The organism is Rodentibacter sp. JRC1 (assembly GCF_020521555.1).
Taxonomy (GTDB): Bacteria; Pseudomonadota; Gammaproteobacteria; order Enterobacterales; family Pasteurellaceae; genus Rodentibacter; species Rodentibacter abscessus.
Map to the genome: position 1 here is coordinate 1 of NZ_BPWA01000001.1, position 115,343 is coordinate 115,343.

Here is a 115,343-nt window from a genome sequence, read left to right on the forward strand (position 1 = left end):
TTCAACGTAGTGAATTCCTCTTGGAAAAAGGTGCAATTGATATGATTGTGAAACGTGGAGATATGCGCCACACCTTAGCAAGTGTGCTAAGCAAATTAACCAATCAACCTTCACCTTTTGCAGAAGCTGAATTAATTGAGAATGAAACATAATATGAATTTAAAAGCCACTTCGCCGCTCGCCGAGTGGCTTTCTTATTTAGAAAACAGCCATTTTAAAGCCATTGATCTTGGTTTGGAACGTATCCGAGCCGTTGCGGAAAAGCTCGATCTTTTACATCCCGCGCCATATGTGATAACCGTGGGCGGAACAAATGGAAAAGGGACGACTTGCCGATTATTGGAAACTATTTTATTGAATCACGGCCTACGTGTAGGTGTGTATTCTTCGCCACATTTATTACGTTATAACGAACGTGTACGCATTCAAGATAAAGATTTACCGGATGAAGCGCACACCGCTTCTTTTGCCTTTATTGAAGAAAATAAAACGGTATCTTTAACTTATTTTGAATTTAGCACGCTTTCTGCCTTGTATTTATTCAAGCAATCAAATCTTGATGTCGTGATTTTAGAAGTAGGGCTAGGCGGACGTTTGGATGCAACTAATATTGTCGATAGTAATCTTGCAGTGATTACCGGCATTGATATTGATCATACTGATTTTCTTGGTGATACGCGTGAAGCCATCGCCTTTGAAAAAGCCGGGATTTTCCGCCCAAATTGCCCTGTTGTGATTGGTGAACCCAATGTGCCTCATACGATGTTGGAGTTTGCAAAAAATTTAGGTTGTAACGTATCACGTCGTGATGTTGATTGGACATTTCAACAAAACTCTGAAAATTGGCAATGGAAGAGTACCAAAGTGCGGTTAGAAAATCTGCCGTTTTGTCAGATTCCACTTATGAATGCGGCAACAGCGTTGGCTGCTATTGAGCAACTGCCTTTTAACATTACTGAAGAAACTATTCACCATTCTTTACAAAATGTTTCATTAGTAGGGCGTTTTCAATCCATTGAAGGTGATAAATACCAAAAATTGGCAAGCTTATTAGGAAAAGAAACAGATAATCTACCAACCATGATTATTGATGTCGGGCATAACCCTCAAGCCGCTGCATATTTGGCTGAAAAATTGACCGCACTTAAAGCACAAAATAAAGGCAATCTTATCGCCGTATGCGGTATGTTAAAAGACAAAGACGCTCAAGGAGTATTTGCCCGCCTTGTTCCGCTTGTTGATAAATGGCATTGTGCGACACTTAGTGGTTATCGTGGTCAAACCGGTAAAGAATTACAAGCGAAACTCATCGAACTTTCTCCGAATACTAATGTGACATCGGAAGATTCTGTTAGGTCGGGGGTAAAAAATGCCTTAAAAAGTGCGGTCAAAAATGACATAGTTTTAATATTCGGTTCATTTCATACCGTGGCAGAGTTTTGGCAAATGTTGGAATAAGCTAGCGAATATCAAAATGATGGAAAATTTAAAGACATCATTATGACTAAAAAGCCTTGAAGGCTTATCCTACAAGGCTTTGTAACTCATTATGATTTAAATTGATTTATCGATTTGGTGGAGCTGGCGGGAGTTGAACCCGCGTCCGAAATTACTCTACCTTCAGCACTACACGTTTAGTCGGTCTTTAATTTCACTCAAGCATGCGGACAGACACGCTAAACCTGAGCCAGTTTGATTTTGTTTAATGCTTCGATCCTCAAACGGCGGCTTCCACACGATCTCGTTTTGGGTTGACTCCGCGAACTCCCCGTCTTACGAGCGGAAGCTGGGGCGCGAAGGCTAAATGCAGGTTATTAAGCTGCTAAAGCGTATTGTTCGTCGTTTGCGACTATTTTTTTGCGGTTTATTTACGAGGCCTACCGCACCTCGACGTGCACCTTGGGCTTCGCTAATTCCGTCGAATCCAGAATCAGCCCCAAAATTGGCGGTCAGTTTAGCAAAAAAAAAACGCAAATAAAAGCTCCTATTTATTAAACTGCAGCGTTAGGGTAGAATTTCGCCCGGTTTTATTAAAGGAAAAATAGAATGAAAAATCTCAAATATCTCATTACTCTTTCAATGGCTTCACTATTTTTTGCAATAAATGTATCGGTAGCACAAAGCAAAGGAGCCGTGAAATCAGAAAAAAAAGAACGCATTTCAAAAATTACTTCGGTTACCCAGGCTATTTCCATTAATGTTGAAAATCACCATTTAAGTGTTGATAACAACGGGCAAGCACTTGCCGTTTTCAAATATACGGTATCCAATATTAGCAATAAACCGATTTCTGCACTTCAATGGCTGGGTGTGTATGTGAATAATCGAGAAGTTGTACATAGCCAAGATATGAAAATCGAGCTTGAGTCGCCATTAATGCCGGGTAAATCATTCACGATTAATTTACAAGTGCCTTTTGTACAAATTCAAGAAAAATTCAGACCTATTTTTATGGATTTACAATCCAACATTGAGGTTTATCCGATTGATCGTGTCATTCGTTTTACTGATCAAAAAGAATTCCGTGAACGTAAGTAACCGATTTTCTGATAATAAACCTGCCGATAAGCATGTTTTTATATGTATACTTGAACAGTGTTTTCGTTCCGGTTATACTAAACACTTTCATTTTTAACCGCACTTTTCCGTTATGTCTTTTGCCCGCAAAATCATTCATATCGATATGGATTGTTTCTATGCTTCGGTGGAAATTCGTGAGAATCCTTCCTTGCAAGGCAAACCCGTTGCGGTGGGGGGAAGTTCGACCCAACGTGGCGTGTTGACAACCTGTAATTATGAGGCGAGAAAATTTGGTTTACATAGTGCAATGCCTACGGCTCAAGCTATCAAAAAATGTCCGAATTTAGTGCTTATTCCGGTAAATATGGCGTTATATAAACAGGTTTCGGCACAGATTCATCAGATTTTTCGCCGTTATACGGATATCATCGAACCTCTTTCTTTAGATGAAGCCTATTTAGATGTAACGAATTGTCAAAAATGTTCGGGTTCAGCCACTTGGATTGCACAAGAAATTCGCCAAGCGATTTTTGATGAACTAAAACTTACTTCCTCTGCAGGGATTGCACCGCTTAAATTTCTTGCCAAAATTGCCTCTGATATGAATAAACCTAACGGACAGTTTGTAATCAAACCGAATGAAGTGGAGACATTCGTTAAAACTCTCAATTTAAAGAAAATTCCGGGAGTGGGGAAAGTAACTTCGCAGCGTTTATCGGATATGGGATTATCAACTTGTGCCGATGTGCAAAATTTTGATCAAGCCATTTTATTGAACCGGTTTGGCAAAATAGGTAAACGAATTTGGGATTTTAGTCATGGTATTGACGAACGCGAGGTTCAGGCTCATCGTGAACGAAAATCCGTGGGGGTTGAACGTACTCTTGTTAAAAATATTCATCAGGCTGAGGAAGCCGTTGTATTGTTAGATGATTTGTATATAGAGTTACAGCATCGCATTGAACGGGCCGCGCCTCATATCCCTTTATCCGGCTTCCGTAAAATAGGAGTAAAACTTAAATTTGAGGATTTTCAAGTCACGACTTTAGAAAAAACGGGGTTGCCTTTTTCTTTAGCAGGTTTCCAACAATTGCTTCTGCAAATTTGGCAGCGCAGACAGGGAAAATCCGTTCGTTTAATTGGTTTACATGTCAATTTGCCGGAAGAAAATAAACAAGAACAAATGAGCCTTTGGTAATATAATTTATCCCTTATAAGATCAGTATTTGGAGAAATTGTGGAACACAAATTAGAAGATATTATTGCAATCTTTAATCAATGCTTTGAACAAGAATATAACACCCGCCTTGTGAAAGGGGGAGATGAGCCGATTTATATTCCGGCAAATGATGATATACCTTATCACGCGATTTATTTTGCCCGTGGTTTTTATAGCAGCGCCTTGCACGAAATTGCACATTGGTTAGTGGCAGGTAAGGCTCGCCGTGAATTGGAAGATTTCGGCTATTGGTATGAACCGGACGGACGTTCCGAAGAACGTCAGCGCGATTTTGAAAAAGTAGAAGTTAAACCGCAAGCTTTAGAATGGATTCTTGCCACTGCCGCCGGATTTCGTTATTTTGCGAGTAGCGATAATTTGAATGGCAATCCGGGCGATACGCAACCTTTCAAACAAGCCGTGTATGAACAAGTGAAAATTTATGCGGAAAAAGGTTTACCAAAACGAGCCGAAACCTTACGTAAAGCGTTAGCAAAATTTTATGGAACGGAAGATCGTATTGATTTGAATAAATTTGATGTCAGTCGTATTTAAAGTGCGGTTACAAAATCTTTGGATTTTGAACGTTGGCTTGCCAACGGTGCCATAGGCATAACAATCGCTTTAAGCGATTGTGTATAATTTTAACCGCACTTTGTGTGCTGTAATTTTTCGTAAAATCGGCTAGAATACGCCGATTTTAGTTTGATTTAAGATATAGAAAACCTATGAAAGATTCCATTATTGCAAAACTTGAAAGTTTAAAAGAACGTTATGAAGAATTAGAGGCATTGCTCGGCGATGCTTCCGTGATTAGTGATCAAGATAAATTCCGAGCCTATTCCAAAGAATATGCGCAACTTGAAGATGTGGTTAAATGTTTTAATCGTTGGACGCAACTTAATAGCAATATCGAAGAAGCGGAAATGTTGCTGGATGATCCTGAAATGAAAGAAATGGCACAAATGGAAATTGACGAATCCAAAACAGAAATTGAAGAAATAGAACAACAACTTCAAATTCTCTTGCTGCCGAAAGATCCGAATGATGAATATAACTGTTATTTAGAAATTCGTGCGGGAACCGGCGGTGATGAAGCGGGAATTTTTGCCGGCGATTTATTCCGTATGTACAGCCGTTATGCGGAAAGCAAACGATGGCGGGTGGAAATGCTCAGTGCAAATGAAAGCGAGCAGGGTGGTTATAAAGAAGTGATTGTGAAAGTCAGCGGTGAAGGGGTGTACGGCCAGTTAAAATTTGAATCCGGCGGTCATCGTGTGCAACGTGTTCCAAAAACCGAATCACAGGGGCGTATTCATACTTCTGCCTGCACTGTTGCCGTAATGCCGGAATTACCGGAATCCGAAATGCCGGAAATCAATCCTGCCGATTTACGTATTGATACTTACCGCTCATCGGGAGCAGGGGGGCAGCACGTTAATACGACTGATTCCGCCGTGCGTATTACCCATATTCCGACGGGTATCGTGGTTGAATGTCAAGATGAGCGTTCACAGCACAAAAATAAAGCCAAAGCGATGTCTGTTTTGGCTTCACGCATTGTTCAAGCCGAACAAGAACGCCAAGCGGCAGAACAAACGGATATGCGCCGTAATTTATTGGGGTCGGGAGACCGTTCCGACAAAATTCGTACTTATAATTATCCGCAAGGTCGGGTAACTGATCACCGTATCAACTTAACGGTTTATCGCTTAGATGAGGTGATGAACGGGAAAATAGATGAACTGATTCAACCGATTATTACCGAATATCAAGCAGATCAGTTAGCAGCGTTATCAGAACAGAATTAATCATTGGAGCATCTGGGGTTCAGATGCTCTTTTTATGGAGAAATAAAATGTTAGTTGAAGATCCAAAAAATAATGAATTTTCATCTTCCTTTCAATCTTTATACCTAGTCCCGGCTAGCCGATTTAAACGTTGGCTTGCAAGTATCATTAATGGCATTGTATTGTGGGTGATGGTTGCTATCGGTTTATTATTTGGTGACTTTACCGGTGTATTCTTTACTATCTTGTATGTAGGTTTACAGCTTTATTTTATGAAAACTTATGGGCAGACTATGGCTAAACGTTGGTTGAGTTTGCGTGTGCTTGATAATAATACACAACGCCCGATTGAATTCGGGAAATATATTGGTCGTGAGATGATCGATCTTTTGCTTGCTTGGACAAGCTTTTTACTTATCATAAGCGGTATTGTGGCACTGATACGTGATGATCGCCGCTCTTTAACAGATTTAATTATTGGCTCTCAGGTCATTCAAGAACAAAAACAATGAATTATCAAGAATGGTTGTCGCAAGCCATCACGGCATTAAATCACGCCAATCCTAAAGAAAATGGCAAAATTGATGCGATGGTTTTGTTGCAATCTGCGACAGGTAAATCCCGCACTCAGATTTTAGCCTTTGAAGAAACTGAAATCGATGGAAAAGTGCGGTCAAATTTAACCGCACTTTTAAATCGCAGATTAAAAGGCGAACCTATCGCTTATATTCTCGGAGAAAAAGAATTTTGGTCGTTATCGCTAAATGTATCGGAAAGTACCTTAATTCCACGTCCTGACACGGAAGTATTAGTCGAAAAAGCTTTGGCAATTGCGATGGAAAAACTTCAAAAAAATCCACCGCACTTTAAGATTTTGGATCTTGGCACCGGTACCGGCGCTATCGCATTGGCGTTAGCTTCCGAGCTTATTTCTGTCTGTAAAAAACGACAAATTCAATTAGAAATTATCGGTGTGGATCGGATGTCGGATATTGTGGCATTGGCAAAATCGAATGCAGAAAAAAATCAACTCAATGTAACCTTTTTTCAAAGTAGGTGGTTTGAAAATGTGGAAGGACAATTTGATTTAATTGTAAGTAATCCGCCTTACATTGATGAAGAAGATGAACATTTAAGCCAAGGTGATGTGCGGTTTGAACCCTTATCCGCACTGGTTGCTGCGAATAGCGGCTATGCCGATTTACGGCATATTATCGAACAGTCGCCTCGGTATTTAACGCATTGCGGTTGTTTATTACTTGAACACGGTTGGCAACAAGGGGCAAAAGTGCGGTCAATTTTTCAAACAAACCATTGGGAAAACATTGCAACCTTACGCGATTATGGCGACAATGAGCGCGTTACATTTGGTTTTTGGAAAGAATAATGAAATATTACAAACGCGGGTTATATGATCATTTTGTAAATTTTTATAATGTGATTTCTGATGATTATGGGGAATCAGAGGCACAGTTTCGTGCCAAAATGGGGCATTTAGTACGCAAAGCACGCCGAGAAGTTTCACCCGATTGGACGTTAAAGGAGCGTATTCATCATTTATTGAAACTGTTTTACGGCGATTGGGGCTTTCATTGCAACCCGAATAATTATTTTTATGCACGTAATCTTTATTTACCCTATGTGCTGGAATATAAAGAAGGAATGCCGGTAACGCTCGGTGCAATCCTGTTGTATCTTGCGGAAGCCTTGGATTTACCGGTTTATCCGGTGAATTTCCCCACTCAACTTATTTTACGGGCTGAGATTGAAGATGATGTGATATTTATCGATCCTTGGAACGGTAGTTATATTTCTCAAGAAAAGTTACAACAGCTTTACGAAGGTGCATTTGGTTTCGGGGCGCAAATTCAGCCGGAAGAATTGGAGAGGGCAGATCTCAACTTACTGTATTCACGTTTTGAACAACTTGCTAAAAATGCACTGATTCGTGAAGAACATAACGATATGGCATTTCGTTACATTGAACATTTGCTCATTTTCAACAAGGATGATCCCTATCATATTCGTGATCGCGGATTAGTGCTGGCACAAATGGGGGCTTATCCCGCAGCATTGAAAGATTTAGAATATTTCGTGGACAAGTGTCCGCAAGATCCCACTGCGATGTTTATTCGCACACAACTTTTGGAACTCAAAGGTGAAATTGAAGAAGATCGTCATTCTATTCATTGAATTAAGGAAAATTTATGCAAAACAAAGTCGTAAAAATTGACAATATTGATGTTGCTAACAATAAGCCTTTTGTGCTTTTTGGTGGAATGAACGTGTTAGAAAGCCGTGATATGGCAATGCAAGTCTGTGAAGCTTATGTGAAAGTGACGGAAAAACTTGGTGTGCCCTATGTGTTTAAAGCCTCTTTTGACAAGGCGAATCGTTCATCAATTCATTCATACCGAGGGCCGGGAATGGAAGAGGGTTTAAAAATCTTCCAAGAATTAAAAGCGACCTTTGGCGTAAAAGTGATTACGGATGTACATGAAATTTATCAATGTAAACCGGTAGCGGAAGTGGTTGATGTGATCCAATTACCGGCTTTCCTTGCCCGTCAAACGGATCTTGTAGAAGCGATGGCACGCACCAGCGCGGTGATCAATGTGAAAAAACCGCAATTTTTAAGTCCCGGACAAATGGGAAATATCGTGGAGAAAATCGAAGAATGCGGAAACGATAAAGTGATTCTTTGTGATCGCGGCACTAATTTCGGTTATGACAATTTGGTTGTGGATATGCTTGGTTTCAGCGTAATGAAGAAAGCGTCTAAAGGTAGCCCGGTTATTTTTGATGTAACACATTCATTACAATGTCGTGATCCTTTTGGTGCGGCTTCAGGCGGTCGTCGTGAACAAGTAACGGAACTTGCCCGTTCAGGATTAGCGGTTGGGATTGCCGGTTTATTCTTAGAAGCGCATCCGAATCCAAATCAAGCAAAATGTGATGGTCCGTCAGCGTTACCGCTTTCAGTATTGGAAGGTTTCGTTTCACAAATGAAAGCCATAGATGACTTAGTGAAATCTTTCCCCGAATTGGATACGTCAATTTAACGGAAAAGTGCGGTTGAAAATTTCGGTATTGTGTAACGGTTCACAAAGAGAATGTTATCTATGATATTTCTTAGAGTAGGCTTCGCCTAACGCTCCCTATGATGTTTTTTGTAAGTGTTACATAATACTGAAATTTTGACCGCACTTCTTTTTAAAATCAAAGGAGAATATTATGCAAATCGTATTTTTAGATAGTACCGCTATTCCAAAACACATTCCGATTCCTCGTCCGAATTTCGCCCATGAGTGGATCGAATATGAACATACTTCCGCACAACAAACGATTGAACGTGCAAAAAATGCCGATATTGTGATTACAAGTAAAGTTATTTTCGATCGCAAAACTTTAGAACAATTACCAAAACTCAAATTGATTGCGATTACCGCAACGGGAACAAATAATGTTGATCTTGTTGCCGCTCAAGAGTTGGGGATTGTCGTGAAAAATGTGACAGGGTATTCCAGCGTTACGGTGCCGGAGCACGTATTAGGTTTGATTTTCTCTTTAAAACATAGTTTGGCGGGTTGGTTGCGTGATCAAATCGATGCAAAATGGGCGGATTGCAAACAATTCTGTTACTTTGATTATCCGATTACCGATGTGCGAGGTTCTACTTTAGGAGTATTTGGTAAAGGTTGCTTAGGGACAGAAGTTGGAAGATTGGCACAAGCAATTGGAATGAATGTACTTTATGCGGAACGTAAAGATGCTGAAACCTGCCGTGTCGGTTATACGCCTTTTGATGATGTGCTTAAACAAGCGGATATTATCACTTTGCATTGTCCATTGACGGAAAGCACGAAAAATCTAATTAATTCGGAAACCCTGTCACAAATGAAAAAAGGGGCATTTTTAATTAATACGGGACGTGGTCCTTTAGTAGATGAAAATGCTTTACTTGATGCGTTAAGAAGCGGTCATTTGGGCGGAGCCGCATTAGATGTGATGATTAAAGAGCCGCCGGAAAAAGACAATGCGCTGATTGTTGCGGCAAAAACAATGCCGAATTTAATTATTACACCGCATATCGCATGGGCGAGTGATAGCGCAGTCACCACTTTGGTAAAAAAAGTAACGCAAAATATGGAAGATTTTGTAGCTCAATTAAAATAATATGAATTTACCGATTTCCCTTTATATCGCCCTGCGTTATTGGCGCGCCAAAAGTGCCGATCGCTTTGGGCGATTAGTCACTAATCTTGCCGGTTTCGGTATTGTTTTAGGTGTAATGGCGTTGATTATCGTACTTTCGGTGATGAACGGATTGGAAGCTTACCAGAAACAGCAAGTACTGGATTCTATTCCTCATGCTATTGTGAGCCAAAAACAACCTATTTCCACTAAAAAAAACTTGGAAAATTTACCGCACTTTGTGCAAAAGGCCGTACCAATTAATATCACGAATGTGATTTATCAAACCACAAAGGGGGTGAGTGCGGGGCAAGTGATCGGCGTGCAATCATTTGCGGATGATCCTTTATTGGAATCCTTGGATAACACCCGATTTAATACCTTGTTACCGGTAGGTGAATTTAAGTTAATTGTGGGTTATCAGCTTGCACAGAAGCTGGGAGTGAATATTGGCGATAAAGTACGATTAATGATTACGGAAAACAGCCAATATACACCGTTCGGGCGTGTACCAATGCAACGTTTGTTTACCGTGAGCGAAATTTACTTTGATTATAGTGAAGCCTCAGGGTATGAAGCCTTTGCGAATTTATCGGATATTGGCCGCCTAATGCGTATTCAACCGGGGCAGGCACAGGGATATCGTCTATTCTTAACCGATCCTTTCTTAATTACCGAATTGCCAATTGCCTTTCCTGAGCAACGAATTACGGATTGGCGCGTACAAAAAGGTGAGTTTTTCCAAGCGGTACGTATGGAAAAAAATATGATGGGATTGTTGATTAGTTTGATTATTGTGGTGGCAATTTCCAACATTGTTACTTCGCTTAGCCTTATGGTCGTGGATAAACGGGGTGAAATCGCCATTTTACAAACCCAAGGTTTAAGGAAATCTCAAGTGCGTTCCGTCTTTATTTATCAGGGATTGTTAGTGGGATTAGTAGGTACGCTGATTGGTGCGATATTAGGCATATTGGTTACTTTAAATCTGACTGCGATTATAAGTGCGGTCAATCCGAACGGTGTTTTTTTACCGACTGAATTAGAGCCTATTCAAATTCTTATTGTGATAGCATTTTCTTTATTATTATCTTTATTATCAACTATTTACCCTGCTTATCGTGCGGCCAAAACAGCACCTGCGGAAGCATTACGCTATGAATAAAATAACGATAAAGGATTTTTAATATTATTGAGATAATATGGAAGAACAAAAACTCTTAGCGTTTGATCATCAACATATTTGGCATCCCTATTCTTCAATTCATTCTGATATGCCTCTTTATGCGGTAGAGGACGCGGCAGGCGTGTACATCAAATTAAAGAATGGTAGTTCATTAATTGATGGTATGTCGTCTTGGTGGGCGGCATTGCATGGTTATAATCACCCTCGTTTAAATGAAGCTGTACAAAATCAGTTGGCGAAGATGAGTCATATTATGTTTGGAGGCTTCACGCATGAACCGGCGGTACAATTAGCGCAGTTGTTGGTTCAAATTTTACCCGATGGGTTAGATAAAATTTTTTTTGCCGACAGTGGTTCCGTTGCCGTTGAAGTTGCGATGAAAATGGCGCTTCAGTATCAATATGCCAAAGGAGATAAACAACGACAAAAATTTGCCACAATTCGTTCCGGTTATCACGGAGACACCTGGAATGCGATGTCCGTTTGTGATCCGACTACCGGTATGCACCACCTATTTTGTGGCAGCTTGCCGGTACAATATTTTTTGCCGCAACCTTGTATAAGGTTTAATGAGCCTTGGGATGACAAAGCCATTGCGCCTCTTGCCGATTTACTGAAAAAACACGGACAAGAAATTGCCGCATTAATTTTAGAACCTGTTGTGCAAGGTGCAGGAGGAATGTATTTTTATTCACCGACTTATCTTGTTAAAGCTCAAGAATTATGCCGAATGTACGGCGTGTTATTGATTTTTGATGAGATCGCCACCGGTTTTGGGCGAACCGGAAAATTATTTGCCGCAGAGCATGCCGGTGTTTCGCCGGATATTATGTGTATCGGTAAAGGCTTAACCGGCGGATATTTAACGTTATCCGCAACCATTACAACGGAAAGGGTTGCCGAGGTCATTTGCAGTAGTGAAGCAAATTGTTTTATGCACGGCCCTACCTTTATGGCAAACCCTTTGGCTTGCGCCGTGGCGGCAGAATCGATTCGATTATTATTAGAAAGCCCGTGGCAGACACGTATTCAACGTATTGAAAAAATATTGCATCGACAACTTTCGCCGCTTCAACAAAAAGATTATGTGAAAGAGGTTAGAGTATTAGGCGCGATAGGCGTAGTTGAAATGCAAAATCCGGTGAATATGAAAAGCTTAGTACCACGTTTTGTTGAAAACGGCGTTTGGATTCGCCCCTTTGGAAGGCTGGTTTACGTGATGCCGCCTTTTATTATTCAAGAGAATGAATTAATTCGATTACTTCAGGGAATGGAAAAAGCATTAGCACAAGAATATGAAAAATAAGGCAGTAATAAAATGGTGCATTTTGAACAAGAATTACTACAACTAAAAAATATTAATCAATATCGCTCTATTCCTAATTTAACCCATCACGGACGCTATATTGCCCGTGATAATCGCTTAATGCTGAATATGTCTTCCAATGATTATTTGGGGTTGGCATCAAACGAAATATTACGCCAAACCTTTCTTGAACAATATGGAAAAGAGTTACCTGTATTTACCACTTCATCTTCCCGTTTATTAACCGGCAATTTCCCTATTTATAATACATTGGAACAGTTGGTTTCTCAGCGATTTCAGCGCGAAAGTTGTTTGTTATTTAATAGCGGCTACCATGCGAACCTCGGTATTTTGCCGACATTAACAACCTCAAAAAGTTTGATTTTGGCGGATAAATTGGTACATGCCAGCCTGATTGATGGAATTAAATTAAGTCAATGCCGATTTTTTCGCTATCGTCATAATGATATCGAACATTTACAACAACTTTTAGAAAAAAACGCCGACAAATTTGACCGCACTTTTATTGTAACCGAATCGGTTTTTAGTATGGACGGTGATGTGGCGGATCTCGCCAAGTTGGTTCAACTGAAAAAACAATTTCCAAATACGTATCTTTATGTAGATGAAGCGCATGCCATAGGTGTTTATGGTGAAACCGGGCTTGGTATGGCAGAACAATTCGGCGTGTTGCAAGAGATTGATTTATTGGTCGGCACTTTTGGTAAGGCTTTGGCATCGATAGGCGCTTATGTCGTGTGTGATGAAGTCGTGAAAGCCTATTTGATTAACCATATGCGCCCGTTAATTTTCTCTACCGCATTGCCACCGATTAATGTCGCTTGGACTTATTTCTTATTTGAACGCTTGCCGTTTTTCTCTGATGAAAGAAAACATCTTGTGGAATTAAGTGCATTTTTGCGTGATGAAGTGGCAAAACGTTCGGAGAAAATGCCGAGTTCGACTTGTATTGTGCCTTATATTTTAGGCGATAATGAATCCGTGCTTATGAAAGCGCAACAATTGCAACAGCAAGGCTATTATTGTTTACCTATTCGTCCGCCGACAGTGCCGATAGGGACTTCAAGAATCCGACTATCGCTTACGGCAGATATGACAAAAGAAGAAATCATTCGACTTGTCGATCATTTATAGGTAATAAAATGAAAATAAAATTTGAAAATCACCAATCGGAAAACCTGCTTGTTTATTTTGCAGGCTGGGGAACACCGATCTCTGCGGTATCTCACCTTATATTGCCGGAAAATTATGATTTGCTAATTTGTTATGATTATCAAGATCTCTCATTATCCTTTGATTTTACCCGTTATCAACAAATTCGAGTGGTCGCTTGGTCTATGGGAGTGTGGGTGGCGGAGCGTGTGTTGCAAAATATTCGAGTTAAATCTGCAATTGCAATCAATGGAACAGGGCGACCTTGTGATGACAACCTTGGCATTCCTTATGCTATTTTTAAAGGCACACTCGAAAATCTCAATGAAATCACTCGAGCAAAATTTGATCGCCGAATTTGTGGTGATAAAGCGAATTTGGCTTTTTATTCTTCGGCATCCCGCCGAGAATTTGAAGAAATTCGCCAAGAATTGACCGCACTTTTTGCTGCCGTTTTGCAAGATCAGCGTACTGATTTAATCTCTTGGAGCAAAGCGATAATAGGCTCTCGAGATAAAATTTTCTCACCGATAAATCAACGTCAATACTGGCACGAAAGATGTCCGATAAAAGAAATTGAGGGCGATCACTATTTGTTTTCCATGTTTACGCATTGGGAGCAGTTGTGGGACTAATTGAGAAACCTCGTATTCGACAAAGTTTCTATAAAGCACTTGGCAATTATGATGAAAATGCTTGGGTGCAGAAAAAGATTAACGGACAGCTTCTTACTCTATTAATGGCGAATTTATCGGGTACATCGCTTAAGAGTGTTTTAGAATTAGGTTGTGGAACAGGACAGTTGACCGAGCAATTACAACAACGGATTCAAGCCAAACATTGGATGTTGAATGATTTGTGTGATGTGAAAGCTCAACTTTACAAAAGATTATCCCAACCTTTTGAATTTTATTGTGGAGATGCGGAGCAATTCCCTTTTGACAGAAAGTATGATCTTATTATTACTGCTTCCGTGGTGCAGTGGTTTCATCATAAAGCAGAATTTATTCGGCATTGCAAAACCGGATTAAATCCTAACGGATTGTTGGCAATTTCTACTTTCGGACAAGAAAATTTAAGGGAAATCCGTCAACTCACTCAAATCGGCTTGGATTATCCTGATTTATCCGATTGGAAGCGGTGGTTAGAAGCCGATTTTGATTTGCTTTATAGTGATATCACAACGGAAGAACTGGTTTTCTCCACGCCGATTAGTGTATTGAAACACCTTAAAAATACCGGTGTAACGGCGATTGGGAAAGGACACTGGACAAAGGGGCAACTCAATGAATTTATCAATCAATATCAACAACATTTTTCTTTGTCGGGGGAAAAAGTGCGGTTGACTTATCAACCGTTGTGGTTGATTGCGCGATATAAACAATAGGAGGCATTGTGGGAAAAGTCATCTTTGTTTCAGGGATTGATACGGATATAGGAAAAACGATTGCCACAGGTATTTTGGCAAAGCAATTAATGGCTCAAGGTTTTTCCGTTATCACACAAAAAATGATTCAAACAGGTTGTAAGAATATTGCAGAGGATCTATTGATTCATCGGAAAATTCAAGGCATTGCATTAACAGAAGATGATTTTAACGGCATTACTTGCCCTTACCTTTTTGAATATCCCTGCTCCCCTCATTTGGCAGCCAAAAGAGAAAAATGCGTGATTGATTCAAAAAAGATTGAAAAATCGACCGCACTTTTGGCAGAAAAATATGATTATATATTGCTTGAGGGCGCAGGTGGATTAATGGTTCCTTATAATGAGGATGAGACAATATTAGATTACATTCAGGCGCAAGGTTATCCGTTAGTATTGGTTACTTCAGGAAAATTGGGCAGCATAAATCATACGTTGTTGAGTTTAGAGGCTTGCAGAATACGAAATATTCAGGTGTTACGTGTGCTATACAACCGTTATCCCGAATATGATCCGATCATTTCTGAAGAAACTCAGTTTTATTTAAAAAATTATCTTGCTCGATACTTTTCTCAAACAGCATTTGACGTTTTTGGGAAAGTTGAGATTTAATCAAGAATTGGGACGAAATATGATAAACTCGCCTGCATTTCTTGTTCTTTACATCAACGAATTGATACGTAAGTGCGGTCAAAATTAGAGTAAAAAATGAATAACTATCTACTACAATGTGAAAATATCAGTAAATTCTATCAAGAAGGGGATAACCGAACTCAAGTGTTGAAAGGGGTTTCCTTTGTAATGCAGCCGAAAGAATTGGTGGCGATTGTCGGCAGTTCCGGTTCGGGGAAGAGCACGCTACTACATACTTTAGGCGGTTTAGATCAGCCCAGCAGCGGTGAGGTGTTTATTAAAGGGCGATCCTTGCAAAAAGCGTCCGAATCGGAATTGGCAAAATTACGTAATCAAAATTTGGGTTTCGTGTATCAATTTCATCATTTAATGGCGGATTTTACAGCACTTGAAAATGTGATGATGCCGATGTTAATTGGAAATCTGAATAAAACGGAAGCAAAAGATCGTGCGGAAGAAATGTTAAGTGCGGTCGGTTTAAACCATCGAATTTCTCATCGCCCTTCGGCACTTTCAGGGGGAGAACGTCAACGTGTAGCGATTGCTCGGGCATTAGTAAATAATCCCTCCTTAGTGCTTGCCGATGAACCGACGGGAAATTTAGATCATAAAACCACAGAAAGCATTTTTGAGTTAATTCAAGCCTTAAACCAAGAACAAAATATCGCTTTTTTATTAGTCACCCATGATATGGGTTTGGCGGCTAAATTATCCCGCCGTTTAATGATGCAAGATGGCGTATTAAAGGAAAACGCATAATGGATACCCCTTTTTTTATTAGCTGGCGTTATCAACGTGGTAAGCAGAAAAATCCGTTAGTTACGTTGATTTCAAAATTTTCAACTATCGGTATTGCCCTTGGTGTGGCGGTGTTAATTGTAGGTTTGAGTGCGATGAATGGATTTGAGCGTGAGTTGAATCAACGTATTCTTGCAGTAGTGCCTCATGCGGAAATTCTGGTCAATCCCAATGGTGGTGAGCAAACGATTAATCAATGGCAAAATCTTGCCGGGCGTTTAAAAACGAATGAAAAAATCACCGCACTTTCACCTTTTGTGAGCTTTACGGGATTGATTGAAAACGGCAGTAAATTAAAAGTGGTACAGGTAAAAGGTGTGGACAAGACGGCGGAAGATCAGGTTAGTTCTCTTGGTAAATTCGTAGAAGGCGAGGGGTGGCAAAAATTTGGTAAAGAGGGCGGTTTAGTGCTCGGTTCCGGTATTGCAAGAGAGTTGGACGTTAAGGTAGGGGATTGGGTTTCTTTACTTATTTCCCAACAAAATAGTGATGAAGGGCTATCTCAACCGAGCCGTGAACGCGTTCAAGTTACAGGCATATTGCGTTTAGATGGTCAGCTTGATCATAGCTATGCCTTACTTTCTTTATCACAAGCACAAACATTACTTGGCTATCAAAATGATCAAATCACCGGTATAGCGTTGAAAGTCAGCGATCCGTTTAAGGTGCAAGAAATGGATTATTCGGCATTAAATGATTATCCGCAGCTTCTTTATGTGCAAAATTGGATTGCTAAGTTCGGTTATATGTATCGGGATATTCAGCTTATCCGTACAGTGATGTATATTGCAATGGTACTTGTTATCGGTGTCGCTTGCTTTAATATTGTTTCCACTTTAATTATGGCGGTAAAAGATAAGCAGGGTGATATCGCGATTATGCGTACACTTGGTGCAAATAATGGCTTTATTAAGCGAATTTTCATTTGGTACGGCTTGCAAGCGGGAATGAAAGGTTGTTTAATAGGGATAGTTCTCGGCACAATATTGGCGTTAAATTTAACCACGTTGATTCAGGGCTTAGAACATTTACTCGGAAAGAAATTGTTATCGGACGGCATCTATTTTGTCGATTTTCTTCCTAGCGAACTTCATTGGCAAGATGTGTTATTGGTTTTGGCTGCGGCGTTAGCCTTAAGTCTCTTAGCAAGTCTTTATCCCGCAAGTCGGGCGGCAAAACTCCAACCGGCTCAGGTATTGAGTAATCATTAGCTAAAATTTTAAATATTCACCATTGAACTAGTTTACTAGTGCGTTAAATAGGTGTAGAGTAACTGTAATTTTTAAACACAACATTTTTTATAATTATAAGAGAGTGATGTATGACTAAAGAAAAAATTGAAATCGTCGTTGCAAATGATGACACACGTATTGAAAAAGTAGATCAGGTTTTACCACCAATCGCTTTACTCGAAAAATTTCCGGCAAGTAAAGAAGCTGCTGAATTAGTTAAACAAACCCGCCTTGATACTCACAACATTATTCATGGAAAAGATGATCGTTTATTGGTGATCATAGGTCCTTGCTCCATCCACGATCCAAAAGCCGCATTAGAATATGCTGCCCGCTTAAAACCGCTACGTGAAAAATATAAAGACAGCCTTGAAATCATTATGCGTGTTTACTTTGAAAAACCTCGTACGACAGTGGGCTGGAAAGGGTTGATTAATGACCCGTTTTTAAATGATAGTTATCGCCTAAATGATGGTTTACGTATTGCACGTAAACTGTTATCCGACATTAATAACCTTGGTGTGCCGTCAGCCGGTGAGTTTTTAGATATGATTACGCCTCAATACGTGGCGGATTTTATGAGCTGGGGCGCAATTGGGGCACGTACCACGGAATCTCAAGTTCACCGTGAGTTGGCATCGGGTTTATCTTGTGCCGTCGGTTTTAAAAATGCAACCAATGGCGGCGTGAAAGTCGCACTGGATGCGATTGGTGCAGCTGAAGCTCCACACTATTTTTTATCCGTCACCAAGTTCGGTCATTCTGCGATTGTTTCTACTAAGGGCAATGAAGACTGCCATATTATCTTACGTGGCGGTGATAAAGGCCCTAACTACAGCGCTGAAGATGTAGCGAGAGTCTGTGCCGACATTGAGAAATCAGGACGTGTTCCACACGTTATGGTGGATTTCAGCCATGCAAATAGCAGCAAACAATTCAAAAAGCAAATGGAAGTTTGCGAAGACGTAAGTAAACAAATTGCCAACGGCTCTACACAGATTTTCGGTGTGATGGTGGAAAGCCATCTTGTTGAAGGCCGTCAAGATTTGGTTGATGGTAAAGCGGCGACTTACGGACAAAGTATTACGGATGCTTGTATCGGTTGGGAAGATACGGAAGTCTTATTAAAACAGTTATCGGATGCAGTTATCGCAAGACGTAAAGTAAACGCTTAATTTTTTAATATTGAAAAGTGCGGTCAAAAATAATCATATTTATGTATTACCGGCACAAAGTGTTTAAATCTACTTTATTTGGGAGAGGCAATAAGCCGCTCCTTTCTTTTATTGTGTGCTAACCACGATGGAAAATTGAACATGAAAGAGTTAGAAAGCAAAAGTTGATATACCGACTAAAAAAGGATAGATGGGGGGCTGGTAACGGTACAATCCATATTTACGTTCATGCAAATGGTCAGATCTATACGGGTAGTGCTAGTGATAGAGCGGAAGCTGATGGTATTTTTAACAGTATTATTGATTTAGGTAGTAATCGTCCGGTACCAAAAACATACTTGTTAACTTATCAAGATGGTTCAGGGTATAGTCTAGGTAATGATAACAATGTTGGTTTATCCGCAGATGTTAATAGCTATGATGCTTGGAGTAATGTCGGTTCTGTTATCTACATCCAACAAGATATTCAGGTGATTTAATTTACTTAATGTGAGAAGTGGAGAAGGGGACGAAAGTCCCCTTTTACTATAGAAACAGTCGATAGTTAAAAGGGGAGGCAAATTAAATACTAAATCTAAAACACTTCCCAATGTTAATTTTAAATTTGGTTTGCCATAAAAACCTAAATCAAGCAAAATAAGTTTTAGTTTCTTCAATATTTATTAAACGATGCTTAGAGTTTTTGAAACATAAAACGTTTTTTGACAATATTTTATTTTAATTATATGGGAGAGGTAGGTGTATAATACACTTCCGTTTTTTCGGAAATTGTTTTCGTAAAACTATTTTTGCTTCCTTTTATGAGTAGTTTTATGAGAATTAAATTTAAATACTAAATTTATCTCTTTTTTCAAGAGAGGAACTTAGAGAAAAGAGCGGTTAGTTTTGAGGAAATTTTGATGTTATAGAGGAAGCTATAGCATATTGAAATTGATTTGAGAATTTAAAATCTCCATTTGGGATTACGAATTTTATAACAAAATGACAACAAAGGAAAACCAATGAGGACACATTTTTCTAAAACATTATTAGCTACATTGCTATGTGGGCTATGTTTTTCTCCTTTAGTTCAAGCTAAAGTTGAGTTGAGAAGTATTATTAAAAATGCGATGGATAACGATCCGACACTGGATGAGGCAAGAGCGAATATTGCGATGGCGGAGAGTCAAACCAAAATTTCTGAGGCAGGGCATTTGCCGGTTGTTTCGCTAACAGGGACTTCGGTGGTAAATCAATATCATCGTGATACCAGTAATCGCCGTTCAGGACCGGGTATTAATGCTAAGGTAAACTTATATGCTTGGGGCGGGATTGAAGCGGAAATCGAGCGGGATCGTCATAAAGAAGGTTATTATCAGCATAAGTTATCCGAAACTCGTGAAGTGATGGGACAAAAAATCGGGCAGTTGTATTTAACTGCACTACGGGCTAAAGAAAGTGTAGCGGTTTATAAAGAAAGCTTAGCACGGCACGAGAAAATTTTGCATGATTTGAATGTGATCGTGAAATATGACTCGGGTCGTTTATCGGATGTAAATGAAGCTCTCTCTCGTCGCAATCAAGTAGAAAGTGCATTACTGACACAACAACGTATTATGCACTCATCATTGAATCAATTGACTCGCTATACAAGAAAAGCGATAACAGAAGCGGATCTTGTTGATCCTTTTAGTAAGATAAATGTCAATGCCTTTATTAAAAAATATCATAGTGAGGATGTGAGTTCTAATCCGAGTTATCGTGCTCAACAAAAAGAGTTTGATAGTGCGGAGGCCGGTGTGAGAGCTGCTAAAGCACGCCGTTTACCTGCAATTAATTTGGAAGGAAATGCAAGTCGTCATAATCACGAGATTTATGTGAATATGTCTTGGGATATCTATAATCCGGCAACAAAATATGCTCAGGAGCAAAGTTATTATTCGCAACGTGCCGCTGAAGCAAAACTACGTGAAATTGAACTGGATATTCAGGAAAAAGCACTTACTTCCGAAGTAGATATGGTGAGAAATCAGCAATTAATGAATGTTGCAAGTAAGCAAATAAAATTACAACGTAATGTGGTGGCAGATACGGAATTACAATTTGATATCGCGGCGAAAACACTTTTAAATGTGCTTGATTCTTATCAAGAATTAAGCAGTGTGCAAATGGCGGAAGTAACCGCTCGTAATGATTTGCGAGATGCTGCATTACTTTATCTTGTTTCTCAAGCACAAATTACAAATTGGGTAAGTAAATAAATTATGAAATCTATCATTGAACATTTAGCTTTAGTGACTCAGTTACACGGTAACCCTGTTTCACATGAAGCACTGACCGCACAAGTTGAAAGAGATAATCACCTAAATGTGAATTTAGCTTCTCTTGGTGAGATATTACGGACTTATGGTTTTGAAAATACGATCTCAAAACGTAAATTGGTGGATATCCCAAGTCTTGCAACCCCTGTTATGGTAATGCTGACAGATAATGAAGCAGCAGTTATTACAAAAATTGAAGGGCTTGGAAATGAGCGAAAATTTACAGTTCGTCAAATTGATAATGCAGAAAAAGTATTAACTTTTAAAGAACTTAATGCACGTTATTTAGGTTATTGTTGGTTTGTGAAGCCTAAAATGACGGCGGATGTCCGTTCTGAATTACCTGAATATGACTTACCAAAAGCGTGGTTTTGGAAGGTGATTTGGCGTTTTAAGTCTTATTATGGTCAAGTTGTGCTTGCAACCTTTATTATTAATTTTCTCGCATTGGTGAGCTCACTGTATGTGATGAATGTGTATGACCGAGTGATCCCAAATAAAACCTATGAAACCCTGTGGGCGTTAAGTATAGGGGTAATTTTAGCGATTAGTTTTGAGTTTGCTGCTAAAATGATTCGGGGACATTTAACGGATATTGCAGGGAAAAAAGCGGATTTGATTATTAGCTCCGCCTTATTTAGACGGGTAATGGCACTTCGCCTAATTGATAAACCCGCATCATCAGGTTCCTATGCGAATAACTTGCGCGATTTTGAATCGGTACGAGAATTTATGACTTCTGCTAGTTTGTTAGTGCTGGTGGACTTACCATTCTTACTTCTATTCGTTTTTGTGATTTTCTTGATTGGTGGAATGTTAGCGGTTGTGCCTTTAATTATTATTCCAACAGTGATCATTGTTGGGGTTTTAGTTCAACCGAAATTAGCCGCACGCATCAATGAATCAATGCGGGAATCCTCTCAACGTCAAGGATTGGTGGTTGAAGCTTTAGATGGTATTGAAACCCTCAAAGCAAACAATGCCACCTCTTGGGCACAACACCGTTGGGATGCCTACACGGCGAAAACCTCCGCTTCACAGATTAAAGTGAAAGATTTGAGCAACTTTATCGTGAATTTCTCAACAGGGTTACAACAACTGAATACGGTTTTTTTGGTGTTATTAGGCACTTATTTGATCCACAGTACAGATGAAGGAAGCCGCATTACGATGGGGGCGTTGATTGCCTCAGTTATTTTGTCCGGACGTGCTTTAGCACCATTAGGTCAAATTGCCGGGTTAGCTACCCGCTTCCAGCAAGCTCGCTTAGCCTTAAAAGGCGTGGATGATATTGTGAATCGCCCGATTGAGCGTGATATAAATCGTAAATATATTACCTTACAAAATACCCAAGGCAGTTTAAGTTTCAAGAATATTGCTTTCCAATATAACAAGGACTTAGCAAATGCACTCTCTAACGTGAATATTACGATTCGTCCGGGAGAAAAAGTGGCAATTCTTGGGCGTGTTGGAAGCGGAAAAAGTACATTGTTAAAATTGGCATCAGGTTTGTATGAGCCGTTAAGTGGAAATGTGAGCTTAGATGGCGTGGATATTCGCCAAATTGAGCCGACCTTTTTGCGTAACCAAATTGCACTTCTTGGTCAGCAACCAAGACTATTTTTGGGAACATTACGAGAAAATTTAGATATTGCTCGTGTAGATAATTTTTCTACGGACCAAGAATTGATCGATGCGCTTAACCGTTTCCAATTAGGCAGTATTGTGAATAATCATCCGCGTGGATTAGATATGCCATTGGGAGAAAATGGTCAAGGGTTATCCGGCGGTCAAAAACAGCTTGTGGCGTTGGCTCGTTTAACCATAAAAGATCCTCGCATTGTTTTACTCGATGAACCAACAAGTGATCTTGATCAAGGTTCGGAAGAAATGGTGTTACAAGCCTTACATCGTTGGATCGGCAATCGTACTATGGTAGTAGTAACACATCGTCCTCAAGTGCTGAAATTGGTGAATAGAATCATCGTAATGGATAATGGCCAAGTCGCGATTGATGGACCTCGTGATGCCGTATTAAAACATTTAAATGAAAATGAGAAAAGACAAGTCGAGGCTCAGCAAAAACAGCAGATTGCGCAGCAACAAGCTAATAAAAGCGCTGAGCAAGCAGCGGTGAATGGAGCAGCTGAAAATGAAGAAGGGAAGAACAATGGCTGAGCAAATTAAACAAGCAGACCTCGTGTTAATTAATGATCTTAATGCTGCGATGCAAACAGAAAAGCACCGTGGTATTTTCTCGGTCGTAATTTTATTTGCCGTATTTTTAGTTGTCTTTGTGATTTGGGCTTATTTTAGCCCTCTTGAGGAAGTCAGCCGTGGGCAGGGAAGTGTGATTCCAAGTAGCCGTGAGCAGATAGTACAAAGTCTTGATCCCGGCATTATTCAAGCTATGAAGGTGAAAGAAGGGGATTTAGTAGAAAAAGGGCAAGTTCTTCTTGTGCTGGATGATACTCGATCTTCTGCCGTATTGCGTGAAAGTGAAGCGAAAGTACAAAACTTGCGTGGTATGGTGGCAAGGTTACAAGCAGAATCTTCCGGTAAGGCATTGGAATTTCCTTCAGATATACCTGAAGAAGTTAAGCTACGCGAAACGGAGGCTTATAATGCACGCCATCGTTCAATGCTAGATGCAGTGAAAGGTTTATCACAGAGTAAAGCTTTGCTTGATCGTGAAATTAGTATTACTCAACCTATGGTGGCGAAAGGCGTAATGTCAGAAGTTGAATTATTGCGGATGAAACGCCAATCATCGGATCTTGCACAACAAATTTCAGAACGCCGCAATCAATATGTAACAGTGGCAAATAATGAATTGGTACAAGCAGAATCAGAATTAGCTCAAGCCCGTGAAAATATGGCAATGCGTGCTGACCCTGTAGAACGTTCGCAAATTAAGGCTCCGATGAAAGGGATTGTTAAAAATATTCGTATCAATACTGTGGGTGGGGTTGTGCAAGCAGGACAAGATATTTTAGAAATTGTCCCTGTTGATGACACACTTTTAGTTCAGGCTTATATTAGTCCGAAAGATGTGGCATTTATTCGTCCTGACCAAGATGCTTTAGTTAAAATCAGTGCTTATGATTATGCGATTTATGGGGGATTAGAGGGCAAGGTCGTACTAATCAGTCCTGACACTTTGCAAGATGAACGTCGTCGTAGCGAACTTAATCTTAACCCTGATCAGGCATATTATCGTATTTTAGTTAAAACCGATGGTAGCCATATTACAGATAGTCAAGGTAATGCAATGCCGATTACACCGGGTATGACTGCAATGGTTGATATTAAAACGGGTGAAAAAACCGTGTTTCAATATTTGATTAAACCGATTACACGTATGAAACAGGCATTGCAGGAACGATAAATCTCTTCGTAAAACTTGGAGAAAATCGACCGCACTTTAATCTGCACCTTAAAAGTCGTATAAATTAGCCGATTGATTAAGGTGCAGATTTTTATGGAAAAATATTTTTATTTAATTCACTATGGATTAATTCAATAAACAGAAAGCTATGCTTAGAAGAAATTTCGCAAAGAGAGGAAATCTGCTATGCAAGATATGATAAATGGCTTGTTAATTGTTTTGGTGCCGATGTTATTAGGTTATTTGCTCAAGATAGAGAATAAAGATTACATTGCAAAAATTAACCAAATGGTGATGTTTTTGCTTTATGTTATTTTATTTTTAATGGGCTATTTGCTTGGGCAGTTAGATGGTCTTGAGGCGATATTACCGATTATAGGCAAAACGGCTGTGATACTTTCGATTTCTATTTTAGCCCTCAATATTATCGGGCTTATGATGTATGATCATTTTAACCCTTCAGAGCCACTTGAATTCCAAAGTAAAATTCCTTCTCGTTGGCATTCTTTTGTAGATTCTTTCAAACTATCTTTTACTGTGGTTGTTGGTGTATTAGTCGGTTGGTTGTTTAAATCTTCTTTGATACTGCCGACAGGCGTTAATCTTTATGTATTGATTGCATTGATCTTTTTTGTAGGCATACAGTTACGCAATAATGGGATTTCTTTGAAAGAAGCGATTTTCAATAAACGTGGTTTTCAAACCGGTATTGTATTTACGATAACATCATTATTAGGAGGAATGATTGCCGCTTTTATTTTATCGATACCGATAACGCAAGGTTTGGCATTTGCTTCAGGTATGGGGTGGTATTCCTTATCGAGCGTCGTACTGACAAACGCTTGGGGACCGGTTCAAGGGAGCATTGCATTTTTTAACGATTTATTGCGTGAAATTGTGAGTTTATTTGTCGTACCGCTTTTTATGCCATATTTCCGCTCAACGGCGATTGGCATTACAGGTGCTACCGCACTGGATTGTACCTTGCCGATAATTCAGAAATCAGGCGGGATCGAAGTCGTACCTATTGCGATTTCTTTTGGGTTTGTAACGAATATTTTACCCCCGTTGCTATTGGTGTTTTTTTCGAGTATTCCGCTGTAAAAACGAAAGGGAAATCAATGAGTTCCCTTTTTTGTCTTTATTTTTATTCTTTCCAAACAACGTGAAATTCACGATCCTCTTCCCTGTGAGAGATTAAGAATTTTGCGAATATATCGTCCATCTCATCTTTGTCGTTAACTAAGCCAATCCAAACTTCGGCAAAGGCTTCCGGATCAATTAACACGCCGATTTCTTGCTCCCAATTGTCGGCGGTCTCCACAAATTCCACTGCTCCCCGCTCTTCAAATTGAAGATTGAATAGCATAATATCGGCAGGATCTAAATTTTCTCCTGCCATTTCTAAGAAAATATCGTAAGCAATATCAATTGCCGTATCCGGATCAAGTTTTTGAATTTCAGTTGTCATCAGTTTTTCTCATTTATCAACGATGGACCGTATGATATAGAAATAAAAAGTGCGGTCAAATTTCTTTGTGTTTTATTTGCTCTGTTAGGCTGAAATAATAAATATTTATCGATTATTCTAAATGCGAGGCGTCATTTATTCTCTCAACGAAAAATCCTTTTTCACTCTCATAATGTACGATACTGATTGATGTATTGAGTAAGGGAATGGATTGATTTTCATCGCGATGATTTTGCCAAGTTGCACCGTTTAGGAGGGCGATAAGTAGGCGCAATGTATGCCCGTGAGAAACCACGAGAATATTACCGGAATGATGAATTTCGATAATATCCTGTAATGCTTTCACTGCACGCTCAGCGAGCTGTTGGTAGGTTTCTCCTCCATTGGTTTCCGCTTTGTAATTTGCCGGGTCGCTGATCATTTGCTTAAATTCCGGATGTTCACGTAGGGGTTCAACCCATTGTCCTTCCCATTTTCCAAAAAATTGTTCGTTTAATCCTTTATGTTGAAATAATGGAATATTGCGTTTGCCGATAATCAATTCCGCCGTATCAATAGTACGTTTTAAACAGCTGGAATAAGCAGCGTTGAAATCAATATGTTGTAAGGCAAGACCTGCTTTTTGCGCACCTAAAATCCCTTGTTCCGTTAAAGGAGAATCGCCATGACCTTGCATTAAACCTTGTTCATTCCAAAAGGTTCTTCCATGACGGATAAAGTAAAAAGTTAATTGTTTTTTCATTTTTTAGAAATTCCGTGAAAAAAATAAGGAAGCCGAAACTTCCTTATGATATAGGTGATTAGCGGGAATAGTAACCTGCCATTGAGCTATATACCGCGTTTTCTGCCTGAATGAGGCTATATTTTGCTTGTAAAATAGCAAGTTGTGAGCTTTTCTCAGTATTTGCCGCATTTAACCATTCACGTAACTCTGATACGCCCGCATTATAACGGTTACGGTAATATTGTGTGATTCGTTTATTGTAATCAAAGGTTTTTTGCAGGTTGGCAAAGGCATTCTGTGCTTGGGTAAACGTAAAGTAGTTGGTATCAACGTCATTTAATGCAGTGGTAATACTTTTTTCGTAGTTTAAACGTGCGGTTTCATAGTCCGCTTCTGAAATTTTTACGTTCCATTTTACTGTGTTCCAATTTAAGAACGGTAAACTAATACCAATCGAGCCACCCGCAACAGGATTATGTAGCGCATTGCCAACTTTGGTTCCTGTTGAGCTTAAACTGCCGCCTAAAGTAATTTCCGGGAACCAACTTTTTTGTGTGGCTTTGGCATTTTTAAAGGCGCTGCTTAAGCGATATTGATAGCCTTTTACATCAGGACGATTCGCAATAACGGAAACCGGCACATTTAAATTTACACCCGCATTTTTTACGTTAAGAATATGAGGGAAAGTGATATTTAACGCTTCTTCCGGTTTTAAGTTAAGTAAATTACGTAAAGTTTGTTCGGCAGCTTTTCTTTGAGTTTGATAATTGATCAAATTATTACGAGCCGTTAACACCGATTGTTGTGCTTGATCCACCGCAGCAGAATCCGCTACGCCTTGATTTAAACGGCGTTGCATAATATTGCTGATGTCATTGTAATATTTAATGCTTTCTTCCGTAGTGCTGATGGCATCATTAAGATAAGCAATTTGGTAATAGGTGGTGACGACAGAATTGATTAAGGATAATTTGGTTGCTTCTAAATCTTCAGCCGTCGCTTTATGTGCCCATTCGGCGGCATCGGCGGAATCGGCTAAACGACGCCATAGATCAAGGGTATAGGATACATTCAGTGTGCCTGAGTGAGAAATTGTGGAATTTGCGCTTTTGTCAATACGGCGTTGTGCGCCGGACGTTGTTGAGCCGCTAAATATCGGCACTAAATTCGCCCCTAATAAATTCGCATTATAAAGCGCACGATTGACGGCAACGGCAGCTTTTGCCAAATCTTTATTGTTTAATAGGGCTTGTTCGACAACACGATTTAATTGTGCATCGTTATAGAGTGCCCACCAATTTTCTTTTATATTGAATTGTTTGGTGATTTCTTGGTATTTTTGATAATCCTCTTGGCTGGCTTTATAAGAATCACTGATATTGGCACAGCCTGCAAGGGTTGTAGCTATCACAATAGTAAGCGTTAATTTTTTCATTTTTAACATTGTTTTTTCCTTCATTATCATCGTTAAAAAGTGCGGTAGATTTTACCGCATTTTTAGGTTTTACAAAATCTATTCGCGAGCAAGAGCGGTAATCGGATTTAACTGTGCTGCACGTTTCGCCGGCATATAACCAAATACTACGCCGATAAGGGTAGAGAAAAGTACCGCCGTAATGATTGAGACGGCAGAGAATGTCATAGCGAAATCTCTCATAAAGAAATTAAATAGCAATCCGATTGTTCCTGAAAGTAAAATGCCGGTAATGCCGCCGATTAAACAAATGAGCACGGCTTCAATTAAAAACTGTTGCAAAATATTGGTTTGGCGTGCGCCAATTGCCATACGCACACCGATTTCTTTGGTTCGTTCCGTTACGGAAACCAGCATAATATTCATCACGCCAATGCCTCCTACGATCAGGGAAATAAAGGCGATAGAAGAAATCAGTAATTTCATCGTACCTGTCGTACTCTCAATGGTTTGCTTAATAGTATCGCTGTTCATAATGAAAAAGTCTTTCTTTCCGTGGCGCATAGTCAATAATTCCGTAATACTTTTTTCTGCCACTGTCGAATTGACATCATCGGCGATTTTTACTGTGATAGAACCAATCTTTTTGCTACCGGAAATTTTATTCATTACCGTGGTATAAGGTGCATAGATATTCAAAGAACTACTGGTTCCTCCCATTTTTTTATCGGACACTACACCTATAATACGTAAAGGGCGTTTGTTAAACATAACGCTTTTTCCAAGCGGCGATTCATTTGAAAAAATTGTTTTTTGGGCGTTTTCATCAATTAACGCTACTTGATTATTTTCTTGCACATCTTGAGCAGAGAAGAAATTTCCTTGTTTGAGTGTTAAACCCTCGACATCAAAATATTGTTCACCCACCCCTTTTAAATTACTGGAAGAGAAGGTTTGATTGCCATAAACCAGCGTACCGCTTGAACTGCTATTTGGTGTCACACTTTGTACATACCTTTGTTGGTTTAATGCATTGGCATCATTTATCGTGAGGTTTTGCATTTGCTCGGCTTTTCGATCGCCAAACCCCGTACCGTTAAAAATGGTCATTGTATTCGTGCCGATGCCCTTAATGTTTTCTAAAATTTTTTGTTGCGAACCATTACCTAATGCCACCACGGAAACCACCGAAGTGATCCCGATAATAATACCGAGCATAGTGAGTAGAGATCGCATTTTATGCGCAACAATCGCACTGATAGACATACGAAAAGCTTCAATAAGTTGATCTTTACTGAAACCAAAGTGCGGTTTAATTTTGAGTTGATTTTCGACCGCACTTTTTACGCTTTCTTTCTGATTATCGGCAATGATTTCACCGTCTCTAATTTCAATAACACGATTTGCGCCGGCGGCAATATCGCGATCGTGCGTAACCATAATGATGGTATGACCTTCGCGATGTAACTGACGCAAAATTTCCATCACATTTTGTCCGCTGTGGGAATCCAATGCGCCTGTCGGTTCATCGGCAAGAATAATTTCACCGCCGTTCATTAATGCGCGAGCGATACTTACTCGTTGTTGCTGACCGCCTGAAAGCTGGTTAGGTTTATTTTGCCATTTATCGGCTAATCCTAGTTTCTCCAATAATTGTTTGGCGCGATTTAAGCGTTGTATTTGAGGTACGCCCGCATAAATCGCAGGGAGTGCGACATTTTCCGCAGCCGTTAAACTTGAAAGTAGGTTATAACGTTGGAAAATAAAACCAAATTTTTGGCTACGTAAATCGGATAATTGATCGGCTGAAAGTCGATTAATTTCGTTGCCATCAATTTTATAAGAACCATCAGTTGCCGTATCCAAGCATCCGATAATATTCATTAACGTGGATTTGCCTGAGCCGGATTGTCCGATAATGGCAACAAAATCGCCTTTTTCAATATTTAAGGAAATATTCTTTAAAATGTGAACGCGATTTTCGCCTTCGCCGAAGTAGCGATTGAGCTTATTAATTTCAATAATATTCATAAAATTTCTACCGCACTTTAGAATATTCTCGGACCACGAACCGTACCGCCTACTTTTTCACCGGAAGTGATTTGTGAAACAATGACGTTGTCACTTTCGCTTAAGCCGGATTTTATTTCCGTTTGAAAATCATTTTGCACACCGATTTCCACTTCTCTCATTTCCGGTTGATTTTTTTCGTTCAAGATATTCACGAAGGTTTTCCCGTCTTTCTTTTGAATTGCCATATTGGAAATCAGTAACACATTTTGTGCATCGGCTATTTTAATGTTGTTTTCCGTTGTCATTCCGATACGCAAAGTGCGGTCGGGATTATCAACGATTAAATTGGCGTAATAATAGATTGCACTGGAACTGCCGGACGTGCTTGAAGTGCCGGATGAAGTAGAAGAGTTATCGCTTTTTGTTGTAGTTGCCGGATCGACAGAAGAAATTACACCTTCATACCGAGTATTCGGCTCGGACAAAATCGTAAAAATCACTTTTTGACCGGCTTTTACTTTTGTGATATCGCCTTCCGAAATTTCCGGTTTTACGCGCATTTGGGTCAAATCCGCCACTTTTACAATGGTTGGTGTTGTTTGTGCCGAGTTGACGGTTTGTCCCTCAGAAATTGGAGTAGAAATAATCGTTCCGTCAATCGGTGAAGTGATTTTGGTATAGCCGACATTGGTTTCTGCCGTATTGACTTCAATTTCCGCTTGTTTTATGGATTCTTTCAAAGCATCGACTTCTGATTTTGCCGCATCAAAGGTGTTTTTTGCATTGTTTAAATCATCAAGAGAGGCGGCTTTTTGAGCATAAAGTTTAGCATAACGGGAGTAAGCGGATTGCGCCACATTAAGTGCGGTTTCTTTTGCTTTTAATTGTGCTTGAAAGCTTGCCAATGCGGCTTTTTTCGTATTGAGCTCATTAATTTGAGTAGTAGAATCAATATCGGCAATCAAATCACCTTTTTTTACTTCTTGTCCTAGTGTAACGTAAAGTTTTGTGATTTTACCCGAAACCTGTGCGCCGACATCAACTTCGTTAATGCTGCTGATAGAACCGGAGGCAACGACGGTTTTTTCAACATTACCGCGAGTTACTTTTTCAGTGAGATAGGTGGATTGCTGATTGTTGTTTGCGATAAAAAAATAAAAGGCGAAACCGCCTAAAATGAAAAAACCGAGTATAAATAAAATTTTCTTCATTGATGATAAATTCCAAATAATGAACGATTGTTCAGTTTGCGTATTTTAATGATAACTTTCTCGTTTTGCACGAAAAATCTTGGTGTGAGACAAAATATTTCTCAATATATTGCCTTGTCGTTTATTTTACATTTTAGAATTAGCTGAAAATTAGAAGAGGGGATGTCTAATTTTTCGCACATCTCGCTTTTCTCTTATAAAACAGATAGAATAGCGGGATTATTTTTTTATTTATGAGAAAGTTATGAGCAATACAGAACATAATCTAGATCTAGAAAAAACGGAAAGCATACGTCCGCATAATTTTATTACACAAATTATTGATGAAGACTTGGCAAATGGTAAACATAATAATGTTTATACCCGTTTCCCACCTGAACCAAACGGCTATTTACACATCGGTCACGCAAAATCCATTTGTTTGAATTTCGGCATAGCAAAAGATTACAACGGATTATGTAATTTGCGCTTTGATGACACCAATCCTGTCAAAGAAGACGTGGAATATGTAGATTCTATTAAACAAGATGTGGAATGGCTAGGTTTTCACTGGGCGGGAGAGGTTCATTATGCTTCCGATTATTTTGATGCGCTTTATGGCTATGCGATTGAGTTAATCAAAAAAGGTTTGGCGTATGTGGATGAACTTTCAGCGGAAGAAATGCGAGAATATCGTGGTACATTGACGGAACCGGGTAAAAACAGCCCGTATCGTGATCGCACTGTAGAAGAAAACTTAGCTTTATTTGAGAAAATGAAAAACGGCGAATTTGCCGAGGGGAAAGCAAGTTTACGTGCCAAAATTGATATGGCTTCACCATTTATGGTAATGCGAGATCCGGTACTTTATCGCATTAAATTTGCAAACCATCACCAAACAGGCGATAAATGGTGTATTTATCCGATGTATGATTTTACCCATTGTATTTCCGATGCAATTGAGCGCATTACGCATTCATTGTGTACACTTGAATTTCAAGATAACCGCCGCTTGTATGATTGGGTACTAGATAATATTTCAATTGAACGTCCATTACCTCACCAATATGAATTTTCACGTTTGAATTTAGAATATACACTGACCTCCAAACGTAAATTATTAAAATTAGTCACAGACGGTATTGTTGACGGCTGGAATGATCCGCGTATGCCAACGATTTCGGGCTTACGCCGCCGTGGTTATACTCCTGCTTCCATTCGTGAGTTTTGTCGCCGCATAGGGGTAACGAAACAAGATAATGTGGTGGAATACAGTGCATTAGAATCTTGCATTCGTGATGATTTAAATGAAAACGCACCACGTGCGATGGCAGTGTTAAATCCGTTAAAAGTAGTGATTGAGAACTTCGGTGAAAAAGAAATCTTAAATGCCCCAAATCACCCGAATCGTCCGGAACTTGGTACCCGTGAATTGCCTTTCACTCGTGAAATTTATATCGATCAAGCGGATTTCCGTGAAGAAGCGAATAAACAATATAAACGTTTAGTGCTTGGCAAAGAAGTGCGTTTACGTAATGCTTATGTAATCAAAGCAGAACGGGTGGAAAAGGATGAGAACGGCAATATCACAACCCTATATTGTACTTACGATCCTGAAACTTTAGGTAAAAATCCGGCAGATGGTCGCAAAGTGAAAGGGGTGATTCAATGGGTTTCTGCAGAAGATAATTTATCGGCGGAATTCCGTTTATACGATCGCTTATTTACCGTAGCAAACCCGGGGGCGGCAGAGGAACTTTCTGACGTGTTAAATCCAAATTCATTAATTATTAAGCAGGGGGTTGTGGAAAAAAGTCTGCATAATGCAAAACCTGAAAAAGCTTACCAGTTTGAACGTGAAGGTTACTATTGTGCAGACAGCAAAGACAGCCGCACCGACCACTTAGTGTTTAACTTAACAGTGAGTTTGAAAGAAGGTTTTTAAGTTTAATAGAATGTTAAAAGTGCGGTTAAAATGACCTGTATTATGTTGTAGTTGCACAAAATTTTTTAATTTGGGTAGGGTGCGTTGAGCTTTGCGTAACGCACCGTTTTACCATCAAACCTTGTTAATTGGTGCGTTACGGCTTTGCCTAACGCACCCTACAAAGTCGTTATTTAATAATATTTGTGCAACTACTACATAGTAACTGAAAATGACCGCACTTTAGTTCTATATATTAATAAAGAGGGTAACATCATGCACAGCACAGCACAGCACAGCACAGCACAGCACAGCACAGCACAGCACAGCACAGCACAGCACAGCACAGCACAGCACAGCACAGCACAGCACAGCACAGCACAGCACAGCACAGCACAATTGTACAATTTAAAATGGGGATTGTTCAAATTAATTGAGGGTGATTTTATTAGTCAATATGCTCAATGTTATGGCGAATGGTCGGAAGTTGAAGTAGCCGTTTTTCATCATATTCTTGCAGCAAGCGATAACGTCATTGAAGTCGGTGCAAATATTGGTATGCATGCAGTTCCTTTAGCTAAAGCTATCCCACAAGGAAAATTATTCTGTTTTGAACCTCAACGTATTCTTTTTCAACATCTCAGTTGTAATTTAACCTTAAATCACCTTACTAATGTTTATGCTTATCAACAAGGTGTTGGTGAGCAACATCAACGTCTTGATATTCAATCTTCCGATTACAAAGCCCCTTGGAATTATGGTAGCTTTTCTCTGGATAAAGGATTTAGCACGGAAGGAAATTTTAAGGGCAAGGTCCATTTAGAGAATATTGAAGTAATTCGTTTGGATGATCATATCGAAATTAATAAATTGACGAGTCTAAAATTATTGAAAGTTGATGCGGAGGGCTTTGATTTACAGGTCTTGAATGGGGCAAAACAATTAATTGAAAAATATCAGCCTATCATTTTCATTGAAGTGCATTCAAATACAATTCAGGAAACTTTGAATTATATGCAAAGTATAGGTTATCAATGCTATTGGTTGGCAAGTAATAGGTATCAAAAAAATAACTATTTCCGTCAACCCAAAACACTAGAAGGCGTAGATATTAATTTTCTTTGTTATCCAAAATCAGCAGAAAATATCCCTTCGTTTTTAACTCAAGTATCTGAATTTTCAGAGAATAGTTCTATCCCTTTATTAGAAATAAATTAATTTAAAGTAGAGAAATTCTAAAAGTGCGGTTAAAATGACCGTACTTTCTTTTTTATCTGATTTTTATGGAAAATTTAACTCCCGATTTTTGGCAAACTAAATCTCTCCTTGAAATGACAGAACCCGAATGGGAAGCGTTGTGTGACGGTTGTGGTAAATGTTGTTATCGTAAATATATTCAAGGGCGAGGAAAGCAACAAAAACTTTATTACACCCGTATTGCCTGTAATTTACTGGATGTGAAGACGGGAAAGTGCGGTAATTATTCGGCGCGTTTTAAAATCGAAAAGGATTGCACAAAACTCACTAAAAACAACCTTCCGGATTTTCATTGGTTACCTTATACCTGTGCTTATCGTTTACTTTATGAAGGCAAACCTTTGCCGGACTGGCATCCGTTAGTATCCGGTAGTACACAATCTGTGAAAAATGCCGGTATTTTGATTGAAAACGGTATTCATGAAAGAGATGTGATTGATTGGTTTGAATTTGTGATTGACGAAGTCTAAAGGTTTTTCATTATTATTAGAAAGAGATAAATGCTGATAGGCGGTGATTTTTGTGCTAGAATTCGCCACCGTTTTAATCATAATGAATCAAATAGGGAAAAGTATGAAAGTTTTAGAAGGTGCAGTAGCGGCATCGAATGCTAAAGTTGCGGTAGCCATTGCCCGTTTCAACAGTTTTATTAATGAAAGTTTATTGGAAGGCGCGATTGACGCATTAAAACGTATCGGTCAAGTAAAAGATGAAAATATTACTATCGTACGTGCACCGGGGGCATATGAATTGCCATTAGTCGCACGCCGTTTAGCAGAAAGTAAAAAATTTGATGCGATTGTGGCGTTGGGGACGGTAATTCGTGGTGGCACAGCACATTTTGAATATGTTGCCGGAGAAGCAAGCACAGGTTTAGGAAAAGTTGCGATGGATGCAGAAATTCCGGTCGCATTTGGCGTATTAACCACTGAGAATATTGAGCAAGCCATCGAACGTGCCGGTACAAAAGCAGGGAATAAAGGCGCTGAAGCGGCATTAACGGCGCTTGAAATGGTGAATCTTCTTCAACAAATTGATGCGGCATAATCATTATGGCAGAACAAAAACAAGTCAAGAAGCCTTCAGCCCGTCGTCGTGCACGTGAATGTGCGGTTCAAGCCTTATATTCTTGGGCAATTTCCGGTAACAACGTTGAACAAGTAGAACTGGCATTTTTACTTGATCAAGATATGACTGGGGTCGATAAACCTTACTTCCGTAAGGTATTTCGTCAAGCGGTGGAAAATATCGAAGACGTTGACTTTATTATTGGGCCTTATATTGACCGCACTTTTGATGAGCTTGATCCTATTGAAAAAGCCATTTTACGTTTGGCGGTGTATGAATTACGCTTTGAACTAGACGTACCTTATAAAGTAGTGATTAACGAAGCCATAGAAGTGGCAAAAGTATTTGGTGCGGATGAAAGTCATAAATACATAAATGGTGTATTGGATAAAATTGCACCGGCGTTAGGGCGTAAATAATCACTTTATATAAAAAACAGCGCGCGTTTGTAACGCGTGCTTTTTTGTTTTGAACAGGTTGTAAATATGGCAATGGGCGAATTTGATCTGATTAAGCGATATTTTTCGCAATCGCAATTCCAAACCGATGATTCGGTACAATTATCCATTGGTGATGATTGTGCGTTGGTGTCTGTACCGGAAGGTTATCAGCTTGCCATTACAACGGATACTATGGTGGAAAACACGCATTTTCTCCCAACGATTTCAGCTGCTGATTTAGCCTATAAAGCCGTAGCGACCAATTTAAGCGATCTTGCTGCCATGGGCGCAGTGCCTAAATGGATTTCTCTTGCCTTAACCTTACCAAAAATTGATAAATACTGGATTGCCGACTTTAGTCGAAGCTTGTTGCAAATATTAAAAAATTACAACGTCACATTAATTGGTGGAGATACCACGAAAGGTGCGCTCTCTATTACGATTACGGCACAAGGTTTGATTGAAAAAGGACGAGCACTTTGCCGTCATCAAGCGAAAGTTGGCGATTTAATTTATGTTTCCGGTACATTGGGAGACAGTTCTGCAGGCTTGCAAATGCTCTTATCAGGCAAAAGTGCGGTCAATTCTGATGATGAATTTTTGCAACAACGCCATTTTCGTCCGATTCCAAGAATAACGCTTGGACGTGCTTTAATGGGGATTGCCAATGCTGCAATTGATATTTCTGACGGTTTGATTTCGGATCTCGGGCATATTTTAAACCGCAGCCAATGCAGTGCCGAAATCGAGCTTTCCGCTTTGCCGCTTTCCTCCGCCCTATTAAGTCATCATAATCGTACACAAGCAGAATTGTTGGCATTAAGCGGTGGAGAAGATTATGAATTGTGCTTTACCGTTTCGGCTGAAAACCAAGCGAAGTTTGAGGAACGTTTAAAATATCTTGATGTGCCTTGTACTTGTATTGGACGTACAGTAGCAGCAAAGTGCGGTCGGTTTTCATTGCATTTTTTACGTGAAGGCGAAGAGGTTGAACTTGCCCCGTTATCCGGTTTTGATCATTTTAGGGAAGAAAAATGACAGAAAATAATCCTTTAAAAAGAATTTCTTTAAGCAATCCTGTGCATTTGCTCGCACTGGGATTCGGTTCGGGTTTGCTCAATCCGGCTCCCGGTACTTGGGGGAGTGTTGTCGGTACGATTTTGGGTGCGATATTACTCGCCCTTTTCGGTACAAAAATCTTTCTGATTTTGACCGCACTTTGCTTTGTTCTAGGTTGCTATCTTTGTCAAAAAACTGCTGATGATATGGGGGTTCACGATCACGGTTCGATCGTGTGGGATGAATTTGTCGGCATATTTATTGTGCTGGTTGCTATTCCGACACTTTCTTGGCAATGGATATTAACGGCATTTGTACTATTTCGGATTTTCGATATTTTAAAACCTTTCCCGATTCGTTATTTTGATAAAAAATTGGAAAGTGGCTTTGGGATTATGGTGGATGATGTGCTTGCCGCCGTTTATGCAATAATTGTTATTTTCGTTGTACGAATTGGAGTTTGATAATGCTGAATTTAATTATTGTCCATTTGTTCGGTTTAATGACACCGGGACCGGATTTCTTTTATGTGAGCCGAATGGCAGCAAGCAATTCCCGCAGAAATACAATATGCGGTATTCTCGGCATCACGCTCGGCGTAGCATTTTGGGCGGCATTATCAATGCTTGGATTGGCAATGTTATTTGTTACTGTGCCGGCGCTTCATGGTGTTATTATGCTACTGGGCGGTAGCTATTTAGGGTATCTTGGCTTTTTAATGGCCCGAAGTAAAAAACACGCGCAATTTGAACCGATTTCAACCGCAGAACTCAATCAACAAACCACTATTAAGAAAGAAATTACGAAAGGGCTTTTAGTGAATTTATCCAATGCAAAAGTTGTCGTGTATTTCAGTAGTGTAATGGCTCTTGTGTTGGTCAATATCACCGAAACTTGGCAAATCGTATTGGCTTTTGCCATTATTGTGGTGGAAACATTCTTCTATTTTTATGCCGTTTCATTGATCTTTTCACGTAGTATTGCGAAGCGATTATATAGCCAATACAGCCGCTATATTGATAATGCTGCAGGTGTGGTGTTTTTGTTTTTCGGCTTATTGCTGATTTACAACGGACTTAACGAAATCATTCATTCATAAGAGGAAATAAAAATGACATTAAAGATTGCGATTGTCGGTGCAGGCGGAAGAATGGGACGTCAATTAATTCAGGCCGTTCAAAATGCGGAAAATGTAAAATTGGGCGCAGCTTTTGAACGTAAGGGGTCGTCTTTAGTCGGGGCGGATGTCGGTGAATTAGCCGGTATTGGTTGTTTAGGCATAACGGTATCGGATGATTTAACCTCGCAAAAAGATAACTTTGATGTGTTGATCGATTTCACCCGTCCGGAAGGCACGCTTGAGCATTTGGCATTTTGTGTGGCGAATAATAAGCCTATGGTGATTGGCACTACCGGTTTTGATGATGCGGGCAAATCGGCAATTCAAACCGCTTCGGAAAAAATCGCGATTGTCTTTGCGTCAAATTATAGTGTGGGCGTGAATTTGGTGTTCAAATTACTTGAAAAAGCCGCCAAAGTAATGGGGGATTATTGTGACATTGAAATTATCGAAGCTCATCATCGCCACAAAGTGGACGCACCGTCAGGCACCGCTCTTTCAATGGGAGAACATATCGCAAAAACCTTGGGGCGTGATTTAAAAACACAAGGCGTATTCTGCCGCGAGGGCATTACCGGAGAACGTACAAGGGATGAAATCGGTTTCTCGACCATTCGTGCTGCGGATGTTGTGGGAGAACACACCGTATGGTTTGCCGATATTGGCGAACGTGTCGAAATTTCCCATAAAGCCTCCAGCCGTATGACCTTTGCAAACGGTGCCGTGCGGGCAGGAAAATGGCTGGAAAATAAATCAAAAGGATTGTTTGATATGACGGATGTGTTAGATTTGAATAACCTATAAATCCAGTTCAATATCGCTTTCCACACGACAACAACATAATAAAACCTCATCAGGTTGAATAAAGGCAAGGGGCGTTTCTGTATAAGATACCTTGCCTTTTTTGATTTTCACACGGCACGATCCGCAGTAACCGCTACGGCATTGATATTCGTGATGAATATGGTTACGTTCTAAGTGATCCAGTAAGCTGGTTTCGTTATTGAAATCGAGCGTGGTTTGACTGCGAATTAAGTGAATTTTCATGATAGAATCGAAAAAATAACTATCGCACCATTATATAAGGAAAAAATGAAATTATTGATAAAAACTTCGGTGATTTTGACCGCACTTTGTTTAGCTGCTTGCAGCTCAATCAGTAAAGCGCCGATAAAGTCCGTTGATATTTATGTAAAACCTTATTATTCCGCCCAAAATGGCAGAGTAGATAATGTGTTTATACACAATAAGATTGATCCGATGCTGCGTGAAAATACATTGAAGGGCTACCAAAGTGCGGTCAAATTTGCGGAAGAAAATCCCACTCGGATTTCACCGATGACAATGTTCACGCTCGCAGCCCGTGCTTATGATTTTGGGCGGCGTGATGAAGCGGTGAATTGGTATTATCGAGGACAAAATCGTTTGATTACGGCGGTTTATGTACTGGATTTACCTAAACGGACGGTGGAAGATAACACCGGATTTAGCCAAGTGGTAGGACAGTTTGTCAACCCCTATGCTTTTTGCGATTTACAAAAACAGCGCAAAGATGCTGAAGCTGCCGTGAATTGGACGATTTCACATCCTTATGAAATTCTGTTTATAGCAACATTTCCGTCAAAATATCAAGATCGTAAAGCCGCACTAAAAGAAGCGGAAGAAAAATTAAAGGCACGTTTGAAAGAACAGGACGAATTTTTTGCAAATCCCCAAAATAAGGAAAAATGGCAAAAAGCACGCTTGGAAAATTTCGTTAATGAACGGTTTTGTTGGTAAATCGGTACAAAAATGACCGCCCGCTAAGCGATTTGCCACGCCCTTAAAAGGGTTTCAACCCCCGATTTTAGGTTTGTCTCGCTTAAATGCCCGAAACCAAGGGTAAATAATTTTCGCTGCTGATATTCAATCGGATAAAGTTTTATCTGATGTTGTCGAGCGATCTTGGTTAATACTGATAATGAGCGGGGGTCATTGATTAGCTCAATCAACAAATAAAAACCTGAATGTTCGCCATAGTAGCGAATTTTTTCAGCATAAGGAGAAAGTAATTCACATAATAATTCCATTTTTCTGCGATAGATTTTCCGCATTCGATTGATGTGTTTTTCAAATTCTCCTGATTGAATAAAAGTCGCCAGCCGTTGTTGCTCAAGACGGGAGACAGAGGCATTAAAAAAACTGCAGTGCTGTCGATAAGCGTTGAGCAAGGCTTTTGGTAACACCAAAAAGGTAATGCGTAGCGAAGGCATAATCAATTTGGAAAACGAGCCTAAATAAATCACCTTATGCTGGCGATCCAAACTTTGCAGTGAAGGAATCGGCTTGCCTTTGTAGCGAAACTCGCTGTCATAATCATCCTCAATAATGTAGCGATCCGGCTGTTGAGCCGCCCAATCAAGCAACTGCAGGCGTTGTCCAATAGGCAAAATATGCCCAAATGGATACAAATGAGAGGGGGTTAAATAGGCAATTTGGATATTTTTTTCGGTTAAAAAATTGCAGTCAAGTTGGTAATTCTCCGCCTGAAACGGCAATTTGACGATATTCTTTTGATATAAAGTTAATAATTTTTCAACATTGGCGTAGCCGTAAGGCTCCATCGCCCAGTTCATTGTCGGGTGGATTTGTTGGAACAGCAAAATCAACTGCTGCAGGCAACTTTCCACCCCTGATCCGATAATAATCTGTTCTTCCTCACAATTTACCCCTCGTGAAGCCCACAAATATTGGGCGATTTGTTGGCGTAAATTTAAATCGCCTTGATGATCGCCTAAATTAAGCCACTCTTTATCCGGACGACCTGCACATTTTCGCCAATGCTTAAGGGGAAAGTGATCGGTATCAATACGGTTAGGGTTGAAATCAAACAACGGGTGAGAAAGTGCTGTCGTTTTTTTCGTTGTTTTGGCAAAAGGCTCGGTCGGGTAATTCAGCTCCGATTGAAAACTGACAAAAAATCCGCTACGGGGTTTGGATTCGATATAACCTTCCGCTAATAGCTGGGTATAGGCATTTTCCACTGTATTTTGGCTGATTTGTAAATAGTCGCAAAGCCGTCGTTTGGAGGGCAATTTTTCACCCGGCTGCAAAGATTGAGTATAAATCGCCCTCTTGATCTGTCGGTAAAGCTGTAAATAAAGGGGGGTATTGCTGTTTTTTTGTAACATATAACTGAGTTTTTCCATTCTGACCTCATTAAAAAGATAAAAATTGATACTTTTAATCATATCTATTTGAGCTAAAAATAGCGATTAGTTTTTACACTTCAAAAGGAACAGACAATGACAACACAATTAGGTACAGACTTAGTCAAACGTGGTATGGCACAAATGCAAAAAGGCGGCGTGATTATGGATGTGGTGAATGCGGAGCAAGCCCGCATTGCTGAAGCCGCTGGTGCGGTAGCAGTGATGGCGTTGGAGCGTGTGCCGTCTGATATTCGTGCAGCGGGGGGAGTGGCTCGTATGGCAAACCCGAAAATCGTAAAAGAGGTGATGGAAGCGGTTTCCATTCCCGTGATGGCGAAGGCGCGTATCGGGCATATCATCGAAGCTCGTGTGCTTGAGGCGATGGGCGTGGATTATATTGATGAAAGTGAGGTGTTAACACCCGCCGATGAGGAATTTCACTTACTGAAAAGTGAATATACCGTGCCGTTTGTGTGTGGTTGCCGTGATTTAGGCGAAGCTTTACGCCGTATAGGCGAGGGGGCATCAATGTTGCGTACTAAGGGTGAACCCGGTACGGGAAATATTGTGGAAGCGGTACGCCATATCCGTAAAGTTAATGCTCAAGTGCGTAAAGTGGTTAATATGAGTGTTGACGAGTTAATGACGGAAGCGAAAAACTTAGGAGCTCCTTTTGAATTATTATTGCAAATCAAACAGTTAGGTAAATTGCCTGTGGTGAATTTTGCTGCAGGGGGCGTGGCAACACCTGCCGATGCCGCCTTAATGATGGAATTAGGTGCAGACGGTGTGTTTGTCGGCTCGGGTATTTTTAAATCTGAAAATCCGGAAAAATTCGCTCGAGCAATTGTGCAAGCCACAACCTACTATCAAGATTATGATTTAATCGCTCGTTTATCGGAAGATCTCGGTGAGCCAATGCGAGGCTTAGAAATCAGCAAACTCAACCTGCAAGACAGAATGCAAGAACGGGGGTGGTAATGGCGGATTATTCCCAATATACCGTTGGCGTGTTGGCACTGCAAGGGGCGGTAAGCGAGCATATTGCTCAAATTCAAGCCCTTGGAGCGAAGGCACAAGCGGTCAAAAAAGCAGAGGATTTTGCACATCTTGATGCCCTTGTGTTACCCGGTGGAGAAAGTACAGCGATTGGGCGATTACTCCATACCAGTGGTTTACTTGATGTGGTACAGAACTTTAATAAGCCCATTTTGGGCACTTGTGCGGGAATGATTTTACTTGCGAAAGAGATTGAAGGCGAACAGACGGCTCATCTTGGCTTAATGGATATTCAAGTACAACGCAATGCCTTTGGGCGGCAAGTAGATAGCTTTCAAACGGATCTTACCATTAAAGGTATTGATGGTACATTTCCTGCCGTGTTTATTCGAGCGCCGTTAATCAGCAAGGTATCTGATCAAGTTGAAGTATTGGCAGAATTTAACGGTGAAATCGTGCTGGCTCGGCAAGGAAATCGCTTTGCTTGTTCATTTCATCCGGAACTGACCGATGATCCTCGTGTAATGAAATTATTACTTGATGCTATTTAACGTATAAGCATAGGATATGCCTTTACCACGTCAATTTTACGTCAAACTCATTGTTAGGCACATCAAAATCGATGGCAAAAAATGAAATGACGGAGGGTGTTATAGAAAAGAAAAAAGCCGCAAGTTATTGATTTAAAGATCTCACTTACGGCTTCTGTATTTTTGTGGCGGAGGAAGTGAGATTCGAACTCACGGAGGGCGTAAACCCTCGCCGGTTTTCAAGACCGGTGCCTTCAACCACTCGACCATTCCTCCGCAGGAAACGGGGCGTAGTATAATCCAAAAATGTTTGATGTAAATAAAAAAGTGGATAAATTTATTTACTCGGTGTTTATTTATTCATTTTGATTTCTTTTTAAACGAAATTAGAAATAAATTTTGCCTTAAGCATTGACTTTTTATGTGCTCACCCTTACTTTACAAGTTGCATTTGTGCATTTAACCAACATTATTAAGGAGCTTTTATGCAATCACGCATTATTGTTGACTCAAGAAGTGAATCCTTATTAAGCACTCATAAAGTGCTTCGTAATACTTACTTCTTACTTGGGCTGACAATGGCATTTTCGGCGGTTGTCGCCTATATTTCTATGGCAATGAACCTGCCTTATCCGAATATTATTGTGTTGTTGGTAGGTTTTTACGGCTTACTTTTCATCACCCATCGTTTGGCTGATCGTCCTGCCGGTATTTTAGCGGCGTTTGCTTTCACCGGTTTTATGGGATACACCATCGGGCCGATTTTGAATGTGTACGTGGCAAACGGTATGGAAGATTTAATTATGTTGGCATTTGCCGGCACCGCAATCGTGTTTTTTGCGTGTTCCGCTTATGTATTGACAACGAAGAAAGATATGTCATTCCTTGCAACGGCAATGTTTGCACTCTTCATCGTACTTTTATTGGGAATGGTGGCGAGTTTCTTCTTCCAAATGTCGGCATTATCACTTGCGATTAGTGCGTTATTCGTTGTGTTTTCAACCATGACGATTTTGTATGAAACCAGTAATATCATTCACGGTGGTGAAACGAATTACATCCGCGCAACCGTAAGCATTTACGTTGCAATTTATAATTTGTTCTTGAGTTTATTGAGATTACTTTCGATTTTCTCAAATAGTAACGATTAAATTTAGATAAGACAAAACGCACCTCGGTAAATATCAAGGTGCGTTTTTTACGGTATTATGTAGCAGTTGCAAAAAGAGAATTTTATATCCGGAATTTATTTTGCAGCGTAGGGTGCGTTAGGCGAAGCCGTAATGCACCAACAACGAGATTTAATGATGAAGCGGTGCGTTACGGCTTCGCCTAACGTATCCTACGATGATTTGTGCAAGTGCTACATAATACTGTTTTTTATATTATTTTTTAACAAAAAGTGCGGTCAAATATTGGAATAGATTTTCATATTGGAAAGTAAACCCTGAACTAAGCAGTTTTTCAGGAAAAACCTTTTGGCTTTCCAATAACATTTTTGCTCGTTCACCGAGAATCAGCTTTAATATAAATGTCGGCACAGGAAAGACGGCATAACGATTTAATGCTTTGGCAAGTTGTTGGTTAAGGCTTTGATTTGTTACCGGATGCGGAGAGACAAGATTATAAACACCTTCGGATTCGAGATGTTCAATCAAAAATAATATTCCTTTTACTGCATCTTCTAGAGCAATCCACGCCCAGTATTGTTTCCCGCTCCCTAATCGTCCGGCCAAATTCCATTGATATAAAGGCAACATTTTCGCTAACGCCCCTCCTTTGGGTGAAAACACCATACCGGTACGAAGTAAACAAACTTTTGTTTTTGCTTGTAATGCGGCATTTTCCCAAGCTTGGCAAAGCTGTGCGGTGAATGTGTTATGAACGGTGGCGGTTTTTTCCGTAATTAATTGATCGGCTTTATCGCCATAAATACCGGTTGCGGAAGCTGAAATAAATCGAGGTGGATTATCCCCTGCATTTATTAATGTAACGAGTTGTTGAGTGAGAGTTATACGACTATTAAATAATTTTACTTTTTGTGAGTTGCTCCAACGTTTGGCAAAAATAGGCTCTCCGGCAAGATTAATCACCACATCAAATTCATCCAAATTGCTTAGGGAAGAAAGTGCGGTCAAAAATTTCACTGTTTTTTGAGGAAAGATTTGACGTGCTTTTTCTTTGGAACGTGTCAAAAGCGTGATTTGATGTTGCTTGTTTAAAAGAGCGGGGATTAATGCTTGTCCGATTAATCCCGTTCCACCGGTAATAAAAATATTCATTAGAGCGAGCTTTCAAAAAGAGATTGGATATGTTCAATGAGTGTTGAGATATCGGTATGCTGAGTGGGCGTTACAAAAATCGTATCATCACCGGCAATGGTGCCGAGAATGCCTTCCGTTTTACCGATAGAATCCAATAAACGGGCAATAAGCTGTGCGGCACCGGGTGTGGTTTTAATGACAATTAATACTTCATTATGATCAATATCCAAAACAAGATTTTTTAACGGACTGCTTGTGGCAGGTACACTAAGTTCATTGGGTAAGCAGTAAACCGTTTCCATCTTAGTATTGCGTGCACGTACTGCACCGAATTTACTTAGCATACGTGATACTTTAGACTGATTGATTCCACTAAATCCTTGATTTTTTAATGCTTCAACGATTTCACTTTGAGAGCTAAAACGTTCTTGGCTTAATAATTCTTTAAATACTTTGGTTAAATTATCCATTCTTGATTTTTGATTCGATTTAAGATTTGCATAAGCGTTGCATATAAATTCAAAATATGCAACTAAAATGGCATTTTATCGCTGAAAAGAAATAATTTTTTACCTGAAATTTGAGCAAGATCTCATAATTGAATTTCTGTATTTGTAATTTATTAAATTACCTTTTAGAATTTACCCGATTAATTAATCTACTTAATAAGGAGTACTCATGAAAGTTGCAGTATTAGGTGCTGCCGGCGGTATTGGTCAAGCATTAGCGTTATTATTGAAATTACAATTACCCGCAGAAACCGAATTATCTCTGTACGATATTGCGCCCGTTACCCCGGGTGTCGCAACCGATGTAAGCCATATTCCAACTGCGGTAAAAGTAAGCGGTTTTTCCGGTGAAGATCCGACCCCGGCACTTGAAGGGGCTGATGTGGTATTAATTTCTGCCGGTGTTGCCCGTAAACCGGGAATGGATCGTTCGGATTTATTTAATATCAATGCCGGTATTGTTCGTGGTTTAATTGAAAAAGTGGCGACAACTTGCCCGAAAGCTTGTATTGGTATTATTACCAACCCTGTAAACACCACCGTTGCGATTGCGGCAGAAGTATTGAAAAAAGCCGGTGTTTATGACAAACGTAAATTATTCGGTGTAACGACGTTAGATGTACTTCGTTCAGAAACTTTTGTTGCAGAATTGAAAAATTTAAATGTATCCCGTACGACCGTACCTGTTATCGGTGGTCACTCGGGCGTAACTATTCTCCCATTACTTTCCCAAGTGCCTTATGCGGAATTTAGTGCAGAAGAAATCGCACCATTAACAAAACGTATCCAAAATGCAGGTACGGAAGTGGTGGAAGCAAAAGCTGGCGGTGGTTCGGCGACCCTTTCAATGGCGCAAGCGGCGGCACGTTTCGCCCGTTCTTTAGTGAAAGGTTTAAGCGGTGAGACCGTAGTGGAATGTACTTATGTCGAAGGGGATGGCAAGTATGCCCGTTTCTTCGCTCAGCCGGTTCGTTTAGGTAAGGACGGGGTAGAAGAGATTCTTCCAATCGGTCCGTTAAGTGAATTTGAACAACAAGCATTGGAAACTATGTTACCGACATTGCGTGCAGATATTGAATTAGGCGAAAAGTTCATCAACGGCTAATTCAATTTGAATAGAAAAAAGGCACTTATTCGTGCCTTTTTTAATGAAAAAGAAAAATTTTAGGAAAAACCGTGATTTAGTTCACAAATTTGAAAATTGGTATTTGCATAAGTTTTTGGACAAGAGTATCTTAGCCACACTAAAAACAAGTGCTATTTTAAGTAGCCGACATTTATTTTGCTTTCCGAGTGTGCCTTTCCCGAGGCACTTTTTTTTGCCTCAAAATTACGGAATTGAACTAGTTTCTTTGATGTGGGTCTTAACTTTCGTCTTTTTACAAAATAGTTTGTTATAGGAGTTTTTTATGAAATCTTTAAAATCTTTGCTCGGTTTGACCGCACTTGTGATTGCATTTTCCAGTTCTGCATTGGCGAATGAAAGCTCGCTTACTTCTTTAAAAAAAGAAGCGGTAACCAATGCTAATTCAATAGTAAAAAATCAGAAAGAAAGTATTACAGCAAATAAAACGGATGTGATGGAAAAAGTAACCGGCACGAAAGAAAAAGTGGCGGATACCATAAAATCAACTAAAGCGTCTACAAAAGAGAAAATCGATAACCTAAAAGAAAAATCGAAATCCCTTAAATCATCAGATTCCGGCTCAACAAAAGCAAAAGTAACCGAAAAGTTAAATTCAACAAAAGAAAAAGCGACAATGGCAAAAGATAAAATTGCCTCAAGTGCTAAAATCAATATCAACAAGGCGGATGCTGCGACCTTGCAAAAACTTTCCGGCATTGGTGAGAGAAAAGCACAGGCGATTGTTGATTACCGTAATAAAGTGGGCAAAATTAAAAATGTTTCGGAATTATCAAAGATTGAAGGAATAGGCGATGTTACCATTGAAAAAATCGCACCTTATTTAACGTTCTAAAAATCTTGTATTTTTATATGCAATCCTTTGAAAGAATTGCTGTGCCTAAAGATAATATTAGACTAAGCCAAGGTTAAAAAACGAAATGTTTTGTGACCGCACTTTTGAGAGCCTGATAAATTTATCGGGCTTTTTATTTTTAAGTTAAAAATATTGTTGAGCTAGATCACAAATTTGTAACAAACTTTTAGTCGGAGCATTTTTTCCAAATAAATCCTATGTATAATGGGCGAACTCAATACGGAAGATAATTAGAGGTGAATATGCAACAAAACAAAACCTTTGATGAGTGGTTGGCGACAACTGCATTAGGCGGAGCAAATCAGGCCTATATCGAAGAATTATATGAACGTTATTTAGATGATCCGGATTCGATTGATAGCAGTTGGCGCACTACCTTTGATTTGTTGCCTAAATCAACGACACCGGAACAGGCTCATTCTCCGGTTCGTGATTATTTCCGCCGTTTGGCACGAGAAAATAAGGCTGAGGCTGTAACGGTTATTGATCCTGAAGCCAGTGCAAAATTAGTTAAAGTCCTTCAATTGATTAATGCTTACCGCTTCCGAGGACATTTGGAAGCAAAACTTGACCCTCTTGATTATTACCGTTGGAAAGTTTCTAACGTACCTGAATTAGACTATCGTTATCACGGCTTTACCGAACAAGATCTTAACGAAACCTTCAATATCAATCATTACGTTTATAAACGCGACACCATTAAACTTGCCGAATTAAATGATATGCTGAAAGAAACCTACTGCGGTTCTATCGGTTTAGAATTTATGCACGTGCAGGATATGGAACAAAAAATGTGGCTTCAAGAAAAATTAGAAAGCCGCCTAAATAAACCGCTCTTTACTCAGGATGAAAAAATTAATTTCCTTAATGAATTAACGGCAGCGGACGGCTTAGAACGTTATCTTGGTGCAAAATTCCCGGGGGCAAAACGTTTTTCTTTGGAAGGAAGTGATGCGTTTATTCCATTAATGAAAGAAATTATTCGCCACGCCGGTAAACAAGGCGTGAAGGATATTGTGATGGGAATGGCACACCGTGGACGTTTAAACATGTTAGTGAATGTGCTTGGTAAAAAACCGGAAAATTTATTTGATGAATTTGCCGGGAAACATTCCGGTGATCGTACGGGAGATGTGAAGTATCACCAAGGTTTTTCTTCTGATTTTGCGGTGGGCGATAACCATGTGCATTTAACGCTTGCATTTAACCCGTCTCATTTGGAAATTGTAAGTCCGGTGGTTATTGGGGCAGTGCGTTCACGCCAAACGAAGAAAAACGACACGGATCGTTCCAAAGTATTAGCTGTAACGGTACATGGCGATTCCGCAGTGGCAGGGCAAGGCATCGTTCAAGAAACCTTAAATATGTCTAATGCACGTGGCTATACAGTGGGTGGAACAATCCGCATCGTCATCAATAACCAAATCGGCTTCACGACTTCCAATCCTAACGATACCCGTTCTACGGAATACTGTACCGACATTGCAAAAATGATCCAAGCTCCGATTATTCACGTAAATGGTGATGATCCTGAGGCGGTGGCTTTTGCAGCCCGTATGGCGGTGGAATATCGTAATTTATTTAAGCGTGATATTTTCATTGATTTAATTTCTTATCGCCGTCATGGTCATAATGAAGCGGACGAACCTTTAGCAACCCAGCCGATGATGTATAGCATTATCAAAAAGCACCCGACTCCACGCAAAGTCTATGCCGATCGCTTAGTGGCGGAAGGGGTGATTACTGAAGATCAAGCAACGGAAATGATGAATTTATACCGTGATGCATTGGATAATGGGGATCGTGTGGTGGCTGAATGGCGTGAGATGGATACGGCAAAAATGGATTGGTTGCAATATCTTAATTACGATTGGACATCGCCTTACGAAAGTAAATTTCCACAAGATCGCTTCATTACACTCGCTAAACGTGTGTGTGAATACCCTGAAAGTTTACGTGCCCATCCCCGCGTTGAAAAAATTTATAACGACCGTAAAGCGATGTATCAAGGCGAGAGATTACTTGATTGGGGTATGGCGGAAACTATGGCATACGCTACTTTGCTTGATGAGGGAACGAATGTGCGCTTATCCGGTGAAGACGCAGGCCGTGGTACGTTTTTCCACCGCCACGCCGTGGTACATAATCAAAATGACGGTACGGGCTATGTGCCGCTTACCCACTTACACGCAAATCAAGGTCGCTTTGAAGTATGGGATTCCGTTTTATCGGAAGAATCCGTGCTTGCTTTTGAATATGGTTATGCAACAACCGATCCTAAAACCCTCACGATTTGGGAAGCACAATTCGGTGATTTTGCGAATGGCGCACAAATTGTGATTGACCAATTTATTAGTTCAGGCGAGCAAAAATGGGGCAGAATGTGCGGTTTAGTGATGTTGTTACCACACGGTTACGAAGGGCAAGGCCCGGAACATTCCTCAGCCCGTTTAGAACGTTATTTACAATTATGTGCAGAGCAAAATATGCAGGTGTGTATCCCATCTACACCGGCACAGGTTTATCATATGTTACGCCGTCAAGCACTGCGTAAAATGCGCCGTCCGTTAATTGCTATTTCACCGAAATCCTTATTACGTCATCCGTTGGCCGTATCAAATATTGATGAATTGATCAATGGTTCATTCCAAACGGTAATCGGTGAATTAGATGCCCTTGATCCGAAAGGTATAAAACGAGTTGTGATGTGTTCCGGTAAAGTGTATTACGATTTATTGGAACAGCGCCGAGCCAATAACCAAACCGATGTCGCGATTATTCGGATTGAACAACTTTATCCTTATCCGCACGATGATGTGAAAAAAGCGCTTGAACCTTATCTACATGTAAAAGATTATGTATGGTGTCAGGAAGAACCGCTTAATCAAGGTGCTTGGTACAGTTGTAAACATAACTTCGATAGCTCGATTCCTGAAGATGTGAAACTTAAATATGCAGGTCGCTCGGCTTCGGCATCGCCGGCAGTGGGTTATATGTCATTACACACCAAGCAGCAAAAACAGCTGGTAGAAGAGGCTTTAACGCTATAAAGTGCGGTCAAAAATCAATGTGTTTTGAATCTTGGCTTCTACGAGTAAGCGAGAAGCCAAAAATTTGAAGTGAATTTCTTTAAAGAGTAAAAGGAAAATAATATGACAATCGAAATTCTTGTTCCCGATTTACCGGAATCCGTTGCTGATGCCACGGTTGCAACGTGGCATAAAAAAGTAGGGGAGGCAGTAAAACGTGATGAAGTTTTAGTCGAAATTGAAACGGATAAAGTCGTGTTGGAAGTTCCCGCACAATCGGACGGTATCGTTGCAGAAATTTTAGAGGCTGAAGGTGCAACGGTAGTGAGTAAGCAAATTCTTGGCAAACTTTCTACCGCTCAAGCCGGTGATATGAGTACGGCGACAGTGAAAGAAACAAATGAACCCACACCGGCGGATCGCCAAAAATCGGCGATTGAAAATAGTAACAATAATGCAATGGATCAAGGCCCGGCAATTCGCCGTTTATTGGCGGAACATGATCTTGATGCTGCACAAATTCAAGGCTCAGGTGTCGGAGGTCGTTTAACCCGTGAGGATATTGAACGGGAAATTGCAAAACGTGATGTACAAAAGGCAAGACAAGAAGTCGCAACCGAGCAAAATACAATTAGTACCGTGGCATATAGTTCGCGTTCTGAAAAACGCGTGCCGATGACCCGCTTACGCAAGCGTGTTGCGGAACGTTTATTAGAAGCAAAAAACAGCACGGCAATGCTCACCACTTTCAATGAAGTGGATATGCAACCGATTATGAACTTGCGTAAACAATACGGTGAGAAGTTTGAAAAACAGCATAGTGTGCGTTTAGGTTTTATGTCGTTCTATATTAAAGCTGTTGTGGAAGCGTTAAAACGTTATCCTGAAGTAAATGCTTCCATTGATGGTGATGATATCGTGTACCACAACTATTTTGACATCAGCATCGCGGTTTCTACGCCACGTGGTTTGGTCACACCGGTATTACGCAACTGCGACAAACTCAGTATGGCGGAAATTGAAAAGCAAATTAAAGCCTTAGCGGAAAAAGGTCGTGACGGTAAATTAACCGTAGAAGATTTAACCGGCGGTAATTTCACCATCACCAACGGTGGTGTTTTCGGTTCTTTAATGTCTACACCGATCATCAATCCGCCACAAAGTGCGATTCTTGGAATGCACGCGATTAAAGAACGTCCGATCGCCTTAAACGGCGAAGTCGTTATTCGCCCGATGATGTATTTAGCCTTATCCTATGATCACCGTTTAATTGACGGTCGAGAGTCAGTCGGTTTCCTTGTTGCGATCAAAGAATTATTGGAAGATCCGACAAGATTATTATTGGAAATTTAGTGGAAAAGTGCGGTCAATTTTGATCGCATTTTGTTTTTTAGGAAATACAAATACCTCAGGTATTTCTTAAATTATATTGGCGAATTAAATTTAAATAGTACGTCAAGGCGCAACAATGCAGTAGATGCTTTTAAATTAAATTCACTATACAAACACAGGGTGAACTTATGAATTTACACGAATATCAAGCAAAACAATTATTCAAAGAATATAACTTACCTGTAAACGAGGGGATTGTCTGTCAATCGGCTGATGAATGTGCGATGGCACTTTTTCAACTTAACGGTAATGTTTGGGTGGCGAAATGTCAGGTGCACGCCGGGGGGCGTGGTAAAGCGGGCGGTGTGAAATTAGTTCGTAATGAGGAAGAAATACGCGCTTTTGCAAATCAATGGTTAGGCAATCACTTGGTAACCTTCCAAACGGATAAAAAAGGTCAGCCCGTTCATCACATTTATGTTGAAGAAAGCTGTAATATTGATAAAGAGCTTTACCTTGGCGCAGTGATTGATCGTTCCTCGCAAAAAATTATTTTTATGGCATCTTCAGCCGGTGGCATCAATATTGAAGATGTTGCACGTGATACGCCGCATTTAATTCATAAAGTTGAGATTGATCCCTTATTTGGCGGTATGCCGTATCAAGGCAGAGAGTTGGCCTTCAAATTAGGATTAAGCGGAGAGCAAAATAAACAATTTGCCCACATTTTTGTACAACTCGCCAAATTATTTGTAGAAAAAGATCTTTCCTTATTGGAAGTAAACCCGCTTGTAATCACAAAAGAAGGTAATTTAGTTTGCTTAGATGCAAAAATTGCCATTGATGATAATGCGCTTTTCCGTCACAAAGATTTGCTTGCTTATCGTGATTTAACGCAAAGCGACTTACGTGAAGCAGAGGCAGAAAAATATCAGCTAAATTATGTGGCATTGGAAGGTAATATCGGCTGCATGGTGAACGGAGCAGGGCTTGCGATGGGAACAATGGACATCGTAAAACTTTATGGCGGCAATCCTGCCAACTTCCTTGATGTAGGTGGTGGCGCAACAAAAGAACGCGTTACCGAAGCTTTCAAAATTATTCTTACCGATAAAGCGGTGAAAGCGATTTTAGTCAATATTTTTGGTGGAATTGTCCGCTGTGATCTTATTGCAGAAGGTGTGATTGCCGCCGTTCGGGAAGTCGGTGTTAGCGTGCCGGTGGTGGTGCGATTAGAAGGGACAAACGCCGAATTAGGTAGAAAAATTTTATCGGAAAGCGGTGTGAATTTGATTGCGGCAAAGAGCTTGCAAGATGCCGCACAAGCCGTGGTTAACGCAGCAAAAGGAGTGTAATTTATGTCTATCTTAATTAATAAAGACACTAAAGTCATTTGCCAAGGTTTTACCGGCTCACAAGGCACATTTCATTCCGAACAGGCACTTGCTTATGGTACAAAGTTAGTCGGCGGCGTATCGCCGAATAAAGGCGGTAGCACGCATTTGGGCTTACCGGTATTCAATACTGTTCGCGATGCAGTAGAAGCTACAGGTGCAACGGCAACAATGATTTATGTACCGGCAGCATTTTGTAAAGATGCGATTTTGGAAGCCATCGATGCAGGTATCAAGATTATTGTTTGTATTACGGAAGGCATTCCGACCTTAGATATGCTCACGGTAAAACAAAAATTGAATGAAACCGGCGTGGTGATGATTGGCCCTAATTGTCCGGGCATTATTACGGCTGATGAATGTAAAATCGGCATTATGCCGGGACATATTCATAAAAAAGGAAAAGTAGGAATCGTTTCCCGTTCCGGCACGCTGACTTATGAAGCGGTGAAGCAAACCACCGATGAAGGATTCGGACAATCTACTTGTGTGGGGATTGGCGGTGATCCTATTCCCGGCTCAAGCTTCATTGATATTTTAAGACTTTTCCAAGACGATCCTGAAACCGAGGCTATTGTAATGATCGGGGAAATCGGCGGTTCAGCGGAAGAAGAAGCGGCGGCGTATATTAAAGCCAATGTTACCAAACCGGTAGTCGCTTATATTGCCGGTGTTACTGCGCCAAAAGGCAAGCGTATGGGACACGCCGGTGCTATTATCAGCGGTGGAAAAGGCACTGCCGATGATAAAATCAAAGCACTTGAAACAGCGGGAGTAAAAACCGTTCGTAGTCTGGCGGAAATCGGCTCGGCACTGCGTGAACTATTGAAATAAAACACGCTTATAAATAACCGCACTTTGCTTATTGTAATTGCTAGGCGTTTCAAAGTGCGGTTATTTTTATGAGATTTTTTAATAGAATTTTGTTAAAAGATGTATAATCCTAAGCCGATATTTTAAGGAAAAATGATGAGCCAGTTTTTTTATATTCACCCGGAAAATCCGCAGCCTCGTTTGATTAACCAAGCCGTAGAAATTTTGCGTAAAGGCGGTGTGATTGTGTATCCGACAGATTCCGGTTATGCCTTAGGTTGTATGCTTGGCGATAAACATGCAATGGATCGCATTGTCGCTATTCGTAAATTACCGGAAGGGCACAATTTCACGCTTGTATGTAGTGATTTATCCGAACTTTCAAATTATGCAACGGTGAGCAATGTCGCTTACCGCTTAATTAAAAATAACACGCCGGGACGATATACATTTATTCTTACGGCAACGAAGGAATTACCGCGTCGTTTAATGACATCAAAGCGTAAAACCATCGGTTTACGTGTGCCGGATAATCAAATTGCCTTAGATTTACTGAAAACATTGGGCGAGCCTATTTTATCCTGTTCTTTAATGTTACCGGGTGAAGAGCATATTACCCAATCCGATCCGGAAGAAATTCGAGATCGTTTAGAACGTCAAGTAGAATTGATTATTCATGGCGGATATTTGGGACAAGAACCGACAACAGTCGTAGATTTAACGGAGGATACGCCGGTTATCTTACGTGAAGGCAGCGGTTCGATTGAACCGTTTATTTAATTTATACAAAGACGCTTGTGAAAGCGACAAAGGAAAAATATGAAACCAACTCAATTTAGAAAAACATCAGGCAGTCAAAGTGAAAAACATCGTGAAAACCGACCGCACTTTGAGCGTAAAGAAAGTAAAACCGCCGTTCGTTTTGATGAACGTCAATCCGGCGGAAGTAAATCTCAAACGGTTGAAGGTGAAAAATTACAAAAAGTGTTGGCTCGGACCGGACAGGGTTCTCGCCGTGAAATCGAAGCAATGATTGTGGCGAACCGTGTGAGCGTAAATGGTAAAATAGCGACCTTAGGCGATCGAATTGATGTCAATTCGGGTGTAAAAGTACGTATTGACGGGCGTATTATTAATCTTCAACAAGCACAGAAAGAAATTTGCCGAGTATTGATGTATTACAAACCGGAAGGGGAGCTTTGCACCCGCAGCGATCCGGAAGGACGAGCGACGGTGTTCGATCGTTTACCACGTTTAAATGGTTCTCGTTGGATTGCGGTAGGGCGTTTAGACATCAACACTTCGGGTTTATTGCTGTTTACCACGGATGGTGAATTGGCAAATCGCTTAATGCACCCAAGCCGTGAAGTAGAGCGCGAATATTCCGTTCGTGTGTTCGGTCAGGTAGACGACGCAATCTTGGCACGTTTGCGTAAAGGCGTACAATTAGAAGATGGTCCGGCAAATTTTAAAGAGATTAAATTCAGTGGCGGTGTGGGTATGAACCAATGGTACGATGTTACGTTGATGGAAGGGCGTAATCGTGAAGTTCGCCGTTTATGGGAATCTCAAGGGATTCAAGTGAGTCGCTTGATTCGTATTCGTTATGGCAATATTAAACTGATGAAAGGCTTACCGCGTGGCGGCTGGGAAGAATTGGATCTTGAAAACGTGAATTATCTGCGTGAATTAGTCGGTTTACCACCGGAAACGGAAACCAAATTAGATGTCACGAAATCACGTCGCCGTCCGAAATCGGGGCAGATTCGTAGAGCAGTGAAACGTTATACGGAGTTAAGTAAACGTTATAAAAGGTAGATAATGATATGAAAATGCAACAACTTCGCTACATTGTCGAAATCGTTAATCAAAATTTGAATGTGACGGAAGCGGCAAATGCACTTTATACCTCACAGCCGGGCATTAGTAAGCAAGTGCGCTTGTTGGAAGACGAGTTAGGCTTGGAAATTTTCGAGCGTAACGGTAAACATATCAAATCCATTACACCGGCAGGCAAAAAAATCATTGCTATTGCCCGTGAATTATTGGTGAAAGCGGAGAGCATTAAATCTGTTGCCTATGAATACACCCGTCCCGATCACGGTGTATTACGCATTGCCACCACCAATACACAAGCGCGCTATATGTTACCCTCGGTGGTGGAACGTTTTTCCAAACAATATCCCGGTGTGAGTTTGCATATCCACCAAGGTTCTCCAACACAAATTTATGATGCATTAATGTCCGGTGAAGTGGATCTTGCCATTACTACCGAAGCACCGTATTTGTTTGATGATCTTATTCAATTGCCTTGTTATTTGTGGAATCGCTCCGTGATTGTAAAAACGGATCATCCCTTAGCAAAGGTAGAAAATTTAACAATTGAAGAACTTGGGCAATATCCGTTGGTAACCTATACTTTTGGTTTTACCGGAGTCTCTGATCTGGATTATGCCTTCAATGCAGCCGGTATTTTGCCGCATATCGTATTTACGGCAACTGATGCGGATGTGATCAAAACTTATGTCCGTTTAGGTTTAGGGGTCGGTATTATGGCAAGTATGGCTCATACCGAGTTTGATAGCGATCTTGTGGCGATTGATGCCGGTCATTTGTTTCATTCCAGCGTGACGCAAATTGCCTTTAAACATAGTACGTTCCTGCGTAATTATATGTATGATTTTATCGAATATTTTTCACCGCATTTAACACGTCCAATGGTAGAAAAAGCCGAAAGTATGCGCGATAACAATGCGGTGAAAAAATTATTTGAAGGTGTGAAATTGGATGTGAAATAGCGTAAAGTGCGGTCAAGATTTGTGGAGAATTTCCGTTATTATGTAGCATTAGCTCAAATTATTGTAAGGTGCTGTTAGGCGAAGCCGTCACGCACCAATAGATGAAATGGTGCGTTATGCAAAGCTCAATGCCCCTCCCCGAATTAAATATCGGAATATAAAATTCTCTTTGTATAACTGCTATATAATAATGTGAATTTCGACCGCACTTTTCCTTAAAATAAATCCTGATATTTCACTAAATCTTTTCGGTTGATGGCAAATACCCCTAAGCCTCCGTTTTTGAGTTCAACCCAGTTAAAGGGAACATCGGGGAATTGCTCGACCAAACTCACCATACTGTTACCTACCTCACAAACCAGCACGCCGTTTTCTGTCAAATAATCCGGTGCTTGTTTCAAAATTTGTTTGGTAATGTCTAAGCCATCGCAACCGGAACCAAGTGCGAGTTCCGGTTCAAAATGAAATTCTTCCGGCATATCGGCAAGATCTTCTTCGTCCACATAAGGCGGATTTGTTACGATGAGATCGTATTTTTGTCCGAGGATATTCTCAAATAAATTTGATTGGATTGGGAATACCCGGTGTTCCAATTGATGACGTGCAATATTTATTTCCGCAACGTTTAGGGCATCAACAGATAAATCAACCGCATCAACCTCAGCCTCAGGGAACGCATAAGCACAAGCAACGGCAATACAACCGCTACCGGTGCAGAGATCAAGAATATTGCGTGGTGATTGTGCAATTAAGTTCTCAAAGCGATCTTGAATTAGTGCACTGATGGGGGAGCGGGGAATAATCGTTCGTTCATCTACATAAAATTCGTGGCCACAAAACCAAGCACTATTGGTCAAATATGCCACAGGCACGCGTTGTTCAATTCGGGATAGTACCAATTGAACGAGGTTTTCTTTTTCTGATGGCGTTAAACGGCTTTGGAATAATTCGGTTGGTAAATCAATGGGCAGCTGTAATCCGGCCAAAACAAGTTGGAGGCTTTCCTCCCAAGCGTTGTTATGCCCCTGTCCATAGTAAATATCAGAACGATTGAATGTACTGTATGTCCAGCGTAAGAAATCTTGGATCGTATGCAGTTCAGTGCTGATATTATCGTTTAAAATCGTTGCAACCAATTCTTGGTTATATGTGGTTTTCATAACATTTCCTTGTAAAAAAATTTGCGTAGTTATACCACATAAGGTTATTCATAACTATGATATGATACGCAAAATTTGAAATGAGTAAGAAAAATGCAAGAAGAATTTGAGTTGTTTCGTGCGGAAACGAAAGGAATTAAACCTATTAAGCAAGATACCGTTATTTCACCTCGTCAAAAGTGCGGTCAAAAAAAATCCCATTTACGTGAGATTCGTGAGAAAGAAGATACGTTATTTTATTTTTCTGATGAATACGAGCCTTTATTAAATGAAAACGACGGTGTCGTAAAATATCTCCGCGAAGGCGAGGATTCCCATTTGCTCAAACAATTACGCCGTGGTGATTTTTCTCCTGAATTATTTTTAGATTTACACGGTTTAACCCGTGAACAAGCAAAAATGGAACTAGCCGCTTTACTGCTTGCTTGTGAGGATGAGACTGTGGATTGTGCCAGTATTATGACAGGTTATGGCACTTTCACCTTAAAGAAACAAATTCCCCGTTGGTTGGTTCAACACCCTAAAGTACGCGCATTGCATCAAGCTCCAAGGGAATGGGGCGGAGAAGCGGCAATTTTAATTTTAGTGGATGTATAAGTCATTTTTTTAAATGTCAGTAAGATGTAGATTTTGGATTGCAACGATGGTATTCCGCAATTTATATTATTCCGCCTTGCACAAATCATCATAGGGTGGCGTTAGGCAAAGCCGTAACGCACCGATAGAGGGGTTAATGATGAAATAGTGCGTTACTCAAGGCTTAACGCCCCCTACACCTGATAAATATTGGATATAAAATCACATTTCGGAACACAATCCTAAACTTGCTAAAAATTCAATAAATGCCCGCACTTTAGCCGGTAAATGACGTCTGTTCGGATATACAATATGAATATCTAATTGCTGTTGTTTGTATTCCGGTAAAATTTCAATTAATTCACCTTTTTTAAAGGCATCATCCAAAATAAATCTCGGTAAATTAACAATTCCCAAACCGGCTTTTGCAATTTCCAACAGGGCTAAACCGTTATTACTCACCGTTTTTGACTTGATTTTAAAACGTTGTACTTGATTAATTCGAGAGCCCTGCCAGCTGACTTGATTTAATGTATTTTTATATAACAAACCCTCGTGATGTTCTAAATCATTTGGCGTTTGTGGTGTTCCCTTTAATTCCAAATAATGCGGAGAGGCAGCAAAATGAAGGGTGGTAGTATTGATTTTACGTGCGACTAAAGAACTGTCTTGCATATAACCGATACGCAAAGCGAGATCATAGCCTTCCGCAACAAGATCAATTTTTTTATCATTAAATTCCACTTCAATATGTAAGTTCGGATGGGAGGCGATAAACATTGGAAGGTTTGGGGCGATAAAAAGCAGGCCGAAATCACGTGGTACGGAAACCAACAAATTCCCTTGCAAACTTGTTGTGAGATTGCTAATACTGGCATCGGCTTCCTCTAAATCTAACAGAATGCCTTGACAATGTTGGTAATACATCATTCCGGCATCTGTCGGCACGATTTTGCGTGTAGTACGTTGCAAAAGACGGGTTTTTAAATGTTCTTCAAGTTGAGAAACTAATTTACTCGCCATTGCAACCGAGATATTTTGTTGTGCCGCCGCCTGTGTAAAACTTTGTGTTTCAATGACTTTACAAAAAATAGAAATCGCGTTGAGTTTATCCATTTATATTCCTTTTTCAAAAAAAGACTTGATTTTGCCTGCGTAAGTTTGCACTATACCGCCAATTTTACAAAATTCCAGTGAGATTAGGTAATCAAATGAGTAAATCTTTGGTGATTGTGGAGTCACCTGCAAAAGCGAAAACGATTAATAAATATCTAGGTAGCCAATATGTTGTGAAATCCAGCGTGGGACATATCCGTGATTTACCGACCGTGGGTTCGGGATCAGGAGAAAAGGCTAAACCTGTTTCAACTAAAGGATTAAGTGTTGAGGAAAAGGCAAAGATCAAAGCTGAAAAGGAGCGCAATGCTCTTGTAAAACGTATGGGGATTGATCCTTATCACGATTGGCAGGCGAATTATCAAATTTTGCCGGGAAAAGAAAAAGTGGTGGCGGAATTGAAATCACTCGCCAAAAAAGCGGATCATATTTATCTGGCAACCGATTTGGATAGAGAAGGGGAAGCCATTGCTTGGCATTTACGTGAAGTGATTGGCGGAGATGATGCGCGTTTTAGCCGAGTGGTATTTAATGAGATCACTAAAAATGCTATTAAACAAGCCTTTGAAAAACCTGAACATTTGAATATGGATCGTGTAAATGCGCAGCAAACACGCCGTTTTCTTGATCGTGTTGTGGGTTTTATGGTTTCACCATTGCTATGGAAAAAAGTGGCGCGAGGATTGTCTGCCGGTCGGGTGCAATCTGTTGCGGTAAAACTATTGGTAGAACGTGAACGGGAGATTAAAGCTTTCCAACCGGAAGAATTTTGGGAAGTCGCGGTTGTTACACAAACTCAGGGTAAAAAAGTCATTCGTTTGGAAGTAACAGACTACAAAGGCAAAAAATTTGCTCCGAAAAATCAGAAAGAAGCCCAAAGTGCGGTTGATTTTCTCAATGTTTCTGATTACGTTGTCACAAATTTAGAGACAAAACCCACAAGCTCGCGTCCGCGTGCGCCATTTATTACATCAACACTTCAACAAACAGCCAGTACACGTTTAGGCTTTGGCGTGAAGAAAACCATGATGTTGGCACAGCGTTTGTATGAAGCCGGTTACATTACTTATATGCGTACCGATTCAACTAATTTAAGTCAAGATGCGTTGAATATGGCACGCGGCTACATTGAAACTCACTTTGGTGGAGCATATTTGCCGGAAAAACCGAATTTTTATTCCAGCAAAGAAAATGCGCAAGAAGCACACGAAGCAATTCGCCCTTCCGATATTGAAATGTTACCGGAACATTTAAGCGGAATGGAAAAAGATGCGGTGCGCCTTTATGATTTAATTTGGCGTCAGTTCTTGGCGTGTCAAATGCCACCGGCTCAATATGACAGTAGCACGCTTAGTGTGACTGCGGGTGATTATACATTAAAAGCAAAAGGTCGAATTTTACGCTTTGATGGTTGGACAAAAGTGTTACCGCAAATGGGCAAAAATCCGGAAGATCAAGAGTTACCTTTAGTCAAAGTTGCAGAAAAACTAGCTTTGCAAGAAGTGCAACCAAGCCAACATTTCACTAAACCACCGGCTCGTTTTACCGAAGCGGCTTTGGTAAAAGAATTGGAAAAACGTGGCATTGGCCGTCCTTCTACTTACGCTACCATTATCTCTACCATTCAAGAACGTGGTTACGTGCGAACAGAAAATCGCCGTTTTTATGCAGAAAAAATGGGGGAGATTGTAACCGATCGTTTAAGTGAATCCTTCAGTGAACTAATGAGTTATGATTTCACTGCGAATATGGAAGATGCGTTGGATAAAATCGCATCAGGTTCCGTTAATTGGAAAACCGAATTAAATCAGTTTTTCAAGGATTTCTCCAACCAACTTTCTAAAGCGGAATTAGATGAATTAGAAGGAGGAATGCGTCCGAATAGTTTGGTTGAAACCGATATTAAATGTCCTACTTGTGGCAGAAATATGGCGATCCGCACGGCAAGTACAGGCGTATTTTTGGGCTGTACCGGTTATGCATTACCACCTAAAGAGCGGTGCAAAACCACGATAAATTTAATTCCGGAAACGGAACTACTGAATATATTGGATGATTCTTCAGAAACCAAAGCCTTGATGGAACGTAAACGTTGTGAAAAATGTGGCACGGCAATGGATAGTTATGTGATTGATGCACATCGTAAAATCCATATTTGTGGTAATAATCCGAATTGTGATGGTTATCTCATTGAAGAAGGTTCGTTCAAAATTAAAGGTTATGACGGTCCGATCGTAGAATGCGATAAATGTGGTGCGGATATGCACTTAAAATTGGGTCGTTTTGGTAAATATATGGGTTGTACAAATTGTGATAATACCCGCAAAATTCTAAAAAACGGTGAAGTTGCACCACCAAAAGAAGAGCCTGTACATTTTCCGGAACTTAAATGTGAAAAATCAGATGCCTATTTTGTGTTACGTGACGGTGCAAGCGGGGTATTTATGTCAGCACATAATTTCCCGAAATCCCGTGAAACCCGAGCGGCAAAAGTTGCTGAATTAGCCTTATATCGTGATCGTTTACCGGAAAAATTAGCTTATCTTGCCGATGCACCACAAAAAGATCCGGAAGGTAACGAGGCGATTATTCGTTTCAGCCGTAAAGAGAAGAAACAATATGTTACTTCAGAAAAAAACGGAAAAGCCACCAAATGGATTGTAGATTTTATTGATGGTAAATGGGTTGAACGGAAAAAGTAAGTGATAAAAGTGCGGTTAAAATTAACCGCACTTTTGTTTTAGTGCAGTATTATGTAGCAGTTGCACAAAACAGAGTAGGGTGTGTTAGCCAAAGGCGTAACGCACCGTTAAACCCAAGTTTGGTGCGTTACGGCAAGCCTAACGCACCCTACATTTGAATTAAAAACAGCCTTTTGTGCAAGTGATGCATAATACCGTTTTAGTGGTGATGATGTTCAGGTTTCGGAGGAAGTTTTGTTAATCCTTTTCCAACAGGAAGAATTAAAGTTGAGTAGTTTGCCGATTGTTGACAAACCGCTTGATCTGCAAATGGTGTTTTGTGAATTACTTTGATTTTCCAAATCCCGTCAATTAAAGGAATAATGTTCACTCGTCCTTGACTATCGGTTTTTCCTGAAAAACCTTGTGGTTCGCGGTGCCCTGTAGCTGCCTCTAAATCTTTCACGATCACAGTATCTGCTGTGGCAATGACGGTTTCTCCCGATAGAGGCATATCATTATAAAAAATCTGTACAGGGAACGTTTCCCCGGATTTTACCTTACTAGGATCTTTTAAAGGAACGATTTCAAGCGGTAATCCCACACGAGTCATCGCCATTTCTGCATTTAATGGCTGTTTTCCTACGGTAACCAAACTTTTGCCGAACATCTGTGTTTGCTCACAATAAGTCGCATTCGGTGTCTCTTGCATATTTTTCATTTGCCAACCTTCCGCATTTTGTGACCAAAATGTCGGTTTATAGGTTGCCGTAACCCAGTAAGAGCCTGATTTTAAAGGTTTTTCAGATTGATATTGATAATTTTCACCTTTTTGTATAAGTGATTGTTGTTCACCGTCTTGATTGATGATTTCCATCGGGGCAAAAATAGATAAACGCGCTTCAGGAATTTTTTCAATATAAGGGTAGTCGCCATAAGCCAGTTCTGCTTTCAAAATTGAATCCGTTTTTAACTGTTGTGGTGCTGAAACCCAAACTTCGTGAGCCTGTGCGCAAGCGGCAAGAAGAGTTAATCCGCTAATAAATGTTTTTTTCATGGTAATTGTCCTTTTAAAATGAATTGTAATTAACCAAGTAGAAAGTATTTCGAAAAAAACAGGGACGGGAGTGTAGAGGAAAAGTAAAAGATAATCGAATAAATTTTTCTAAATTTGTGAGATAGATCACAAAAGTGCGGTCAAAATTGAGACTATTTTCGATATCTACATAATATCGATTTTTTTGACCGCACTTTTGCTTTTGATAATTAGTCTTCTTTTTTTGAAGGCTTAATAGCAAGTAGATTGCAACTTAATTTGCTGATCACGTGTTCTGCCGTATTACCAAGCAATGCGGCAGATAGACCTGTACGACCAACCGTACCCAAAATAACAAGTTCGGCTTCAATTTCTTTTGCTACTTCAGGTATAACATCTTCAGGAAAACCTTCTCGTACATGAGTATGATCTTCATCAATACCGAATTTTTGACGTAAGGCTTTCATATTGATTAAGTGTTGACCACGGATACCGCTTTCATAACCGGACGTATTAAATTCAGGTAAATCAATCGCCATGTTAATTGGTGTTACGGGGTAAGCAGATACAAGATGAACATTGCCTCGATTCAGATTTTCCGCAAGAGACATACCGGTTGAAACAAGTTCTTGGTTAAATTCATCTTGATAATCTTGTTCACCGGAAACATTGACCGCAATTAAAATTCTACGTTGGTGTTTCCAATCACCATCACGAACCATGAGTACAGGGATAGGGGATTTACGCAATAATTGCCAATCGACCGGTGTAAAAATAAGCGAAGTAAAACTTTCTTCATCTTTTGTGTATTTTACGACAAGGTCGTATTCATTTTTTTCTACTTCTTCGCGAATACCTTCCGCTTCATTACTGTTCCAAACGATATGCGAATCAAATTCAATTTGTGGATCAGCATATTTGTCAAGGTAAAATTGTACGGCTTGGCGATGTTGTTCAATGGCCGTTTTGTGCATTTCTTCGCGCTCTTCAGAAGAAAGCAATGCCGACATTTCGTAAGATAAATCATAAACGGTCAATAATGTCGTAATTTTAACTTTCTCAACGTTTTCTTGTTCTTTTACAAGGCGTACTGCGCGTGCAAGTGCATATTGTTTTTCATTATCAGGATTGAGTACAACTAGGATATTTTTAAATTTCATAACAACCTCCGTGATTATTGCCGTAGCATAAAAAAGAATTTCTCATATGACAAGAAAAGATCATTAAAAAGATGATTTACGACAATTGTTATAAGAAAAAGGTGTGAGTAACATCACACCCTCTCTTTATTTTATCATTGTAATTTTGGTTCTATTTATACCGGTAAGTTCGATTAATGCATTTATATCATTAATCGTAATATATTTACCTTGTACGGAAAGTACACCTGATTTTTGAAAACGACCTAGAAGACGGCTGATCGTTTCAACGGTTAAACCGAGATAATTACCGATGTCACTGCGTGTCATTGTTAAACGAAATTCTTTCGCTGAAAAACCTCGGGCAGAGTAGCGTTTAGATAGATTGTGGATAAATGCCGCAAGGCGTTCTTCCGCATTCATTTTGGAAAGTAATAAAATCATTTCTTGATCACTTTTGATTTCACTACTCATTAGGCGAACAATTTGTTGACGTAATTTAGGCATTTTTCCCGAAAGATCATCTAAAACATCAAAAGGGATTTCACATACCATTGCGGTTTCCAGTGCTTGTGCAAAGCTGGGATGTTGCATATTGGTAATAGCATCGAAGCCGACTAGATCGCCCGGCAGATGGAAAGAGGTTATTTGTTCTTCACCTGCCTCGCTGATAGTATAACTTTTGATTGTGCCGGAACGGATGGCATAAATCGAATTTAATGTATCTCCGGCTTTAAATAGAACCTGTGATTTTTGGATAGGCTTTTTACGTTCAATGATGTTATCAAGTTGATCAAGTTCGTGTTCATTTAACGTGAAAGGAATACAAAGTTGGCTAATGCTGCAATCCTGGCAGTGAATAGCACATCCGCCTGATTGAACCCGACGTCCCACTTTAGTTTCTGAAACAAAATTTTTCATTTGATCCCCAAATATCTTTTAAAAATAGTATAAAATTGATCTAACGCAAAGATTTTAACATTAAATAGGTATTTTAAGAATATGGCAGTAGAAAAATTAACAAAGAAAAGATTAATTCAAATTTTAATCGTGTTATGTGTTTTAGTCAGTGCGTTTGTCTGGCGGTACTTTTTTTCCTGATTAAATTTTGATAAAGGTATTTTGTTTAATTTTAAGTCAAATAAATAGGAACTGAAATTTTTTACTTGCTACGTATTTGTATATGCGTATAATGCCACCCGAAAGCTCAGTTTTGAGTTGTAGATTGGTAACATATCAAGAAATTACAGTTCACATGCCAGTGTGACGAAATTGGTAGACGTAGCGGATTCAAAATCCGCCGCCCTTAAAAGCGTGCCGGTTCGAGTCCGGCCACTGGCACCATTCATAAGTTTTATATTCCTCCAAATATTAAAATTCCGTACAGTATAAAAACTATATAGTTAGTATAGTGCTTGTTTTATAATACCTTATTTCTTCAATAGTTTTTCATATTTTTAATAATCTATTCTGATGCGGTTTCTTTCCAGTTTAAAAGTGCGGTCAATAATTAACGTGTTTTAAAAAATCATTCATAAATCCTGTCTGTCATATTTCTGAAATATTTTTTTGTTATCTTACGCACCGTGATAACTCACTCATCTAAAACAGGAGATTATAGTATGAAAAAAATGCGTTATATTGCGCTTACCTTGTTATCAGCTTTTGCAGTAAGTCAAACGGCTCAAGCCAAAACAACGGTTACAGGGGCGGGAGCTTCCTTTCCTCAACCGATCTATGTTCAATGGGCAATGAATTATAAAACAGAAACAGGAAATCAAGTTAATTATCAATCAATCGGTTCTTCCGGTGGTATTAAGCAAATTATTTCCAGAACCGTTGATTTTGGTGCTTCAGATTCTCCAATGAAAGAGGAAGATTTAACTAAAAACAATCTCATTCAATTTCCAACCGTTATCGGTGGGGTTGTACCTGTTGTGAATATAGAAGGAATTGAACCCGGTAAATTGAAATTAACCGGTGAAATACTAGCCGATATTTATTTAGGCAAAATCACACATTGGAATGATGGAAAAATTCGTGCGTTAAATCCGGATTTAAATTTACCTGACGCCCGTATTACAACCGTATTTCGTGCGGATGGTTCAGGTACCAGTTTTATTTTTACACACTATTTAAGTCAAATTTCAGCCGACTGGAAAGAAAAAGTAGGTGCGGCGAATACTGTAAAATGGCCAACATCAGCCAATGGTGCTGCCGGAAAAGGCAATGAAGGCGTATCAATTTATGTGGGAAGAGTTAAAAACTCAATCGGCTATGTGGAATACGCTTATGCTAAGCAGAATAAAATGTCTTATGTCCAGTTAAAAAATTCAGCAGGTAATTTCGTGCAACCTTCGCAAGAAAGTTTTGCCGCCGCTGCCAATGTTGATTGGGATAAAGCGAAAGGCTTTAGTTTAGTATTGACCAATCAACCGGGTGAGCAAGCTTGGCCGTTGGCTGCTGCAACTTTTATTTTAATTCCAAAAGAAAGTGCGGATAAACAAAAAACAGAAACCGTACTCAATTTCTTTGATTGGGCATATACAAAAGGAAACGAACAAGCTGCAAAATTGGATTACGTGCCATTACCGGATAAGGTTAAAGATCTCATTCGCAAAGAATGGCAAAAAACGAATTTAAAATAGACGTTTTCCCTTCCTTCTATGAGGGAAGGGAATATTTTAAGGATATATTATGACGCTTTCCGAAAAACTAAAGCAGCAAGCCTTTATTGATCTGTTATTTGTCAATATAACCCGCTTTTTTGCTTTACTCGTATTAATCAGTCTTGGCGGCATCTTAATTTCATTAATGGTTGGTGCTTATCCTGCAATGCAACAATTCGGTTTGGCTTTTTTAACTTCAAGCGAATGGGATACCGTACAAAGTCAATATGGTGCGCTAGCTCCTATTTACGGTACGTTGGTAACATCAATCATTGCATTAATTATTGCCGTTCCGGTTAGTTTTGGTATTGCCGTATTTTTGACCGAACTATGTCCTGTTTTTCTTCGCCGTCCTTTAAGTGTAGCCATTGAATTATTAGCAGGCATTCCTTCAATCATTTACGGGATGTGGGGGCTATTTGTTTTCGCGCCTATTTTCTCCGATACGATCCAGCCTTTTATGATTGAACATTTAAGTCATCTTCCATTTGTCGGTGCATTGTTTGAAGGAATGCCAATGGGGATAGGGTTATTTCCCGCCGGATTAATTCTTGCCATTATGATTATTCCTTATATCGCTTCTGTTATGAGAGACGTATTTGAAGTAACACCTACAATGTTGAAGGAATCAGCCTATGGTTTGGGTTGTACCCGCTGGGAAGTTATTCGTCATGTCGTTTTGCCTTATACTAAAGTTGGGGTGATTGGCGGCATTATTCTTGGTTTAGGACGTGCATTAGGTGAGACAATGGCTGTCACTTTTGTTATCGGTAATACATTTAATATGAGTGTCGGTTTAAATAATTCCGGTGCCTCTATTACTTCGGCATTGGCCAATGAATTTGCAGAAGCAGTGGATCCAATGCATCTATCTTCCTTACTTTATCTTGGATTAATTTTATTTATCATTACTTTTATCGTGTTGAGCTTATCAAAATTAATGCTATTAAGAATGACTCAATATGAGGGACGCTAGCAATGAATCGTTCATTATATATACGCCGCCGGTGGACCAACCGTCTCTATTTAGCCTTAGCTTGGGTGATGATGGGATTTGGTTTATTTTGGTTGGGGTGGATTTTTTATACATTATTGGCTTATGGACTTGATGGGTTCGGGCTCCATCTCTTTAAAGTAGATACTCTTCCGCCCGGAGTCGAGGGAGGGTTACGTAACGCTATTTGGGGAAGTTTACTGATTACTTTATTCGGTTTATTTATCGGTACGCCGATAGGTATTCTAACCGGTATATATCTGGCCGAATTCGGGCGTTATAGCAAAGTTGCTACCATCACGCGATTTATGAATGATATTTTACTTTCCGCGCCTTCAATTGTTATCGGTTTATTTATTTATGGTATTTTTGTCGTCAAACAAGGGCATTTCTCCGGCTGGGCGGGTTCATTAGCCTTATCATTACTGGTTATTCCTGTCGTGGTTCGTACTACGGAAAATATGTTGAAATTAGTTCCTAATAGTTTACGGGAGGCCGCTTATGCTTTGGGTACGCCAAAATGGAAAATGGTATCAATGGTTACATTAAAAGCCGCCAAAACGGGGGTATTAACAGGAATACTGTTGGCATTTGCACGTATATCGGGAGAAACCGCACCTTTGCTCTTTACGGCATTAAACAACCAGTTTTTCAGCTCGGATATGGGACAACCGATCGCAAATTTACCGAATGTTATTTATCAATTTGCAATGAGTCCCTATAAAGATTGGCAGTCATTGGCTTGGGCAGGTGCTTTATTAATCGCTTGTACGGTGTTATTTGCTAATATCGGTGCAAGAATTTTAGGACGCAAAAAAGATTAGGAAAATGCGATGAAAACAAAAATTTCAACGAAAAATTTAGATTTTTATTACGGGCAGTTTCATGCTTTGAAAAATGTTAATGTGGATATTTTAGAAAAAAAAGTGACGGCTTTTATTGGCCCTTCCGGTTGTGGTAAATCTACGTTGTTGAGAATATTTAATCGTATGTATGATCTCTACCCCAATATGCACGCAAAAGGGGAGTTGTTATTAGATGGAAAAAATATTTTAGACTCAACGATTGATGTGAATTTATTGCGTGCTAAAGTCGGTATGGTATTCCAAAAACCGACTCCTTTTCCTATGTCGATTTATGATAATGTGGCTTTTGGCGTTAAACTTTATGAAAAGTTAAATAAAAGCGATTTAGATGATCGAATAGAATGGGCGTTGCGTAAATCCGCATTATGGACGGAAGTGAAAGATAAATTAAAACAATCAGGTAACTCACTGTCCGGTGGTCAGCAACAGCGATTATGCATTGCTCGGGCGATTGCTTGTCAACCGGAAGTGTTACTACTTGATGAACCGACTTCAGCATTAGATCCGATTTCAACCGCTTATATTGAAGAATTGATTACGGAATTGAAAAAAGATTATACCATTGCAATCGTAACCCATAATATGCAACAAGCCGCTAGGGTTTCCGATATGACAGCTTATATGTACCTTGGTGAACTGATTGAAATCGGTGATACGAAACAAATTTTTACTAAACCGAATCGCAAAGAAACCGAAGATTATATTACGGGTAAATTTGGTTAAAACACGTCTAAAATTGACCGCACTTTTAGTATGTTCAATAATAAAAAGTGCGGTTAATTTAGAGGACGAATTTAAGGAGAAAATCATATGTCTAAAGCTGATATTCTCATTGTAGAAGATGAAACATCAATCATGACACTTATTCAATTTACTTTAGAACAAGCCGGGTTTGATGTTCGTTGTGCGGAAAACATACGGCAAGCAAGAAAATTGATAGATGAAAAGCTTCCTGATCTTATTTTACTGGATTGGATGTTACCCGATATTTCCGGTGTGGAATTTACGAAAGAACTTCGGGCAAACAATCGTACGCAATATTTACCGATTATTTTACTTACCGCACGAAGTGATGAAACGGACAAAGAACAAGGATTAAACATCGGTGCGGATGATTATGTTACCAAGCCTTTCTCTCCTCGAGAACTGGTGGCTAGAATCAAAGCATTTTTACGTCGCCATCATCCGCATAAAACCGAGCAGCTGATAGAAATAAAAGGGTTAAGTCTGGATCCTGTTAATAAGATTGTGATTGGTGATGGAATAACGCTTAATTTAGGTGCGACAGAATTTCGACTGCTTCATTTTTTTATTACGCACCCTAATCGTTTGTATAGTCGTAGCCAATTATTAGATTTTGTTTGGGGAGATCATATTTTTATGGAGGAACGAACCATTGACGTCCATATTAGACGATTACGCCAAGCACTTGAACCGGCTAAATTAGACGGGTTATTACAAACGATAAGGGGTTCAGGTTATCGATTTAATGTGGAAAACAAAATATGACGGTCCTTTTATCTGCTTTATTACGTTTTATTTTTTTATTAGTCTTTATTGCCGGTATAAGTTATTTGGCTGGAGGAACCATTGCACTATGGGTATCGGTTTCTGCCGTATTATCGTGCGGCATTCTCTATCAACTTGTTTATTTAAATCGACTTATTCGTTGGCTTAATGATCAACAAAACGAATTATACGGTAGCGGTATCTGGGGGCATATTTTTGATAAAATACTCGCCTTGCGTAAGGCCAGCCAAAAACGAAAAAAAGAACTTTCTGCCTCAATAACACGTTTTAATCAAATGATTGATACTATCCCGAATGGTGTCATCATCTTAAATGAAGGAAGAATCGAATGGTTTAATTCACTGGCTTGTAAACATCTCAATCTTAACTATCACAATGATCTCAATTCTATTTTACAAAATCTTATTCGCCAACCTGATTTTCAACAATTTTTACAACAACGTATTGATGATCAACCGCTAGTGCTAAAATTAAGTTTACCTAATGGTGACTATTTTAAACGAATTATACAAATTAGCCGTCAACCGTTTGAGCAACATAGCGAATTATTGATTACTCAAGATATAACAAAAAAGGAGCAGTTAGATGAAGCTCAAATCGCTTTCGTTGCCAATGTTTCTCATGAATTACGAACACCTCTTACCGTCATTAACGGGTTTACCGAAACCTTACTAGAAACACCGGATTTATCTATTGAACAACACCAACAGTTTTTATCATTAATGCAGAAAGAAGGGCAGAGAATGTTAAGTGTGTTATCCGACTTATTAACACTCTCTCGTTTAGAACGTGGTCAATCAACCGGCGGCAAATATCGACGGTTTAATCTGTCTGAAATGGTAAAACAAGTGGTGGAATCTACGGAAAACTTTTCCCAAGGGCAACATCAATTTATTGTTGATATTACCCCTGATCTGTATTTTTATGGTTTAGAAACCGAACTGTATAGCGCATTCAGCAATCTCACTTTTAATGCCGTTCGTTACACGCCGGAGCAAGGCTCGATTACAATCCGTCTCCGTATTTTGGAAACGGATAAAATCGAATTTTCGGTTACCGATACCGGGGTAGGAATTGCCGCCGAACATATTCCGCGTTTAACCGAACGTTTTTATCGGGTTGATAACGGCCGTTCCCGCCAAACCGGAGGAACGGGATTAGGTTTAGCGATAACCAAATTTGCTTTGGCAAAATATAATGCGAAATTAGATATTTCCAGTGAAGTGGGTAAGGGTAGCTGCTTTAAAACGATTTTGTCAGTTAATTAGCTACCTTACCGTTTGAAGGATTATTTTAAGTTTGATTCGATTTCATCAAGCGGTTTATGGCGAATATCAATACCTCTTACCAAGTAAACAACGTGTTCCGCCATATTTTTGGCGTGATCACCTATTCGTTCTACCGCTTTGTTCATCATCATTACATCAATCCAAGTGCTAATGTTTTTAGGTTCTTCAAAAATATTTGTCATTAACAAGCGTAGCTGATTACGATAATCCATATCTAATTTTTCATCGGATAATCTTAATTCAATCGCCGCCGTTTCGTCTAAACGGGCAAAGGCGTCCAATGCACGGCGAATCATTATAGATGCCATATCTAAAATGCGGTGTGTATCATATAAACCCGAAGAGGAGATTTTATTATTTACCAAAAGATTGTTGGTATAACTTGCAATTTTTTTTAATTCATCCCCAATACGTTCCAAATCAACAATCATACGGGTAGTGGTTAATACAAAGCGAAGATCGCCGGCGGCGGGCTGACGGCGGGCTATAATTGTTTGGCAATGATCATCAATTAATTCTTCCATCTCATTAATTTTTTTCTCACTTTCCAAGACTTCTTTTAACCCTTGTGGATTGGCTTGGCTAAGACTTTGTAAAATAATTTGGAGTTGTTGTTCAATGATTCCGCCCATTTGCATTACTTCGGTGCGGACATCTTCTAACTCTTGATTAAAATGTGATGAGATATGTTGATTTTTCATAAATATTCCTTTGGAAAAATAAACTTAATATCGGTGAGTATAGCTGATAAATATGTCAAAAATATGACAAATTTTGCAAAACTCACCTTTATTTAACCGCACTTTATAAACATTTTGCCGGTTTTGGCAATCCTGCGAGTTTGGTCGCTTGTTTTGCCGGCCCTTCGGGGAACAATCTCTGCAAATAACGGCTGTTTCCTTTATCCGCACCTAATTTTTCAGCCATCGCTTTTACCAACATACGAATCGCAGGGGAGGTGTTATATTCTTGGTAAAAATCACGAACAAAATAAATAACTTCCCAATGGGCTTTTGTTAATTCAAGATTTTCTTGTATTGCTATGGCTCGAGCAACATCTTCATTCCATTGCGAGCTATCAAGTAAATAGCCTGAATTATCCGTTGCTAATTCAATTCCATTCACATTTAACATATCAATTCACTTCTTTAAAATTAATCATTTCGTTGTGAGAAAAATCCGTTTGATCTTCATCATTAAATTGCATTGGCTCAATACGTTCTTCATCAAAAGCGGTATCACCCTCAATTCCTTCTAAAGTTTGTCCGTGTCGAATACTTTTGAAATCAAATAATTTCGGGTCGCACATATGTGACAACGTAATATTTTGCATAGCACTAAACATTGTTTCCAAACGTCCCGGATATTGACGTTCCCAAGTATTTAGCATTTCTTTCACCACCTGGCGTTGTAAGTTCGGCTGTGAGCCACACAAATTACAAGGAATGATCGGAAATTTTTTCGCAACGGCATATTTTTCAATGTCTTTTTCTTTGCAATAAGCAAGTGGGCGAATCACAATCTGTTTGCCATCGTCAGAAATTAACTTTGGTGGCATCGATTTCATTTTCCCACCATAAAACATATTCAGGAAAAGGGTCGCCAGCATATCATCACGATGATGACCCAAGGCAATTTTGGTTGCACCTAATTCTGTTGCCGTACGATATAAAATGCCTCGGCGTAATCGAGAGCAGAGAGAACAAGTCGTTTTTCCTTCCGGTATTTTTTCTTTCACAATGCCATAAGTATTTTCTTGCACGATTTTGTAATCCACACCGATACTTTCTAAATATTCAGGCAATATATGTTCAGGGAAACCCGGTTGTTTTTGATCAAGATTCACCGCCACAATCTCAAACTTAATCGGTGCACTTTGTTGTAAATTCAGCAAAATATCTAAAAGTGTGTAGCTATCTTTTCCACCGGATAAACATACCATCACCTTATCGCCTTCCTCGATCATTCCAAAATCGGCAATGGCGTTGCCTACATTGCGACGTAAACGCTTTTGTAATTTATTGAAATTATAAGTTTGTTTCTTTTCTTGTTGAGTCAATTCGGTCATTCTGTTTTTTTGTTTTTATAGAAAGAGACGTATTATACGTGAAAAATGGAAAAAGTGCGGTTGAGGAGAAAGAAGATTTTTAAGATCGACAAAAAATCCTGTATAATCGCCCCAATTTTATGTTCAATTTTAGCGTATTTTCATTTCAATGATTGAAACATCACAAACTATTCCGGAACTCGTCTCTTGGGCGAAAGATCGCGAATTTTCACTAAATTTACCGACCGAACGCTTAGTGTTCTTATTGGCAATTTCAATTTATAACAATGAACGATTAGACGGCGAAATGCTGGAAGCGGATCTGGTGGATATTTTTCGTCATACGATGAACGCTTTTGATCAATCAACCGAGGCGGTTGCCACACGTGCTAACAATGCAATCAATGAGCTGGTAAAACAACGGTTGTTAAATCGATTTAGCAGCGAATTTACCGAAGGTTTGGCGATTTACCGTTTAACACCGCTTGGTGTCGGTGTGTCCGATTATTATATTCGTCAGCGTGAATTCTCCGCTTTGCGTCTTTCCGTGCAACTTTCCATTGTAGCGGACGAAATTCAACGTGCCTCGGATTCTGCCGAAGAAGGTTCAAAAAACAATGAGACCGAACACTATTGGCGGCGCAATGTGTTTGCACCATTGAAATATTCCGTGGCGGAAATTTTCGATAGTATCGATCTTTCTCAGCGTATTATGGATGAAAATCAGCAGAGCATTAAAGAAGAAATTGCGGAACTTCTTACCAAAGATTGGCAAGCGGCAATTTCAAGTTGTGAACGTTTATTAGATGAAACTTCCGGTAACCTGCGTGAATTGCAAGATACCTTGAATGCGGCGGGAGACAAACTCCAAGCCCAATTATTGCGTATTCAAGATTGCGTTATCGGGCGTGATGATTTGTATTTTATCGATCAACTGATAACCGATTTGCAATCCAAACTCGACCGTATTATGAGTTGGGGGCAACAGGCGATTGATTTATGGATTGGTTACGATCGCCATGTACACAAATTTATTCGTACCGCCATTGACATGGATAAAAATCGCGTATTTTCACAGCGTTTGCGTAATTCCATCAGAAATTATTTTGATCATCCTTGGTTCTTATGGATTGCGAAATCCGATAGTTTGTCAGATCTTCGTGATGAAGAAATGGTCTTACGTGAAGACGAAGCATTAGGCGAGTTGCCGGACGCGCTGGAATACGAATCCTTTTCCGATTTACAGGATCAAATTGTAGAACATATGCAAAACTTGCTGATTGCATATCGTGAAAATAACCGCCCGATTGATTTAAGTCTGGTTCTAAAAGAACAGCTCGACACTTACCCGCTTTCACGTCATTTTGATGTCGCACGAATTATTGTGGATCAAGCGGTGCGATTGGGAATGGCAAATGATGATTTATCCGGTATTTATCCCCATTGGAAAGAAATTAATGAACGTGGCGCAGAAGTACAGGCACATGTGATTGATAAATATTAAAGTGCGGTCAAATTCTAAGTAGATTTGTAGGGTGCAAGGTCGGCACAATTTACACAGGACATAAAGAGTAAGAGAACAAACAATGACAGATAACCTTCAAGATGTAATTTCCCCAAAACTCGCCACAGCGATTGCAAACCCGTTATTTCCGGCTGTCGATAGCCTTTTGCGTTTCGGTCGTCATATCAGCACGGAATATTTAGATCATCACGCCTTCTTAATGGATTTTCAAAACGAACTGGATGGCTTTTATCGCCGCTATAATGTGGAGCTCATTCGCGCACCGGAAGGTTTTTTCTATCTTCGCCCGAAAGCGACAACGTTAATTTCACGTTCGGTTCTCAGCGAGTTAGAAATGTTGGTGGGGAAAGTGTTGTGTTATCTCTATCTTAGTCCGGAACGTCTGGCTCAGCAGGGTATTTTTAGTACGCAAGAAGTCTATGATGAACTTTTAAATCTTGCTGATGAAGGAAAATTATTGAAAGCCATCAATCAACGTTCCAGCGGTTCGGATTTGGATAAACAAAAACTGGCTGAAAGAGTACGTTCGGCAATCGGGCGTTTACGTCGATTAGGAATGATTCAAACGGTGGGAGAACAAAACAGTGGAAAATTCACAATTTCCGAATCCGTATTCCGTTTTGGTGCGGAAGTGCGTTCCGGCGATGATCCGTTAGAAGCACAAGCCCGCTTAATTCGTGATGGGGAAGCCGCCACGCCGGAATCCTTGGAATTAGAAAAACAAGCGCAATTAAGTGAACAAAATATTGAAAGTGCGGATGAAATTGACGAAGAATTTGATGGAGAACAAGCATAATGTCTGATGTTTTAGAATTAGGAAATGAAATCGAATTAGAAAACGAAACTGAAACCGCAGATGTTATAGCGCCTTTTAATACCGTCCAAAATGAAGTGGAGCGCGGTAAATTTCGTTCTTTAACCTTAATTAACTGGAACGGTTTCTTTGCCCGTACTTTTGATTTAGATGAATTGGTTACAACGCTTTCTGGCGGTAATGGGGCGGGAAAATCCACAACAATGGCAGGTTTTGTCACCGCTTTAATTCCGGATTTAACATTGCTTCATTTTCGTAATACAACAGAGGCCGGTTCTACCGGTGGTTCACGCGATAAAGGGTTGCACGGTAAATTACGTCCGGGAGTTTGTTATGCCGTGTTAGATACTGTCAATTCCCGTCATCAGCGTATTCTTGTCGGGGTACGTTTGCAACAAGTTGCCGGTCGTGACAAAAAAGTGGATTTAAAAACCTTCTCTATTCAAGGCGTAGAATTATCACAAAATCCGACCGCACTTTTCACTGAAACCGTGGGTGAACGTCAAGCGCGCGTACTCAATCTAAATGAACTCAAAGAAAAAATTGAAAATCTCGGCGCACAGTTCAAACAGTATTCATCTATCACCGATTACCATGGAATGATGTTTGATCTCGGTATTATTCCAAAACGTTTACGTTCCGCCTCTGATCGTAGCAAATTCTATAAACTGATCGAAGCCTCTTTATACGGAGGGATTTCCAGTGCGATTACCCGTTCTTTGCGCGATTATTTGTTGCCCGAAAACTTAGGCGTGCGTAAGGCTTTCCAAGATATGGAAAGCGCATTGCGTGAAAATCGAATGACATTGGAAGCGATCAAAGTTACCCAATCGGATCGTGATTTATTCAAACATTTAATTACCGAAACCACTAATTATGTGGCATCGGATTATATGCGCAATGCCAATGAACGCCGTGGCAATATTGAAATGGCAATGGCATCCCGCCGTGAATGGTATAAAGCCAAAGCGGAACAAGATTTATCGCAGCATCGTTTGATCGATCTAAGCCGTGAAGCCGCAGAGCTTGAGGAAAGCGAACGTATCCTTGAAGTGGATCACCAAAGTGCCGTCGATCATTTGAATTTGGTGTTAAATGCCTTACGTCATCAAGAAAAAATTTCTCGTTATCAGGAAGATGTCGCTGAGCTTGAGGAACGTTTGGAAGAACAAAAAATTGTGGTAGAAACCGCGAATGAACAACTTGAAGAAAGCCAAGCGCAATTTGAACAAACCGAAATTGAAATTGATGAAATTCGTGCGCAATTAGCGGATTATCAACAGGCGCTAGACGCACAACAAACCCGAGCACTTCAATATCAACAAGCCATTGCCGCATTGGAAAAAGCAAAAACGCTATGCGGATTGGCTGAATTAAGCGTGAAAAATGTAGAAGATTATCACGCAGAATTTGCCGCTCACGCAGAAAGTTTAACGGAAACGGTGTTGGAATTGGAACATAAAATGTCTATTTCCGAGGCTGCGAAATCTCAGTTTGATAAAGCATACCAACTTGTTTGCAAAATTGCGGGCGATGTACCGCGTTCTGCGGCGTGGGAAAGTGCGAAAGAATTGTTACGCGAATATCCAAGTCAAAAACTACAAGCTCAGCAAACGCCACAACTTCGTGCAAAATTACACGAACTTGAACAACGTTATACTCAGCAACAAAGTGCGGTCAGATTGCTCAACGATTTTAATCAACGTGCGAATTTGAATTTAGAAACGGCGGAAGAATTAGAAGAATATCATGCAGAGCAGGAAGCATTGGTCGAAAATCTTTCCGCACAGCTTTCTGAACAAGTTGAAACCCGCTCGACACTTCGCCAAAAACGTGAAAATTTAACCGCACTTTATGAGGAAAATGCACGTAAAGCACCGGCTTGGTTGACGGCACAAGCGGCATTAGAACGTTTACAAGAGCAAAGCGGAACAAGCTTTGAGCATAGCCAAGACGTAATGAACTTTATGCAGGCCCAGCTCGTAAAAGAACGCGAACTGACAATGCAGCGGGATCAATTGGCACATAAACGCCAGCAGCTTGATGAGCAAATTTCCCGTTTAAGCCAACCGGACGGTTCTGAAGATGTCCGTTTAAATACACTGGCAGAACGTTTCGGCGGCGTATTGCTTTCGGAACTTTATGATGACGTACCGATTGAAGATGCCCCTTATTTCTCTGCGCTTTATGGCCCGGCCCGTCATGCTATCGTTGTACGGGATCTCAATACTGTGCGTGAACAACTTGCCCGACTTGATGATTGCCCCGATGATTTATATCTCATCGAAGGCGACCCAACGGCCTTTGATGATAACGTATTATCCGCACAGGAACTTGAACTTGGTGTTGTCGTACAGGTTTCAGATCGACAATTACGTTATTCCAAATTCCCGGAAATTCCATTATTCGGCAGAGCGGCCCGTGAGAAACATTTAGAGGAATTAACCGTTCAACGTGATGAAGTGGCGGAAGATTACGCTCAAATCGCTTTTGATGTTCAAAAATGTCAACGCTTACACGAGCATTTCAGCCAATTTGTCGGCTTGCATTTAGCATTGGCATTCCAGCCGAATCCGGAAGAGTTAATGGCTGAAATCAATCGGGAGCGTAATGAAATCGAACGGGAATTAAATCAATTTAGCAGTGGCGAACAGCAATTACGCATTAAATTAGATAATGCGAAAGAAAAAATGCAGCTGCTTAATAAACTCATTCCACAATTAAATGTGTTAGCGGATGACGATTTAATTGATCGAATTGAAGAATGTCGCGAACAATTAGATCTTTCGAAGCAAGATGAGCTGTTTATACGTCAGTATGGTGTGATGTTGTCACAATTAGAACCGATTGCAAACACATTACAAAGCGATCCGGAAAACTATGAAGGTTTAAAAAATGAGCTAACACAAGTTATCGAACGTCAAAAGCAAGCTCAACAACGTGTATTTGCTTTGGCGGATGTGGTTCAACGTAAACATCATTTTGCTTATGAAGATGCAGGGCAGGCAGAAACGTCAGAATTAAACGAGCAATTACGTCAACGTTTAGAACAAATGCAAGCGCAACGTGATGCGCAACGAGAACAGCTTCGTCAAAAACAAAGCCAGTTTGCACAATATAATCAAGTATTTATCGGGTTACAAAGTTCTCACGAAAGCAAAAATCAGTTACTGAAAGAACTCATTGATGAAGTCGGTGAATTAGGCGTACGTGCAGATGAAGGGGCAGAGGAGCGTGCACGTATTCGCCGTGATGAGTTATATCAACAACTTTCAACCGGTCGCCAACGCCGTTCTTACGTAGAAAAACAACTTACATTAATTGAGAGTGAAGCGGAAAGTCTCAGTCGCCGTATTCGTAAAGCGGAGCGTGATTACAAAACACAACGTGAATTAGTGGTTGCCGTAAAAGTCAGCTGGTGTGTGGTACTACGTCTGTCACGTAATTCTGATGTTGAAAAACGCTTAAACCGCCGTGAACTTGCTTATTTATCGGCAGATGAATTGCGTTCAATGTCGGATAAAGCGTTAGGGGCGTTGCGTACTGCCGTAGCGGATAATGAATACTTGCGTGATAGTTTGCGTGTATCGGAAGACAATCGTAAACCGGAAAATAAAGTGCGATTCTTTATTGCCGTTTATCAACATCTGCGCGAACGTATTCGTCAAGACATTATTAAAACGGACGATCCGATTGATGCAATCGAGCAAATGGAAATTGAGCTTTCCCGCTTAACGGCAGAATTGACCGGACGGGAGAAAAAACTTGCGATTAGTTCGGAAAGTGTTGCAAATATTATGCGTAAAACGATTCAACGTGAGCAAAATCGTATTCGTATGCTCAACCAAGGTTTACAGAATATTGCATTCGGTCAGGTAAAATCAGTGCGTTTAGTCGTTAATATTCGTGATACGCACGCAATGTTGTTGGATGCGCTTTCCGGTCAGCAAGACGAATATCAAGATTTGTTTAACGATAACCGCATTACTTTCTCGGAAGCAATGGCGAAGCTTTATCAACGTATTAATCCGCATATTGATATGGGGCAGCGCACCGCACAAACCATTGGCGAAGAACTGTTGGATTATCGTAATTATCTTGAACTTGAAGTGGAAGTTTTCCGTGGTGCGGACGGTTGGTTGCGTGCTGAAAGCGGTGCACTTTCAACCGGTGAAGCGATTGGTACGGGGATGTCAATTCTCCTAATGGTGGTGCAAAGTTGGGAGGAGGAAAGTCGCCGTATTCGCGGTAAAGATATTGTACCTTGTCGTTTGTTATTCCTTGATGAGGCTGCACGTTTAGATGGAAAATCCATTTCTACCTTATTTGAGCTTTGCGAACGTTTGGATATGCAATTACTTATTGCCGCGCCGGAAAACATTAGTCCGGAAAAAGGAACAACCTATAAATTGGTACGTAAAATTGCAGGCAACCAAGAACACGTACACGTGGTAGGATTGCGAGGGTTTGGCGCAACAGAATAAATTATAGAGAGGAAAGTGCGGTTGAAAATTTTAGCATTTTTGATCGCAGTTTTGTTATAAGGGAGATCATTATGCACAATCTTATTCTTGCTATTCTTTGTAGCGTTGCCGTTTCAATATTTCTCAAAATTGCACGTAAAAAAAATATCATTATTGAACAGGCTATCGCTTTCAATTATATCACTGCAATCATTTTCAGCTATTTTCTACTTAAACCTGATTTTAAAGGATTAGAATTTGTTGATTATATTACGCAAAGTGAAAGTGTATTGATTTTCTTGGCATTGGGATTATTGTTGCCTAGCGTATTTATTATTATGTCAAAAGCAGTGGAGTTTGCCGGTATTGTACGCTCTGATGCAGCACAGCGTCTTTCTTTATTCTTACCGATCTTAGCGGCATTTCTTCTTTTTAACGAAACGCTAAGCCAGACTAAATTAATCGGGATTGTTTTGGCGTTTATCGGATTATTTTGTCTGTTAACAAAACCGATTCAAGGACAAAGTGCGGTCAATTTTAAAGGTATTTTGGGATTGATTGGCGTATGGTTTGGGTATGGCATTATTGATATTTTATTCAAACAGGTGGCAAAAAGTGGGGGAGCATTTCCTGCGACATTATTTATCTCTTTCTCTTTGGCTGCCTGTTTAATGTTTATCTTTTTATTGCTAAAACGCACACAATGGACTGTGCCAAGCTTATTTGGCGGCATTATTTTAGGAACATTAAATTTCTTTAATATCCTATTTTATATCAAAGCACACCAAAGTTTCGGCGGAAACCCAACACTTGTTTTTACCGGAATGAATATTGGTGTGATTTGTTTAGGCACGTTTACCGGCGCTCTAATATTTAAAGAAAAGATGAGTAAAATTAATTGGTTGGGAATTGGATTTAGTTTGAGTGCGATTTTTTGCTTGTATTATTTAGACAAAATAATGGCGTAAGAGAGAGTAGTATGACAAAAAATTTCAGTTTTTTTATCTACGATTACGAAAGTTTTGGTGTCAGCCCGGCAAAAGATCGTCCTGCACAATTTGCCGGAATCCGAACGGATGCGGATTTTAACATTATTGGTGAGCCGATAATGTTGTATTGTAAACAAACGAATGATTATTTACCGGCACCGGAAGCAGTGATGGTAACCGGTATTACGCCACAAGAATGTAATGAAAAGGGGATACCTGAACCTGAATTTGCCACAAGAATTTTAGCCGAGTTTTCTCAGCCGAATACCTGTGTAATGGGGTATAACAATATTCGTTATGATGATGAAATGACACGCTATACTTTTTATCGTAATTTTATCGATCCTTATGAATATAGTTGGAAAAATGGTAATTCCCGTTGGGATTTGTTAGATCTTGTGCGGGCGTGCTATGCTCTTCGCCCCGATGGTATAAATTGGGCATATGACGATGAAGGAATGCCAAGTTTTAAATTAGAAAAACTCACCAAAGCTAATGGTATTGAGCATGAAAATGCCCATGATGCAATGGCAGATGTTTACGCAACAATTGCAATGGCAAAACTCATTAAAGAAAAACAACCCAAATTATTTCAATATTTCTTTGAAAATCGAGGTAAAAAAGAAATTGAAAAACTTATCAATACGGCTGAAATGACGCCTTTAGTACATGTTTCCGGAATGCTAGGGAATTATCGTGGAAACTGTGCTTGGGTTGCGCCGATAGCTTGGCATCCGATAAATCAAAACGCAGTGATTGTCTGCGATTTAAGTGGGGATATTGATAATTTATTGATGAAAAGTGCAGATAAATTACGCACTACATTGTATACCAAAAAATCAGAGCTAGAAGCTCAGGGGATTTCATCCGTACCACTAAAATTAGTGCATATCAATAAATGCCCGATTCTTGCACCGGCAAAAACCTTGCTACCTGAAAATGCAGCACGACTAGGCATTAATCGTCAACTATGCTTAGAAAATCTGACTAAGTTACGCCAATCTTTTGATATTCGTGAAAAAGTGACCGATATTTTTTCAGAAGAACGTTCATTTGATGTAAGTGATAATGTCGAAACCGAGCTATACAATGGTTTCTTTAGTAATGCTGACAAAAATAATATGGAGATTTTACGCAATTTAGCACCGGAAAAACTCGCTGACCATGGTCTGGCATTTGAAGATAAACGTATTCCTGAATTGTTATTTCATTATCGTGCTCGGCATTTTTATAAAACCTTAATACGTGCTGAACAAATAAGATGGCAGAAATATCGCCAGCGTAAACTTGAACAAAGTGCAGTTGATTTTGAGGAAAGTTTACAGCGTCTTGCGAGTGAAAACGCCAATAATCCGGAAAAATTAGCTTTATTACAACAGATCTATGAATACGGGACTAAGCTACTTAACTAGACTTGTGACAGCATAACAAAAACTCTTAAAAACGTTAAATCCTATCATAAATTGAAAAGTGCGGCTAAAAATGACCGCACTTTTTTTATCTCATTATTTTTTCGCTTTGAAAATAAATCACTGAATATTAACTGCACCTGTCGAAAAATAAAAACTTAAACCTCACCAAAAAGCCTTTACAAATACCTGACAATCAATTTCAACCATTCAATAAAACACGATAAAATCGGCTCACAACCTTTTAAAATCGCTTTTCCGTCTTGTTTTGCTAGTATTTCACGCTTGTGCATAACTCTGTGATTTATTTAATCCGTAGCTTTTACTTACCGTATAACTAATTTCGCATAATGTATATTATGTTAAATTAGTGGTATAAAAATGTAACTTTTAATTTGTGATTTATACTCTACCTCGTCTAACTACTTTTCACTCGCAAAAAATTGTAAACTTTCCTCAAATTGTTTAAGTGAAAATATTTAGAAATAGCTACATGAAATGGGTGTAATTACAATTTTATTTTATTCGGAATTGAAATTTAGATGATTTATAAAATATGTGACGTTGTCATTATAATGATTACTTTCAATTGTTTTAAATGAGAATAATTGTTGTTGTATTTATTCTTTAAAATTAATGAGTTACAAATAAAAGTTTATAAAATAATTTGCAAATTCTCATTTAAAAGCTTAAAATATGCACTGCAATTTGAGATTTATTGCTTTTTATCAATCAAATGGAAAGGAGTTAGTTATGCTTAAACAAGCAATCACAGATAAACTAAACGAACAAATCAATTTGGAATTCTACTCTTCTAATGTTTACTTACAGATGAGCGCTTGGTGTTCAAAACATGGCTATGAAGGTGCGGCTGCATTTTTACTTCGCCATGCGGATGAAGAATTAGAACATATGCAAAAGTTATTCCAATATGTAAGTGAAACCAGCGGTATGCCGCTTTTAGGTCGAATTGAGGCACCTAAAAATGATTACACTTCATTAAAAGAAGTTTTTGAAACAACACTTGAACACGAGAAGCTGGTGACTTCAAAAATCAATGAATTGGTTGAAGTAACTTTTGCAAATAAAGACTACTCTACCTTCAATTTCTTGCAATGGTACGTTGCTGAGCAACATGAAGAAGAAAAACTGTTCAGTGGTATTATTGATAAATTTAATTTAGTCGGTGAAGACGGTCGAGGTTTATACTTCGTAGATCGTGATTTAGCCACTTTATAATCAAGAGGAGAAATAAAATGTTATCGGCAAATGTAGTAAAACTATTAAATGATCAAATGAATTTGGAATTTTATTCTTCTAATTTGTATCTTCAAATGAGCGCTTGGTGTGAACAACAAGGCTTTGAGGGCGCGGCAAAATTTTTATCTGCTCACGCAGCGGAAGAAATGACACATATGCGAAAATTATTCACTTATTTGAATGAAACCGGTGCATTGCCAATCATTTCTGCCATTGAAGCACCGTCTCACGTATATAAATCACTAAAAGAAGTGCTTGAACTTACTTATAAGCACGAAAAATTTATCACCGATAAAATCAATGAGTTAGTAGGAAAAACTTTTGAAGAAAAAGATTATTCCGCATTCAATTTCTTACAATGGTATGTTGCAGAACAACACGAAGAAGAAAAACTCTTTAGCAGTATTTTGGATAAACTCAATATACTCGGTGAAGATGGTAAAGCTTTATTCTTAATTGATAAAGATTTAGAGAAATTAGCAACTGTAACCGCTTAAACGGTGAAATCATCAAAGCTCGGGATTCCCGAGCTTTGCTTTTACATAAAATTCTTTAAAAAAACCGACCGCACTTTTGCAAAAATCACTACCATTTTTCCAGGGCTTTTTTATCTGACTCCCTCGCCTCAATCCAACGCTCGCCTTTATTTGTTTGTTCTTTTTTCCAAAACGGTGCTTTTGATTTAAGGTAATCCATAATAAATTCGTTGGCGCAATATGCATCGCCACGATGTGAAGAACTTACGCCTACAAGTACGATTTCATCACCGGTATGCAATAAACCTACACGATGAATTACGCATACACGCTGGATTGACCAGCGTTTTTTAGCTTCTGTCACAATTTCACGTATAGCCTTTTCCGTCATAGCGGGATAATGCTCAAGATAGAGACTGGAAATATTATCTCCTAGATTTAGATCGCGAACTTTACCGACAAAAATAACCGTGGCGCCAACAGATTTTTGTTCCGAAAGCCAATGATAAATCGTATTTTGATCAAATTTAGCTTCTTGCACTGCTATTTCAATATCGTCCATATTATCCTCCTGTCACCGGTGGAAAAAAGGCGATTTCATCACCGGATTTTATCGCACTTTCAAGTGGCATTAAGGTTTGATTGATTGCAACAAGCAATTTTCCTTTTTCTAACGCCAACGCCCATTTTTCACCTTTTCGGCTTAAATATTCACGTAACGCTTCGGCAGTTTCAAAATTATCTTCCACTTGAATTTCATCTATACCGATTAATTCGCGGGTTTGAGCAAAAAATAATACGTTTAACATTTATTTCTCCGCTAAAAAATGTCCTGATTTTCCACCGCACTTTTCAAGCAAACGAATGTGCTCGATCACAATGTCTTTCTGCACAGCTTTGCACATATCGTAAATGGTTAATGCTGCGACACTTGCTGCAGTTAACGCTTCCATTTCCACCCCGGTTTTTCCGGTTAGTTTACAGAGGGATTCAATACGAATCTGATTTGTTTTAAATAATGGTTCAAGAGAAACCTCTACTTTAGAAAGTAGCAATGGGTGACATAGCGGAATAAGCTCCCAAGTGCGTTTAGCCGCTTGAATACCGGCAATACGTGCTGTTGCAAATACATCTCCTTTATGATGCTTCCCTTCCATTATCATAGATAGGGTTTCTTGTGACATAGTCACAATCGCTTCTGCGCGTGCTTCTCGCACGGTTTCATTTTTACCGGAAACGTCTACCATATTGGCTTCGCCTCGGCTATTGATATGAGTCAATGTTGTCATAATTTAAAAGTGCGGTTGATTTTGAAAAAATTTTAGCGATTATCCGCCGATTGAAGCAAGATGATTGCGAACGCCGCTATCACCTTGGTGTAAATAATGATGTTCGCGTTTTCCTTGTAGAGCTGCAAAAATACGACCTTGTAACAATGTTTGTTGATCATCGGATTGTAATAAATCACGCAGTTCAATCCCCTCTTCACCAAACAAACAAAGGTGTAATTTTCCTTTTGACGAAACACGTAGTCGATTACAACTTGCACAAAAATCTTTCTCATAAGGCATAATCAATCCGATTTCCCCAAGGTAATCCGGGTGTTTGAACACTTTCGCGGGCCCATCCGTTATCGCCCGTTGCTGTTGTTTCCAACCTTGTGAAATCAATTTTTGCATCAGTATTTCACCGGATAAATGGTAGCGATGAAAGAATTGCGCCATCTCGCCGGTTTGCATAAGTTCAATAAAGCGCATTTGAATAGGGCGATCTTTTACCCAAACTAAAAATTGGTTAAATTCGTTATCATTCAAATTTTTCATTAAAACAGAATTGACTTTTACTTTTTTATAACCAATCTCAAAAGCACGCTCAATCCCTCTCATCACATCATCAAACTTATTAATGCCGGTTATTTGATGAAACATTTTGGGGCTCAGGCTATCAACGCTAACATTGATAGAAGTAATACCGGAACGTTTCCAAGCATCAACATCTTTTGCCATACGATAGCCGTTTGTGGTCAAGGCAAGTTGACGGATACCCGCTATTTGCGCGATATTTTCGGCAATGGCGAGAAAATCCTTACGTAAGGTGGGTTCCCCTCCCGTTAAACGGATTTTTTCCGTTCCCATATCGGCAAAGGCTTGGGCTACACGTGTAATTTCATTTAAGGTAAGAAAACGGGGAGTGTTTGTTTCCGGCCGATACCCATTCGGTAAACAATAGTTACAACGAAAATTGCACTGCTCAGTGATCGACAGTCGCAAATAATAATAAACACGTTGAAACGAATCGACCAGACGCTCATTCCCTACGTTCTTAATTGGAATAGATTGCATGAGACACCTTTCTAAAATGAGAGGATAAGCCGTTTCCAACGTATCCCTGAATAACGTACATCGTTATTGGCATTGCCGTCATATTCATTAATGAACTTAGACAAAACAAGCTCGGAGTTATGCGATAAAATGTAGCTCTCATTTTAAGAAATTCTTAATAAAGAACGCAATGAAATCATTTGAATTTGATCACAAATTTAGGAAATTCCTTTAAATCAATTATATAAAAAACTATATAATAGCGAGTAAATTAATACGTTCTAGGTAGAAAACTATGTCAAATTTTATTTCACACCGTCAGTATGAATATTTGAACGGTTTACGCGTTGTCGCCATTGGCGGCGGGCATGGATTAGGAAGAGTAATGTCCGCTTTAAGTTTTATGAAAGAACGCTTAACCGGCATTGTTACTACAACGGATAATGGTGGTTCAACCGGGCGTATCCGACTAGAACAAGGCGGCATTGCTTGGGGGGATTTGCGAAATTGCCTAAATCAAATCATCACGGAACCCAGTACAGCCTCTGCATTATTTGAATATCGCTTTAGCGGAAATGGAGAACTTGCCGGACACAATCTAGGCAATTTAATGCTGAAAGCACTCGAAAATATGCATATTCGCCCTCTTGAGAGCGTAAATTTAATCCGTGAATTGTTGCATGTAAAATCTCATTTGATTCCGATGTCCGAAGCCTCGGTTCATCTTGCAGCAAGTCTTGGCGCAGGTTCAAGCATTGTCGGTGAAGTCAGTATAGATAATTTAACAGAACTGCCTCAATCCTTATTTCTTGTTCCTTTGGTGCAAGCGACACCTGAAGCTATTCAAGCAATTCATCATGCGGACGTGATCTTATTCGGTCCCGGCAGTTTTTTAACCAGCATTATGCCTCCCCTGCTTTTACCGGATATTGCCTCGGCAATTCGCACAAGCACTGCGAAAAAAATCTTTATTGATAATTTAGGCGTTGAATTGGGAGCGGCTTCTACCCTTTCTTTGAATACACGCGTACAGTGGATTCACCGTACCATCAAGGCTGAAATTCTGGATGCAATTATTACGCCGAATGAAAGAAGTGAAGCGGATTTAGCTGATATTTCCTCAGTAAAAGTATTAAAAAAACGTCTAAATGCCGATGATTTTAACTATCGCCACGACCGCACCTTACTGGCGAAAGCCATTGATGAAATGTTGGAAGAATTAGGCGGATAATTTATCCCAAGTATATTATGCGTTTTTGTACCGCACTTTACGCAAAAGTGCGGTACAAATTGTGGCTATTTTGGGGAAAATACGCGTACGTTTGTAAAGCCGTTTTCTTTCAAATACAAGGCTTGTAACTTACTCATTACGCCACGTTCGCAATAAAGTACATAATTTTTGTTTTGATCAAGCGAACCGAATTGTGATGAAAGTTTATAAAATGGCATTTGCACCACTTCGTGACTCTCCGATTCAAAGGGCTTCTCGTCTGTTTCTTCCGGGCTACGAATATCCAGAATCACATCATTGTTCCCCAATGTGGAAATCGTATCCACTGCGACCACTTCTTTTTCTGTTTCCTCGGCGATTTGGCGAATATCTAAATATTGCGCATTTTCTACCGCACTTTCTAAAATCTCAAAGTCAAAATTGTTTTCTTCAATAAGGATTTTTTCACGTATGGCTTTAATGGTTGGATTTTTAGAAATCACTCCACAAAATTCCGGCATCGATTTCGCAATATCATCGGTACCGATTTCTTTCGCCATTGCAATAATTTGTTCCTTATCGTGTGTGATAAGCGGACGTAACACCAAGGCATCTGCCGCCTCATCAATCAGGCGCAAATTCGTTAAGGTTTGGCTGGAAACCTGTCCTAATGCTTCCCCCGTTACAATGGCTTCAATATTGAAACGTGCCGCCACTTTGCTTGCTGCACGTACCATCATTCGTTTTAACACAACCCCCATTTGACCGTTATCGATTTTCTCTAAGATCTCCCCGACAACACCTTCAAAATTAATCGCAATAAAACGTACCTTGTGAGAAGCACTGTAACGTTGCCAAATATGATACGCCATTTGCTTTACGCCAATCTCGTGTGCTGCTCCGCCGAGATTAAAGAAACAATAATGTACGCGAGAACCACGACGAACCAACATATAGCTGGAAACACCGGAATCAAACCCACCGGAAATCAAAGAAAGCACATCTTCCTGTGTACCGATCGGATAACCGCCAAGCCCTGCATAGCGTGCTTTTACCAACATTATTTTGTCGTCTTCAATATCAATGCGCACCGTTACATCAGGATTTTTTAGACGAACTTTGGCACTTTCAATATGTTGATTTAATCCACCGCCAATATAACGCTCCGCTTCAATGGAACTGAATTTGTGTTTCCCTTTACGTTTTACCCGTACACAAAAGGTTTTTCCTTGGAGTTGATGTTCTACTTCGGAAAGGGTGAGTTCAAAAATGTGGTGTAAATCGGTGAATGATTTTTCTTCTACTTCTAAAAAGTGATGAATACCCGGAATACGCTGTAATAAGGCAATTAACGCTTCTCGATTCGCTTCGTTTTTTGACCGCACTTCAATGTAATCCCAATGGCGTACTACTGCGGTATCTTCATCATATTTTTGTAAAATATTACGAATATTACTGGTAAGAATTTTCGCGAAACGTTTACGTACCGTTTCGCTTTTAATCATAATTTCAGGGAAAAGTTTAACGATAAATTTCATAGGAACTAAATTTATTAAAAAATGGCGAACATTTTACGCAAAGAAAAGGAAAAGTCCATACAACAAAAAGCGACCATCTTTTTATAAGTAACGAATTTTGAAATAATTTTTTAACATCCCGCCAAAATAAAGTACAATACGCAGCAATATCTTTCTCCATAAAAAGGATTGATTAATGGCGCGTAAACCCACAACTTCACAAGATTTTGAAGCTACATTAACGCAATTAGAAACCATTGTTTCAAATTTAGAAAGTGGCGAATTGCCTTTAGAAGAAGCATTAAAGGCGTTTGAACAAGGCGTTAAATTAGCCCAATTGGGGCAAGAACGCTTGCAACAGGCAGAACAGCGGATTCAAATTCTGTCACAAAAAAGCGAAACTGCACCTTTGACGGATTACGAAGGAAACGAATAAAAATGAGTTGGTTTGCTCAAGAATTAAATATGGTTCAAATGCGTATTAATACTTTTTTAGAAATGCAATTTGAGCGCATTGAGACTTACAATTCACCCTTACGTGATGCGATGAAATACGGTTTATTATTGGGAGGAAAACGCGTTCGTCCTTTTTTGGTTTATGCCACCGGAAAAATGCTTGGCGCAAATGAACAAAATTTGGATTATTGTGCGGCGGCGATTGAAGCCGTTCATGCTTACTCCTTAATCCATGATGATTTACCGGCGATGGATAATGATGATCTACGCCGTGGCCACCCAACCTGCCATATCGCTTTTGATGAAGCCACCGCTATTCTTGCCGGTGATGCACTACAAACCTTTGCCTTTGATATGCTTACTCAAATTCCTTCTCTTTCGGCGGAACAAAAACTCGCATTAATTCAGGTTTTGGCGAACGCTTCCGGAGTGAAAGGGATGTGCTTGGGGCAAAGTTTAGATTTGATTTCCGAACATAAACAAATTAGTTTGGCTGAATTAGAATTAATCCATCGTAATAAAACCGGCGCATTGCTTACCGCAGCATTAAAGCTCGGTTTTATTTGTTCACCTCATTTTTCCGACAAAACGTTGGAAATCGCATTGATAAATTATGCCAATGCGATTGGTTTGGCGTTCCAAGTACAAGACGATATTTTAGACATTGAAGGCGATAGTGCGGAAATAGGCAAACCGGTAGGCTCGGATTTAGGTTTAGATAAAAGCACGTATCCGAAATTACTTGGTCTGAATGGGGCGAAACAAAAAGCGCAAGATTTATACCAAACCGCCTTATCCGAATTAGAAAAAATTCCTTTCGATACCACCGCACTGCGTGCATTGGCAGAATTTATTATTACAAGAAAAAGTTAATTGCGACCGCGTCACAAAAGTGCGGTCGGAAATTTAAATATTTTGTGGAATGACTAACGATATGAACAACTACTCTCTTTTATCTCTTATTAATTCACCGGAAGATTTACGTCTTTTAAATAAAGATCAACTTCCTCAACTTTGCCAAGAGTTACGCAATTATCTTTTAGAATCCGTTAGTCAAAGCAGTGGACATTTAGCTTCCGGTTTAGGTGCGGTAGAACTGACGGTTGCCTTGCATTACGTGTATAAAACGCCCTTTGATCAACTGATTTGGGATGTGGGTCATCAAGCCTATCCGCATAAAATTCTTACCGGTCGCCGTGATCAAATGTCCACGATTCGTCAGAAAAACGGTCTTCACCCTTTCCCTTGGCGTGAAGAAAGCGAGTTTGACGTGTTAAGCGTAGGCCATTCTTCCACTTCAATCAGTGCCGGATTAGGCATTGCCATTGCGGCGGAAAGAGAAAATGCCGGGCGTAGAACCGTTTGTGTGATCGGAGATGGCGCAATTACCGCCGGTATGGCGTTTGAAGCGTTAAATCACGCCGGTGCATTGCATACCGATATGCTTGTTATTTTAAATGACAATGAAATGTCCATTTCTGAAAACGTGGGCGCATTAAACAACCACTTGGCACGTATTTTTTCCGGTTCACTTTATTCATCACTTCGTGATGGAAGTAAAAAAATCCTTGATAAAGTCCCGCCTGTAAAAAACTTTATGAAGAAAACCGAAGAACATATGAAAGGGGTAATGTTTTCACCGGAAAGTACTTTATTTGAAGAACTCGGTTTTAATTATATCGGTCCGATTGATGGGCACAATATTGATGAATTGATTGCAACACTCTCTAATATGCGTAACTTAAAAGGCCCGCAATTTTTACATATCAAAACCAAGAAAGGGAAAGGCTATGCGCCGGCAGAAAAAGATCCTATCGGATTTCACGGGGTACCGAAGTTTGATCCGACCAGCGGTGAATTACCAAAATCAAATGTTAAGCCGACTTATTCTAAAATTTTTGGTGATTGGCTTTGTGAAATGGCAGAAAAAGATTCAAAAATTATCGGCATTACACCTGCAATGCGTGAAGGCTCAGGTATGGTGGAATTTTCCCAACGTTTCCCCGAACAATATTTTGATGTTGCCATTGCTGAGCAACATGCCGTTACTTTTGCGGCAGGTTTGGCGATAGGAGGATATAAGCCTGTTGTGGCGATTTATTCCACATTCCTACAACGCGCTTACGATCAACTTATTCATGATGTGGCGATTCAAAACTTACCAGTTTTATTTGCAATTGATCGCGCCGGTATTGTCGGCGCAGACGGACAAACCCACCAAGGCGCTTTTGATTTAAGTTTTATGCGCTGCATTCCGAATATAATTATTATGACACCAAGCGATGAAAACGAGTGTCGTCAAATGCTTTACACCGGCTACAAATGTGGAAAACCTGCCGCTGTGCGTTATCCGCGCGGTAATGCGGTGGGCGTAGAATTAGCACCATTAGAAATGCTACCGATTGGTAAATCCCGCCTCATAAAAGAAGGGGAAAAAATTGCCATTTTAAACTTTGGTACGCTCTTACCTGCCGCATTAAAAGTAGCCGAAAAGCTCAATGCAACCGTTGTTGATATGCGTTTTGTGAAACCTTTAGATGTGGAAATGATTAATGTACTATCGCAAACGCACGATTATTTGGTGACATTAGAAGAAAATGCCATTCAAGGGGGAGCGGGTTCTGCAGTGGCGGAAGTGATAAATTCTTCAGCAAAATCAACCGCACTTTTACACCTTGGTTTACCGGATTATTTTATTCCACAAGCTACCCAACAAGAAATGTGGCGCGAATTGCAATTAGATGAGGAAGGAATTAAAACGCAAATAATGAATTTTATAAAAAAATAGCTTTTTTGAACTAAATCATAAAATCACAGTCATATAAATCGCTAGTGCACTGCATAACGCAGTTTTTTTAAATTTTTCATTTAAATACCTTCCCCCCGCTATTCCTTAGGAATAGCGGTTTTTTTATCTATAATTGCTGATAAACCCGCATTGCATAGGCATCCGACATTCCGGCAATATAATCACAAATCACGCGTTTTTTACCTTCATCAGGCGCATCTTGCCATTTTTGAGCAGTATTATGCGGCAATAAACGGATAGGGTCGGATTCAAAAATTTGGAACATTTCTGTGAGCATTCTCTGCCCTTTGTATTCAATACGTTGCGTTTCAACACTCCGAATCACATATTTCCAAACAAATTTTTTAAAAATATCTAATGCCATCACCACAGAAGGCGGTAACTCTGCGTTATAACGTAACAAAGGTTCATCAAAATTATCTGTTATCGTCCAACGAACACCGGTAATAAAGAAATTTACCAACGCACCTATCGCATTTTTGCGTTCAAAATGCTTATCGGAAAATAAGCCCTGACTAATGCGCTGAATGTTCTCTTGTAACCATGGAAAAGGAATTTCCGCTAATGCCGTATGCGCTTCCTGCCATTGCTGCCGATTAACCATTTTGGTGACAATGGCATCTTCCAAATCATGCACGGCATAGGCAATATCATCAGCCAATTCCATAATGCTGCAATCAAGAGATTTAAATCGGGTTTTCAAAAACTCAGCCGGATTTGACCGCTCTTTTTGCATTGAAGTAAACAAAGTGCGGTCGTTTTCCGAAAGATTTTCGATTAACCAATTAAACATCGCCAAATCATCGCGAAATAACCCTTTCCCCGGTTTCCAATCACTAATTTTTACATAGCGTGCATCCGTATTTTTTAAATGGGGCAAATGATGGTATTGAGGAGAGGCGTTATCTAAAATCGTTGGGTATTTCACGATCCCAAGCAATGTTCGGCGTGTCAGATTCATTCCCGAATGTTCCGTATAAGGCTCAAGTTTGGTGAGGATTCGGAAAGTTTGTGCATTGCCCTCAAATCCTCCGTTTCGGCTCATCATAAAATTAAGCGCCACTTCCCCACCGTGCCCGAAAGGCGGATGGCCGATATCGTGGGCAAAACAAAGGCTTTCGATGAGATCATTACTCGGTAATAAATTTTTCAATCGCTTTTGTAATTCGGCGGCTTCAACATTCAGCTGTTGGGATAAATGAGAAAAGGCTTCTGCAAATTTAAGTTGTGCCACAAGGCTACTACCAATTTGCGCCACTTCTAAAGAATGCGTTAAACGTGTGCGATAAAAATCATTTTCGCCGATAGCGTGAATTTGCGTTTTGGCTTGTAAACAGCGAAAAGCAGCGGAATGTAAAATTCGCCCACGATCACGGCGAAACGGTGGACGATGGTCTTTTTCACGGGGTAAATCCGAAATAAATCGTTCGTTCCAACTTGTAGATAAAGTATTTTTCATAAAACCTACAGAAATAAATAAATGATTTTGAACACTAGAGGTGAAAGAATTGAGCTGATAATGCCACAAAGTACAAGAGAAATCGAACTATAACTGCCCGCTTTGGCATTTATTTCCATACAACTTACCGTTCCCAATACGTGAGAAACCGAACCTACCGATAAGCCTATCGCTTCTTGATGACGTAAGCCGATTTTTTTCAAAATTAAATAGCCAAAAATCGAACCTTGTAAACCCGCAAGCACAACACCAACCGCCGTAACGGAAGGAATGCCGCCTAAATGAGATGAAACTTCCATTGCTATTGGCGTAGTGATGGATTTCGGTAAAATAGTGGCGATCATTTCAGGTGTTGCACCTAAAATTAATGCCAAAATTGCACCGGTAAACATTGAAAAAAGCGAAGCCAACAGAACGACAGAAAGAATAATTCGCCATTGTTTTGCAATCTGTTTCAACTGTTCGTATAACGGCAAGGCAAGGGCTACGATGCTCAGGCTTAGTAAGTTATTAATCGGTGCATTCCCTTCCATATAATCATCATAAGGAATTTTTCCGATAACCAACACCAGCACTAAAATTAATACGGTAAGAATAAAAGAATTGAAAATTACCGATTTCCAACGTTTATTAATTTGTAAGGCAAGCCAAAATCCGAAAATCGTTAAAAACGTGTAAAGATAAATTGCATAGTTCATAATCCGCCCCTATTGCTTTACTGTTTTTCCACTTGTGTCATACGCTTTGCTAAGAGTTTTTTACGTTTATGAGCAAAGGATTGGCGATCAAACATTATGTTGCCTACAATACCGATAAACACTAAGGTTACACAGGTACTCACTACATTGGGAATGAGCAAAATATTCATTTGTTCCCAGAGTAAATCGGCGTATTTAATAATTCCGACACTCACGGGGACGAATAAAACCGCCATAAAGCGAATTAATAAATTTGCCCCTAAATAAATCCATTCTAAACGGATAAATTGTGTAGTTAAGCCGATAAAAAGAAGTAATAGCCCCCAAATGCTGCCCGGTACGCCCATCGGAATAAAGCGACTGATAAGATTGCCGAAATAAAGCATAATATAAAGGATCAGCAAAGCACGAGCCAAAAGAAAAGCCCTATATAACATTTTTATCCCTTCAACTTTTTTAATAAAATTTAAAAAATATTTTACGCTTTTCTATTTAGGATTAAAGCCTCATTTCAAGAAAATGCGAAAATTTATGAGCTTGATCAAAAAAGGATTGTTCACTCATCAGGGATAAGATTTGTTAGAATAGCCACCTCTATTTTAAGTTAATAAAATTATGATTAAAAATATTGCCGTTTTCATTTCTCTGTTTTTTTTAACCGTACTTTCTGCCTGCTCAAGTCCTATCAATACTTGTTTTGTTGTCGGCATTAGTGATGGCGATACGCTGACTTGCCTTACCAAAGGCAAGAGACCAATCAAAGTGCGTTTAGAAGAAATTGATGCGCCTGAGAAAAATCAGCCCTTTGGCTATAAGTCCAAACAACAGCTTTCAAAACTGATTTATAAACGCATTGTCACTTTAGATATTAGAGGGCAAGATCGTTATAAACGTGTTTTAGCAACCCTGTATCTTGACGGAAAAAATATTAATTTAGAAATGGTAAAATCCGGTATGGCTTGGGCATATAGTCAATACCTTCGCAACCCGATTTATTTACAAGCGCAGGAAAACGCACAAGCACAGAGAATAGGGTTATGGCGTGATGCAAATCCTATCCCACCTCACAAATGGCGCAAGCAGGAGAAGAAAAAATATGGCTTTTAATTATCAGGATTTTAGGCAGCAGTTTCCCTATTTTCAACGCGCTGATGCCGCCGTATATTTAGATAGCGCCGCAACCGCATTAAAACCACAGGTATTGATTGATCGAACGATAGAATTTTATTCCTCCGCCGGTTCCGTTCATCGCAGCCAATATGATGCGGCACAAACTAAACAATATGAACAGGCACGCGCGCAAGTAAAACGGCTTATCAATGCCGAAAGTGAACAAGCGGTGATTTGGACATCCGGCACCACTCACGCTATTAATTTGGTGGCAAATGGTTTACTGTCTCAATTCAACGCTGATGATGAAATTTTAATAAGCCAAGCGGATCATCACGCTAATTTTGTTACTTGGAGTGAAACGGCGAAAAAATGCGGTGCAAAAATCCGTATTTTGCCGATTTTGGATAACTGGCTTATTGATGAAACGGCATTAAAAGCCGCTTTAAATGAACGCACCAAATTCGTTGCTTTAAACTTCGTTTCGAATGTAACCGGCACGGAACAACCCGTTAAAGATTTAATTCAACTTATTCGTCGACACAGCAATGCCCTTGTTCTTGTAGATGCGGCACAAGCGATTAGCCATATAAAACTTGATGTACAGGATCTTGATGCAGATTTTGTTGCTTTTTCTGCGCACAAACTTTATGGCCCGACCGGCATTGGTGTTTTAACCGGAAAATTGACCGCACTTTCCCTGCTGCAACCGCTCTTTTTCGGTGGAAAAATGGTGGATCGCGTTTTAGCCGAAAACATCACCTTTGCGGATTTACCTTATCGCTTAGAAGCCGGCACACCGAATATCGCCGGAGTAATCGGATTCAATGCCGTGTTGGATTGGTTGGCTCAATGGGATCTTACAGCCGCAGAACAACACGCCGTGGCCTTAGCGGAATCCGTCAAAGTGCGGTTAAAAAATTATACTTTTTGCCGCTTGTTCAATTCTCCGCAACCGAGCTCAATCGTCTGTTTTGTCTTTGATGGCATTGATTGCTCGGATTTATCTACATTGCTGAGCGAACAAAATATTGCTTTACGTGTGGGCGAACATTGCGCACAACCTTATTTGAAACGACTCGGTGAGCGTACAACATTACGCCTTTCTTTCGCACCTTACAATACGCCGGACGATGTAACAAAATTTTTCATCGCTTTAGATAAGGCTTTGGATTTATTACAATGATTGAACAATTAAAAAATGCTAAAACATGGGAAGAACGCTATCGCTTGATTATTCAAGCCGGTAAAAATTTACCGCGTCCAACAGAAGATGAACTTGCTCAAATGCAGCTTATTACAGGCTGTGAAGCACAAATGTGGTTTCAAATCTTGACGAAAAATGACCGCACTTTTCAATTTAAAGCCTTCAGTGAAGCCCGTATTATGAACGGTTTATTGTGGATTTTGCTGCAAACTATCAATGGTAAAACCACCAATGAATTACAATGCTTTGATTTTTCTGTCTTTTTTACAAAACTTGGCATAGCACAACGTTTGAGCGAAACACGTTTAAACGGCTTAAATCAAATTGAACAACTAGTAAAACAACAATGTATTTAATCGAAACTTTCTTCAAATTGACCGCACTTGAAAATGATATAGAAATCCAAAGCCATTTGTTAAATCAGTTAATTGACCAATGGCGTTATAACGGTCAAATTCTCGGGCGGGAAATCCCTTTATATTTAGCGGAAGAAGACGGCAAACAGGGTTTTGCTATGCGAGTCATTTGCCCGGAACAAGATAGCCTTTTTCTGCAAAATAATAATGTAGAGGTGAACCTTGCCTTGGAAAAAACTGAAAAATGCGGGCTTATTTTTGATGGATTTCAAATTATCGGCGATGATCTGAATTCTGATCACACCACGAAAAATGTTACCCCAAAATGGCAAGTGCTTTACACCACCCATTTACAAAGCTGCTCACCGATTCATAGCGGCGAAAATTTTGCTCCGATTCCTCTTTATAAACAGCTAAAAAATCAACCGCACTTAAGCCAAGATGTGATTAAATGGCAAGAAAATTGGCAAGCCTGTGATCAGTTGCAAATGAACGGCTCAACATTGGAACAGCAAGCTTTACGTGAAATATCCGATCATCAAAGCACCCTTTCTAAACACGGGCGTTATTTGAGTCAAGAAATCGAAAAAATAAACGGTGTGCCGACTTATTACTATTTGTATCGTGTCGGCGGAAAATCATTGCAGGAGGAACAACATCTCCCCTGTCCTATTTGTGGTGAAAAATGGGCGTTAGATGAAGCGATTTTTGATGTATTTCACTTTAAATGCGATCAATGCCGACTCGTCTCTAATCTTTCGTGGAATTTTTTATAAATCAATTAGTTATAATGAATTAAATTAAAAATGGATATAAATCCGCAAGCTGAAGACAGTACAAATAGTACGACAAGGTGCAGAAATGCTTGTCAAGATTTTCGGTATTATGTAGTACTTGCACAAATCATTGTAGGGGGGCGTTAGGCGAAGCCGTAACGCACCGTAATGAAATTTATTGATAAAAAGGCGTTACGCCTACGGCTAACGCACCCTACCTCAAAATATTGAATATAAAATTTTCTTTATACAACTGATACATAATACCGGACATTTTTAAATTTAATTCACTATGTAGCGGAGAAATAAATGAACTATAACGACAACAGCCTAAAATCCCTAAAGCTCGGCATCAAAACGGAATATGCCTCTGAATATGACCGCACTTTGCTCCAACCGGTACCACGCGCATTAAATCGTGATGGTTTAGGCATTACGGAATCCCAACCTTTCACTGTGGGGGCGGATATTTGGACGGCTTATGAAGTTTCGTGGTTAAATGAAAAAGGTTTGCCGCAAGTTGCGATTGCCGATATTTATTTAGATTATCAAAGCCGAAATTTAATCGAATCGAAAAGTTTTAAACTTTATTTAAACAGCTTCAATCAAAGCAAATTTTCAAGTATTGAACAAGTTACACAAATTATGCAGCGAGATTTAAGTGATTGCGCTCAAGGAGAGATAAAAGTACGGTTAAATCCCCCTTCGTTTTATGACACGCAAAAAATTAATACTTTGCAGGGAGATTGCATTGATGAACAAGATATTGAAATCACCGATTATGAATTTAACGCCGATTGGTTGAAAAATTGCGTTTCAGATGAAACCGTAGAAGAACATTTAGTAAGCCATTTATTGAAGTCTAATTGTTTAATTACCAATCAACCGGATTGGGGAACGCTACAAATTCATTATGTCGGTAAAAAAATTAATCGTGAAAAATTATTACGTTACGTTGTCTCGTTTCGACAACATAACGAGTTTCACGAACAGTGCGTAGAACGGATTTTTTGTGATTTAATGCGCTATGCCAGACCTGAAAAATTAACGGTTTATGCACGCTATACCCGCCGTGGCGGCTTAGATATCAATCCGTTCCGTTCTAATTTTGAAATCGTCCCATTAAATTTACGTTTAGCCAGACAATGAGGATTACAATGTCGAATATTTATTTTGTTAACCCCAAAGGCAGTATGGATCAGCTCTCTCATCTTGAAGTGGAACAATTAACCCAAACGGCACGATCCGATTTATATCAGCTTTATCGAAATTGTTCTCTTGCCGTACTTAATTCCGGTGCGGTAACCGATGATAGCCGTGCGCTTCTCCAACAATATTCGGATTTTGAAATTCGTCTTATAGCCCGTGAACGTGGCGTAAGTCTTGAACTGCATAATCCGCCGGAAAGTGCTTTTGTGGATGATAAAATGATTTTGAATATTCAGTATCATTTGTTTGCCGTGTTGCGTGATATTTTATTTCTGAATACTTCACCCCTCTCTACACAAGAAAGTAAACAAATCACCAATCAGGTTTTCTCCATTTTACGCAATGCAAAAGCACTTATTGTAGGTGAACATCCTAATCTTGTGGTGTGCTGGGGGGGACACTCCATTAATGAAACGGAATATCAATATTGCCGTAAAGTCGGTCAAGAATTGGGTTTGCGTGAGATGAATATCATCACCGGTTGCGGCACGGGCGTGATGGAAGCTCCAATGAAAGGAGCGGCGATTGGTCATGCTAATCAACGCTATAAAAACAGTCGTTTTGTGGGGATTACCGAACCTTCAATTATCGCCTCCGAGCCACCGAATCCGATTGTCAATGAGCTGATTATTATGCCTGATATTGAAAAACGCCTTGAAGCCTTTGTGCGAATGGGGCATGGCATTTTAATTTTCCCGGGTGGACCGGGAACCTTTGAAGAATTACTTTATGTTTTGGGCGTAAAACTCAATCCGGAAAATAAAGCACAACATTTACCAGTGATTTTGACCGGCCCGAAAGAAAGTGCAGATTATTTTGCAACTATCGATCGTTTTATCGGTGATATATTAGGAGAAGAGGTACAGAAGCTCTACACCATTGTGATTGATGATGCGGTTAGCGTTGCTCGACATATGAAAAAAGCGATGAAAGAAGTTAAAATCCAACGCTGCCAAACCAATGATTCTTACGGATTTAATTGGTCATTAAAAATTGATCCGCGCTTTCAACATCCTTTTGAACCTACTCACGAAAATATGGCAAATTTAGCATTGCATTTTGAGCAATCAAAGATGGAGCTAACGGCAAATCTTCGCAGAGTCTTTTCAGGCATTGTTGCGGGTAACATTAAACCTAAAACGCAAGATGAGATTATCCGATTAGGAAAATTTAAGCTGAAAGGCGACCGCACTTTAATGGAAAAAGTCGATACGGTCTTGAAAGATTTCATTACACAGCATCGAATGAAATTACCCACGGGGAAAGCCTACGAGCCTTGTTATGAAATTGTGAAGTAAACATTGATATACTCCAGCGGTAGGGACGCCAAGCATGGTTTCCCTACCCTTATTCGAAATATAGCCTATTGAATAATATCGTTATCCTATGAATTGATACTACCCTTGCTTCAAATCATGTGCTTGTTGAAGTAATTGACGGCTTTCTTGTAAGAATTGTTCGGAATACTCACCAAACCATTCCCGTACTTCATGGAACGTATCAATAAAGCCTTGACGATCGCCGTTTTCAAAGAATTTCAACGCATCATCATAGGTTTGTTTAAGACTTTCAATTACCTCTAAATTCTCCGTTTTATCAAAAATAATATCGGCGTAAAGTTCAGCATCTTGAGCGAATAAACGACCGATCATTGCAAGTTCTAAACGATAAATTGGTGAAGATAACGCAAGTAAATGACGGAGATTAACCGGCTGTTTTGAAAGGTGTAAACCATTGGCAAAAGTAGAAAAATGGCGTAGCGCTTGAACATAGGTCATATTATGATCGTGTTCGGCTGCATCGGTTTCATAGATTTTTGCTCCCCAAATTTGAATTTGTTCCAGTAGCCATTCGCAATCTTCAGGAAAACGTCCATTACAACGTACTACAACTTGTTTTGCCATACTGGTGATATCCGGTCCAAACATTGGATGCAACCCAACTACCGCCCCCTCATGCACTTCTAACATTTTCGCAAGCGGTTCACGTTTTACTGAGGTTAAATCCGCAAGCAACATATTTTTAGTGAGATGCGGTTTTAAGCGTTCAATGACTTCTAAAGTATTGGCGATAGGTACTGAAACAATTACCGCATCCGCATTAGCAAGAATACGATCGGCAACATCCCAATCATCACGATCTAAAATAGAAATCGGATAACCTGAAGCACGCAAATAGCGGGCAAATAATGCTCCTAGCTTACCATTCCCTCCAACAATGACAATTTTTTGAATTTCGGGGTTAACTGTTTTAAAGCCGAATTGATTTTCGTTGGTATAGGATTCGCGCATAAAACGGCGTAATACATCTTCGATAAGATCCGGCGAAATACCGGCTTTTTCCGCCTCTAAACGACGGGCTTGTAGCATTGCCATTTCTCGCTCGGGAGCATAAATGGGAAGACCTTGTTGATGTTTGACTTTACCGACTTGAGAGACTAACTCAAGACGTTTGGCAAAAAGTTGGATGAGTTCGCGATCAAGCGAATCAATATTGGTACGTAAATCGTTAAGTGCTTCCATAATCCACCTGTAATTATTTTTTTACATTAATTGTAATAATTTAATTACAGGTGAGATTACTGGAATTTTTATTGAAAGGCAAATAATTTATGCAGGTTGTGTGACTAAACGCTGTGGGCGGATAATGCAACCGTCAATCAATGCCACACCAAGGAATAAATTCTCATCAGAAAATAACCGCACTTGACCTGTTAATCGCCGTTCATTATCAAATTTCACCCGCTGACCAAAACCAATAGCCCTACTCTGCTGTGCGTTGAGATATAAGGCGGGTAATTTGCTAACAGCGGTGTCAATCGGTAATAAATGACGATCAAGTTGTGTTAAATCTTGTTGCTCAGCAAGTTTTTGTAATTTATCCCAAGTCATCATATTTTCAGAAGGATAATCCGAAACTGCCGTACGGCGTAACATTATTACGTGCGCACCGCAACCTAATGCTTCGCCCAAATCATCTACCAATGTTCGAATATAAGTGCCTTTTGAACAATGTACTTCCAGTGTAAGATAAGGAGCCTTGTATTCAATAAATTTAAGCTCAAAAATAGTAATCGGACGGGCTTCACGTTCTACCACAATACCTTGACGGGCATATTCATAAAGCGGTTTACCTTTGTGTTTTAAAGCAGAAAACATCGTTGGAACTTGGAAAATATCACCGCGAAATCGATCAAGTGCGGTCAAAATTTGTGAAGTTTCTACATTGACCTCACGGATTTCGACTACTTGCCCTTCAGAATCCGAAGTATCGGTTCGTTCACCTAATTTTGCTGTGACGAGATAACGTTTATCTGCGTCTAATAAAAATTGAGAAAATTTTGTCGCTTCGCCTAAACAAATCGGCAACATTCCCGTTGCAAGCGGATCCAGTGCACCGGTATGTCCGGCTTTATTGGCTTGAAATAGGCGTTTCACCTTTTGCATAATATCGTTGGAAGACATACCTTGCGGCTTATCCAATAAAAACACGCCGTCAATATCACGTCCACGTTTACGCGGTCTCGACATTATTCGCCGTCCTCAACGTGTTTGCGTTCATCTTCACGCACAACATTTGTCACTAAATTTGACATTCTCATTCCTTCTACCAAGGATTGATCGTAGATAAAACGAATTTCAGGCACAATACGTAAACGCATTGCTTTACCCAATAATGTGCGAATATAAGGCGCGGCTTTTTCCAAACCTTTCATTCCCTGTGCGATAGCCGCTTCATTATGATCGAAAAGGAAAGTAACGAAAATTTTGGCGTAAGCCAAATCGCTTGATACTTCAACATCCGACACCGTTACCATTCCAATACGCGGATCTTTTACTTCACGTTGTAAAATTACCGCGATTTCTTTTTGAATTTCTTGTGCAACACGATCGCTACGTTTAAATTCTCTTGCCATTTTTTCTCCAAAAATAAAGGGCAAAAATGCCCAAAAACTCGGAGATTATATACTAAATCCCCTTAATTGCCTAATTGTCCATATCTTTAAGAATATTCTTTTTTCATCAAAAAATAAGTTTAATTTAAGATATTATCTTAAATTAGATTTAGAACTTAAAGATAAGTAAAGAAAAATCTTTAATTGTTTAATGCATAATCTATATATTTTATATGCAGATTGTTATTTGAGTTAGTTCTTTTAGAGGGATAGTTTTATATCTCCTCATACACAAAAGTATAATTATGAATAAAAAACGGTCAGCCTTTCTTCAATTCAAAAATTTCCGAAAAACTGACCGCTCTTTTGTCACTAATTAGATAGAACGTTTTACTTCAACCACTTCAAAGACTTCGATTTGATCGCCGACTTTTACATCGTTGTAGTTTTTCACGCCGATGCCGCATTCCATATTGCTGCGCACTTCGGAAACGTCATCTTTGAAACGGCGTAGAGATTCAAGTTCACCTTCAAAGATAACGACGTTATCACGTAATACACGGATTGGATTGTTACGTTTTACAATACCTTCCGTTACCATACAACCTGCGATAGCACCGAATTTCGGATGGCGGAATACATCACGCACTTCAGCTAAGCCGATAATTTCTTGTTTGAATTCAGGCTCAAGCATACCGCTCATTGCCGCTTTGATTTCATTCAACAATTCATAGATGATCGAGTAGTAACGTAAATCAATGTTTTCCGTTTCGATTACGCGACGCGCTGAAGCATCCGCACGGACGTTAAAGCCTACGATGATCGCATTGGAAGCTGCTGCTAGGGTTGCATCCGTTTCTGTGATACCACCAACACCGGAGCCCACAACTTTCACTTTTACTTCGTCTGTTGAAAGTTCATTTAGAGCCTGAACAATCGCTTCCACAGAGCCTTGAACGTCCGCTTTTACGATGACATTCAATTCTGCTACATCACCTTCCGCCATATTGCTGAACATATTTTCAAGTTTCGCTTTTTGCTGACGGGCAAGTTTCACTTCGCGGAATTTACCTTGACGATACAACGCTACTTCACGGGCTTTTTTCTCGTCACGTACAACGGTTGCTTCATCACCGGCTGCCGGCACTCCGGAAAGCCCTAACACTTCCACCGGAATGGATGGACCGGCTTCTTCGATTTCTTTACCGTTTTCATCACGCATTGCACGTACACGACCGTATTCAAAACCACAAAGTACAATATCACCTTTGCGTAATGTGCCGGATTGAACCAAGATTGTGGCAACAGGGCCGCGACCTTTATCAAGATAAGATTCGATCACAACGCCGCTTGCCATACCGTCCTTAACTGCCGTCAATTCAAGAACTTCCGATTGAAGTAAGATGGCATCTAATAATTCGTCGATTCCAAGACCTTTTTTCGCAGAAACCGGCACGAATTGTACATCACCACCGAATTTTTCCGAAATCACTTCGTGTTGAAGTAATTCTTGTTCTACACGATCAGGATTGGCTTCCGGCTTATCAATTTTATTCACGGCAACCACTAAAGGCGCACCCGCCGCCTTGGCGTGTTGAATGGCTTCAATGGTTTGTGGCATCACACCATCATCTGCTGCAACGACAAGTACCACGATATCTGTTGCTTTCGCACCACGTGCACGCATAGAAGTAAATGCCGCATGTCCCGGAGTATCTAAGAAGGTGATCATTTTTCCGTCATCCATTTCTACATGGTACGCACCAATGTGCTGGGTAATTCCCCCTGCTTCACCTGCCGCCACTTTTGCTTTACGAATGTAGTCAAGCAAGGAGGTTTTACCGTGGTCAACGTGTCCCATAATCGTTACAACCGGCGCACGTGTTACTTTTTCTGCATTCACATCGCGATCACCCAATACCGCTTCTTCAAGTTCGTTTTCATTGCGAAGGATAACTTTATGACCAAATTCTTCCGCCACTAACTGTGCGGTTTCTTGATCAAGTACTTGGTTAATGGTTACCATTTCGCCCATTTTCATCATCATTTTGATGATTTCTGTCGCTTTGATTGCCATCTTATTTGAAAGCTCGGCAACAGTAATGGTTTCGCCAATGACAACATCCGCTTTTACGACTTGCACAGGTTTGGTAAAGGCTTGTTGTAATGTGCCGCCTTTCTTGCCATTTTTACCCTTAGTTAATTTTTTGCGGTTAGATTCACGTTCATTTCTGGTGTTTTTACTATTTTCGTCATCACGTCCTTTTTTCGATTTTGCAACCTTATTTTTACCGCGACCACGATTTTCATTACGGCGATTTTCTTCATCTTCCGCTTCAAGCGCATATTTTGAACTTAAGTTGTAATCCGTATAATCTTCAGAAGAAGACTCATTACTTACATTGTCGTCTTCTGCATAACGTTTCACTTCTTCCGCTGCTTTACGTGCTTGTTCTTCCGCTTTTTGGCGTGCTAATTCATCTGCTTTACGGCGAAGCTCCGCTTCTTCCGCTTTGCGTTTTTCTTTTTCAACATCAACAGATTTAGGCTTAGAATTGACCGCACTTTGAGCCGGTTTTTCCGCAGCCTTAGCCTTTTCTACCTCGGCTTTTTCCGCTGCAATTTTTGCTTCCTCGGCGCGGGCTTTATCTTCAGCCGCTTTCTTTTCTGCCGCTTGTTTTGCTTCGGCTTCTTGCTGTGCTTTTAATTTTGCCGCTTCTTCCGCTTTTTGTGCTTGATCTGTTTTTACAGTACGTTTTTTACGCACTTCAACTTGAACGGTTTTGCTTTTTCCTGCCGTCGTTGTCGCACTTACCGTTGTTTTGGTTCTACGTTGAATACTTAGTTTCTTCGGCGCTTCCGCATCCGCTTTTTTTACTTCATCAGTCATTATAAATTCTCCTTATTCTTCGCCAAACCAACAGATATTACGTGCTGTCATAATTAAATCGGCGGCTTGTTCCGCAGTTAATTCTTCAATATCCGCTAAATCATCAACGCCTTGCTCTGCGAGTTCTTCAAGTGTCGTGATTTGTTTTTCCGCCAATTTGAATGCTACGTGGCGGTTCATGCCTTCTAAATTTAATAAACGATCTTCAATATTCGCTTTTCTTAATGCTTCTTCTTCCGCAACCGCTGCTGCTGTAATCGCATTTTTCGCACGGGTTTGAAGTTCTTCCACTAAATCTTCGTCTTCTAACCCATCAATTGCCGTTAATTCGCTCACAGACACATAAGCGATTTCCTCTAGATTGGTAAAGCCTTCCTCCACGAGAATTTGTGCAAATTCTTCATCAAGCTCTAATGCATTCATAAATAAGTTCAAGACCTTATTATCTTCTTCTTGATGTTTCGCATTAAGATCTTCTGTGGTCATCACATTTAACGCCCAGCCGGTTAATTGTGTCGCTAAACGAACGTTTTGACCGTTACGACCAATCGCCTGTGCAAGATTTGATGCATCTACTGCAATATCCATTGAGTGGTTATCTTCATCAACGATGATTGAGCTCACATCTGCCGGTGCCATGGCATTAATGACAAATTGTGCCGGGTTATCATCCCAAAGTACGATATCAACGCGCTCACCGCCGAGTTCATTGGTAATCGCTTGAACACGGGCACCGCGCATTCCCACACAGGCGCCGACAGGATCAATACGTTTATCATTAGATTTGACGGCAATTTTCGCACGAGAACCCGGATCACGTGCGGCCCCTCTAATTTCGATCATTTCTTCACCGATTTCTGGTACTTCAATACGGAATAATTCGATTAGCATTTCAGGTTTTGCACGGGTAATAAATAATTGTGCGGTTTTACTTTCAGGATTTACCTTATAAAGTACACCACGCACGCGATCGCCCGGACGGAAATTTTCACGTGGTAGCATATCTTCACGTAAAATAATCGCTTCCGCTTTATTGCCTAAATCTAAAATAATGTTGTCACGGTTCACTTTTTTCACCGTACCGGTCACAATTTTTCCTTCTTCGGAACGGAATTGCTCAACCACTTTTGCTCGTTCCGCTTCACGAATTTTAGTGCTGATGACTTGACGAGCCGTTTGCATTGCAATTCGATCAAATGCAATGGATTCAATTTGATCTTCTACATAGTCACCAAGCTGAATATTCGGATCTTCAAATTGTGCGGCTTCTAAAGTGATTTCCTTTGTCGGTACTTTTACTTCATCAACAACCAACCAACGGCGAAAAGTTTCAAATTCTCCGTTTTTAGGATTGATTGAAACGCGAATATCCGTTTCATATTCGTATTTTTTCTTTGTTGAAAGTGCAATTGCACTTTCTAATGCTTCAAAAATTTTTTCACGCGCTAATAGTTTTTCATTAGATACCGCTTCAGCAGCTAACAAGAGTTCTTTGCTCATTTTTTCCTTTTCTCCTTTTTAGAATTTTGCAACAACATTTGATTTTTGGATGTTACCGAAAACAAATGCTTGTTCTTGATCGTCAACTATTAACGTCAACATATCATTTTCAATACGTTCCAATTTTCCCTGCCATTTACGGCGATCCATCACAGGAATACGTAAATGAATAATAATTTCTTGACCGATGTAACGCTCATATTGTGCTAACGTAAATAATGGTCTATCTAACCCCGGAGATGACACTTCAAGGTTATATTTATCGGCAATCGGATCTTCAACATCCAAAATTGCACTCACCTGACGGCTGACGTCTGCACAATCGTCAACGGTTACCCCCCCTTCTTTATCAATAAATAAACGCACAGTCATAAAACGTCCCGTACGTTGACATTCAATGCCCCAAAGTTCACAGCCTAAGTCTTCCACTGTACTTTGTAGCATTTCTTGCAAATTTTGCTCTAATGTCGCCAATTTATGCTCCCATTTTGTTATTAGTAGCGGATAAAATCCGACTAACATTGAATTTTAGACGTAAAAAAAGGCTAGGTTCATTGAACCTAAGCCCAGTTTTTCTAAATTTCTCGTACAAAAAAACCCCAATTTTGGGGTTCTTTTTACTGAACTTGTTATTGGTTGCGGGGGCCGGATTTGAACCGACGGCCTTCGGGTTATGAGCCCGACGAGCTACCAAGCTGCTCCACCCCGCGTCCGAAATATGGCGTGCATTATAGTGATTTAAGTCAAAAGATCAAGCATTTTCTTAAAAATCTAAAAAAAACACAAATTTTTGACCGCACTTTTCGTTTAAAAACCAAACCCGGTTCCAATTCCTAAACCAACACCTACACCATTACTGCCACCACCGGCACCTATTCCGCCACTTACGGAACACGCGCCCAATAATGCAGATATAGCGAAAACAAAGAGTATTTTTTTCATTATTTTTCCTTGTAAGGTAATAATTCAAATAAGCGATATATTCCAATTAAATCTTTTTTTGCCACAGGTTTAAATGGCAACAGTATATAATAAAGCCAACGAAAATACCTCAGATAATTCATCATCACCTTCCAATTTCTAGGATTACAATTCGCTTGATAATAATTCACCGTCTTTTTTATTAATGCATCAGAAACCGTGTCTTCACGACATAAGCTATCAAAGAAAAATAGTATATCGCGAGTGATTAACCAATCTTTATTTTGGCTTTTAGAACGCGATTCAAAATCCAGAAAAATAACCTTTCCTTCGTTCCAAATAATATCTCTTATCGCAGGACGCCCATGTACTAAACCTTTGTGATGTAACTTAATCAACGCTTGACTCGCATCAATAAGAACAGTGAGTTTTTTCTCTTCATCACAGGTTTTATCATCAACCCATTGGGAAATACTTCTTCCGGCATCTTCCATCACAAAAAAATTATTACCATGATAAACTACATTGGGAATCGGTGCATTTTGTTGGGTTAAATCCAACAGAATCTGTAACTCATTTGCAAAAGATTTTTTAGGCTTAGGTTTTAGAAGCCGCCAAATACCTGAAAGTTTTTCCGGTTGTTTAAGCCAATAATCTTTTCCTTCATAGCTAAATTTGTAAACCCGTTTTCCTTTTTGCTGTTCTAAAATACGATCAACATAAGTGCAAAACTCAGGTTTTATGTTAGAATCCGTCGCCATATCACTCCGGTATAGGTTTCATAAAACCGCATATTCTACGGGTTTATTTTCATCTTTCAACTTATAGGAATTTTATGAAAAAGCGAAATACGTTATTTTTTACCCTATTATTAGGATTTTCTGTTTTTTCTACCGCCCAAGCCTCACCTTTTAACATTAGTGAGAACCAAATTAATCAATACTTAGCTGAAAAAGGAAGGATTCAGGATAAATTGAGTTTTCCGGGGTTATTCTCATTAGACTATCAATTAAAAGAGCTTAGTACGAAAATTGGACGAACAACAGAAAAACGGGTTGAAATAAACGGTATTGCCGAGGGCTTATTTAAACTCGGAAGCAAACAATTTTCAACCAAATTAAATCTTACTTTTGACACAATTCCTTATTACGATCCGGAAAAAGGAGAAGTTTATTTGCGCGACTTACGTATTTTACGCTGGTCCGGCGAGCCAAACGAATACATGGAACAATTACAGATTGCAATGCCGTTTTTAAGCCAAAGTATCGCTGCATTGCTTTCCAATGTGCCCGTTTACACGCTTGATGATACCAATGTGAGAGATGTTTTAATCAAGAAATTTGCCAAAGGCATTAAAATAGAACCGGGTGCATTAGAACTTGAAGCTAATATACTGTAATTTCAAAAAGGCGTATTTTAAATACGCCTTTGTTACAACAAGACTGTAGCCCTAAATCCGATAATATTCTCGGAATCTATCACATTTTCTAACCGCACTTTATAGTGATGTAATTCTGCAATTCTAAATACGATAGATAGCCCCAAACCACTTCCCTTTTCGTTTTGCCCTGCGGGGCGATAAAAGCGTTGTCCCAATTGCGCCAGTGATTCTGTGGCAACACCATCGCCGTTATCTTCAACAATAACGGAATATTTAGATAAAATAATTTTTATTGTCGCCCCTTTATGACAATATTTTATGCCGTTATCGATTAAATTTCTTAACATTTGAGCAATAAGAATAGGTTGTCCACAATGGTTTTGAGGAATACCCCGTTTTTCAAATGATAGCTCAATGTTGCGTTTTTGTGCATTAAAATAAAGATCACTAATTAAAGAGGAAATCATTTCCTCCCATTTTATAGGTTGTAAATCAATAAGAGCTTCTACATTATCCAGTCGGGACAAAATTAAAAGTTGCTCAATTAACTGGCTTGCACGATCAATGCCTTGCGTAAGGTGAGAAAGCGCCTGATCACGCATTACTTTATCATCATCGGCAAGTTGTGCAATTTCGGTTTGAATACGTAATGCGGCTAAGGGGCTACGTAATTCATGCGCGGCATCCGAGGTAAAACGACGCTCTCTTTGTAACATTGTTGAAGTGCGGTCAAAAAATTGATTCAAATTTTCCACCAATGGTAAAATTTCCGTTGGTACGTTAGATGTGTCCAGTAAAGAGAAATCATCTGCTTTACGCTTCAATACTTCACGACTTAAATGATTAATCGGTTTCAAGGTTTTTTGAATCAAGAAAAAAACAACAATTAATAAAACAGGCAAGCTGGCAAACCAAATCATCGTTTGTCCTAACACCATTTCATTAACGAGTTCTTCACGAAATTCAACTTCTTGTCCCACGGCAATGCGTAATTCACCATTTGCAACGGGAAGCCAATAAATTCGCCATTCATCATTATCATTTGCCATATAACCGGAACTAAAACCAACTTTATTATCAAAGATAAAATTATCGCCGTTACCCCCATCCGTTAAAAGGCGTTTTCCTGTGTTTGAGAATATCGCAAAAGCGAGGGCGTCATCATCATAATGACGTTTTAATGGTTTAAAACCACCACGATGAAATTCAGTGTTATCTAATAAAATATTACGTAAATCTGACATCGCAAGGCGTTCGGCAAACAATATCTGCTGCGCATCAAAAACGTCGTTTGCTTCTTTGCGAACTTCTATCCAAGCGACAACGGTCGCAATTATCCAAACGATAAATGCGGTTAAAAACAGTCCGCTTATTAAACGAAATTTAAGGCTTTTATTTATCACAATCTTGCCCTAGAGCATAACCCACACCGTGAACAGTACGGATAAAATGTTTACCCAATTTTTTACGTAAATTATAAATATGAACATCCAGTGCCGTTGTGCTGATTTCTTCCTCCCAAGTGGATAACTTTTCTTCAATGGTTAAACGGGAAAGGACGCGAGTTTTGTTCAACATAAACAGTTCTAACAGTTTATACTCTCGGCTTGTTAACGAAACGACCTCGGAATAAAGTTTAACAACACGTTGATTGGGATCTAACTGAACACCCGAATGTTCAATAATAGCAGATGAATGGCCGTGGCTGCGTCTAATCAACGCTTGTAGGCGCGCCACGACTTCAGCCAAAGCAAAAGGCTTACACAAATAATCATCGGCTCCGTTTTGCAATCCTTCTACCCGCTCATCTAAAGTCCCTCTCGCTGTCAAAATAAGCACCGGTATGGTTTGATTATTCGCACGCCATTGTTGTAACACGGTCAAACCATCCATTTGAGGTAAAGTAAGATCAAGCACTACCGCATCGTAAGGTGCGGAATCCAGTGCTTTCAATCCGGTTTTTCCATCCTTAAACCAATCCACCGAAAACCCTGATTTAGATAACCCTATTTGCAAACCGTTCCCGATTAACATATCGTCTTCAATGAGTAAAATTCGCATAAATTTGACCGCTCTTTTAAAACAAAATGGTGAGCAAAATTAATCTGCTCACCATTTTGGAATCATTAATTCGCTTTTTCTACGCTAAATACTTCAACTTCTGCTTTTTCAAACGCTTCATTATCAAGTTTACCGGTGATACGAATTTTATCTTCCGGTCCAACATTTAAACCGTTCCATACACGGTTTTTAATTTCAATTTTAATACGTGCCGTGCCATCATTAAAAAGATATTCGTCATCATCAATTTGTTGAGTAATATTACCCACTAATGTCACAATGCTATTGTCTTTTGCAGATAACGCTTGTTTTACACTAATCGGCGATGTCGCACCCTGTTGAAATCCGCCTTTTGCACTACTAGTATTACCGTTGAAACCGGCAAATGCAGTTGAAGTTGAGATAGCTAAAATGGCTGCTAATGTTAATTTTTTCATAAAATTTCCCTCTTAAATGATATTAGTGTTAGATTAAGTGTTTTCAAAGCATCGTTGCCTTTGAGAAGTATTAAACGATATAAATCTTAAGGAAAAGTTAAGAAACCAATACTTTTTCTAAAAAACTTTACCTCCTTTTTTCACTTAAGATTTTATCATAGTTTTCCTCTTATTCCTTCTCACACCTCACTAAACTTTATGTTATGATGCTGTAAATTTTTAATAGTCCAACAGGAGATTTCTTTATGAAAACCAGCAAACTTCTTCTTTCTTCAATGCTTACCGCCACTGTTTTCTTTACATCTCAAGCTTATGCTAAGTTTACACAAGAAGATGCTCAAACAATGCACGAACAAACTAAAAAGGAACGTAAGGTGCAATATATTTGCCAAGGAAAACAAAAAGTAACGGTAACTTACGGTTTTAACCAGCAAAACTTACCGACCTTTGCTCAAGCAAACGTAAATGGAAAGCTACGTTTTATGCCAATAAATTTATATCGTAGCGATAACACCGGAACAGTTTTTGGTGATGAAAATAATTTCAGCTTAATGGCTTCCGGCGATGCTTTAACATTAAAAAATTACAAAAAATTACCAATGATGATACAAACCCCTGCTAGTGAAATTGTTTATAAAAACTGCAAAGCAAAATAGATAAAAAGGACTGAATCCGATGTCATATGGAAAACAGTCCTTATATCTTGTGAGTTTTTATTTTATCGCACACAAAGTGCGGTCATTTTTGAACGTATTTTTATTCTTCATTCAACAATTTTAATTCGCGATTTCTCACTTGTTTTTTCAATATTTCCGCAAATTCTTCCACTGTGAATGTGCCTAAATCCGTGCCCTTACGGGTACGTATTGCCACTTTGCCCTCAGCGATTTCTTTATCACCACAAACAAGCATATACGGAACACGACGTAACGTATGCTCACGAATCTTGAAGCCAACTTTTTCATTGCGAAGATCCGCTTTCACACGTAAACCGGCATTAGATAAGGTTTTCACGACTTGTTGTACGTAATCGGCTTGACTATCGGTGATGTTCATCACTACCGCTTGGGTCGGTGCCAACCACGCTGGGAAGAAACCGGCATATTCTTCGGTAATAATACCAATGAAACGCTCAATTGATCCTAAAATCGCACGGTGAATCATCACTGGGGTTTTACGAGCGTTATCCTCTGCCACGTAAGTTGCATCTAGCCGTTCCGGTAATGCAAAATCTAATTGAACCGTACCGCATTGCCATTCCCGACCTAAACTATCACGCAATGCAAACTCGATTTTGGGTCCATAAAACGCCCCCTCACCTTCTTGAATTTCATATTCAAGCCCGTTATGAGCTAATGCTGCGGCCAAGCCGGCTTCTGCACGATCCCACATCGCATCTTCACCAATACGGTTTTCAGGGCGGGTTGAAAGTTTCACATAAATATCGGTGAAACCAAAAGTGCTGTAAATGTCATAAACCATTTTTATACAGCTGGTCACTTCACTTTCAATTTGATCTTCCGTACAGAAAATATGTGCATCATCTTGAGTAAAGCCACGTACACGCATTAAGCCGTGTAATGAACCTGATGGCTCATTGCGGTGGCAAGAACCGAATTCAGCCATACGGATCGGCAAATCACGGTATGATTTTAAACCTTGATTGAAGATTTGAACGTGTCCCGGACAGTTCATCGGCTTGATCGCATATTCACGATTTTCCGATTGGGTGGTGAACATTAAATCCGCATAATTTTGCCAGTGGCCGGTACGTTCCCAAAGCACTCTGTCCATCATAAACGGACCTTTCACTTCTTGGTAATCGTACTCTTTTAATTTAGTACGTACAAAGGTTTCAAGCTCACGGAAAATCGTCCAACCGTCATTGTGCCAAAACACCATACCCGGTGCTTCTTCTTGCATATGGTATAAATCTAACGCTTTACCGATACGGCGATGATCCCGTTTTGCCGCTTCTTCTAAGCGTGTCAAATATTCGCTTAATTGTTTTTTATCCGCCCAAGCCGTACCATAGATACGTTGTAACATTTTATTTTTGCTGTCTCCACGCCAGTACGCGCCAGCCACTTTTTGTAATTTAAAGTGGTGGCAGAAACGCATATTCGGTACGTGAGGGCCACGACACATATCAATATATTCTTCGTGATGATATAACGCAGGCGTGGCTGTACGCTCAATATTTTCATCTAAAA

General features: G+C 39.7%; 110 protein-coding genes, 3 tRNA genes, 1 other RNA gene, 1 pseudogene and 1 riboswitch (1 of these 116 running past the window's edge). Of the genes and pseudogenes, 75 read left to right on the forward strand and 40 right to left on the reverse strand.

Going from position 1 to position 115,343, the window contains the following annotated elements; genetic code table 11:
* Positions 1–152 (forward strand): annotated as a pseudogene (locus tag HEMROJRC1_RS00005) (acetyl-CoA carboxylase carboxyl transferase subunit beta); the annotation flags it as partial.
* A gap of 1 nt (position 153) precedes the next feature.
* A complete protein-coding gene (gene folC / locus HEMROJRC1_RS00010; protein ID WP_226691038.1) occupies positions 154–1,458 on the forward strand; it encodes a bifunctional tetrahydrofolate synthase/dihydrofolate synthase in 1,305 nt (434 codons plus the stop codon).
* 115 nt (positions 1,459–1,573) lie between these two features.
* Here folC and ssrA read toward each other — a convergent pair.
* Positions 1,574–1,938, reverse strand: a transfer-messenger RNA (tmRNA) gene (ssrA, locus tag HEMROJRC1_RS00015).
* A 108-nt stretch (positions 1,939–2,046) separates the two neighbouring features.
* Between ssrA and HEMROJRC1_RS00020 the strand changes: the two genes are divergently transcribed.
* The 23 genes from HEMROJRC1_RS00020 (at position 2,047) to HEMROJRC1_RS00130 (ending at position 25,443) form a co-directional block, all read left to right on the forward strand.
* The gene (locus HEMROJRC1_RS00020) at positions 2,047–2,538 is read left to right on the forward strand and encodes a hypothetical protein (RefSeq protein WP_226691039.1); all 492 of its coding nucleotides are present in this window, start codon (positions 2,047–2,049) and stop codon (positions 2,536–2,538) included.
* Positions 2,539–2,650: 112 nt separating this feature from the next.
* Positions 2,651–3,718, forward strand: coding sequence for a DNA polymerase IV (gene dinB / locus HEMROJRC1_RS00025; RefSeq protein ID WP_226691040.1), 1,068 nt, complete (start codon positions 2,651–2,653; stop codon positions 3,716–3,718).
* A 39-nt stretch (positions 3,719–3,757) separates the two neighbouring features.
* On the forward strand, positions 3,758–4,294 hold the full coding sequence (locus HEMROJRC1_RS00030) for an elongation factor P hydroxylase (protein WP_226691041.1): 537 nt from the start codon (positions 3,758–3,760) through the stop codon (positions 4,292–4,294).
* A gap of 173 nt (positions 4,295–4,467) precedes the next feature.
* On the forward strand, positions 4,468–5,550 hold the full coding sequence (gene prfA / locus HEMROJRC1_RS00035) for a peptide chain release factor 1 (RefSeq protein WP_226691042.1): 1,083 nt from the start codon (positions 4,468–4,470) through the stop codon (positions 5,548–5,550).
* A gap of 47 nt (positions 5,551–5,597) precedes the next feature.
* Positions 5,598–6,041 (forward strand): RDD family protein, encoded by a 444-nt coding sequence (locus tag HEMROJRC1_RS00040; RefSeq protein WP_226691043.1) that lies wholly within the window; start codon positions 5,598–5,600, stop codon positions 6,039–6,041.
* Positions 6,038–6,916 carry a peptide chain release factor N(5)-glutamine methyltransferase gene (prmC, locus tag HEMROJRC1_RS00045; protein WP_226691044.1) on the forward strand — a complete coding sequence of 293 codons (879 nt, stop codon included), beginning with the start codon at positions 6,038–6,040 and terminating at the stop codon, positions 6,914–6,916. Before HEMROJRC1_RS00040 ends, prmC begins: the two co-directional genes overlap by 4 nt.
* Positions 6,916–7,722, forward strand: coding sequence for a SirB1 family protein (locus HEMROJRC1_RS00050; RefSeq protein ID WP_226691045.1), 807 nt, complete (start codon positions 6,916–6,918; stop codon positions 7,720–7,722). The genes prmC and HEMROJRC1_RS00050 overlap by 1 nt, the downstream gene beginning before the upstream one ends.
* A 14-nt stretch (positions 7,723–7,736) precedes the next feature.
* Positions 7,737–8,591 (forward strand): 3-deoxy-8-phosphooctulonate synthase, encoded by an 855-nt coding sequence (gene kdsA, locus HEMROJRC1_RS00055; RefSeq protein ID WP_226691046.1) that lies wholly within the window; start codon positions 7,737–7,739, stop codon positions 8,589–8,591.
* Positions 8,592–8,763: 172 nt separating this feature from the next.
* Positions 8,764–9,705 (forward strand): 2-hydroxyacid dehydrogenase, encoded by a 942-nt coding sequence (locus HEMROJRC1_RS00060; RefSeq protein ID WP_226691047.1) that lies wholly within the window; start codon positions 8,764–8,766, stop codon positions 9,703–9,705.
* Position 9,706: 1 nt separating this feature from the next.
* A complete protein-coding gene (locus HEMROJRC1_RS00065; RefSeq protein ID WP_226691048.1) occupies positions 9,707–10,888 on the forward strand; it encodes a lipoprotein-releasing ABC transporter permease subunit in 1,182 nt (393 codons plus the stop codon).
* A 37-nt stretch (positions 10,889–10,925) separates the two neighbouring features.
* Positions 10,926–12,215 carry an adenosylmethionine--8-amino-7-oxononanoate transaminase gene (gene bioA / locus HEMROJRC1_RS00070; protein ID WP_226691049.1) on the forward strand — a complete coding sequence of 430 codons (1,290 nt, stop codon included), beginning with the start codon at positions 10,926–10,928 and terminating at the stop codon, positions 12,213–12,215.
* 12 nt (positions 12,216–12,227) lie between these two features.
* Positions 12,228–13,370 (forward strand): 8-amino-7-oxononanoate synthase, encoded by a 1,143-nt coding sequence (gene bioF / locus HEMROJRC1_RS00075; protein ID WP_226691050.1) that lies wholly within the window; start codon positions 12,228–12,230, stop codon positions 13,368–13,370.
* Positions 13,371–13,378: 8 nt separating this feature from the next.
* Positions 13,379–14,023 carry a pimeloyl-ACP methyl esterase BioG family protein gene (locus tag HEMROJRC1_RS00080; RefSeq protein ID WP_226691051.1) on the forward strand — a complete coding sequence of 215 codons (645 nt, stop codon included), beginning with the start codon at positions 13,379–13,381 and terminating at the stop codon, positions 14,021–14,023.
* Entirely contained in the window at positions 14,014–14,775 is a 762-nt protein-coding gene (gene bioC, locus HEMROJRC1_RS00085) for a malonyl-ACP O-methyltransferase BioC (RefSeq protein WP_226691052.1), read from the forward strand. Before HEMROJRC1_RS00080 ends, bioC begins: the two co-directional genes overlap by 10 nt.
* Before the next feature lie 8 nt (positions 14,776–14,783).
* Positions 14,784–15,425, forward strand: coding sequence for a dethiobiotin synthase (bioD, locus tag HEMROJRC1_RS00090; RefSeq protein WP_226691053.1), 642 nt, complete (start codon positions 14,784–14,786; stop codon positions 15,423–15,425).
* 96 nt (positions 15,426–15,521) lie between these two features.
* Entirely contained in the window at positions 15,522–16,205 is a 684-nt protein-coding gene (lolD, locus tag HEMROJRC1_RS00095) for a lipoprotein-releasing ABC transporter ATP-binding protein LolD (RefSeq protein ID WP_226691054.1), read from the forward strand.
* On the forward strand, positions 16,205–17,455 hold the full coding sequence (lolE, locus tag HEMROJRC1_RS00100; RefSeq protein ID WP_226691055.1) for a lipoprotein-releasing ABC transporter permease subunit LolE: 1,251 nt from the start codon (positions 16,205–16,207) through the stop codon (positions 17,453–17,455). The genes lolD and lolE overlap by 1 nt, the downstream gene beginning before the upstream one ends.
* 110 nt (positions 17,456–17,565) lie before the next feature.
* Entirely contained in the window at positions 17,566–18,651 is a 1,086-nt protein-coding gene (gene aroG, locus HEMROJRC1_RS00105; protein ID WP_304621899.1) for a 3-deoxy-7-phosphoheptulonate synthase AroG, read from the forward strand.
* 164 nt (positions 18,652–18,815) lie between these two features.
* The gene (locus tag HEMROJRC1_RS00110; RefSeq protein ID WP_226691056.1) at positions 18,816–19,130 is read left to right on the forward strand and encodes a hypothetical protein; all 315 of its coding nucleotides are present in this window, start codon (positions 18,816–18,818) and stop codon (positions 19,128–19,130) included.
* 522 nt (positions 19,131–19,652) lie between these two features.
* Positions 19,653–20,891, forward strand: coding sequence for a TolC family protein (locus tag HEMROJRC1_RS00115; protein ID WP_226691057.1), 1,239 nt, complete (start codon positions 19,653–19,655; stop codon positions 20,889–20,891).
* Between the two features lie 3 nt (positions 20,892–20,894).
* Entirely contained in the window at positions 20,895–23,129 is a 2,235-nt protein-coding gene (locus tag HEMROJRC1_RS00120) for a type I secretion system permease/ATPase (protein ID WP_226691058.1), read from the forward strand.
* Complete coding sequence (locus HEMROJRC1_RS00125; protein WP_374707286.1) at positions 23,122–24,339, forward strand: HlyD family type I secretion periplasmic adaptor subunit; 1,218 nt, start codon at positions 23,122–23,124, stop codon at positions 24,337–24,339. Before HEMROJRC1_RS00120 ends, HEMROJRC1_RS00125 begins: the two co-directional genes overlap by 8 nt.
* A gap of 186 nt (positions 24,340–24,525) precedes the next feature.
* A complete protein-coding gene (locus HEMROJRC1_RS00130; RefSeq protein ID WP_226691060.1) occupies positions 24,526–25,443 on the forward strand; it encodes a lysine exporter LysO family protein in 918 nt (305 codons plus the stop codon).
* A 43-nt stretch (positions 25,444–25,486) separates the two neighbouring features.
* Here the strand turns inward: HEMROJRC1_RS00130 and HEMROJRC1_RS00135 are convergent, their stop codons facing one another.
* From HEMROJRC1_RS00135 to HEMROJRC1_RS00155, 5 genes are all read right to left on the reverse strand, one after another.
* Positions 25,487–25,810: an HI1450 family dsDNA-mimic protein gene (locus HEMROJRC1_RS00135; protein WP_226691061.1), complete on the reverse strand. Its 324-nt coding sequence runs from the start codon at positions 25,808–25,810 to the stop codon at positions 25,487–25,489.
* Positions 25,811–25,922: 112 nt separating this feature from the next.
* A complete protein-coding gene (locus HEMROJRC1_RS00140) occupies positions 25,923–26,552 on the reverse strand; it encodes a histidine phosphatase family protein (protein WP_226691062.1) in 630 nt (209 codons plus the stop codon).
* Positions 26,553–26,610: 58 nt separating this feature from the next.
* Positions 26,611–27,978 (reverse strand): TolC family protein, encoded by a 1,368-nt coding sequence (locus HEMROJRC1_RS00145; protein ID WP_226691063.1) that lies wholly within the window; start codon positions 27,976–27,978, stop codon positions 26,611–26,613.
* Positions 27,979–28,047: 69 nt separating this feature from the next.
* A complete protein-coding gene (locus tag HEMROJRC1_RS00150) occupies positions 28,048–29,979 on the reverse strand; it encodes a MacB family efflux pump subunit (RefSeq protein WP_226691064.1) in 1,932 nt (643 codons plus the stop codon).
* Positions 29,980–29,996: 17 nt separating this feature from the next.
* Positions 29,997–31,172 (reverse strand): efflux RND transporter periplasmic adaptor subunit, encoded by a 1,176-nt coding sequence (locus HEMROJRC1_RS00155; RefSeq protein ID WP_226691065.1) that lies wholly within the window; start codon positions 31,170–31,172, stop codon positions 29,997–29,999.
* A 244-nt stretch (positions 31,173–31,416) separates the two neighbouring features.
* On the opposite strand from HEMROJRC1_RS00155, the gene glnS reads away from it, so the two are divergent.
* From glnS to dapB, 9 genes are all read left to right on the forward strand, one after another.
* On the forward strand, positions 31,417–33,096 hold the full coding sequence (glnS, locus tag HEMROJRC1_RS00160; protein WP_226691066.1) for a glutamine--tRNA ligase: 1,680 nt from the start codon (positions 31,417–31,419) through the stop codon (positions 33,094–33,096).
* 255 nt (positions 33,097–33,351) lie between these two features.
* A complete protein-coding gene (locus HEMROJRC1_RS00165) occupies positions 33,352–34,293 on the forward strand; it encodes an FkbM family methyltransferase (RefSeq protein ID WP_226691067.1) in 942 nt (313 codons plus the stop codon).
* 65 nt (positions 34,294–34,358) lie between these two features.
* Complete coding sequence (locus tag HEMROJRC1_RS00170; protein WP_226691068.1) at positions 34,359–34,802, forward strand: YcgN family cysteine cluster protein; 444 nt, start codon at positions 34,359–34,361, stop codon at positions 34,800–34,802.
* Between the two features lie 103 nt (positions 34,803–34,905).
* Positions 34,906–35,379 carry a 6,7-dimethyl-8-ribityllumazine synthase gene (ribE, locus tag HEMROJRC1_RS00175; RefSeq protein WP_226691069.1) on the forward strand — a complete coding sequence of 158 codons (474 nt, stop codon included), beginning with the start codon at positions 34,906–34,908 and terminating at the stop codon, positions 35,377–35,379.
* A gap of 5 nt (positions 35,380–35,384) precedes the next feature.
* The gene (gene nusB, locus HEMROJRC1_RS00180; RefSeq protein WP_226691070.1) at positions 35,385–35,819 is read left to right on the forward strand and encodes a transcription antitermination factor NusB; all 435 of its coding nucleotides are present in this window, start codon (positions 35,385–35,387) and stop codon (positions 35,817–35,819) included.
* A gap of 66 nt (positions 35,820–35,885) precedes the next feature.
* Complete coding sequence (thiL, locus tag HEMROJRC1_RS00185) at positions 35,886–36,878, forward strand: thiamine-phosphate kinase (RefSeq protein ID WP_226691071.1); 993 nt, start codon at positions 35,886–35,888, stop codon at positions 36,876–36,878.
* Positions 36,875–37,363: a phosphatidylglycerophosphatase A gene (locus tag HEMROJRC1_RS00190; RefSeq protein ID WP_226691072.1), complete on the forward strand. Its 489-nt coding sequence runs from the start codon at positions 36,875–36,877 to the stop codon at positions 37,361–37,363. Before thiL ends, HEMROJRC1_RS00190 begins: the two co-directional genes overlap by 4 nt.
* Before the next feature lie 2 nt (positions 37,364–37,365).
* Positions 37,366–37,998 carry a LysE family transporter gene (locus HEMROJRC1_RS00195; protein ID WP_226691073.1) on the forward strand — a complete coding sequence of 211 codons (633 nt, stop codon included), beginning with the start codon at positions 37,366–37,368 and terminating at the stop codon, positions 37,996–37,998.
* Positions 37,999–38,010: 12 nt separating this feature from the next.
* Positions 38,011–38,823 (forward strand): 4-hydroxy-tetrahydrodipicolinate reductase, encoded by an 813-nt coding sequence (dapB, locus tag HEMROJRC1_RS00200; RefSeq protein ID WP_226691074.1) that lies wholly within the window; start codon positions 38,011–38,013, stop codon positions 38,821–38,823.
* On the opposite strand, the gene yfaE is transcribed toward dapB, so the two are convergent.
* Complete coding sequence (gene yfaE, locus HEMROJRC1_RS00205; RefSeq protein ID WP_226691075.1) at positions 38,818–39,066, reverse strand: class I ribonucleotide reductase maintenance protein YfaE; 249 nt, start codon at positions 39,064–39,066, stop codon at positions 38,818–38,820. The genes dapB and yfaE overlap by 6 nt on opposite strands.
* Before the next feature lie 45 nt (positions 39,067–39,111).
* Here yfaE and HEMROJRC1_RS00210 point away from each other — a divergent pair, with 45 nt between their 5' ends.
* Positions 39,112–39,798 carry a hypothetical protein gene (locus HEMROJRC1_RS00210; RefSeq protein WP_226691076.1) on the forward strand — a complete coding sequence of 229 codons (687 nt, stop codon included), beginning with the start codon at positions 39,112–39,114 and terminating at the stop codon, positions 39,796–39,798.
* A 23-nt stretch (positions 39,799–39,821) separates the two neighbouring features.
* Here the strand turns inward: HEMROJRC1_RS00210 and HEMROJRC1_RS00215 are convergent, their stop codons facing one another.
* Positions 39,822–41,207 (reverse strand): PLP-dependent aminotransferase family protein, encoded by a 1,386-nt coding sequence (locus HEMROJRC1_RS00215; protein WP_226691077.1) that lies wholly within the window; start codon positions 41,205–41,207, stop codon positions 39,822–39,824.
* Between the two features lie 96 nt (positions 41,208–41,303).
* Here HEMROJRC1_RS00215 and pdxS point away from each other — a divergent pair, with 96 nt between their 5' ends.
* Both pdxS and pdxT read left to right on the forward strand, forming a co-directional pair.
* The gene (gene pdxS / locus HEMROJRC1_RS00220; RefSeq protein ID WP_226691078.1) at positions 41,304–42,191 is read left to right on the forward strand and encodes a pyridoxal 5'-phosphate synthase lyase subunit PdxS; all 888 of its coding nucleotides are present in this window, start codon (positions 41,304–41,306) and stop codon (positions 42,189–42,191) included.
* Positions 42,191–42,760, forward strand: a complete 570-nt coding sequence (pdxT, locus tag HEMROJRC1_RS00225) for a pyridoxal 5'-phosphate synthase glutaminase subunit PdxT (protein WP_226691079.1) — start codon at positions 42,191–42,193, stop codon at positions 42,758–42,760. The genes pdxS and pdxT overlap by 1 nt, the downstream gene beginning before the upstream one ends.
* Positions 42,761–42,925: 165 nt before the next feature.
* Here the strand turns inward: pdxT and HEMROJRC1_RS00230 are convergent.
* Positions 42,926–43,015 (reverse strand) — tRNA-Ser (locus HEMROJRC1_RS00230).
* A 209-nt stretch (positions 43,016–43,224) separates the two neighbouring features.
* Here HEMROJRC1_RS00230 and HEMROJRC1_RS00235 point away from each other — a divergent pair.
* Positions 43,225–43,890 (forward strand): Bax inhibitor-1 family protein, encoded by a 666-nt coding sequence (locus HEMROJRC1_RS00235; RefSeq protein WP_226691080.1) that lies wholly within the window; start codon positions 43,225–43,227, stop codon positions 43,888–43,890.
* 234 nt (positions 43,891–44,124) lie between these two features.
* On the opposite strand, the gene HEMROJRC1_RS00240 is transcribed toward HEMROJRC1_RS00235, so the two are convergent.
* The gene (locus HEMROJRC1_RS00240; protein ID WP_226691081.1) at positions 44,125–45,021 is read right to left on the reverse strand and encodes a TIGR01777 family oxidoreductase; all 897 of its coding nucleotides are present in this window, start codon (positions 45,019–45,021) and stop codon (positions 44,125–44,127) included.
* Entirely contained in the window at positions 45,021–45,473 is a 453-nt protein-coding gene (gene argR, locus HEMROJRC1_RS00245) for a transcriptional regulator ArgR (protein ID WP_226691082.1), read from the reverse strand. Before argR ends, HEMROJRC1_RS00240 begins: the two co-directional genes overlap by 1 nt.
* Positions 45,474–45,681: 208 nt before the next feature.
* Between argR and mdh the strand changes: the two genes are divergently transcribed.
* The 9 genes from mdh (at position 45,682) to cysB (ending at position 56,878) form a co-directional block, all read left to right on the forward strand.
* Positions 45,682–46,617 carry a malate dehydrogenase gene (mdh, locus tag HEMROJRC1_RS00250; protein ID WP_226691083.1) on the forward strand — a complete coding sequence of 312 codons (936 nt, stop codon included), beginning with the start codon at positions 45,682–45,684 and terminating at the stop codon, positions 46,615–46,617.
* Positions 46,618–46,921: 304 nt separating this feature from the next.
* Positions 46,922–47,491, forward strand: coding sequence for a ComEA family DNA-binding protein (locus tag HEMROJRC1_RS00255; RefSeq protein ID WP_226691084.1), 570 nt, complete (start codon positions 46,922–46,924; stop codon positions 47,489–47,491).
* Positions 47,492–47,754: 263 nt separating this feature from the next.
* Complete coding sequence (sucA, locus tag HEMROJRC1_RS00260; RefSeq protein ID WP_226691085.1) at positions 47,755–50,562, forward strand: 2-oxoglutarate dehydrogenase E1 component; 2,808 nt, start codon at positions 47,755–47,757, stop codon at positions 50,560–50,562.
* Positions 50,563–50,664: 102 nt separating this feature from the next.
* Positions 50,665–51,894, forward strand: a complete 1,230-nt coding sequence (odhB, locus tag HEMROJRC1_RS00265) for a 2-oxoglutarate dehydrogenase complex dihydrolipoyllysine-residue succinyltransferase (RefSeq protein ID WP_226691086.1) — start codon at positions 50,665–50,667, stop codon at positions 51,892–51,894.
* 167 nt (positions 51,895–52,061) lie between these two features.
* The gene (gene sucC / locus HEMROJRC1_RS00270) at positions 52,062–53,228 is read left to right on the forward strand and encodes an ADP-forming succinate--CoA ligase subunit beta (protein WP_226691087.1); all 1,167 of its coding nucleotides are present in this window, start codon (positions 52,062–52,064) and stop codon (positions 53,226–53,228) included.
* A gap of 3 nt (positions 53,229–53,231) precedes the next feature.
* Positions 53,232–54,101, forward strand: coding sequence for a succinate--CoA ligase subunit alpha (sucD, locus tag HEMROJRC1_RS00275; protein ID WP_226691088.1), 870 nt, complete (start codon positions 53,232–53,234; stop codon positions 54,099–54,101).
* Between the two features lie 135 nt (positions 54,102–54,236).
* Complete coding sequence (locus HEMROJRC1_RS00280; protein WP_226691089.1) at positions 54,237–54,860, forward strand: L-threonylcarbamoyladenylate synthase; 624 nt, start codon at positions 54,237–54,239, stop codon at positions 54,858–54,860.
* Between the two features lie 39 nt (positions 54,861–54,899).
* Positions 54,900–55,898, forward strand: coding sequence for a 23S rRNA pseudouridine(2605) synthase RluB (rluB, locus tag HEMROJRC1_RS00285; protein ID WP_226691090.1), 999 nt, complete (start codon positions 54,900–54,902; stop codon positions 55,896–55,898).
* Positions 55,899–55,906: 8 nt separating this feature from the next.
* The gene (gene cysB, locus HEMROJRC1_RS00290) at positions 55,907–56,878 is read left to right on the forward strand and encodes an HTH-type transcriptional regulator CysB (RefSeq protein ID WP_226691091.1); all 972 of its coding nucleotides are present in this window, start codon (positions 55,907–55,909) and stop codon (positions 56,876–56,878) included.
* Between the two features lie 215 nt (positions 56,879–57,093).
* Here the strand turns inward: cysB and prmB are convergent, their stop codons facing one another.
* On the reverse strand, positions 57,094–58,038 hold the full coding sequence (gene prmB / locus HEMROJRC1_RS00295; protein WP_226691092.1) for a 50S ribosomal protein L3 N(5)-glutamine methyltransferase: 945 nt from the start codon (positions 58,036–58,038) through the stop codon (positions 57,094–57,096).
* Between the two features lie 93 nt (positions 58,039–58,131).
* Between prmB and smrB the strand changes: the two genes are divergently transcribed.
* Positions 58,132–58,635, forward strand: a complete 504-nt coding sequence (gene smrB / locus HEMROJRC1_RS00300) for an endonuclease SmrB (protein WP_226691093.1) — start codon at positions 58,132–58,134, stop codon at positions 58,633–58,635.
* A 201-nt stretch (positions 58,636–58,836) separates the two neighbouring features.
* Here smrB and HEMROJRC1_RS00305 read toward each other — a convergent pair whose 3' ends face one another.
* Entirely contained in the window at positions 58,837–59,730 is an 894-nt protein-coding gene (locus HEMROJRC1_RS00305; RefSeq protein WP_226691094.1) for a LysR family transcriptional regulator, read from the reverse strand.
* A 95-nt stretch (positions 59,731–59,825) separates the two neighbouring features.
* On the opposite strand from HEMROJRC1_RS00305, the gene topA reads away from it, so the two are divergent.
* Positions 59,826–62,432: a type I DNA topoisomerase gene (topA, locus tag HEMROJRC1_RS00310; RefSeq protein ID WP_226691095.1), complete on the forward strand. Its 2,607-nt coding sequence runs from the start codon at positions 59,826–59,828 to the stop codon at positions 62,430–62,432.
* 199 nt (positions 62,433–62,631) lie between these two features.
* Here topA and HEMROJRC1_RS00315 read toward each other — a convergent pair whose 3' ends face one another.
* The 3 genes from HEMROJRC1_RS00315 to HEMROJRC1_RS00325 form a co-directional block, all read right to left on the reverse strand.
* Complete coding sequence (locus HEMROJRC1_RS00315; RefSeq protein ID WP_226691096.1) at positions 62,632–63,468, reverse strand: DUF4198 domain-containing protein; 837 nt, start codon at positions 63,466–63,468, stop codon at positions 62,632–62,634.
* Positions 63,469–63,677: 209 nt separating this feature from the next.
* Positions 63,678–64,607 carry a universal stress protein UspE gene (gene uspE / locus HEMROJRC1_RS00320; protein WP_226691097.1) on the reverse strand — a complete coding sequence of 310 codons (930 nt, stop codon included), beginning with the start codon at positions 64,605–64,607 and terminating at the stop codon, positions 63,678–63,680.
* 126 nt (positions 64,608–64,733) lie between these two features.
* On the reverse strand, positions 64,734–65,507 hold the full coding sequence (locus tag HEMROJRC1_RS00325) for an FNR family transcription factor (protein WP_226691098.1): 774 nt from the start codon (positions 65,505–65,507) through the stop codon (positions 64,734–64,736).
* 336 nt (positions 65,508–65,843) lie between these two features.
* Between HEMROJRC1_RS00325 and HEMROJRC1_RS00330 the strand changes: the two genes are divergently transcribed.
* The 7 genes from HEMROJRC1_RS00330 to phoR all read left to right on the forward strand — a co-directional run bounded on the left by HEMROJRC1_RS00330 (position 65,844) and on the right by phoR (position 71,913).
* Positions 65,844–65,930 (forward strand) — tRNA-Leu (locus HEMROJRC1_RS00330).
* Between the two features lie 278 nt (positions 65,931–66,208).
* On the forward strand, positions 66,209–67,234 hold the full coding sequence (gene pstS / locus HEMROJRC1_RS00335) for a phosphate ABC transporter substrate-binding protein PstS (RefSeq protein ID WP_226691099.1): 1,026 nt from the start codon (positions 66,209–66,211) through the stop codon (positions 67,232–67,234).
* Positions 67,235–67,283: 49 nt separating this feature from the next.
* Positions 67,284–68,231 carry a phosphate ABC transporter permease subunit PstC gene (pstC, locus tag HEMROJRC1_RS00340; protein ID WP_226691100.1) on the forward strand — a complete coding sequence of 316 codons (948 nt, stop codon included), beginning with the start codon at positions 67,284–67,286 and terminating at the stop codon, positions 68,229–68,231.
* Between the two features lie 2 nt (positions 68,232–68,233).
* Positions 68,234–69,073 (forward strand): phosphate ABC transporter permease PstA, encoded by an 840-nt coding sequence (pstA, locus tag HEMROJRC1_RS00345; protein ID WP_226691101.1) that lies wholly within the window; start codon positions 68,234–68,236, stop codon positions 69,071–69,073.
* 9 nt (positions 69,074–69,082) lie between these two features.
* The gene (gene pstB / locus HEMROJRC1_RS00350) at positions 69,083–69,838 is read left to right on the forward strand and encodes a phosphate ABC transporter ATP-binding protein PstB (RefSeq protein ID WP_226691102.1); all 756 of its coding nucleotides are present in this window, start codon (positions 69,083–69,085) and stop codon (positions 69,836–69,838) included.
* An 87-nt stretch (positions 69,839–69,925) separates the two neighbouring features.
* Positions 69,926–70,624 carry a phosphate regulon transcriptional regulator PhoB gene (gene phoB, locus HEMROJRC1_RS00355; RefSeq protein ID WP_194812169.1) on the forward strand — a complete coding sequence of 233 codons (699 nt, stop codon included), beginning with the start codon at positions 69,926–69,928 and terminating at the stop codon, positions 70,622–70,624.
* On the forward strand, positions 70,621–71,913 hold the full coding sequence (gene phoR, locus HEMROJRC1_RS00360; RefSeq protein WP_226691103.1) for a phosphate regulon sensor histidine kinase PhoR: 1,293 nt from the start codon (positions 70,621–70,623) through the stop codon (positions 71,911–71,913). The genes phoB and phoR overlap by 4 nt, the downstream gene beginning before the upstream one ends.
* 20 nt (positions 71,914–71,933) lie before the next feature.
* Here the strand turns inward: phoR and phoU are convergent, their stop codons facing one another.
* The 3 genes from phoU to ttcA all read right to left on the reverse strand — a co-directional run bounded on the left by phoU (position 71,934) and on the right by ttcA (position 74,002).
* Positions 71,934–72,635: a phosphate signaling complex protein PhoU gene (phoU, locus tag HEMROJRC1_RS00365; RefSeq protein WP_226691104.1), complete on the reverse strand. Its 702-nt coding sequence runs from the start codon at positions 72,633–72,635 to the stop codon at positions 71,934–71,936.
* 103 nt (positions 72,636–72,738) lie between these two features.
* Positions 72,739–73,068 carry a TusE/DsrC/DsvC family sulfur relay protein gene (locus HEMROJRC1_RS00370; protein WP_226691105.1) on the reverse strand — a complete coding sequence of 110 codons (330 nt, stop codon included), beginning with the start codon at positions 73,066–73,068 and terminating at the stop codon, positions 72,739–72,741.
* Between the two features lies 1 nt (position 73,069).
* On the reverse strand, positions 73,070–74,002 hold the full coding sequence (ttcA, locus tag HEMROJRC1_RS00375; protein WP_226691106.1) for a tRNA 2-thiocytidine(32) synthetase TtcA: 933 nt from the start codon (positions 74,000–74,002) through the stop codon (positions 73,070–73,072).
* A 148-nt stretch (positions 74,003–74,150) separates the two neighbouring features.
* Between ttcA and mukF the strand changes: the two genes are divergently transcribed.
* The 7 genes from mukF to ftnA (HEMROJRC1_RS00410) all read left to right on the forward strand — a co-directional run bounded on the left by mukF (position 74,151) and on the right by ftnA (HEMROJRC1_RS00410) (position 84,938).
* The gene (mukF, locus tag HEMROJRC1_RS00380; protein ID WP_226691107.1) at positions 74,151–75,485 is read left to right on the forward strand and encodes a chromosome partition protein MukF; all 1,335 of its coding nucleotides are present in this window, start codon (positions 74,151–74,153) and stop codon (positions 75,483–75,485) included.
* 82 nt (positions 75,486–75,567) lie between these two features.
* Positions 75,568–76,302 (forward strand): chromosome partition protein MukE, encoded by a 735-nt coding sequence (gene mukE / locus HEMROJRC1_RS00385; RefSeq protein ID WP_226691108.1) that lies wholly within the window; start codon positions 75,568–75,570, stop codon positions 76,300–76,302.
* Positions 76,302–80,804, forward strand: coding sequence for a chromosome partition protein MukB (gene mukB / locus HEMROJRC1_RS00390; RefSeq protein WP_226691109.1), 4,503 nt, complete (start codon positions 76,302–76,304; stop codon positions 80,802–80,804). Before mukE ends, mukB begins: the two co-directional genes overlap by 1 nt.
* A gap of 71 nt (positions 80,805–80,875) precedes the next feature.
* Positions 80,876–81,751: an EamA/RhaT family transporter gene (locus HEMROJRC1_RS00395; protein WP_226691110.1), complete on the forward strand. Its 876-nt coding sequence runs from the start codon at positions 80,876–80,878 to the stop codon at positions 81,749–81,751.
* Between the two features lie 11 nt (positions 81,752–81,762).
* Positions 81,763–83,184: an exodeoxyribonuclease I gene (gene sbcB / locus HEMROJRC1_RS00400; protein WP_226691111.1), complete on the forward strand. Its 1,422-nt coding sequence runs from the start codon at positions 81,763–81,765 to the stop codon at positions 83,182–83,184.
* 750 nt (positions 83,185–83,934) lie between these two features.
* Positions 83,935–84,420 carry a non-heme ferritin gene (gene ftnA, locus HEMROJRC1_RS00405; RefSeq protein ID WP_226691112.1) on the forward strand — a complete coding sequence of 162 codons (486 nt, stop codon included), beginning with the start codon at positions 83,935–83,937 and terminating at the stop codon, positions 84,418–84,420.
* 17 nt (positions 84,421–84,437) lie between these two features.
* Entirely contained in the window at positions 84,438–84,938 is a 501-nt protein-coding gene (ftnA, locus tag HEMROJRC1_RS00410; RefSeq protein WP_226691113.1) for a non-heme ferritin, read from the forward strand.
* Positions 84,939–85,026: 88 nt separating this feature from the next.
* Here ftnA (HEMROJRC1_RS00410) and moaE read toward each other — a convergent pair whose 3' ends face one another.
* The 4 genes from moaE to moaA all read right to left on the reverse strand — a co-directional run bounded on the left by moaE (position 85,027) and on the right by moaA (position 87,259).
* Positions 85,027–85,479, reverse strand: coding sequence for a molybdopterin synthase catalytic subunit MoaE (moaE, locus tag HEMROJRC1_RS00415; protein ID WP_226691114.1), 453 nt, complete (start codon positions 85,477–85,479; stop codon positions 85,027–85,029).
* Between the two features lies 1 nt (position 85,480).
* Complete coding sequence (gene moaD, locus HEMROJRC1_RS00420) at positions 85,481–85,726, reverse strand: molybdopterin synthase sulfur carrier subunit (RefSeq protein ID WP_226691115.1); 246 nt, start codon at positions 85,724–85,726, stop codon at positions 85,481–85,483.
* Positions 85,727–86,206 carry a cyclic pyranopterin monophosphate synthase MoaC gene (gene moaC, locus HEMROJRC1_RS00425; RefSeq protein WP_226691116.1) on the reverse strand — a complete coding sequence of 160 codons (480 nt, stop codon included), beginning with the start codon at positions 86,204–86,206 and terminating at the stop codon, positions 85,727–85,729.
* 39 nt (positions 86,207–86,245) lie between these two features.
* Positions 86,246–87,259, reverse strand: coding sequence for a GTP 3',8-cyclase MoaA (moaA, locus tag HEMROJRC1_RS00430; RefSeq protein ID WP_226691117.1), 1,014 nt, complete (start codon positions 87,257–87,259; stop codon positions 86,246–86,248).
* Positions 87,248–87,388, reverse strand: a riboswitch (molybdenum cofactor riboswitch). Its footprint overlaps the gene before it by 12 nt.
* Positions 87,389–87,533: 145 nt before the next feature.
* On the opposite strand from moaA, the gene yvcK reads away from it, so the two are divergent.
* Entirely contained in the window at positions 87,534–88,469 is a 936-nt protein-coding gene (gene yvcK / locus HEMROJRC1_RS00435; protein ID WP_226691118.1) for a uridine diphosphate-N-acetylglucosamine-binding protein YvcK, read from the forward strand.
* 65 nt (positions 88,470–88,534) lie between these two features.
* Here the strand turns inward: yvcK and thiI are convergent, their stop codons facing one another.
* Positions 88,535–89,986 (reverse strand): tRNA uracil 4-sulfurtransferase ThiI, encoded by a 1,452-nt coding sequence (gene thiI, locus HEMROJRC1_RS00440; protein WP_226691119.1) that lies wholly within the window; start codon positions 89,984–89,986, stop codon positions 88,535–88,537.
* 175 nt (positions 89,987–90,161) lie between these two features.
* Here thiI and xseB point away from each other — a divergent pair, with 175 nt between their 5' ends.
* The 3 genes from xseB to dxs are packed head-to-tail and all read left to right on the forward strand — an operon-like array spanning position 90,162 to position 93,209.
* The gene (gene xseB, locus HEMROJRC1_RS00445; RefSeq protein WP_226691120.1) at positions 90,162–90,401 is read left to right on the forward strand and encodes an exodeoxyribonuclease VII small subunit; all 240 of its coding nucleotides are present in this window, start codon (positions 90,162–90,164) and stop codon (positions 90,399–90,401) included.
* A gap of 2 nt (positions 90,402–90,403) precedes the next feature.
* Positions 90,404–91,294: a (2E,6E)-farnesyl diphosphate synthase gene (gene ispA, locus HEMROJRC1_RS00450; RefSeq protein ID WP_226691121.1), complete on the forward strand. Its 891-nt coding sequence runs from the start codon at positions 90,404–90,406 to the stop codon at positions 91,292–91,294.
* A gap of 49 nt (positions 91,295–91,343) precedes the next feature.
* Complete coding sequence (gene dxs, locus HEMROJRC1_RS00455; RefSeq protein WP_226691122.1) at positions 91,344–93,209, forward strand: 1-deoxy-D-xylulose-5-phosphate synthase; 1,866 nt, start codon at positions 91,344–91,346, stop codon at positions 93,207–93,209.
* Between the two features lie 127 nt (positions 93,210–93,336).
* Here the strand turns inward: dxs and HEMROJRC1_RS00460 are convergent, their stop codons facing one another.
* The 3 genes from HEMROJRC1_RS00460 to HEMROJRC1_RS00470 are packed head-to-tail and all read right to left on the reverse strand — an operon-like array spanning position 93,337 to position 95,824.
* Positions 93,337–94,689, reverse strand: a complete 1,353-nt coding sequence (locus HEMROJRC1_RS00460) for an anti-phage deoxyguanosine triphosphatase (RefSeq protein WP_226691123.1) — start codon at positions 94,687–94,689, stop codon at positions 93,337–93,339.
* A 5-nt stretch (positions 94,690–94,694) separates the two neighbouring features.
* Positions 94,695–95,390, reverse strand: coding sequence for a CidB/LrgB family autolysis modulator (locus tag HEMROJRC1_RS00465; RefSeq protein WP_226692888.1), 696 nt, complete (start codon positions 95,388–95,390; stop codon positions 94,695–94,697).
* A 14-nt stretch (positions 95,391–95,404) separates the two neighbouring features.
* Positions 95,405–95,824 (reverse strand): CidA/LrgA family protein, encoded by a 420-nt coding sequence (locus tag HEMROJRC1_RS00470; protein ID WP_226691124.1) that lies wholly within the window; start codon positions 95,822–95,824, stop codon positions 95,405–95,407.
* A 178-nt stretch (positions 95,825–96,002) separates the two neighbouring features.
* On the opposite strand from HEMROJRC1_RS00470, the gene HEMROJRC1_RS00475 reads away from it, so the two are divergent.
* The 6 genes from HEMROJRC1_RS00475 (at position 96,003) to ppnN (ending at position 101,343) form a co-directional block, all read left to right on the forward strand.
* Complete coding sequence (locus tag HEMROJRC1_RS00475) at positions 96,003–96,494, forward strand: thermonuclease family protein (RefSeq protein WP_226691125.1); 492 nt, start codon at positions 96,003–96,005, stop codon at positions 96,492–96,494.
* Positions 96,484–97,683: a cysteine desulfurase gene (locus HEMROJRC1_RS00480; protein ID WP_226691126.1), complete on the forward strand. Its 1,200-nt coding sequence runs from the start codon at positions 96,484–96,486 to the stop codon at positions 97,681–97,683. The genes HEMROJRC1_RS00475 and HEMROJRC1_RS00480 overlap by 11 nt, the downstream gene beginning before the upstream one ends.
* Positions 97,680–98,060, forward strand: coding sequence for a SufE family protein (locus HEMROJRC1_RS00485; protein WP_226691127.1), 381 nt, complete (start codon positions 97,680–97,682; stop codon positions 98,058–98,060). Before HEMROJRC1_RS00480 ends, HEMROJRC1_RS00485 begins: the two co-directional genes overlap by 4 nt.
* Positions 98,051–98,836 carry a Zn-ribbon-containing protein gene (locus HEMROJRC1_RS00490; protein WP_226691128.1) on the forward strand — a complete coding sequence of 262 codons (786 nt, stop codon included), beginning with the start codon at positions 98,051–98,053 and terminating at the stop codon, positions 98,834–98,836. The genes HEMROJRC1_RS00485 and HEMROJRC1_RS00490 overlap by 10 nt, the downstream gene beginning before the upstream one ends.
* A 309-nt stretch (positions 98,837–99,145) precedes the next feature.
* On the forward strand, positions 99,146–99,985 hold the full coding sequence (queF, locus tag HEMROJRC1_RS00495; protein WP_226691129.1) for an NADPH-dependent 7-cyano-7-deazaguanine reductase QueF: 840 nt from the start codon (positions 99,146–99,148) through the stop codon (positions 99,983–99,985).
* An 8-nt stretch (positions 99,986–99,993) separates the two neighbouring features.
* On the forward strand, positions 99,994–101,343 hold the full coding sequence (gene ppnN / locus HEMROJRC1_RS00500; RefSeq protein WP_226691130.1) for a nucleotide 5'-monophosphate nucleosidase PpnN: 1,350 nt from the start codon (positions 99,994–99,996) through the stop codon (positions 101,341–101,343).
* Between the two features lie 99 nt (positions 101,344–101,442).
* Here ppnN and tyrA read toward each other — a convergent pair whose 3' ends face one another.
* The 9 genes from tyrA to HEMROJRC1_RS00540 all read right to left on the reverse strand — a co-directional run bounded on the left by tyrA (position 101,443) and on the right by HEMROJRC1_RS00540 (position 110,012).
* Entirely contained in the window at positions 101,443–102,567 is a 1,125-nt protein-coding gene (gene tyrA, locus HEMROJRC1_RS00505; protein WP_226691131.1) for a bifunctional chorismate mutase/prephenate dehydrogenase, read from the reverse strand.
* A gap of 87 nt (positions 102,568–102,654) precedes the next feature.
* Positions 102,655–103,575 (reverse strand): tRNA pseudouridine(55) synthase TruB, encoded by a 921-nt coding sequence (truB, locus tag HEMROJRC1_RS00510; protein ID WP_226691132.1) that lies wholly within the window; start codon positions 103,573–103,575, stop codon positions 102,655–102,657.
* Positions 103,575–103,961, reverse strand: coding sequence for a 30S ribosome-binding factor RbfA (gene rbfA / locus HEMROJRC1_RS00515; protein ID WP_226691133.1), 387 nt, complete (start codon positions 103,959–103,961; stop codon positions 103,575–103,577). Before rbfA ends, truB begins: the two co-directional genes overlap by 1 nt.
* Positions 103,962–104,316: 355 nt before the next feature.
* Positions 104,317–106,830 carry a translation initiation factor IF-2 gene (gene infB, locus HEMROJRC1_RS00520; RefSeq protein ID WP_226691134.1) on the reverse strand — a complete coding sequence of 838 codons (2,514 nt, stop codon included), beginning with the start codon at positions 106,828–106,830 and terminating at the stop codon, positions 104,317–104,319.
* Positions 106,831–106,842: 12 nt separating this feature from the next.
* On the reverse strand, positions 106,843–108,330 hold the full coding sequence (nusA, locus tag HEMROJRC1_RS00525; protein ID WP_226691135.1) for a transcription termination factor NusA: 1,488 nt from the start codon (positions 108,328–108,330) through the stop codon (positions 106,843–106,845).
* An 18-nt stretch (positions 108,331–108,348) separates the two neighbouring features.
* The gene (gene rimP, locus HEMROJRC1_RS00530) at positions 108,349–108,804 is read right to left on the reverse strand and encodes a ribosome maturation factor RimP (RefSeq protein WP_226692889.1); all 456 of its coding nucleotides are present in this window, start codon (positions 108,802–108,804) and stop codon (positions 108,349–108,351) included.
* Positions 108,805–108,963: 159 nt separating this feature from the next.
* A tRNA-Met gene (locus tag HEMROJRC1_RS00535) sits at positions 108,964–109,040 on the reverse strand.
* 97 nt (positions 109,041–109,137) lie between these two features.
* A complete protein-coding gene (locus HEMROJRC1_RS10865; protein ID WP_255618213.1) occupies positions 109,138–109,272 on the reverse strand; it encodes a hypothetical protein in 135 nt (44 codons plus the stop codon).
* Positions 109,272–110,012 (reverse strand): RIO1 family regulatory kinase/ATPase, encoded by a 741-nt coding sequence (locus HEMROJRC1_RS00540; protein ID WP_226691136.1) that lies wholly within the window; start codon positions 110,010–110,012, stop codon positions 109,272–109,274. The genes HEMROJRC1_RS10865 and HEMROJRC1_RS00540 overlap by 1 nt, the downstream gene beginning before the upstream one ends.
* A 74-nt stretch (positions 110,013–110,086) precedes the next feature.
* On the opposite strand from HEMROJRC1_RS00540, the gene HEMROJRC1_RS00545 reads away from it, so the two are divergent.
* Complete coding sequence (locus HEMROJRC1_RS00545; RefSeq protein ID WP_226691137.1) at positions 110,087–110,650, forward strand: DUF1439 domain-containing protein; 564 nt, start codon at positions 110,087–110,089, stop codon at positions 110,648–110,650.
* A 32-nt stretch (positions 110,651–110,682) separates the two neighbouring features.
* Here HEMROJRC1_RS00545 and qseC read toward each other — a convergent pair whose 3' ends face one another.
* The 3 genes from qseC to HEMROJRC1_RS00560 form a co-directional block, all read right to left on the reverse strand.
* The gene (gene qseC / locus HEMROJRC1_RS00550) at positions 110,683–112,035 is read right to left on the reverse strand and encodes a quorum sensing histidine kinase QseC (RefSeq protein ID WP_226691138.1); all 1,353 of its coding nucleotides are present in this window, start codon (positions 112,033–112,035) and stop codon (positions 110,683–110,685) included.
* The gene (locus tag HEMROJRC1_RS00555) at positions 112,025–112,693 is read right to left on the reverse strand and encodes a response regulator (RefSeq protein ID WP_226691139.1); all 669 of its coding nucleotides are present in this window, start codon (positions 112,691–112,693) and stop codon (positions 112,025–112,027) included. The genes qseC and HEMROJRC1_RS00555 overlap by 11 nt, the downstream gene beginning before the upstream one ends.
* A gap of 65 nt (positions 112,694–112,758) precedes the next feature.
* Positions 112,759–113,130: a YgiW/YdeI family stress tolerance OB fold protein gene (locus tag HEMROJRC1_RS00560; protein ID WP_226691140.1), complete on the reverse strand. Its 372-nt coding sequence runs from the start codon at positions 113,128–113,130 to the stop codon at positions 112,759–112,761.
* Positions 113,131–113,375: 245 nt separating this feature from the next.
* On the opposite strand from HEMROJRC1_RS00560, the gene HEMROJRC1_RS00565 reads away from it, so the two are divergent.
* A complete protein-coding gene (locus HEMROJRC1_RS00565; RefSeq protein ID WP_226691141.1) occupies positions 113,376–113,786 on the forward strand; it encodes an adhesin in 411 nt (136 codons plus the stop codon).
* Positions 113,787–113,886: 100 nt separating this feature from the next.
* Here HEMROJRC1_RS00565 and thrS read toward each other — a convergent pair whose 3' ends face one another.
* Positions 113,887–115,343: the 3' portion of a threonine--tRNA ligase gene (thrS, locus tag HEMROJRC1_RS00570; protein ID WP_226691142.1), read on the reverse strand. It continues 475 nt past the right edge of the window; the window shows 1,457 of its 1,932 coding nt (coding positions 476–1,932); its start codon lies beyond the right edge, outside the window; the stop codon is at positions 113,887–113,889.

Coding starts and splice junctions, on each gene's coding strand:
- HEMROJRC1_RS00475 (WP_226691125.1), top strand. CDS start 96,003: ATGATTAAAAATATTGCCGTTTTCATTTCTCTGTTTTTTTTAACCGTA.
- HEMROJRC1_RS00555 (WP_226691139.1), bottom strand. CDS start 112,693: ATGCGAATTTTACTCATTGAAGACGATATGTTAATCGGGAACGGTTTG.
- kdsA (WP_226691046.1), top strand. CDS start 7,737: ATGCAAAACAAAGTCGTAAAAATTGACAATATTGATGTTGCTAACAAT.
- uspE (WP_226691097.1), bottom strand. CDS start 64,607: ATGAAATTTAAAAATATCCTAGTTGTACTCAATCCTGATAATGAAAAA.
- phoR (WP_226691103.1), top strand. CDS start 70,621: ATGACGGTCCTTTTATCTGCTTTATTACGTTTTATTTTTTTATTAGTC.
- HEMROJRC1_RS00020 (WP_226691039.1), top strand. CDS start 2,047: ATGAAAAATCTCAAATATCTCATTACTCTTTCAATGGCTTCACTATTT.
- HEMROJRC1_RS00460 (WP_226691123.1), bottom strand. CDS start 94,689: ATGAAAAATACTTTATCTACAAGTTGGAACGAACGATTTATTTCGGAT.
- HEMROJRC1_RS00120 (WP_226691058.1), top strand. CDS start 20,895: ATGAAATCTATCATTGAACATTTAGCTTTAGTGACTCAGTTACACGGT.
- HEMROJRC1_RS00490 (WP_226691128.1), top strand. CDS start 98,051: ATGTATTTAATCGAAACTTTCTTCAAATTGACCGCACTTGAAAATGAT.
- queF (WP_226691129.1), top strand. CDS start 99,146: ATGAACTATAACGACAACAGCCTAAAATCCCTAAAGCTCGGCATCAAA.
- truB (WP_226691132.1), bottom strand. CDS start 103,575: ATGTCGAGACCGCGTAAACGTGGACGTGATATTGACGGCGTGTTTTTA.
- HEMROJRC1_RS00395 (WP_226691110.1), top strand. CDS start 80,876: ATGCACAATCTTATTCTTGCTATTCTTTGTAGCGTTGCCGTTTCAATA.
- dxs (WP_226691122.1), top strand. CDS start 91,344: ATGACTAACGATATGAACAACTACTCTCTTTTATCTCTTATTAATTCA.
- prfA (WP_226691042.1), top strand. CDS start 4,468: ATGAAAGATTCCATTATTGCAAAACTTGAAAGTTTAAAAGAACGTTAT.
- HEMROJRC1_RS00215 (WP_226691077.1), bottom strand. CDS start 41,207: ATGGAAAAACTCAGTTATATGTTACAAAAAAACAGCAATACCCCCCTT.
- moaA (WP_226691117.1), bottom strand. CDS start 87,259: ATGCAATCTATTCCAATTAAGAACGTAGGGAATGAGCGTCTGGTCGAT.
- sucC (WP_226691087.1), top strand. CDS start 52,062: ATGAATTTACACGAATATCAAGCAAAACAATTATTCAAAGAATATAAC.
- pstA (WP_226691101.1), top strand. CDS start 68,234: ATGAATCGTTCATTATATATACGCCGCCGGTGGACCAACCGTCTCTAT.
- HEMROJRC1_RS00190 (WP_226691072.1), top strand. CDS start 36,875: ATGACAGAAAATAATCCTTTAAAAAGAATTTCTTTAAGCAATCCTGTG.
- sucA (WP_226691085.1), top strand. CDS start 47,755: ATGCAACAAAACAAAACCTTTGATGAGTGGTTGGCGACAACTGCATTA.
- dapB (WP_226691074.1), top strand. CDS start 38,011: ATGACATTAAAGATTGCGATTGTCGGTGCAGGCGGAAGAATGGGACGT.
- mukE (WP_226691108.1), top strand. CDS start 75,568: ATGACAGATAACCTTCAAGATGTAATTTCCCCAAAACTCGCCACAGCG.
- ppnN (WP_226691130.1), top strand. CDS start 99,994: ATGTCGAATATTTATTTTGTTAACCCCAAAGGCAGTATGGATCAGCTC.
- HEMROJRC1_RS00240 (WP_226691081.1), bottom strand. CDS start 45,021: ATGAATATTTTTATTACCGGTGGAACGGGATTAATCGGACAAGCATTA.
- HEMROJRC1_RS00560 (WP_226691140.1), bottom strand. CDS start 113,130: ATGAAAAAATTAACATTAGCAGCCATTTTAGCTATCTCAACTTCAACT.
- mukF (WP_226691107.1), top strand. CDS start 74,151: ATGATTGAAACATCACAAACTATTCCGGAACTCGTCTCTTGGGCGAAA.
- lolD (WP_226691054.1), top strand. CDS start 15,522: ATGAATAACTATCTACTACAATGTGAAAATATCAGTAAATTCTATCAA.
- dinB (WP_226691040.1), top strand. CDS start 2,651: ATGTCTTTTGCCCGCAAAATCATTCATATCGATATGGATTGTTTCTAT.
- HEMROJRC1_RS00565 (WP_226691141.1), top strand. CDS start 113,376: ATGAAAACCAGCAAACTTCTTCTTTCTTCAATGCTTACCGCCACTGTT.
- HEMROJRC1_RS10865 (WP_255618213.1), bottom strand. CDS start 109,272: ATGAAAAAAATACTCTTTGTTTTCGCTATATCTGCATTATTGGGCGCG.
- HEMROJRC1_RS00305 (WP_226691094.1), bottom strand. CDS start 59,730: ATGGATAAACTCAACGCGATTTCTATTTTTTGTAAAGTCATTGAAACA.
- HEMROJRC1_RS00485 (WP_226691127.1), top strand. CDS start 97,680: ATGATTGAACAATTAAAAAATGCTAAAACATGGGAAGAACGCTATCGC.
- xseB (WP_226691120.1), top strand. CDS start 90,162: ATGGCGCGTAAACCCACAACTTCACAAGATTTTGAAGCTACATTAACG.
- phoB (WP_194812169.1), top strand. CDS start 69,926: ATGTCTAAAGCTGATATTCTCATTGTAGAAGATGAAACATCAATCATG.
- HEMROJRC1_RS00115 (WP_226691057.1), top strand. CDS start 19,653: ATGAGGACACATTTTTCTAAAACATTATTAGCTACATTGCTATGTGGG.
- HEMROJRC1_RS00325 (WP_226691098.1), bottom strand. CDS start 65,507: ATGAAAAATTTTGTTTCAGAAACTAAAGTGGGACGTCGGGTTCAATCA.
- thiL (WP_226691071.1), top strand. CDS start 35,886: ATGGCAATGGGCGAATTTGATCTGATTAAGCGATATTTTTCGCAATCG.
- cysB (WP_226691091.1), top strand. CDS start 55,907: ATGAAAATGCAACAACTTCGCTACATTGTCGAAATCGTTAATCAAAAT.
- HEMROJRC1_RS00235 (WP_226691080.1), top strand. CDS start 43,225: ATGCAATCACGCATTATTGTTGACTCAAGAAGTGAATCCTTATTAAGC.
- HEMROJRC1_RS00150 (WP_226691064.1), bottom strand. CDS start 29,979: ATGAATATTATTGAAATTAATAAGCTCAATCGCTACTTCGGCGAAGGC.
- HEMROJRC1_RS00140 (WP_226691062.1), bottom strand. CDS start 26,552: ATGAAAAAACAATTAACTTTTTACTTTATCCGTCATGGAAGAACCTTT.
- ftnA (WP_226691113.1), top strand. CDS start 84,438: ATGTTATCGGCAAATGTAGTAAAACTATTAAATGATCAAATGAATTTG.
- ispA (WP_226691121.1), top strand. CDS start 90,404: ATGAGTTGGTTTGCTCAAGAATTAAATATGGTTCAAATGCGTATTAAT.
- ttcA (WP_226691106.1), bottom strand. CDS start 74,002: ATGACCGAATTGACTCAACAAGAAAAGAAACAAACTTATAATTTCAAT.
- yvcK (WP_226691118.1), top strand. CDS start 87,534: ATGTCAAATTTTATTTCACACCGTCAGTATGAATATTTGAACGGTTTA.
- phoU (WP_226691104.1), bottom strand. CDS start 72,635: ATGAAAAATCAACATATCTCATCACATTTTAATCAAGAGTTAGAAGAT.
- nusA (WP_226691135.1), bottom strand. CDS start 108,330: ATGAGCAAAGAACTCTTGTTAGCTGCTGAAGCGGTATCTAATGAAAAA.
- folC (WP_226691038.1), top strand. CDS start 154: ATGAATTTAAAAGCCACTTCGCCGCTCGCCGAGTGGCTTTCTTATTTA.
- ftnA (WP_226691112.1), top strand. CDS start 83,935: ATGCTTAAACAAGCAATCACAGATAAACTAAACGAACAAATCAATTTG.
- HEMROJRC1_RS00315 (WP_226691096.1), bottom strand. CDS start 63,468: ATGAAAAAAACATTTATTAGCGGATTAACTCTTCTTGCCGCTTGCGCA.
- mdh (WP_226691083.1), top strand. CDS start 45,682: ATGAAAGTTGCAGTATTAGGTGCTGCCGGCGGTATTGGTCAAGCATTA.
- moaE (WP_226691114.1), bottom strand. CDS start 85,479: ATGGACGATATTGAAATAGCAGTGCAAGAAGCTAAATTTGATCAAAAT.
- HEMROJRC1_RS00170 (WP_226691068.1), top strand. CDS start 34,359: ATGGAAAATTTAACTCCCGATTTTTGGCAAACTAAATCTCTCCTTGAA.
- HEMROJRC1_RS00125 (WP_374707286.1), top strand. CDS start 23,122: ATGGCTGAGCAAATTAAACAAGCAGACCTCGTGTTAATTAATGATCTT.
- HEMROJRC1_RS00060 (WP_226691047.1), top strand. CDS start 8,764: ATGCAAATCGTATTTTTAGATAGTACCGCTATTCCAAAACACATTCCG.
- odhB (WP_226691086.1), top strand. CDS start 50,665: ATGACAATCGAAATTCTTGTTCCCGATTTACCGGAATCCGTTGCTGAT.
- topA (WP_226691095.1), top strand. CDS start 59,826: ATGAGTAAATCTTTGGTGATTGTGGAGTCACCTGCAAAAGCGAAAACG.
- ribE (WP_226691069.1), top strand. CDS start 34,906: ATGAAAGTTTTAGAAGGTGCAGTAGCGGCATCGAATGCTAAAGTTGCG.
- HEMROJRC1_RS00195 (WP_226691073.1), top strand. CDS start 37,366: ATGCTGAATTTAATTATTGTCCATTTGTTCGGTTTAATGACACCGGGA.
- pstS (WP_226691099.1), top strand. CDS start 66,209: ATGAAAAAAATGCGTTATATTGCGCTTACCTTGTTATCAGCTTTTGCA.
- HEMROJRC1_RS00050 (WP_226691045.1), top strand. CDS start 6,916: ATGAAATATTACAAACGCGGGTTATATGATCATTTTGTAAATTTTTAT.
- HEMROJRC1_RS00280 (WP_226691089.1), top strand. CDS start 54,237: ATGAGCCAGTTTTTTTATATTCACCCGGAAAATCCGCAGCCTCGTTTG.
- HEMROJRC1_RS00065 (WP_226691048.1), top strand. CDS start 9,707: ATGAATTTACCGATTTCCCTTTATATCGCCCTGCGTTATTGGCGCGCC.
- pdxS (WP_226691078.1), top strand. CDS start 41,304: ATGACAACACAATTAGGTACAGACTTAGTCAAACGTGGTATGGCACAA.
- HEMROJRC1_RS00145 (WP_226691063.1), bottom strand. CDS start 27,978: ATGTTAAAAATGAAAAAATTAACGCTTACTATTGTGATAGCTACAACC.
- glnS (WP_226691066.1), top strand. CDS start 31,417: ATGAGCAATACAGAACATAATCTAGATCTAGAAAAAACGGAAAGCATA.
- mukB (WP_226691109.1), top strand. CDS start 76,302: ATGTCTGATGTTTTAGAATTAGGAAATGAAATCGAATTAGAAAACGAA.
- HEMROJRC1_RS00155 (WP_226691065.1), bottom strand. CDS start 31,172: ATGAAGAAAATTTTATTTATACTCGGTTTTTTCATTTTAGGCGGTTTC.
- lolE (WP_226691055.1), top strand. CDS start 16,205: ATGGATACCCCTTTTTTTATTAGCTGGCGTTATCAACGTGGTAAGCAG.
- HEMROJRC1_RS00470 (WP_226691124.1), bottom strand. CDS start 95,824: ATGTTATATAGGGCTTTTCTTTTGGCTCGTGCTTTGCTGATCCTTTAT.
- HEMROJRC1_RS00040 (WP_226691043.1), top strand. CDS start 5,598: ATGTTAGTTGAAGATCCAAAAAATAATGAATTTTCATCTTCCTTTCAA.
- thiI (WP_226691119.1), bottom strand. CDS start 89,986: ATGAAATTTATCGTTAAACTTTTCCCTGAAATTATGATTAAAAGCGAA.
- moaC (WP_226691116.1), bottom strand. CDS start 86,206: ATGACAACATTGACTCATATCAATAGCCGAGGCGAAGCCAATATGGTA.
- pdxT (WP_226691079.1), top strand. CDS start 42,191: ATGGCGGATTATTCCCAATATACCGTTGGCGTGTTGGCACTGCAAGGG.
- sbcB (WP_226691111.1), top strand. CDS start 81,763: ATGACAAAAAATTTCAGTTTTTTTATCTACGATTACGAAAGTTTTGGT.
- pstB (WP_226691102.1), top strand. CDS start 69,083: ATGAAAACAAAAATTTCAACGAAAAATTTAGATTTTTATTACGGGCAG.
- yfaE (WP_226691075.1), bottom strand. CDS start 39,066: ATGAAAATTCACTTAATTCGCAGTCAAACCACGCTCGATTTCAATAAC.
- prmB (WP_226691092.1), bottom strand. CDS start 58,038: ATGAAAACCACATATAACCAAGAATTGGTTGCAACGATTTTAAACGAT.
- HEMROJRC1_RS00255 (WP_226691084.1), top strand. CDS start 46,922: ATGAAATCTTTAAAATCTTTGCTCGGTTTGACCGCACTTGTGATTGCA.
- rluB (WP_226691090.1), top strand. CDS start 54,900: ATGAAACCAACTCAATTTAGAAAAACATCAGGCAGTCAAAGTGAAAAA.
- HEMROJRC1_RS00370 (WP_226691105.1), bottom strand. CDS start 73,068: ATGTTAAATGTGAATGGAATTGAATTAGCAACGGATAATTCAGGCTAT.
- tyrA (WP_226691131.1), bottom strand. CDS start 102,567: ATGGAAGCACTTAACGATTTACGTACCAATATTGATTCGCTTGATCGC.
- pstC (WP_226691100.1), top strand. CDS start 67,284: ATGACGCTTTCCGAAAAACTAAAGCAGCAAGCCTTTATTGATCTGTTA.
- infB (WP_226691134.1), bottom strand. CDS start 106,830: ATGACTGATGAAGTAAAAAAAGCGGATGCGGAAGCGCCGAAGAAACTA.
- sucD (WP_226691088.1), top strand. CDS start 53,232: ATGTCTATCTTAATTAATAAAGACACTAAAGTCATTTGCCAAGGTTTT.
- aroG (WP_304621899.1), top strand. CDS start 17,566: ATGACTAAAGAAAAAATTGAAATCGTCGTTGCAAATGATGACACACGT.
- bioA (WP_226691049.1), top strand. CDS start 10,926: ATGGAAGAACAAAAACTCTTAGCGTTTGATCATCAACATATTTGGCAT.
- HEMROJRC1_RS00210 (WP_226691076.1), top strand. CDS start 39,112: ATGAAATTATTGATAAAAACTTCGGTGATTTTGACCGCACTTTGTTTA.
- HEMROJRC1_RS00540 (WP_226691136.1), bottom strand. CDS start 110,012: ATGGCGACGGATTCTAACATAAAACCTGAGTTTTGCACTTATGTTGAT.
- HEMROJRC1_RS00480 (WP_226691126.1), top strand. CDS start 96,484: ATGGCTTTTAATTATCAGGATTTTAGGCAGCAGTTTCCCTATTTTCAA.
- HEMROJRC1_RS00080 (WP_226691051.1), top strand. CDS start 13,379: ATGAAAATAAAATTTGAAAATCACCAATCGGAAAACCTGCTTGTTTAT.
- HEMROJRC1_RS00135 (WP_226691061.1), bottom strand. CDS start 25,810: ATGACAACTGAAATTCAAAAACTTGATCCGGATACGGCAATTGATATT.
- HEMROJRC1_RS00165 (WP_226691067.1), top strand. CDS start 33,352: ATGCACAGCACAGCACAGCACAGCACAGCACAGCACAGCACAGCACAG.
- moaD (WP_226691115.1), bottom strand. CDS start 85,726: ATGTTAAACGTATTATTTTTTGCTCAAACCCGCGAATTAATCGGTATA.
- nusB (WP_226691070.1), top strand. CDS start 35,385: ATGGCAGAACAAAAACAAGTCAAGAAGCCTTCAGCCCGTCGTCGTGCA.
- smrB (WP_226691093.1), top strand. CDS start 58,132: ATGCAAGAAGAATTTGAGTTGTTTCGTGCGGAAACGAAAGGAATTAAA.
- prmC (WP_226691044.1), top strand. CDS start 6,038: ATGAATTATCAAGAATGGTTGTCGCAAGCCATCACGGCATTAAATCAC.
- argR (WP_226691082.1), bottom strand. CDS start 45,473: ATGGATAATTTAACCAAAGTATTTAAAGAATTATTAAGCCAAGAACGT.
- HEMROJRC1_RS00545 (WP_226691137.1), top strand. CDS start 110,087: ATGAAAAAGCGAAATACGTTATTTTTTACCCTATTATTAGGATTTTCT.
- rbfA (WP_226691133.1), bottom strand. CDS start 103,961: ATGGCAAGAGAATTTAAACGTAGCGATCGTGTTGCACAAGAAATTCAA.
- HEMROJRC1_RS00130 (WP_226691060.1), top strand. CDS start 24,526: ATGCAAGATATGATAAATGGCTTGTTAATTGTTTTGGTGCCGATGTTA.
- bioF (WP_226691050.1), top strand. CDS start 12,228: ATGGTGCATTTTGAACAAGAATTACTACAACTAAAAAATATTAATCAA.